This window comes from Acinetobacter sp. TG2027, from assembly GCF_000302435.1.
Taxonomy (GTDB): Bacteria; Pseudomonadota; Gammaproteobacteria; order Pseudomonadales; family Moraxellaceae; genus Acinetobacter; species Acinetobacter pittii.
The window spans coordinates 1-115,343 of sequence record NZ_AMJN01000035.1 but is presented as its reverse complement, the minus strand read 5'-3'; the positions used below and the strand labels follow the sequence as shown (position 1 = coordinate 115,343).

General features: G+C 38.9%; 102 protein-coding genes and 1 riboswitch (1 of these 103 running past the window's edge). Of the genes, 61 read left to right on the top strand and 41 right to left on the bottom strand.

Annotated elements, in window-relative coordinates; translation table 11 throughout:
* From B806_RS0108065 to dsbD, 4 genes are all read left to right on the top strand, one after another.
* A protein-coding gene (locus B806_RS0108065) for an HPF/RaiA family ribosome-associated protein (protein WP_001019316.1) crosses the window boundary here: on the top strand, positions 1–270 show its 3' portion. It extends 81 nt beyond the left edge of the window; the window shows 270 of its 351 coding nt (coding positions 82–351); its start codon lies off the left edge, out of view; it ends in the stop codon at positions 268–270.
* 153 nt (positions 271–423) lie between these two features.
* Positions 424–969, top strand: a complete 546-nt coding sequence (locus B806_RS0108060) for an ankyrin repeat domain-containing protein (protein ID WP_005066773.1) — start codon at positions 424–426, stop codon at positions 967–969.
* Positions 970–981: 12 nt separating this feature from the next.
* Entirely contained in the window at positions 982–1,749 is a 768-nt protein-coding gene (locus B806_RS0108055) for a transporter (protein ID WP_014207941.1), read from the top strand.
* 18 nt (positions 1,750–1,767) lie between these two features.
* Positions 1,768–3,594 (top strand): protein-disulfide reductase DsbD, encoded by a 1,827-nt coding sequence (dsbD, locus tag B806_RS0108050; protein WP_017387578.1) that lies wholly within the window; start codon positions 1,768–1,770, stop codon positions 3,592–3,594.
* Here the strand turns inward: dsbD and B806_RS0108045 are convergent.
* The gene (locus tag B806_RS0108045) at positions 3,589–4,782 is read right to left on the bottom strand and encodes a GGDEF domain-containing protein (RefSeq protein ID WP_017387577.1); all 1,194 of its coding nucleotides are present in this window, start codon (positions 4,780–4,782) and stop codon (positions 3,589–3,591) included. The genes dsbD and B806_RS0108045 overlap by 6 nt on opposite strands.
* 174 nt (positions 4,783–4,956) lie before the next feature.
* Positions 4,957–5,868 carry an alpha/beta hydrolase gene (locus tag B806_RS0108040; RefSeq protein ID WP_004790086.1) on the bottom strand — a complete coding sequence of 304 codons (912 nt, stop codon included), beginning with the start codon at positions 5,866–5,868 and terminating at the stop codon, positions 4,957–4,959.
* Between the two features lie 152 nt (positions 5,869–6,020).
* Between B806_RS0108040 and B806_RS0108035 the strand changes: the two genes are divergently transcribed.
* Complete coding sequence (locus B806_RS0108035) at positions 6,021–6,458, top strand: DUF2147 domain-containing protein (RefSeq protein WP_002121971.1); 438 nt, start codon at positions 6,021–6,023, stop codon at positions 6,456–6,458.
* Positions 6,459–6,496: 38 nt separating this feature from the next.
* On the opposite strand, the gene B806_RS0108030 is transcribed toward B806_RS0108035, so the two are convergent.
* Complete coding sequence (locus tag B806_RS0108030; protein ID WP_017387576.1) at positions 6,497–6,847, bottom strand: arsenate reductase; 351 nt, start codon at positions 6,845–6,847, stop codon at positions 6,497–6,499.
* Between the two features lie 452 nt (positions 6,848–7,299).
* On the bottom strand, positions 7,300–8,124 hold the full coding sequence (locus B806_RS0108025) for an exodeoxyribonuclease III (RefSeq protein WP_002122009.1): 825 nt from the start codon (positions 8,122–8,124) through the stop codon (positions 7,300–7,302).
* A 38-nt stretch (positions 8,125–8,162) separates the two neighbouring features.
* Between B806_RS0108025 and pyrE the strand changes: the two genes are divergently transcribed.
* A complete protein-coding gene (pyrE, locus tag B806_RS0108020) occupies positions 8,163–8,813 on the top strand; it encodes an orotate phosphoribosyltransferase (RefSeq protein ID WP_017387575.1) in 651 nt (216 codons plus the stop codon).
* Between the two features lie 51 nt (positions 8,814–8,864).
* On the opposite strand, the gene B806_RS0108015 is transcribed toward pyrE, so the two are convergent.
* The 3 genes from B806_RS0108015 to B806_RS0108005 all read right to left on the bottom strand — a co-directional run bounded on the left by B806_RS0108015 (position 8,865) and on the right by B806_RS0108005 (position 12,108).
* Complete coding sequence (locus tag B806_RS0108015) at positions 8,865–9,332, bottom strand: surface-adhesin E family protein (RefSeq protein WP_017387574.1); 468 nt, start codon at positions 9,330–9,332, stop codon at positions 8,865–8,867.
* A 146-nt stretch (positions 9,333–9,478) separates the two neighbouring features.
* Positions 9,479–11,665 (bottom strand): TonB-dependent siderophore receptor, encoded by a 2,187-nt coding sequence (locus B806_RS0108010; protein ID WP_031944681.1) that lies wholly within the window; start codon positions 11,663–11,665, stop codon positions 9,479–9,481.
* Between the two features lie 230 nt (positions 11,666–11,895).
* Positions 11,896–12,108, bottom strand: a complete 213-nt coding sequence (locus tag B806_RS0108005) for a DUF1737 domain-containing protein (RefSeq protein ID WP_002122004.1) — start codon at positions 12,106–12,108, stop codon at positions 11,896–11,898.
* Between the two features lie 160 nt (positions 12,109–12,268).
* Between B806_RS0108005 and gshB the strand changes: the two genes are divergently transcribed.
* From gshB to lpxC, 8 genes are all read left to right on the top strand, one after another.
* Positions 12,269–13,213, top strand: a complete 945-nt coding sequence (gene gshB / locus B806_RS0108000; protein WP_017387572.1) for a glutathione synthase — start codon at positions 12,269–12,271, stop codon at positions 13,211–13,213.
* Positions 13,214–13,450: 237 nt separating this feature from the next.
* Positions 13,451–14,548 carry an undecaprenyldiphospho-muramoylpentapeptide beta-N-acetylglucosaminyltransferase gene (gene murG / locus B806_RS0107995; RefSeq protein ID WP_017402849.1) on the top strand — a complete coding sequence of 366 codons (1,098 nt, stop codon included), beginning with the start codon at positions 13,451–13,453 and terminating at the stop codon, positions 14,546–14,548.
* Positions 14,549–14,559: 11 nt separating this feature from the next.
* Positions 14,560–16,008 (top strand): UDP-N-acetylmuramate--L-alanine ligase, encoded by a 1,449-nt coding sequence (murC, locus tag B806_RS0107990; RefSeq protein WP_002122011.1) that lies wholly within the window; start codon positions 14,560–14,562, stop codon positions 16,006–16,008.
* Between the two features lie 37 nt (positions 16,009–16,045).
* Complete coding sequence (locus tag B806_RS0107985; RefSeq protein ID WP_005066802.1) at positions 16,046–16,972, top strand: D-alanine--D-alanine ligase; 927 nt, start codon at positions 16,046–16,048, stop codon at positions 16,970–16,972.
* Positions 16,973–16,974: 2 nt separating this feature from the next.
* Positions 16,975–17,829, top strand: a complete 855-nt coding sequence (locus tag B806_RS0107980) for a cell division protein FtsQ/DivIB (protein ID WP_017402848.1) — start codon at positions 16,975–16,977, stop codon at positions 17,827–17,829.
* 60 nt (positions 17,830–17,889) lie between these two features.
* Positions 17,890–19,152: a cell division protein FtsA gene (gene ftsA, locus B806_RS0107975; protein WP_002122057.1), complete on the top strand. Its 1,263-nt coding sequence runs from the start codon at positions 17,890–17,892 to the stop codon at positions 19,150–19,152.
* 164 nt (positions 19,153–19,316) lie between these two features.
* Positions 19,317–20,492 carry a cell division protein FtsZ gene (gene ftsZ, locus B806_RS0107970; protein ID WP_002121912.1) on the top strand — a complete coding sequence of 392 codons (1,176 nt, stop codon included), beginning with the start codon at positions 19,317–19,319 and terminating at the stop codon, positions 20,490–20,492.
* Positions 20,493–20,601: 109 nt separating this feature from the next.
* On the top strand, positions 20,602–21,504 hold the full coding sequence (lpxC, locus tag B806_RS0107965) for a UDP-3-O-acyl-N-acetylglucosamine deacetylase (RefSeq protein ID WP_005804430.1): 903 nt from the start codon (positions 20,602–20,604) through the stop codon (positions 21,502–21,504).
* 97 nt (positions 21,505–21,601) lie between these two features.
* On the opposite strand, the gene B806_RS0107960 is transcribed toward lpxC, so the two are convergent.
* Positions 21,602–22,048 carry a DciA family protein gene (locus B806_RS0107960; RefSeq protein WP_017387570.1) on the bottom strand — a complete coding sequence of 149 codons (447 nt, stop codon included), beginning with the start codon at positions 22,046–22,048 and terminating at the stop codon, positions 21,602–21,604.
* A gap of 100 nt (positions 22,049–22,148) precedes the next feature.
* Between B806_RS0107960 and B806_RS0107955 the strand changes: the two genes are divergently transcribed.
* From B806_RS0107955 to B806_RS0107935, 5 genes are all read left to right on the top strand, one after another.
* The gene (locus tag B806_RS0107955; protein WP_002121983.1) at positions 22,149–22,841 is read left to right on the top strand and encodes a M23 family metallopeptidase; all 693 of its coding nucleotides are present in this window, start codon (positions 22,149–22,151) and stop codon (positions 22,839–22,841) included.
* A 249-nt stretch (positions 22,842–23,090) separates the two neighbouring features.
* On the top strand, positions 23,091–25,808 hold the full coding sequence (gene aceE, locus B806_RS0107950) for a pyruvate dehydrogenase (acetyl-transferring), homodimeric type (RefSeq protein WP_002121885.1): 2,718 nt from the start codon (positions 23,091–23,093) through the stop codon (positions 25,806–25,808).
* A 2-nt stretch (positions 25,809–25,810) separates the two neighbouring features.
* On the top strand, positions 25,811–27,775 hold the full coding sequence (locus tag B806_RS0107945) for a 2-oxo acid dehydrogenase subunit E2 (protein ID WP_017402847.1): 1,965 nt from the start codon (positions 25,811–25,813) through the stop codon (positions 27,773–27,775).
* A gap of 146 nt (positions 27,776–27,921) precedes the next feature.
* A complete protein-coding gene (locus tag B806_RS0107940; RefSeq protein ID WP_005078662.1) occupies positions 27,922–28,200 on the top strand; it encodes a hypothetical protein in 279 nt (92 codons plus the stop codon).
* A gap of 36 nt (positions 28,201–28,236) precedes the next feature.
* Positions 28,237–28,422, top strand: a riboswitch (yybP-ykoY riboswitch).
* A gap of 15 nt (positions 28,423–28,437) precedes the next feature.
* On the top strand, positions 28,438–29,013 hold the full coding sequence (locus B806_RS0107935; protein WP_005804434.1) for a TMEM165/GDT1 family protein: 576 nt from the start codon (positions 28,438–28,440) through the stop codon (positions 29,011–29,013).
* Positions 29,014–29,072: 59 nt separating this feature from the next.
* On the opposite strand, the gene B806_RS0107930 is transcribed toward B806_RS0107935, so the two are convergent.
* The gene (locus B806_RS0107930; protein ID WP_005804435.1) at positions 29,073–31,244 is read right to left on the bottom strand and encodes a TonB-dependent siderophore receptor; all 2,172 of its coding nucleotides are present in this window, start codon (positions 31,242–31,244) and stop codon (positions 29,073–29,075) included.
* Positions 31,245–31,471: 227 nt separating this feature from the next.
* On the opposite strand from B806_RS0107930, the gene B806_RS0107925 reads away from it, so the two are divergent.
* From B806_RS0107925 to recJ, 5 genes are all read left to right on the top strand, one after another.
* Positions 31,472–32,269, top strand: coding sequence for an MBL fold metallo-hydrolase (locus B806_RS0107925; protein WP_017387567.1), 798 nt, complete (start codon positions 31,472–31,474; stop codon positions 32,267–32,269).
* 194 nt (positions 32,270–32,463) lie between these two features.
* Entirely contained in the window at positions 32,464–33,930 is a 1,467-nt protein-coding gene (guaB, locus tag B806_RS0107920) for an IMP dehydrogenase (protein WP_002121951.1), read from the top strand.
* Between the two features lie 149 nt (positions 33,931–34,079).
* The gene (gene glmM / locus B806_RS0107915; protein WP_017387566.1) at positions 34,080–35,417 is read left to right on the top strand and encodes a phosphoglucosamine mutase; all 1,338 of its coding nucleotides are present in this window, start codon (positions 34,080–34,082) and stop codon (positions 35,415–35,417) included.
* A gap of 10 nt (positions 35,418–35,427) precedes the next feature.
* The gene (pdxH, locus tag B806_RS0107910) at positions 35,428–36,084 is read left to right on the top strand and encodes a pyridoxamine 5'-phosphate oxidase (protein ID WP_017387565.1); all 657 of its coding nucleotides are present in this window, start codon (positions 35,428–35,430) and stop codon (positions 36,082–36,084) included.
* Positions 36,085–37,785, top strand: a complete 1,701-nt coding sequence (gene recJ / locus B806_RS0107905; RefSeq protein ID WP_017402846.1) for a single-stranded-DNA-specific exonuclease RecJ — start codon at positions 36,085–36,087, stop codon at positions 37,783–37,785.
* A gap of 45 nt (positions 37,786–37,830) precedes the next feature.
* Here the strand turns inward: recJ and B806_RS0107900 are convergent, their stop codons facing one another.
* Positions 37,831–38,598, bottom strand: coding sequence for a putative porin (locus B806_RS0107900; protein WP_005078653.1), 768 nt, complete (start codon positions 38,596–38,598; stop codon positions 37,831–37,833).
* 392 nt (positions 38,599–38,990) lie between these two features.
* On the opposite strand from B806_RS0107900, the gene prfB reads away from it, so the two are divergent.
* The 5 genes from prfB (at position 38,991) to B806_RS0107875 (ending at position 43,851) form a co-directional block, all read left to right on the top strand.
* Positions 38,991–40,086, top strand: a protein-coding gene (gene prfB, locus B806_RS0107895) for a peptide chain release factor 2 (protein ID WP_125514720.1) whose coding sequence is annotated in 2 segments (ribosomal slippage) — positions 38,991–39,062 and positions 39,064–40,086 — 1,095 coding nt in all. Because the reading frame shifts where the segments join, the coding sequence is not laid out codon by codon here.
* A gap of 221 nt (positions 40,087–40,307) precedes the next feature.
* Positions 40,308–40,610 (top strand): helix-turn-helix transcriptional regulator, encoded by a 303-nt coding sequence (locus tag B806_RS0107890; protein ID WP_002121891.1) that lies wholly within the window; start codon positions 40,308–40,310, stop codon positions 40,608–40,610.
* A 28-nt stretch (positions 40,611–40,638) separates the two neighbouring features.
* The gene (locus B806_RS0107885; RefSeq protein ID WP_017402844.1) at positions 40,639–41,697 is read left to right on the top strand and encodes an alkene reductase; all 1,059 of its coding nucleotides are present in this window, start codon (positions 40,639–40,641) and stop codon (positions 41,695–41,697) included.
* A gap of 157 nt (positions 41,698–41,854) precedes the next feature.
* Positions 41,855–43,147, top strand: coding sequence for a 3-deoxy-D-manno-octulosonic acid transferase (locus B806_RS0107880; protein WP_017402843.1), 1,293 nt, complete (start codon positions 41,855–41,857; stop codon positions 43,145–43,147).
* Positions 43,144–43,851 (top strand): 16S rRNA (uracil(1498)-N(3))-methyltransferase, encoded by a 708-nt coding sequence (locus B806_RS0107875; protein ID WP_017402842.1) that lies wholly within the window; start codon positions 43,144–43,146, stop codon positions 43,849–43,851. The genes B806_RS0107880 and B806_RS0107875 overlap by 4 nt, the downstream gene beginning before the upstream one ends.
* Here the strand turns inward: B806_RS0107875 and B806_RS0107870 are convergent.
* Together B806_RS0107870 and B806_RS0107865 are read right to left on the bottom strand one after the other, a co-directional pair.
* The gene (locus tag B806_RS0107870) at positions 43,831–44,811 is read right to left on the bottom strand and encodes a mechanosensitive ion channel family protein (RefSeq protein ID WP_017402841.1); all 981 of its coding nucleotides are present in this window, start codon (positions 44,809–44,811) and stop codon (positions 43,831–43,833) included. The two genes, B806_RS0107875 and B806_RS0107870, sit on opposite strands and share 21 nt — an antisense overlap.
* A gap of 113 nt (positions 44,812–44,924) precedes the next feature.
* Entirely contained in the window at positions 44,925–45,500 is a 576-nt protein-coding gene (locus B806_RS0107865; protein ID WP_005804442.1) for a DUF805 domain-containing protein, read from the bottom strand.
* Positions 45,501–45,794: 294 nt separating this feature from the next.
* Here B806_RS0107865 and acs point away from each other — a divergent pair, with 294 nt between their 5' ends.
* Positions 45,795–47,744 (top strand): acetate--CoA ligase, encoded by a 1,950-nt coding sequence (acs, locus tag B806_RS0107860; RefSeq protein ID WP_017402840.1) that lies wholly within the window; start codon positions 45,795–45,797, stop codon positions 47,742–47,744.
* A 41-nt stretch (positions 47,745–47,785) separates the two neighbouring features.
* Here acs and B806_RS0107855 read toward each other — a convergent pair whose 3' ends face one another.
* Entirely contained in the window at positions 47,786–48,328 is a 543-nt protein-coding gene (locus tag B806_RS0107855; RefSeq protein ID WP_017402839.1) for a cysteine hydrolase family protein, read from the bottom strand.
* A 105-nt stretch (positions 48,329–48,433) separates the two neighbouring features.
* Here B806_RS0107855 and B806_RS0107850 point away from each other — a divergent pair, with 105 nt between their 5' ends.
* Positions 48,434–48,847 carry a winged helix-turn-helix transcriptional regulator gene (locus B806_RS0107850; protein ID WP_014207916.1) on the top strand — a complete coding sequence of 138 codons (414 nt, stop codon included), beginning with the start codon at positions 48,434–48,436 and terminating at the stop codon, positions 48,845–48,847.
* 96 nt (positions 48,848–48,943) lie between these two features.
* Here the strand turns inward: B806_RS0107850 and sfnG are convergent, their stop codons facing one another.
* Together sfnG and msuE are read right to left on the bottom strand one after the other, a co-directional pair.
* Positions 48,944–50,056: a dimethylsulfone monooxygenase SfnG gene (gene sfnG, locus B806_RS0107845; RefSeq protein ID WP_017387556.1), complete on the bottom strand. Its 1,113-nt coding sequence runs from the start codon at positions 50,054–50,056 to the stop codon at positions 48,944–48,946.
* A 44-nt stretch (positions 50,057–50,100) separates the two neighbouring features.
* The gene (msuE, locus tag B806_RS0107840; protein ID WP_005066848.1) at positions 50,101–50,838 is read right to left on the bottom strand and encodes an FMN reductase; all 738 of its coding nucleotides are present in this window, start codon (positions 50,836–50,838) and stop codon (positions 50,101–50,103) included.
* Between the two features lie 376 nt (positions 50,839–51,214).
* Between msuE and B806_RS0107835 the strand changes: the two genes are divergently transcribed.
* On the top strand, positions 51,215–51,865 hold the full coding sequence (locus B806_RS0107835) for a response regulator transcription factor (protein ID WP_002122041.1): 651 nt from the start codon (positions 51,215–51,217) through the stop codon (positions 51,863–51,865).
* A gap of 43 nt (positions 51,866–51,908) precedes the next feature.
* Here B806_RS0107835 and B806_RS0107830 read toward each other — a convergent pair whose 3' ends face one another.
* Together B806_RS0107830 and B806_RS0107825 are read right to left on the bottom strand one after the other, a co-directional pair.
* Positions 51,909–52,676, bottom strand: a complete 768-nt coding sequence (locus B806_RS0107830; protein WP_017387555.1) for a hypothetical protein — start codon at positions 52,674–52,676, stop codon at positions 51,909–51,911.
* A 389-nt stretch (positions 52,677–53,065) separates the two neighbouring features.
* On the bottom strand, positions 53,066–56,563 hold the full coding sequence (locus tag B806_RS0107825) for a PAS domain-containing hybrid sensor histidine kinase/response regulator (protein ID WP_005066852.1): 3,498 nt from the start codon (positions 56,561–56,563) through the stop codon (positions 53,066–53,068).
* Between the two features lie 181 nt (positions 56,564–56,744).
* Between B806_RS0107825 and B806_RS0107820 the strand changes: the two genes are divergently transcribed.
* The 4 genes from B806_RS0107820 (at position 56,745) to betT (ending at position 61,793) form a co-directional block, all read left to right on the top strand.
* Entirely contained in the window at positions 56,745–57,077 is a 333-nt protein-coding gene (locus tag B806_RS0107820) for a DUF485 domain-containing protein (protein ID WP_000372818.1), read from the top strand.
* A 1-nt stretch (position 57,078) separates the two neighbouring features.
* The gene (locus B806_RS0107815) at positions 57,079–58,794 is read left to right on the top strand and encodes a cation acetate symporter (protein ID WP_005078627.1); all 1,716 of its coding nucleotides are present in this window, start codon (positions 57,079–57,081) and stop codon (positions 58,792–58,794) included.
* A 172-nt stretch (positions 58,795–58,966) separates the two neighbouring features.
* Positions 58,967–59,659, top strand: coding sequence for an ion channel (locus tag B806_RS0107810; RefSeq protein WP_002121893.1), 693 nt, complete (start codon positions 58,967–58,969; stop codon positions 59,657–59,659).
* A 166-nt stretch (positions 59,660–59,825) separates the two neighbouring features.
* Positions 59,826–61,793 carry a choline BCCT transporter BetT gene (gene betT / locus B806_RS0107805; protein WP_017387554.1) on the top strand — a complete coding sequence of 656 codons (1,968 nt, stop codon included), beginning with the start codon at positions 59,826–59,828 and terminating at the stop codon, positions 61,791–61,793.
* 59 nt (positions 61,794–61,852) lie between these two features.
* Here the strand turns inward: betT and omp33-36 are convergent, their stop codons facing one another.
* The gene (omp33-36, locus tag B806_RS0107800; protein WP_002122006.1) at positions 61,853–62,755 is read right to left on the bottom strand and encodes a porin Omp33-36; all 903 of its coding nucleotides are present in this window, start codon (positions 62,753–62,755) and stop codon (positions 61,853–61,855) included.
* A 1,010-nt stretch (positions 62,756–63,765) separates the two neighbouring features.
* Here omp33-36 and B806_RS0107795 point away from each other — a divergent pair.
* On the top strand, positions 63,766–65,475 hold the full coding sequence (locus tag B806_RS0107795) for a GGDEF domain-containing protein (protein WP_017387553.1): 1,710 nt from the start codon (positions 63,766–63,768) through the stop codon (positions 65,473–65,475).
* Positions 65,476–65,506: 31 nt separating this feature from the next.
* Here B806_RS0107795 and uvrA read toward each other — a convergent pair whose 3' ends face one another.
* A complete protein-coding gene (uvrA, locus tag B806_RS0107790; protein WP_017387552.1) occupies positions 65,507–68,341 on the bottom strand; it encodes an excinuclease ABC subunit UvrA in 2,835 nt (944 codons plus the stop codon).
* 296 nt (positions 68,342–68,637) lie between these two features.
* Between uvrA and B806_RS0107785 the strand changes: the two genes are divergently transcribed.
* The 4 genes from B806_RS0107785 (at position 68,638) to B806_RS0107770 (ending at position 71,034) form a co-directional block, all read left to right on the top strand.
* On the top strand, positions 68,638–69,240 hold the full coding sequence (locus tag B806_RS0107785) for a TetR/AcrR family transcriptional regulator (RefSeq protein ID WP_017387551.1): 603 nt from the start codon (positions 68,638–68,640) through the stop codon (positions 69,238–69,240).
* Between the two features lie 3 nt (positions 69,241–69,243).
* Positions 69,244–70,221 carry a zinc-binding dehydrogenase gene (locus B806_RS0107780; protein WP_017387550.1) on the top strand — a complete coding sequence of 326 codons (978 nt, stop codon included), beginning with the start codon at positions 69,244–69,246 and terminating at the stop codon, positions 70,219–70,221.
* Between the two features lie 65 nt (positions 70,222–70,286).
* On the top strand, positions 70,287–70,640 hold the full coding sequence (locus tag B806_RS0107775) for a DUF1304 domain-containing protein (RefSeq protein ID WP_005066877.1): 354 nt from the start codon (positions 70,287–70,289) through the stop codon (positions 70,638–70,640).
* A gap of 52 nt (positions 70,641–70,692) precedes the next feature.
* Positions 70,693–71,034, top strand: a complete 342-nt coding sequence (locus B806_RS0107770) for a GlpM family protein (protein WP_017387549.1) — start codon at positions 70,693–70,695, stop codon at positions 71,032–71,034.
* A gap of 42 nt (positions 71,035–71,076) precedes the next feature.
* Here B806_RS0107770 and B806_RS0107765 read toward each other — a convergent pair whose 3' ends face one another.
* The 3 genes from B806_RS0107765 to tenA all read right to left on the bottom strand — a co-directional run bounded on the left by B806_RS0107765 (position 71,077) and on the right by tenA (position 73,099).
* The gene (locus B806_RS0107765; RefSeq protein WP_017387548.1) at positions 71,077–71,883 is read right to left on the bottom strand and encodes an SDR family oxidoreductase; all 807 of its coding nucleotides are present in this window, start codon (positions 71,881–71,883) and stop codon (positions 71,077–71,079) included.
* Positions 71,884–71,986: 103 nt separating this feature from the next.
* The gene (locus tag B806_RS0107760) at positions 71,987–72,358 is read right to left on the bottom strand and encodes a MerR family transcriptional regulator (protein WP_005066882.1); all 372 of its coding nucleotides are present in this window, start codon (positions 72,356–72,358) and stop codon (positions 71,987–71,989) included.
* Between the two features lie 66 nt (positions 72,359–72,424).
* Positions 72,425–73,099, bottom strand: a complete 675-nt coding sequence (gene tenA / locus B806_RS0107755) for a thiaminase II (protein WP_017387547.1) — start codon at positions 73,097–73,099, stop codon at positions 72,425–72,427.
* A gap of 262 nt (positions 73,100–73,361) precedes the next feature.
* Here tenA and B806_RS0107750 point away from each other — a divergent pair, with 262 nt between their 5' ends.
* The 7 genes from B806_RS0107750 to B806_RS0107720 all read left to right on the top strand — a co-directional run bounded on the left by B806_RS0107750 (position 73,362) and on the right by B806_RS0107720 (position 82,062).
* Positions 73,362–74,444, top strand: a complete 1,083-nt coding sequence (locus B806_RS0107750; protein ID WP_017387546.1) for a DUF475 domain-containing protein — start codon at positions 73,362–73,364, stop codon at positions 74,442–74,444.
* A 146-nt stretch (positions 74,445–74,590) separates the two neighbouring features.
* Positions 74,591–75,955, top strand: a complete 1,365-nt coding sequence (locus B806_RS0107745) for an MFS transporter (protein WP_023187735.1) — start codon at positions 74,591–74,593, stop codon at positions 75,953–75,955.
* A gap of 51 nt (positions 75,956–76,006) precedes the next feature.
* Positions 76,007–76,594, top strand: a complete 588-nt coding sequence (gene ssb / locus B806_RS0107740; protein WP_005066890.1) for a single-stranded DNA-binding protein — start codon at positions 76,007–76,009, stop codon at positions 76,592–76,594.
* Between the two features lie 155 nt (positions 76,595–76,749).
* Entirely contained in the window at positions 76,750–77,976 is a 1,227-nt protein-coding gene (locus tag B806_RS0107735; RefSeq protein WP_017402838.1) for a site-specific integrase, read from the top strand.
* Positions 77,969–79,525 (top strand): site-specific integrase, encoded by a 1,557-nt coding sequence (locus B806_RS0107730; RefSeq protein WP_017402837.1) that lies wholly within the window; start codon positions 77,969–77,971, stop codon positions 79,523–79,525. Before B806_RS0107735 ends, B806_RS0107730 begins: the two co-directional genes overlap by 8 nt.
* Complete coding sequence (locus tag B806_RS0107725) at positions 79,518–81,641, top strand: integrase (protein ID WP_017402836.1); 2,124 nt, start codon at positions 79,518–79,520, stop codon at positions 81,639–81,641. Before B806_RS0107730 ends, B806_RS0107725 begins: the two co-directional genes overlap by 8 nt.
* A gap of 1 nt (position 81,642) precedes the next feature.
* Entirely contained in the window at positions 81,643–82,062 is a 420-nt protein-coding gene (locus tag B806_RS0107720) for a hypothetical protein (protein ID WP_017402835.1), read from the top strand.
* A gap of 536 nt (positions 82,063–82,598) precedes the next feature.
* On the opposite strand, the gene B806_RS0107715 is transcribed toward B806_RS0107720, so the two are convergent.
* The 3 genes from B806_RS0107715 to B806_RS0107705 are packed head-to-tail and all read right to left on the bottom strand — an operon-like array spanning position 82,599 to position 87,466.
* Positions 82,599–85,436, bottom strand: coding sequence for a DEAD/DEAH box helicase family protein (locus B806_RS0107715; protein ID WP_017402834.1), 2,838 nt, complete (start codon positions 85,434–85,436; stop codon positions 82,599–82,601).
* Positions 85,429–87,216, bottom strand: coding sequence for a site-specific DNA-methyltransferase (locus B806_RS0107710; RefSeq protein WP_017402833.1), 1,788 nt, complete (start codon positions 87,214–87,216; stop codon positions 85,429–85,431). The genes B806_RS0107715 and B806_RS0107710 overlap by 8 nt, the downstream gene beginning before the upstream one ends.
* 31 nt (positions 87,217–87,247) lie before the next feature.
* Complete coding sequence (locus tag B806_RS0107705) at positions 87,248–87,466, bottom strand: DUF6471 domain-containing protein (RefSeq protein WP_017402832.1); 219 nt, start codon at positions 87,464–87,466, stop codon at positions 87,248–87,250.
* 426 nt (positions 87,467–87,892) lie between these two features.
* Between B806_RS0107705 and B806_RS0107695 the strand changes: the two genes are divergently transcribed.
* A complete protein-coding gene (locus tag B806_RS0107695; protein ID WP_171061160.1) occupies positions 87,893–89,014 on the top strand; it encodes a type ISP restriction/modification enzyme in 1,122 nt (373 codons plus the stop codon).
* Between the two features lie 710 nt (positions 89,015–89,724).
* Complete coding sequence (locus tag B806_RS0107685) at positions 89,725–90,924, top strand: reverse transcriptase domain-containing protein (RefSeq protein WP_017402828.1); 1,200 nt, start codon at positions 89,725–89,727, stop codon at positions 90,922–90,924.
* Between the two features lie 8 nt (positions 90,925–90,932).
* On the opposite strand, the gene B806_RS0107680 is transcribed toward B806_RS0107685, so the two are convergent.
* The 3 genes from B806_RS0107680 to B806_RS0107670 all read right to left on the bottom strand — a co-directional run bounded on the left by B806_RS0107680 (position 90,933) and on the right by B806_RS0107670 (position 92,820).
* Entirely contained in the window at positions 90,933–91,484 is a 552-nt protein-coding gene (locus B806_RS0107680) for a recombinase family protein (RefSeq protein WP_017402827.1), read from the bottom strand.
* Positions 91,485–91,804: 320 nt separating this feature from the next.
* Positions 91,805–92,128, bottom strand: coding sequence for an AzlD domain-containing protein (locus B806_RS0107675; protein ID WP_005804463.1), 324 nt, complete (start codon positions 92,126–92,128; stop codon positions 91,805–91,807).
* Complete coding sequence (locus tag B806_RS0107670) at positions 92,125–92,820, bottom strand: AzlC family ABC transporter permease (protein ID WP_029768967.1); 696 nt, start codon at positions 92,818–92,820, stop codon at positions 92,125–92,127. Before B806_RS0107670 ends, B806_RS0107675 begins: the two co-directional genes overlap by 4 nt.
* A 68-nt stretch (positions 92,821–92,888) precedes the next feature.
* Between B806_RS0107670 and B806_RS0107665 the strand changes: the two genes are divergently transcribed.
* Together B806_RS0107665 and B806_RS0107660 are read left to right on the top strand one after the other, a co-directional pair.
* Entirely contained in the window at positions 92,889–93,437 is a 549-nt protein-coding gene (locus B806_RS0107665) for an XRE family transcriptional regulator (protein WP_002117406.1), read from the top strand.
* Between the two features lie 305 nt (positions 93,438–93,742).
* Positions 93,743–95,185 (top strand): amino acid permease, encoded by a 1,443-nt coding sequence (locus B806_RS0107660; RefSeq protein ID WP_017387544.1) that lies wholly within the window; start codon positions 93,743–93,745, stop codon positions 95,183–95,185.
* 60 nt (positions 95,186–95,245) lie between these two features.
* Here B806_RS0107660 and B806_RS0107655 read toward each other — a convergent pair whose 3' ends face one another.
* Positions 95,246–96,745, bottom strand: coding sequence for a PLP-dependent aminotransferase family protein (locus tag B806_RS0107655; RefSeq protein WP_017402825.1), 1,500 nt, complete (start codon positions 96,743–96,745; stop codon positions 95,246–95,248).
* A 156-nt stretch (positions 96,746–96,901) separates the two neighbouring features.
* Between B806_RS0107655 and gabT the strand changes: the two genes are divergently transcribed.
* Both gabT and B806_RS0107645 read left to right on the top strand, forming a co-directional pair.
* Positions 96,902–98,194, top strand: coding sequence for a 4-aminobutyrate--2-oxoglutarate transaminase (gene gabT / locus B806_RS0107650; protein WP_017387542.1), 1,293 nt, complete (start codon positions 96,902–96,904; stop codon positions 98,192–98,194).
* Positions 98,191–99,639, top strand: a complete 1,449-nt coding sequence (locus B806_RS0107645; RefSeq protein WP_017402824.1) for an NAD-dependent succinate-semialdehyde dehydrogenase — start codon at positions 98,191–98,193, stop codon at positions 99,637–99,639. The genes gabT and B806_RS0107645 overlap by 4 nt, the downstream gene beginning before the upstream one ends.
* A gap of 104 nt (positions 99,640–99,743) precedes the next feature.
* Here the strand turns inward: B806_RS0107645 and B806_RS0107640 are convergent, their stop codons facing one another.
* Both B806_RS0107640 and ycaC read right to left on the bottom strand, forming a co-directional pair.
* Positions 99,744–100,718, bottom strand: coding sequence for a LysR substrate-binding domain-containing protein (locus B806_RS0107640; protein ID WP_017402823.1), 975 nt, complete (start codon positions 100,716–100,718; stop codon positions 99,744–99,746).
* Positions 100,719–100,738: 20 nt separating this feature from the next.
* A complete protein-coding gene (ycaC, locus tag B806_RS0107635) occupies positions 100,739–101,365 on the bottom strand; it encodes an isochorismate family cysteine hydrolase YcaC (protein ID WP_002052204.1) in 627 nt (208 codons plus the stop codon).
* A gap of 277 nt (positions 101,366–101,642) precedes the next feature.
* Here ycaC and B806_RS0107630 point away from each other — a divergent pair, with 277 nt between their 5' ends.
* From B806_RS0107630 to B806_RS0107615, 4 genes are all read left to right on the top strand, one after another.
* A complete protein-coding gene (locus B806_RS0107630; protein WP_017387539.1) occupies positions 101,643–102,515 on the top strand; it encodes a pirin family protein in 873 nt (290 codons plus the stop codon).
* 440 nt (positions 102,516–102,955) lie between these two features.
* Positions 102,956–104,254 (top strand): FAD-dependent oxidoreductase, encoded by a 1,299-nt coding sequence (locus B806_RS0107625; RefSeq protein ID WP_044423929.1) that lies wholly within the window; start codon positions 102,956–102,958, stop codon positions 104,252–104,254.
* 4 nt (positions 104,255–104,258) lie between these two features.
* Positions 104,259–105,086: a class I SAM-dependent methyltransferase gene (locus B806_RS0107620; protein WP_017402822.1), complete on the top strand. Its 828-nt coding sequence runs from the start codon at positions 104,259–104,261 to the stop codon at positions 105,084–105,086.
* Between the two features lie 8 nt (positions 105,087–105,094).
* Positions 105,095–105,517, top strand: coding sequence for a GFA family protein (locus B806_RS0107615; RefSeq protein ID WP_005066916.1), 423 nt, complete (start codon positions 105,095–105,097; stop codon positions 105,515–105,517).
* 535 nt (positions 105,518–106,052) lie between these two features.
* Here B806_RS0107615 and B806_RS0107610 read toward each other — a convergent pair.
* Complete coding sequence (locus tag B806_RS0107610; protein ID WP_017387536.1) at positions 106,053–106,436, bottom strand: hypothetical protein; 384 nt, start codon at positions 106,434–106,436, stop codon at positions 106,053–106,055.
* 178 nt (positions 106,437–106,614) lie between these two features.
* Between B806_RS0107610 and B806_RS19755 the strand changes: the two genes are divergently transcribed.
* The gene (locus B806_RS19755; RefSeq protein WP_125514724.1) at positions 106,615–106,743 is read left to right on the top strand and encodes a hypothetical protein; all 129 of its coding nucleotides are present in this window, start codon (positions 106,615–106,617) and stop codon (positions 106,741–106,743) included.
* 915 nt (positions 106,744–107,658) lie between these two features.
* Here B806_RS19755 and B806_RS0107605 read toward each other — a convergent pair.
* The 7 genes from B806_RS0107605 to B806_RS0107575 all read right to left on the bottom strand — a co-directional run bounded on the left by B806_RS0107605 (position 107,659) and on the right by B806_RS0107575 (position 111,463).
* Complete coding sequence (locus tag B806_RS0107605) at positions 107,659–108,105, bottom strand: hypothetical protein (RefSeq protein WP_017402821.1); 447 nt, start codon at positions 108,103–108,105, stop codon at positions 107,659–107,661.
* A gap of 27 nt (positions 108,106–108,132) precedes the next feature.
* Complete coding sequence (locus tag B806_RS0107600; protein WP_017402820.1) at positions 108,133–109,020, bottom strand: endonuclease/exonuclease/phosphatase family protein; 888 nt, start codon at positions 109,018–109,020, stop codon at positions 108,133–108,135.
* A 27-nt stretch (positions 109,021–109,047) separates the two neighbouring features.
* Positions 109,048–109,620 carry an HNH endonuclease family protein gene (locus B806_RS0107595; protein ID WP_017402819.1) on the bottom strand — a complete coding sequence of 191 codons (573 nt, stop codon included), beginning with the start codon at positions 109,618–109,620 and terminating at the stop codon, positions 109,048–109,050.
* Positions 109,621–109,654: 34 nt separating this feature from the next.
* Entirely contained in the window at positions 109,655–109,927 is a 273-nt protein-coding gene (locus tag B806_RS0107590; RefSeq protein ID WP_017402818.1) for a hypothetical protein, read from the bottom strand.
* A gap of 60 nt (positions 109,928–109,987) precedes the next feature.
* Positions 109,988–110,329 (bottom strand): hypothetical protein, encoded by a 342-nt coding sequence (locus B806_RS0107585; protein ID WP_025466678.1) that lies wholly within the window; start codon positions 110,327–110,329, stop codon positions 109,988–109,990.
* Positions 110,316–110,846 carry a hypothetical protein gene (locus B806_RS0107580; protein ID WP_017402816.1) on the bottom strand — a complete coding sequence of 177 codons (531 nt, stop codon included), beginning with the start codon at positions 110,844–110,846 and terminating at the stop codon, positions 110,316–110,318. Before B806_RS0107580 ends, B806_RS0107585 begins: the two co-directional genes overlap by 14 nt.
* A 77-nt stretch (positions 110,847–110,923) precedes the next feature.
* Positions 110,924–111,463, bottom strand: coding sequence for a hypothetical protein (locus B806_RS0107575; protein ID WP_017402815.1), 540 nt, complete (start codon positions 111,461–111,463; stop codon positions 110,924–110,926).
* Positions 111,464–111,581: 118 nt separating this feature from the next.
* On the opposite strand from B806_RS0107575, the gene B806_RS0107570 reads away from it, so the two are divergent.
* The gene (locus B806_RS0107570) at positions 111,582–111,836 is read left to right on the top strand and encodes a helix-turn-helix transcriptional regulator (RefSeq protein ID WP_017402814.1); all 255 of its coding nucleotides are present in this window, start codon (positions 111,582–111,584) and stop codon (positions 111,834–111,836) included.
* A gap of 30 nt (positions 111,837–111,866) precedes the next feature.
* Here the strand turns inward: B806_RS0107570 and B806_RS0107565 are convergent, their stop codons facing one another.
* Together B806_RS0107565 and B806_RS19885 are read right to left on the bottom strand one after the other, a co-directional pair.
* The gene (locus B806_RS0107565) at positions 111,867–112,094 is read right to left on the bottom strand and encodes a helix-turn-helix transcriptional regulator (RefSeq protein ID WP_017402813.1); all 228 of its coding nucleotides are present in this window, start codon (positions 112,092–112,094) and stop codon (positions 111,867–111,869) included.
* Positions 112,095–112,110: 16 nt separating this feature from the next.
* Positions 112,111–112,269 carry a hypothetical protein gene (locus tag B806_RS19885; RefSeq protein WP_017402812.1) on the bottom strand — a complete coding sequence of 53 codons (159 nt, stop codon included), beginning with the start codon at positions 112,267–112,269 and terminating at the stop codon, positions 112,111–112,113.
* 788 nt (positions 112,270–113,057) lie between these two features.
* Between B806_RS19885 and B806_RS0107555 the strand changes: the two genes are divergently transcribed.
* Positions 113,058–115,343: Ig-like domain-containing protein (locus B806_RS0107555; protein WP_017402811.1), on the top strand; the 2,286-nt coding region annotated here is incomplete at its 3' end.

Here is a 115,343-nt window from a genome sequence, read left to right as displayed (position 1 = left end):
GAATTCCAACGTCATAGCGAACGTATTACGCATTTTTCGGTTCATTTTAGTGATGAAAATGGGGACAAAGGTGGTGACAAAGATATCCACTGTATGATTGAAGCGCGTCCTTCAGGTTTGAAACCAGTTGCAGTACATCATAAAGCAGGAAATATTGACGCCTCGATTCATGGCGCGATTGAAAAATTAAAACGTAGCCTTGAACATACTTTTGAGAAAAAAGAACACCCGAGAGGTGGTCAACCAGAATTCATTGATGATGAAGTTTAATTTAAAATGCTAAAAAGCCCTTCGGGGCTTTTTTTATATTTGATAAAAATAAAACTATTCACAACATTAGGTTTGCAATGCGATGCAATCAACCTCTAAAATCTTCAGACGAGATTAGGCATAATAGTCCTAATATATTTTTGAGAGATGGTCATGTTAACCACCCAGCAGCAAGCTTTAATTAAAGCCATAGAAGAATTAGAACTCGCGCAAGTGCAAAAATTACTTGCTGAAGGACTTGATCCGAACTTTATTGATCCGGAACAAGGGCCACCTGTATCAATCATATGTGATGGAATTTTTAAATGGTGGGAAGATGTATCAGAAGCTTATGAAGCGGGTACACCACTATCAAAAGAAGAAAAGCAACAATCATTACAAGTTTACCTCGATATTCTCGAAGCTTTGATTCAAGCCAAAGCGAATGTACACCTTTGGGATGCAGAAGAGTTTTATGGACCTTTATGGGATGCGGCAAGCTCGGCATGTGCGCCAGCCGTTCAACGTTTATTAAATGAAAAAGTTGATCCAAACACACGCGATGAAGAGGGACTCACTATTTTATCTTCAATCAGTCAGTTGTTCTTTGATTGTGACTTTGATGAAATAGATTGGTCAGAAGCGCTTCAAGAAGAGCGTGAAACATTAGAATTATTGCGCCAACATGGGGCAAAAATGTCAAAAGAACTAACTACTTGATTGGATAATAGAATGAGAACATTTCAAATTTTAACTTTTGCTTTGACCACTGTTGCCGCAGGAAGTACTTTTGCTGCAGAGTTCTCTTTTGATCGCCCAGGTGCTGGCTTTGGAACAGGGATTACTCCGGTTGGTAAATTGGCTTGGGAACAAGGTTTGCCAAGTGCAACTTATACAGAGTCAACGGTTGATGGCGTCAAAGAAAAGACCGTAACTGTAAATGAAGATATGTTATTCCGTACCGGTTTAGCCGACGGCTTGGAATTACAATTAGGTTGGCAAGGTCCAGCATGGACTCAAACTAAACGTGCTGGTAAAAAACATGACACGTCAGGCTTTGGTGATGTCAGCATCGGTTTGAAAAAAGCAATTGATCTAAATGATGAAAACTTATCAATGGCTGTGTTAGCTGAAGCGATCATTGCCACTGGAAATGATGAATTTACTGCACATGACGATATTTATAGCCTAAGTTCAGCAGTCGCTTATAAATATAATGACTTAGTCGGCACATCCATTACCATGCGCTACGAAGTACAAAATAGTAACTGGGCAGTAACTGCAATTCCAACGATTGATTATAAAATCGCAGGTAAGCTGTCAGGTTATTCTGAGTTTATTTACCGTAAAGCTGAAAGCCAAGACTACGAATATGGTTTAGGGACAGGTTTAGTCTACGCCGTAAATGATCGTACTCAGCTCGATGCAAGTATCGGGGTTGATTTAGAGGGTCAAGACAAGAGCTACAACGGTGGCTTAGGCGTGGCATTCTTGTTCTAATCGAAGCAATTTAAATTTATGTTAATGAAAAAGCTTATTCATCAGGGAATTCTTTATTTTCTAGCAGTTGCTGTTTGTGTGTTTAGCCAGTTGGTTTATGCGCAAGATAAGCTACTCTCACCCGAACAAGCTTTTTCATTTTCGGTTGAATCTTCTGAGCCGCATACTGCGAGTTTGTCTTGGCAGATTCAGCCAAATTACTATCTTTATCAGCATAAATTTTCCGTACAACAAGGTACTCAACCTTTAACTTTAAAGTTACCTAAAGCGGTTGCCCAATATGATGAAAATTATGGGCAAAGTCAGGTTTACTACCATCAAGTTAATTTCCAAATTAAGACTAAGCCTTCAGAGCACTATAGTGTGACTTGGCAGGGCTGTGCCAAAGACCGTATTTGTTATCCACCTCAAACCATTGAGTTTCAAACTGATGCAGATGGCTTGGTGGGTGTGCAAAACCAAGCAGGAACAGCGCCAAAACGATTACTAGATTTAGCGAATACACAATCTGACACTTCCTCTGGTTCAGAATCTTTAGAAAAAGAGCAGAGTACAGAGACGGCAGCTGATACAACTACACCTCAAATTGCGCAAGATCAGATTTGGTCAGCCAAGTTAATTGAACACTCGCTTTGGTATGGAGTTTTATTATTTTTAGGTTTAGGCATGTTGCTCGCATTTACGCCATGTTCTTTACCGATGCTTCCTATTTTAACTTCACTGATCATTCGCGAACATAAAGGTTTAAAGGCTTGGACTATTGCGCTTACTTTTGTGTGTAGCATGGCATTAGTTTATGCAGGCTTGGGTTTAATTGCTTCTTCGGCAGGCTTAAATTTCCAACGCTGGTTACAACAGCCAGCAACTTTAATTGCTTTTAGTTTGCTGTTTATTGTTTTTGCTCTGAACTTATTTGGTTTGTTTGAGCTTCGTTTACCTCAGACATGGTTAAACCGACTTGACCGTATTCAGTCAATGCAACAAGGCGGCACTTTAGTAGGTGCAGGAGTCATGGGTGTGGTTTCTGCACTCTTGGTCGGTCCTTGTATGACCGCACCTCTCGCTGGAACTTTATTATTTATTTCTCAAACACAAAACCAATGGCAAGGTGCTTTGCTTTTATTCTGCCTAGGTTTTGGAATGGGAATTCCACTACTGCTTGCAAGTATTTTAGGGGCAAAATTCTTGCCTAAAGCAGGCGACTGGATGCATCAGATTAAAGTGATTTTTGCTTTTCTGATGTTGGGTTTAAGCCTCTACTTTATTCGTCCTTTATTGCCAGATTTGGGTATGCAAGTGCTTAGCCTCGTATTAGGCCTTGCTTTTATAGGCTATGCTGTTTATCAGTTTTTCTGGAAAAAAGGGCAACTACAATGGCTCTACGCGATTTTATTATTAATCGTTACACCTTTTGTAGCCTATAACCAATATCAACATATTCAAAATCGAACTTTGCAAAGTTCTGCCCACATGGCCGAGTGGCATATTGCAACAACAGCAGCGGACTTTGAAAAATTTCTAGCGGCAGCGCCTACTGATCGGGCTATTGTGGTTGATGTCTATGCAGATTGGTGTGTTGCTTGCCAACCGATTGAGCACCGTATTTTAAAAGCACCTGAGGTTCAATCTGCTCTTGCACCTTATTATTTAATTAAGCTTGATTTGAGCCATTATGACCAGTCGCATGAAGCACTACTCAAGCAGTGGAATATTTTAGGACCACCGACCTATTTATTTTTAAGCCCAGAGCAAAAAGAGATTCGTGCTTTACGTTTAACGGGCGCTTTTAGTCAACAAGAGCTTTTGCAGCAACTCGCGAGTTTGGCAAAATTCAAAGAATCATAAAGTATCAATAGTTTTGGTCTGATGAAATGTACGTACCTGATTACGTCCCGAAGCTTTTACTGCATAGAGTGCTTGGTCAGCCTGCCGAATAACCAGATAAGGATCTTGTGCAAAAGCTGAACTGCTTATTCCAAAACTCGCACTAATGTGAATAGGATTATTTTGAGCGGTAAAAACAGGTAATTCTTGCAAGGCTTGGCGACAACGCTCAGCAATTCTTTCTGCTTGAATAATATCTGTATGGGGGAGTAGTAAAATAAATTCTTCTCCACCAAATCGGCCAATAATGTCCTCGCTACGTAAATTCTCAGAAAGACATTGAGCAATTTCAATTAAGACCTGATCACCTTGATGGTGGCCGTATATATCATTAATTTTTTTAAAATGATCGATATCAAGAAGTACCACAGCATAATCAAATTGTTGTTGGTGTAGCGACTCCAAATGCATGTTTAAACTACGTCTATTTAATACATTAGTTAATGGGTCGATTTGGCTTAAACGTTGAATATAAGTTTCTCGCTGACGCCATTGGGTGAGTAATATTTCAAATAAAACAAAACAGGCCAATAAAATAGGCATAATAAAAAAAGCCATACTTCCTAACCAGAAAGAATTGGTTTGGGCATGATCCATGGCTCTAAAATTAAATAGAGGTGCATACGCTAAAGCACCTGTCATACTTAAATATGTACATACAGTTAAAATAATTGTCGCAGGTACAAGAGCGCTATAAACAATTTTACGGTCAAATAACACCAGACCCACCCCAATCGTACCCACATAACCGACCATAGTGGCAGGGCTGATACTGCCAATTAAATATCCATCATGACATAGCATAAGTGCAAAGAACTGCACGCTAATGAAAGGAATAACTTTTTGAGCCCATTCATCATTTTTGTAGCGATAACAGGGAATAATCAAAAGGACTAATAAAAATAAGGTAAATAAATTGAGCCAGATTTGTGATTCAACTAAAGGTAAATTTGCCCATTGCCAGACACTTGGTGTAATTAAAATATAGCCTTTCCATAAAATCCAACTGAAATTCATTGCGCAAGCAAGTGTGAGCATCAGTGCGCTTTTTTGTAATGGCGTCCAGTTGATGATGTGATTATTGTGGATGAAATCGATTATCACCTGTTTTATTCTATTTACGGGATAAGTGATTAAACGATTTTTCATAATAAATAAGGGCTCCTAAATATAGATGCCTCTTTGTTAGACCATCCTAAAATTGGATTGTTTCAATAATTTATATTTTAAACATAACATGATTTTCAATTTATATATGATGACTTTTTATAAAGAAAATGATGTGAAAAGTTTTGAGGTCTATTCACATCATTTATAAATAAATTAAGTTTTATCGAGTTCGTGGGCAAATTCAGCAATATCTGCCAATGCTTGTTTAGCCTCATCAAACCATGCATTAAACATCTGGAAGTTATGCCACATGCCCGTATAAAGTTTGAATTGAACTTTAACACCAGCATCTTCAGCTTTTTCTCTAAAACGCTTGGCATCGTCTAATAAGATTTCTTTAGAACCCACTTGAACCAAAGTTGGTGGGAGGCCATGTAAGTCATCGAAGATAGGGGAAACACGTGGATCATCGGCTGCGATGTGATTGCCTATATAGTACTGAGTGCCTGTTTGTAGGGCTTCAATAGATAATAAGGCATCATGCTTTTTGTTAAACCGAAGAGACTCACTCGTGAGTGTTAAATCCAAAAATGGAGACAACAAGATGAGGCCACTCGGCATGAGTTCAGGTTGTTCTTTCAAACGCAAGCAAAGTGCTAGCGCTAAATTTGCCCCGCATGAGTCACCCGATAAAATAATATCTTTCGGTTGGATGCCTTGTACTACCAAAGACTGATAGATGTCATACAGAGCTTCAGTTGCCTCAGGGTATGGATGTTCAGGTGCAAGTGGATAGTCCACATGAATAATCTGCATTTGAGTGCGGGCAGCTAAATCCGTCATAAAAGCATGATGTGTTTTAACACTACCAAGGAAAAAAGCACCACCGTGAATGTGAAAAATCAGCTGAGTCGCAGAATCTTGCGGTTTGATTTCTTCACCTTTAATACCTGCTAGTCGAATCGGGCGCACAGAAACATTTTTTTGTCGTGGAAAAGCACGACACATCTGATCTAGTACAGGGCGTAAGGCAGTAGCTGGCAAATTTAGCTGGCTTGGCTTACGAATTGTTGTTTTAAGAAAAGTTTCTGTAAAATAATATTTCCAAACATTTGATATATTCATATAGCATCCATTTTTATGCTAGTTTCTTGTTTTCTTGTAAATTTTATTTTGCAAGATTACAAGGTTACACGAAACAGTCACATTCAAAAATTGCAATATCTTTGCGACTTCTGAATACTGAAAATCTTGAAAGACCCAAGGATATTACAAAAATGAAAAAGATTGCTTTAGCTTTAGGACTCATTGGTATGGCTGCATTTGCCAATGCGGCTGATTCACTCAATGGAACGGTATGGAAAACGATTGATGATCAGACCAACAAGCCAAAAGCCGTAGTGAAATTTACGGAACAGAAGGACGGAACCTTAACTGCAACCATCCAAAACATTTTGACACCAGGTGAAGAAAACGCTTGTACAAAATGTGAAGGTCCGTACAAAAACAAACCGCTTAAAGGTGTCACCATTGTACATAATTTAAAAAATGTAGGTGGTAACAGTTATGAAAACGGTACGATTTTAGACCCAAAATCAGGTAAAACTTACAAACTGAAAGGTGAGTTAACCGATGGCGGCAAAAAGCTTAAATTACGTGGTTATATTGGCGTTTCTGCACTTGGTCGTAACCAAACGTGGATTCGCGCGAACTAAAAGTTTTAATAAAAAAACGAGCCAAATGGCTCGTTTTTTTAGGCTTGAATATTTTGATAGGCGGTTTCATCAAAACCTACAATGAAACCTTGTGAAGTTTTTAAAACAGGTCTTTTAATCAAACTTGGTTGAGCAATGAGTGCTTCAATCAGGTGATCTTCACTTCTTAGAGCACGATTTTGTTCTTCTTTTGAAAGCTTACGCCAAGTCGTTCCTTTTTTGTTGAGAACGGTATCTTGTCCAATTTCTTTTAACCAGATTTTTAAAGTATCTGCATCAATGCCTTGTTTTTTATAATCATGAAAATCATAGTTAAGCCCTTTAGCCTGTAAGGCATCAAATGCTTTTTTCATTGAGTTACAGTTTTTAATTCCATAAATTTTTAACATTTTATCGGACCATGTCAAAAAGAGAGAGCACACAGCCTAACCCAAAATGCTTGTAAGCACTACTTTATACCGATACTTTTAAAACAAATGAAAATTAATGATTAATCGAAAGAGAAATGTCATGTTATTGTCATAAGACATGGTAATAATGAGCTTAATAAGAAGAAGTTAAAACTAAAAGAACTTAGCGCAAAATAAGAGACAGAAAAGAGAAAACCCGCATTTAATCATCCTGATCATGCGGGTCTCATTTCAACGTCCAATGTCACATCCTTGCAAATAAACTTATCATAAGTTTATTTTATCTTCCTACGGCGTCCTATCCTTTTGCGTCATCCTGACTGCTTCCCTGTGCCGTGGGGCTATAATGCCGTTAAAGCTGTGTAAGAAAAATACTCAAAAACGACATATGCTGTAAGCGAAAACGACAATGTAAGTGAACGAGTGTTCACTTATTCTTGAATTTTATAGTCGATAATAACGGGTGCATGGTCGCTAAACCATTGATCTTTATAAACCCATGCGTTAATTGTACGTGCTTTCCAGTCTGGCGAGCATGCATGGTAATCAATACGCCACCCTACATTTTTTGCACGAGCTTGACCGCGATTTGACCACCATGAATAAAGTTCTGCTTCTGTGCGAACTACACGGAAAGTATCGACATAGCCAAGTTCATCATAGATATGGTCAAGCCAAGCACGTTCATGTGGTAAACAACCAGATGATTTCTGGTTACCTGACCAGTTTTTGATATCAATGCGTTTATGAACAATGTTGTAATCACCACAAATGATGACTGACTTGTTTTCATCACGCCATTGTTTCAAGATTTTTGCGTATTCACCTAAAAATAAATCTTTACGTGCTTGCGCTTCTTCACCACTTGAGCCCGAAGGTAAGTATAATGATGCAATATGTACCGGATGTGACAAACCTAAATCGAATTCCGCGGAAATAAAGCGGCCTTGACTGTCAGCCAGCTCAAACCCTAAACCATCTTTAACAGAGACGAAGGGTAGGCGGCTATATATCGCAGTCCCCGCGTAACCTGCACGCTCTGCTGGAAAGAGATGGGTATGCCATCCTTCGGGTCTGAATTTTTCAGTCCATTGTTCATGGGTAATGCGGCTTTCCTGCATGCATACGACATCGGCATCTGATTGTTCTAACCATTCAAGTAAGCCTTTCGTTACTGAAGAACGTAAGCCATTTACGTTAATGGAAACGACTCGAAGAATTTTTACATCACTTGGATACTGATCCTTTGGTATCATGCGAAAATTTAACCTCAATTGTGAATTTGGAGCACCTCATGACAACGCCTGTGTCATTTCACCCGCAAGCATTTATCGAACTCGCATTATCACGCGGTGTGCTTAAATTTGGTGAGTTTACTTTAAAATCTGGACGCGTGAGTCCTTATTTTTTTAATGCAGGCCTACTCAACGATGGTGAAGCTTTATCTCTTTTAGCGCAAGGCTATGCTGATAAATTAACACAATGTGAAAATGTTGATGTGATTTTTGGACCAGCTTATAAAGGCATTCCGTTTGTAGCAGCGACAGCTGTTGCTTTGTCGCAAACACATAACAAGAGCGTGCCATGGGGCTTTAACCGTAAAGAAGCAAAAGATCATGGTGAAGGTGGTGTTTTAGTCGGTGCTGCAGTTGAAGGTAAAAAGGTCTGGATTATTGATGACGTAATTACCGCAGGTACAGCGATTCGTGAAGTGGTAACGATTTTGAAAAATGCTGGTGCAACTATCGCTGGTGTATTAGTTGCGCTAGATCGTCAAGAACGTGGTCAAGGTGAGCTTTCTGCAATTCAAGAAGTTCAAAAAGAATTAGAAATTCCTGTGCATGCACTGATTACCATGAAAGATTTAATGGATTATTTAGATGCCAAAGGTGAAGAAGAAGCGCTAGCAAATATGCAAGCTTACCGTGAAAAATACGGGATTTGATTTTTAATAATATAAAAGGAAGGAGCGCTTGAGCTCTTCTTCCTTTTATGACTAATTATTTTTTATGTAGTTCAGAACACATGCCATTTCTAAAATTCTATTTGCCATAGAATTAGGAATAGCTGGTACTTCTTTTGGAAATTCTACTTCTTCTATTGAAAATATTTTAGAATTCGTAATTGAATAAGTTGCTGTAGACAACAACATCATTTTTTTATTTTTGCAGTCAAATTGCCATAACCCTATAGAGTTTAAATCTCCTAGATTGACTGATGTAGTTTTAACTGGGGCTATTACGATGGAATCTGAAATAGATTTAATTAGTTGATAACTCAAATAATGAATTTTTGTATCATCTCTAGCATAACTGATCCATCCTTTGTTGAGGTTGTCTTTAATACTATTTTGCTGTTGTTTTGATAAGTTTTGATATGTATCAATTGAAAGAGTAATGATTTTTGCCTCTGTTGATAGCGATAAAAAAAATAATAAAAAAGTTAAAATAAACTGTTTATTCATATTGTTGATTTAATTGGTATCTTTAATGAGGAAAGTATAATCTAAAAATTAAGCATTTTATTTATTGAAGATAAAAAACTTGTTTCTTTTATTATTAAAAAAAAAGCATACCTCTAAATAGGGGTATGCCTTTTTAATATTTTTATTTAAAACTGATAATTCAAGCGCAATAACACATTACGTGGTGTGCCTGGCATGCTGTCTGAGCGCCAGTACTCTTTATTGGTTAGATTATTCACCGCAAGTGTGACATTCCATGGATCTGCACTATAGCCAATCGCCGCATCGACACGGTTAAATCCTTCCATTTTTACTTGATTATTAATATTTGGATAATAAGAGCCCACATAGGTCACACCCACTTCGGTATACCACTGTTCAGTTGGTAAATAGCGAACAAATAAATTACCCGTGTTTTTAGATGTATTTGCTAAATAGTTGCCTTCTTGTTCAGGTTTTTGTTTATCTTCTTTTACTTTTGCATCTGTGTAGCCATAGCCACCACGGACAAAGACATTATCAAGTACGCGGCCAATAAAGCTAAATTCAAGACCACGAGATTGATGCTGACCCGCAGTTGCCCATACTTCTGGTTGCTCATTAGGATTTGGTTTATAGCGAATATTATTTTTACGAATATCAAAGATAGAAAATTGAGTATTTAAACGATTATCTAACCATTCACTTTTTACACCCACTTCATATTGCTCGTTATATTGAGGCTCTTTATCCATTTTTGTGACATCGGTGTTTCCAGTAACTTGGTTAACACCCATTTGTCCGCCAAACGGTGCAAAGCTTTTAGAGTAAGACGTATAAAAGCTATGTTCAGGAAGCGGTTGCCATACCAAACCAACATTTGGGCTAAAGCTGCCATCTTTTACATTACGGTGTTCTTTTGTCAGCTTGTTGGTGGTTGAAAAGTCAAAGTAATCGTAGCGCACACCCAGCATGAGTTTAAGTTGGTCATTTAGACCAATTAAATCTTGAATAAATACGCCGTAAGTTGTGCCTTCATTATAGTTATGCTGTCTCATCTTTAATGGGCCATTGCCACGGCTATATTCACGTTCGCCTGTGAATGGATTAACGTAGCCGTAAATAGAACCATTCTGAGCTTCATTTGCTAAGCGTGGCTCTCGTTGTTCATATGTCCAGTCTGTACCCATCATAATTTGATGTTCAAGTGAGCCTGTTTTGAACTTGCCCTTAATATCAAATGTATTGGTGGTGGTCTTATTGCTGGTTTGTTGCCAGTAGTAGATTTGGTCGACGTAACCTTTTTTAGTACAAGACTCATTCTTTGAGTTTTTACCATCTAAACCACAATAAGTTCCAAAATAAAAGTGATCAAAATTCTGTTCTGCTTGTCGGTAACTTGCTGCCCAGTGAAAGTTCCAATCAGGCGCATATTGATAATTCACATCGGTGCGGACCACTTGCAAAATATCATCCACATAATCGCCGTCTTGGGCAAATCCCATTTTAATTGAAGTCCCTGCAGGCAGAATGTCACGTGATGGTCCGCGATCAGGTACACGACCTAATTTGTCATAGGTGTATTGTGTGGTCCAAGTGAGTGTTCCATCATCATTTTTATAAGTAAAACTTGGTGAAAACATTTCAATTTTATTTTCAATGCCGGAGCGGAAGCTGTCTGACTCGCCATATTCTCCAGTCAAACGTATTGCTAAATTGTCATTAATGACTTGGTTAATGTCATCCGTTGTTCCGTAGTTGTCGTAAGAACCTGCGTATGCACCAACTGAACTTTTAGAGTCAAAATTGGCGAACTTACTCACCATATTCACAACCCCGCCGCCAGCACTACGGCCATATAAAACAGAGGCGGGGCCTTTTAAAATTTCAATACGTTCGATATTTGCTGTACTACGACGTACTTGCCCGCTTTCACGTATGCCATCACGGTAAATATCACCTGTATCGGCACCAAAGCCACGAATCGTGATGCCATCACCGCGCATATCGTAACTGGTTGATACGCCAGGGGTGCCTTGCAGCATAACGCTTAAATCATTTGATCCATAAATTTTATATTTCTGAACATCAATTGTATCAATGGTTTGAGGAATATCTTTTTTGTCTAAACCATTACGTGTGACATTGGCTTTATCATAGTCGATATAACTTTTAATTGGGTCGAGCTCACTCATTGCCTCAATTTTTATGGTGGGCATGGTAGCTGCCACTTTTGCGGCTGAATCAGTCGCTTCCTCTGCGTAGGCACCTTGAATATTCAAGATCATTAAACTGAGTAAGCTCAGCGGGAAAAGACGCTTCATTTGGGGAGATGGTATAGAAATTCTTAACATAAAAATAAAATCAATTAACAAAAATAAAAGCATAAATGATAATTATAATCATTTAATTGTTTAGAATAAAAGAACTATTATCTTAAAAAATGACATATTTATTTTTTAATAACTGATTTTTAATAAGTTAATTAGCAAATTAAACGAATTGTATGAGTTGACTCATTAGTTTTTCTTGTTAATTGGGTTTTGGAGAGGGGCTTTTACCAATAAAAACTCCTCCTTGGGGATTAAGCGTTATTTTTCAGAACATCTAAAATATCCATTTCTGGATCATAATTCTCGTCAATTGTTTTGCAAATTGCTTGTCCCACAATGACATGCGTTCCATTAAAGGTCATGGTTGGTGCTTCATATAACTCCCAACCATGATTCAGAGCTTTAGTTACTCGCGCACAAAAAGCAGAGTCATCAGGACCAGTTAAATAGCGATAAAGTTTCATGTTTAGCCTTTAAAAATAATATTTTATGATCATAGTTTAACTGAATTTACCTTAATTCAAGATAAAGAAATAACCGATAGGGTTTTACTGAAATTAAGAAAAACCAGTGAAAAATCTCAGTTATACTCATGCTAATTTAAATTTTAAGAAGAGCTTGAGCATGCGTGTACTTGTCGTCATGGATCCGATTGAAACCGTAAACCTTAAAAAGGATTCAACCATGGCAATGTTGTGGGCGGCGAGCCGTCGTGGACATGAATTAGGTTATGCATTACAACAAGATTTATATATCGATCAAGGCAAGGCTTACGGTCTCATTTCACCGTTAAAGGTGTTCGAAGATTACAACCACTACTATGAGTTAGGCGAAAAGAAAAAGGAATCAATCGCGGCTTACGATGTTGTGCTCATGCGTAAAGACCCGCCGTTTGACATGAATTTTGTCTACACGACTTACGTGCTTGAGCAAGCTGAGCGCGAAGGCTCCTGGATTATTAACAAGCCTCAATCACTGCGTGATTGCAATGAAAAACTCTTTGCAACGCAGTTTCCAGAACTACAAGTGCCTACACTTGTAACATCGCAACAAAGTTTAATTCGTGAATTTATTAAAGAACATGGCGATGTAATTGTTAAGCCACTTGATGGTATGGGTGGTATGGGTATTTTCCGTTTATACCAAGACGGTGTAAATATTGGTTCTACCCTAGAAATGCTTACAGAGCTAGGTACTCGTCCAATTATGGCTCAACGCTACATTCCTGAAATTGTAGAAGGGGATAAGCGTATTTTAATGGTAAATGGCGAACCTATTCCTTACTGCCTAGCTCGTATTCCACAAAATGGTGAAGTGCGGGGTAACTTGGCAGCAGGCGGTTTAGGCCAAGCGCGTCCGCTTACTGAAAATGATAAGCAGATTGCAGCGAAAATCGGGCCTTTCTTACGTGAAAAAGGATTGGTATTTGTTGGACTTGATGTAATTGGTAATTATGTCACTGAAATTAATGTCACTAGTCCAACCTGTATCCGCGAAATTGATGCTCAATTTGGTACATCAATTGCCGATGATCTATTTGATGTATTAGAAGCTGGCCGTACAGCTTAATTATTTATTTCAGGTGATTTTCAGTGGTATTTATTGGAAATCACCTGAAAATATATGAATTAATAAAATAACAATACTAAATACACCACAGCTTTGTAGGCATATTTTCAAAAAAGCACATCTTTCTGTTATAAACGAGTGAAATTAGCTTTTCGTTAATGAAGCTTTAGGATTAAAATAAACGGCTACAAAAATAGATGACAATTTCCATTGTTTTTTGAGTTGAAGAATTAGACCGTGACCGATTCACAGCAAAGCAAACCCAAACATGTCATGATGATGGCTGCCGGTACAGGTGGACATGTTTTTCCAGCCCTCGCCGTAGCCAAACAACTTCAACAACAAGGTTGTCAGGTTTCATGGTTAGCCACGCCAACAGGTATGGAAAATCGGTTATTAAAAGATCAAAATATTCCAATATATCAAATTGATATCCAAGGTGTTCGTGGCAATGGATTAGTCCGTAAAGTTGCTGCACCTTTTAAAATTTTAAAAGCCACTTTTAGTGCAATGCGCTATATGAAACGACTTAAAGTTGATGTGGTTGCAGGCTTTGGTGGTTATGTTGCGGGACCAGGTGGTTTAGCCGCCCGTTTGTTAGGCATTCCTGTACTTATTCACGAGCAAAATGCAGTTGCTGGTTTTACCAATGCGCAGTTGTCTCGTGTTGCTAAAGTCGTATGTGAAGCATTTCCAAATACCTTTCCTGCTGGTGGAAAAGTTGTAACCACAGGAAACCCCGTGCGTCGTGAAATCACGGATATTTTAAGCCCAAAGTGGCGCTATGATGAGCGTGAACAAGCGGGCAAGCCTTTAAATATTTTAATTGTGGGTGGGTCTTTAGGTGCTAAAGCACTCAATGAACGCTTACCTCCAGCATTAAAACAATTACAAGTTCCACTAAATATTTTTCACCAGTGTGGTCAGCAACAAGTTGAGGCAACTCAAGCACTTTATGCAGATGCACCAGCTAATTTAACTGTACACGTTTTGCCGTTTATTGAAGATATGGCAAAAGCTTATAGTGAGGCAGATTTAATTATTTGCCGAGCTGGAGCACTCACGGTAACAGAAGTTGCAACAGCAGGTGTGGCCGCAGTTTTTGTACCACTCCCTATAGCAGTTGATGACCATCAAACTGCAAATGCCAAATTTCTGGCGGATGTCGGTGCTGCGAAAATTTGCCAGCAATCGACCATGACACCAGATGTTTTAAATGAATTGTTCACTTCGCTGATGAACCGCCAATTACTTACTGAAATGGCAGTGAAAGCGCGTCAACATGCCCAACCAAATGCGACTCAGCATGTGGTTGATCTTATCCAAAAAATGTAATCGGATTTACTATGTCTCCATCAACAGCTGCGAACCAAGCAAAAAAACTGATTAAAGTGCCTGAAATGCGCCGTATCAAACACATTCATTTTGTGGGGATCGGTGGCGCTGGGATGTGTGGCATTGCAGAGGTTTTGGGTAACCAAGGCTATAAAATTTCCGGTTCAGACATCAAAGCGTCTAAAACTACAGAACAATTAGAGAAAAATGGCATCAAAGTTTATATTGGCCATCAACCGGAAAATATTAAAAATGCCAATGTGCTTGTAGTTTCTACAGCAATTGATCCGGAAAATCCGGAAATTAAAGCTGCAATTGAACAGCGTGTTCCAATTGTACGTCGTGCAGAGATGCTAGGCGAGCTGATGCGTTACCGTCACGGTATTGCTGTGGCTGGTACACATGGTAAAACCACAACCACAAGTCTTTTGACGACGATGTTGGCTGAAGAAAACCTTGACCCAACTTATGTTATTGGTGGCTTACTTAACAGTACAGGCGTAAATGCGGCGTTAGGTGAAAGCCGTTTCATCGTGGCTGAAGCTGATGAATCAGATGCATCTTTCCTTTATTTGCAACCAATGGCAGCGATTGTAACCAATATCGATGCTGACCATATGGATACCTATGAAGGTAGCTTTGATAAATTAAAAGATACGTTTGTACAGTTCCTTCATAACTTACCATTTTATGGCTTGGCTGTAGTTTGTGGTGATGATGCAAACATTCGTGAAATTCTGCCGCGTGTAGGCCGTCCGGTCATTACTTATGGTTTTAATGAAGATAATGACATTCGTGCAGTTGATATTGAACAAGATGGTATGCAATCTCACTTCACTGTGTTGCGTAAAGGCCGTGAACCATTGCGTTTAACAATTAATCAACCAGGTTTACATAATGTTTTAAATGCCTTGGCAGCAATTGGTGTTGCAACAGATGAAGGTGTTTCTGATGATGCAATTAGCCGTGCATTAGAAGGATTTAGTGGTGTTGGCCGTCGCTTCCAGGTGCAAGGTGAATTTGAACTTGCTGATGGCAACGTTAAGTTAGTTGATGACTATGGGCACCATCCGAAAGAAGTAGAAGCAACTATTAAAGCTGCTCGCCAAAGCCATCCGGACCGTCGTTTGGTTATGTTGTTCCAGCCACACCGTTACTCTCGTACTCGCGATTGTTTTGATGACTTCATTGAAGTGCTCTCTCAAGTCGATCAATTATTATTGTTGGAAGTTTACCCTGCTGGTGAAAAACCTATTGTGGGTGCAGATAGCCGCACTTTAGCGCGTAGTATTCGTTTACGCGGACAAGTAGAACCGATTTTGGTCGATCCGGTTGAAGGTAATTTGCAAAACATCATGCAAAATGTGTTACAACCAAATGACTTGTTATTAACACAAGGTGCGGGTAACGTGGGAGCAATTTCAGTAGAACTTGCACAACACCATTTGTATGTGAAATAAACAAAAAGTATTGAATAATCGGGTTAAGGATTTAAACGTGTCAAATGCTACAAAATTCGGCAAAGTTGCCGTGTTGTTTGGTGGGAAATCGGCTGAGCGTGCTGTGTCTTTGGATAGTGGTCAGGCAGTTTTGGACGCTTTGTTACGTTCAGGTGTTCAGGCTGAAGCATTTGATCCACAAGACCGCAGTGTGACTGAACTTGTAAATTATGATCGTGCATTTATTGTATTGCATGGTCGCGGCGGTGAAGATGGCCAGATTCAAGGTGTGCTTGAATGGTTAAATCTGCCTTATACAGGAACAGGCGTGCAAGGTTCTGCTATTGGCATGGATAAAGTTAAAACCAAGCAAATCTGGCAAGGTAGCGATTTACCTACAGCGCCATATCGCATTATTACTAAAGAAACAGATTTAGATGCGGTGATTGCTGATTTAGGCTTACCTGTCATTATCAAACCTGTACATGAAGGCTCGAGTGTCGGCATGAGTAAGGTTGAGAAAGCAGAAGACTTTGCTGCTGCAATTGAAAAGGCGACTCAGCACGATGCTGTGGTGATGGCAGAAAAATGGATCACTGGTCGTGAATTCACAATTTCATTCTTAAATGGACAGCCTTTGCCCGTTATTCGTTTGCAACCACCAGCAGATGTTGCTTTCTACGACTATGAAGCGAAGTATCAACGTAATGATGTAGAGTATGGTATTCCTTGTGGTCTGAGTGAGGCTGAAGAGAAAAACCTACAGGCATTGTGTTTGCGTGCTTTTCAGGCAGTGGGTGCAGAAGGCTGGGGCCGTATTGATGCGATGCAGGATGAGCAAGGCAATTTCTGGCTTTTAGAAGTAAACACTGTTCCAGGTATGACCAGTCACTCTTTAGTTCCAAAAGCTGCTAAAGCGGTTGGTTATAGCTTTGATGAATTGTGTGTTGCGATTCTTGAGCAAACATTGGAAGGTACGGCTTAAATATGGCACAACTTCCGGCTTCCATGCGCCGTAAACGTGCGGCCATCACCTCTATTCATGATAAACCACCTACGCGTAAGCAGAAGCTTGCGAATGCTGGTGGATGGGTGCTGTTGGTTATTGCTTTTGTAGTGCTGGCAGTCGGAATTTATGGGTTATATAAAGTTATTACAGATGCAACAGTTGCAAAACTAGAAGTTGTAGGTTCAGCATCTTCTGTTGAAACCCAACAAGTGATGCAACATGTTGCTCCAATTATAAAAGCGAATTATTTCACATCTGATTTAGAACAAATTCGTGACAAAACATTAGAAATTTCATGGGTAGACCGAGTTGTTGTATCTCGTGCTTGGCCCAATGGTATTCGTGTTCGTGTCATGCCTCGACATGCTATCGCCCGTTGGGGAACAGGTCGCTTGTTAAGCGATGGAGGCGATGTATTTAGTGAGGCGGAGCCGACAATTCATCCTGAACTTCCGTTGCTTCATGGGCCAGTAAGTCAGTCAAAAATGATGATGCGACGCTATAATGAAATTAATCAATTATTCCATCCTGTTAATTTACGCTTAAAAGAGTTATATCTGACTGAGCGAATGACTTGGTTTATGCAATTTGATTCTGGTTTGCGTATTATTGTTGACCAAGATCAAACAATGAATAAGTTGCAACGTTTAAGTCATTTGGCACAATCTGACTTAAAACCGGTGTGGTCGAAAATCTCAGCCATTGATTTGCGATATCGTAATGGATTATCTATTCAATGGAAGAACGCAACACCACCTAAAATTGTGAATAGTCAGTTTGTTGTAACGAGTGATGACACAAGCATTGCAGGTGGAACAAAAGCAAAGCCATAATACGTGGCTTTAAAATAGGCAATTTGCCTGGTATTAAACAACAAAGAAATGGTATGAGTGATGAGTGAAGCTGTTCCCTCAGTTGTTGCGATTGACATTGGGACGCATAAAGTTTCAGTTTTGATTGGAAAAATTCATGCGCCGGATAACATTCAAGTTATCGGTATGGCAACTGCTCGCAATCGAGGCATGAATAAAGGAAAAATTGTAAGCCTCGATAAAGTCATTGCTGCGATTAAAAATGCTGTTGCTGAAGCGGAAAATATGGCCGAATGTCGCATTCATAGCGCATGGGTATCTATTCCGAGTACCGAGTTGCAAAGTTTTTATGCCTCTGGTCGCACACCAGTATCTAATCCAGCACATGTGATTACAACAAATGAAGTCGTGCGCGCGTTAGAATTGGCAAAAGCAAGTCATGTGACTTCTGATTACTATTTAGCAAGTGCAGTGCCGTTAGGCTTTGAATTAGGTGATTCTGCTGAATGGGTGCAGAATCCAATTAATATGACTGCCCATAGTATGACTGGACATTATCAGTTAATGATGATGCCTATAGCGACTATGCAAAACCTTGATCGTGCCATGAAAGGTGCAAATATCGGGGTTGAAAAAATGGTGGTGTCTTGTCTGGCAACCGCTGAGGCAAGCTTGCTGAAAGATGAAAAAGAGTATGGTGTTTGTCTGGTTGATATTGGCGCAGGCATTACCAATCTTGCTGTTTATCTAGATGGTCGTTTGGCTCTAGCACGTACATTGCAACGCGGTGGTGAACACGTTACACGTGATATTGCTGCTGTATTGCAAACCACGACAGAAGAAGCTGAACGAATTAAAATTTTGCATGGTTGTGTCGATTTAAGTGCTGTTAAGCCAGATCACATGATTCAAGTAGAAGGAATTGATGGCCCTCAAACAATTAGCCGAATTGAGTTGTCAGAAATTATTATTGCCCGTTATGAAGAGATCTTTAGCCAGATTCGCGATGAACTCGAACAAAGCGGTGCAATTCATGGTTTATACCATGGGGTAGTATTGACAGGGGATGCTTGTCAAATAGAAGGTATGGTGAGTTTAGCTCGTCGTATGTTGGGTGTATCTGCACATTTGGGTAATCCGCCGTTACAGGTTTATGCTGATGATCAACATCAAGCAGCCTTACGTCGTTCTATGTATGCAACAGCAGCTGGTTTGCTCATGTTTAGCCAAAGTGAGTTGCAAGATGCTGTTGAAGAGCCTGAAGAGGCAAATGACCGTTCGGTATGGGAACGAATGGTAAATGGCTGGAATGCGTTTAATAGCAAGTTAAAAGCCATTTTTTAGGATGTATGTATTTATTGGTAGAATTGTTAGGAAGTTGTAAGAGAAAACCGCTGTACTTGACAAGGTTGGTATTGCACAGCATTCTTAAAATTAGTTATTTTTGAAAATCAAGGCAGTATACGGGCTGAAGTGACTGCCATAATGTATTAGGAACCCTAAAGGTCATGGCCTCATTTGAATTTATAGAAGATGAACTAAACGATGGCAACGGTCAAGCCCGTTTCACTGTATTTGGTGTAGGTGGTGGTGGCGGTAATGCCGTTCAACATATGGTGCAGTCTGATATTCAAGGTGTTAAATTCGTTTGTGCCAATACAGACAAACAAGCACTGGACTGTATGAATGCACCTTTCAAAATTCAGTTAGGCGAGCAAAGTACACGTGGTTTAGGTGCTGGTGCTAACCCTGAAGTAGGGCAAGTTGCAGCAGAAGAAAGCCGTGAAATCATCCGTCACCACCTTGAAGGTACGGATATGGTTTTCGTTACCGCTGGTATGGGTGGTGGTACGGGTACTGGTGCAGCGCCTGTTGTGGCTGAAGTTGCCAAAGAAATGGGCATTTTGACTGTTGGTGTAGTTACAACACCATTTAACTTTGAAGGCCGCCGTCGTTTAAAGTCTGCTGAACGTGGTATTGAAGCACTTGAAGCACATGTCGACTCATTGATTATTATCCCTAACCAACGCTTATTGAGCGTATATGGCGATATTTCAATGAAAGATGCTTATAAAAAAGCTGATGATGTATTGTTAAATGCCGTACGTAGTATCTTTGACTTAGTTGTTAACCGTGGTCACATTAACCTTGACTTCGCCGATTTGAAAACTGCAATGAGTACTCGCGGTTACGCAATGATGGGTGCTGGTTTAGGTCGTGGTGAAGATCGTGCGCGTCAAGCTGCTGAACAAGCGATCCGTAGTCCATTACTTGATAACGTAAATATTATTAATGCCAAGGGCGTGTTAATTAATATTACGGGTGGTGATGATATTACGCTACGTGAGACTGAAATCATTACTGACGTTGTGAACCAGATTGTTGACCTTGATGAAGGCGAAATCTTCTACGGTACAGTATTTGATCCAGATGCACGTGATGAATTACGCGTAACAGTGATTGCAACTGGTTTAACTCGTAATGCAGCAGATGCTGAACCAAGAAAACGTAATACGGTAAGCCATGCATCGTCTCAATCAGCTCAATCTGTTGATGAAGATGACGTTCCTGCAATTAATAAGCGTCAAAACGCCGATAATGAAGTCAGTAGCACAGCAAGTTCTACTCCGCGTTCTTCTCCAATGAGTATTCAAGATTACTTGAAAAATCAGCAACGTAAGTAAATTATCATTAGATTTAATGAAGGGCAGTGTTTAAACACTGCCTTTTTTATTTTTGATCAATGACTAAATATGCTAACGTATAGCGGTTTTAAAAAAGAAGTTACAAAGCATGGTGAAACAGCGTACTCTCAATCGTGTGGTAAAAGCGAGTGGAATAGGTCTTCATAGCGGTCAAAAAGTGATGATCAATTTCATTCCACATACCGTGGATGGAGGTATTGTATTTCGCCGTATCGATTTGGATCCGCCCGTCGATATCCCTGCTAATGCATTGCTCATTCAAGAAGCTTTTATGTGCTCCAACTTGGTAACCGGAGATATAAAAGTAGGCACAATTGAGCATGTAATGAGTGCGATTGCAGGTTTAGGAATTGATAACCTTATTGTTGAGGTATCTGCTTCTGAAGTTCCAATTATGGATGGTAGTGCTGGTCCATTTATTTACCTTTTAATGCAAGGTGGATTGCGTGAATTGGATGCACCGAAAAAATTCATAAGAATATTAAAACCAGTTGAAGCACTTATCGATGATAAGAAAGCAATTTTCAGCCCTCACAATGGTTTTCAATTAAATTTCACGATTGATTTTGACCATCCGGCATTTGCTAAAGAATATCAATCTGCGACGATCGACTTTTCGACCGAAACTTTTGTTTATGAGGTCAGTGAAGCACGTACTTTTGGTTTCATGAAAGATCTGGACTACCTGAAAGCAAACAATTTAGCACTAGGTGCAAGCTTAGATAATGCAATTGGTGTAGATGATACAGGGGTCGTCAACGAAGAAGGTTTACGTTTCGCTGATGAATTTGTTAGACATAAGATTTTAGATGCAGTTGGTGATTTGTATTTGCTTGGTCATCAAATTATTGCCAAGTTTGATGGCTATAAATCAGGACATGCTTTAAATAATCAGTTGTTACGCAATGTTCAAAGTGATCCGAGTAATTATGAAATTGTAACATTTGATGACGAGAGTCAATGTCCAATTCCATATGTGAGCGTGATATAAGTCCTTGTCTTTACTTGGCTACGTTATAATGTAACATTAAAAAGTGTGATTATAATCACATAATAATAATGATTCTAATTAAGAAATAGAAAGCTCGTCATTTTTTATTGCTTGCCAAACGTAGTAAAGCTTGGCTAAGCTTAGGGTCGCTCACGAAGTCGGCTGCACTACGTAACATTTCTTGTGTTTCCGGGGGAATGGGTTTAGATGGCTCAGATGAGGGTACATTTGGAATATTTTTATTTCTCAATCGGACCTGAATTCGTTGTAAGTCTTTTAACCCTTCAAGCTGAGATAATTTAGATACATATTGGTTCTGTAAATAGCTGAGTTGACTAATCATCGCTTGATTTTCACCAGTAATGATTAAAGAGCCATTTTGATAACACACGACCTGCCATTGTTCCGGTTGGGGCAATAAGGGTTGGATAATTTTCGTAAGTCTTTGCCATTGCGCGACTTGCGTTGTTAGAAACGTAAGGTTTCCTGTTTTTATGTGTTTTCCGGTTTGTTGAAAAACGTTATCGGGTTTAGACATGGTCATTCTCGGATGGATTCTTGTCTTAATCTTAAGCGTTCATTTCAATCGATATCAAGGAAGAGATCATAAGGAACTTGAGTAAGAACAGTTTCAAGAGGTTTTTATGCACACGCGTCGTATTTTATTAGCGTTTTCACTTGCCGCTTCGGCAGCATCAGTTGCTTTTGCAGATTATCAAACAATTAACCAATCTACTGACTCAGATCGATTGGAACAGCTATCAAAAACATTATCTCAAGGTTCATATACTCATCCCGATGATTTAGATCTTCCGGCGAGTGCGAAAGTTTCAGTGACCTTACGCCAAAAAACAGTTGAACTCAACAATGAGTCGCTCGCAAAGAAGTACGGTAACACAACCGCAAAAAATTCTTTTAATGCCTCTTCTTCAAATTCTTACTCTTGGTTAGTTTCTCACCCTCTTCCTGATACTGTACGAGTTTCTTCAAACTTTGGTGGCCGCACTATGGGTGGTCGTGCAGAACATCATGGCGGATTAGATATGGCTGCTCCGAGTGGTACGCCAATCTATGCTACAGGCCCAGGTATTGTAACTAAATCTGGCTGGGGCACTGGCTATGGTCAATATGTTGAAATTAACCACGGCAATGGTTATTTAACGCGTTATGCTCATGCTTCACGTCTAATGGTGCGTGTAGGCGACCAAGTCTCTGCAGGTGAACATATTGCTAATGTAGGGTGTACAGGTCGCTGTACTGGTCCACATTTGCATTATGAAGTAGTAAAAGATGGTCAACGTAAGAACCCAACTACTTACTTGGCGATGCTTCCATAAAAGCATAGTTAAAAAGGTAAGGTTATTAAATTTATGAATCTAAAACTAAGCTAAACCTTTTTTAACGCAAAGATTGTATAAAAAAACGCCATTATTGGCGTTTTTTTGTTATTTTGTTTACTGCTCGGTCAATGACTATTCATTCAGAAAATAATAGGGCCCCCTCACATTCACCCGAGGCAATAACTTGAAAGGGGTAAAACGTGGTAAAAATACAAAGTAGATTAGAGAACAAGGAACAGGTGAATTATGGCGTTTTACGGTGACTCCGACGCACAAGAAACCCAAGAATGGCAAGATGCATTCGATTCAGTTTTACAACATATGGGAACTGAACGAGCGGCATTCTTGTTGGAAAAACTTTACCAACAAGCAATTGCTAAGCATGTTCCAATTCAACGTCTCAATACACCTTACTTAAATACAATTTCTGTTGAAGAACAACCTGCAATGCCAGGCGACCAAGATATGGAACGCCGTATTCGTGCATTGATTCGTTGGAATGCCTTAGCAATGGTACTTCGCGCGAATAAAACAGGTGATGATTTAGGTGGACACTTGGCGAGCTTCGCATCAAGTGCAACATTATATGACGTAGGTTTTAACCATTTCTTCCGCGCAAACAGCAATAGCTTTGGCGGAGATATGATTTATTACCAAGGGCACTGTGCTCCTGGTATTTATGCACGTTCATTCCTTGAAGGACGTTTAACTGAAGAACAGTTAAGTAATTTCCGCCGTGAAGTTGGCGGTAACGGTTTACCAAGCTATCCGCATCCATATTTAATGCCTGACTATTGGCAATTCCCAACCGTATCAATGGGTCTTGGTCCAATCATGTCGATTTATCAAGCACATATTCAAAAATATTTGATGAACCGTGGCTTGATCAAAGAAGAAGATCGTAAAGTTTGGGCTTATCTTGGCGATGGTGAGATGGATGAGCCAGAAAGTACTGGTGCTATTTCACTTGCTGGTCGTGAAAAGCTTGATAACCTTATCTGGGTTGTTAACTGTAACTTACAGCGTTTAGATGGTCCTGTACGTGGTAACGGTAAAATCATTCAAGAACTAGAATCTTTATTCCGTGGTGCGGGCTGGCGTGTCATTAAAGTGGTATGGGGTCGTCATTGGGATCCACTACTTGCAAAAGACAGCACAGGCGCTTTAAAAGCGGTAATGGAAGAGACAGTTGATGGTGAATACCAACGCTATCAAGTAAAAGGTGGTGCATACACACGTGAGAAATTCTTTGGCAAGTACCCAGAAGCTGCGGAACTTGTAAAAGATTTAAGCGATGAAGATATCGATAATCTTAACCGTGGTGGTCACGACCCTTACAAAGTGTTTGCTGCCTATGCAGAAGCAATGAAAGCTAAAGGTCAACCAACAGTTATTCTTGCGAAAACTGTTAAAGGTTACGGTTTGTCTGAAGAAATTGAAGCGGTGAACAAAACTCACCAAATCAAAAAAATGCAGATCGACTCTTTGAAATATGTACGTGACCGTTTCAATCTTCCATTTACAGACGATAAGTTAGAAGAGCTTCCATTCTATCGCCCAAGTGAAAACTCTCCAGAAATGAAGTACATGAAGGCGCGTCGTGAAGCGTTAGGTGGTTACCTACCTGCACGTCGTAAAGAGAGTGAAATTTTAGCGATTCCTGAATTATCTGTATTTGATGCTGTATTAAATGGTTCAGGTGGTAAAGAACAATCTACCACTATGGTGATGGTTCGTTTAATTGCTTCTTTACTCAAAGAAAAAGCGATTAAAGACCGCGTAGTACCAATCGTTCCAGATGAAGCACGTACTTTTGGTCTAGAAGGTATGTTCCGTCAGCTCGGTATCTATGCCGCTCACGGCCAAAAATATACCCCAGAAGACCAAGAACAATTAATGCATTACCGTGAAGCAAGTGACGGTCACATGCTTCAAGAAGGGATTAACGAAGCTGGTGCGATGAGTGCATGGGCTGCGTTGGCAACAAGTTATTCAACGAATAACTTGCCAATGATTCCAATGTATATGTACTACTCAATGTTCGGTTTCCAACGTATTGGTGACATTGCATGGGCAGCTGGTGATGCGCAAGCTCAAGGTTTCTTGTTAGGTGCAACTGCTGGTCGTACAACGTTGAACGGTGAAGGTCTACAGCACCAAGATGGTCATTCACATATCTTGGCGAACACTATTCCAAACTGTGTATCTTATGATCCATGTTTTGGTTATGAATTAGCTGTAATCGTACACGACGGTTTACAACGTATGTATGTGAACCAAGAGCGTGTGTTCTACTACTTAACTGTAATGAACGAAAACTACGAGCATCCTGCAATGCCTGAAGGCGCTGAGGAGGGCATTAAACGTGGTATGTACTTGTTCGAAAAAGATGAAAAAGCAACTGTCCAATTACTTGGTTCAGGTGTAATTCTTCGTGAAGTAATCAAAGCTGCGAAAATCTTACGTGATGAATACCAAATCCATTCAAACGTTTGGAGTGTAACAAGCTTCAATGAGTTGTCACGTGATGGTATGGCATGTGAAGAATACAACCGTTTACACCCACTTTCTGAAGAAGTGAAAGAGTCTTGGGTATCTAAACAGTTACGTGGCACAGAAGGTATCGTTGTTTCAGCAACAGACCATATGCGTGCTTACAGCGAACAAATCCGTGCTTATCTTCCAGATGGTCGCCCATTTGTTGCATTAGGTACAGATGGATACGGTCGTTCAGATACACGTGCTAATTTACGTAGTTTCTTTGGTGTTGATGCTGCACATATCGTTGTTGCTACTTTGAAAAAATTAGCTGACGAAGGTGAAGTAGACGCACGTTTAGTTAAAGACGCAATTTCTAACTTTGAGTTAGATACTGACCGTCCAGTGGCATGGGCTCCTCAAGCGCATCCAGAAGTTCAGGCAGTTGCTGAATATAATGAAACGCAAACAGGTGAGGGGAACTAAGCATGCAAATTAAGACCCCTGATATTGGTGTAGATAAAGCAGTTGTTGCTGAAATTTTAGTAAAAGTTGGCGACAGCATTGCAGAAAATGACAGCCTTGTTTTGCTTGAGTCAGATAAAGCCTCTGTTGAAGTGCCTAGCACTTCAGCAGGTGTGGTAAAAAGCATCTTAATTAAAGAAGGTGATAGCGTAACTGAAGGTACGGTATTGCTTGAACTTGAAGCTGCTGGTGCTGCACCAGTAGCTCAAGCAGAAGAAGCTCCAAAAGCTGCACCAGCAGCGGCTCAACAGCCTTCAACTGCTGCTCAATCAGCAACGGCAACAACCAGCCAAGTGGTTGAAGTTCAAGTTCCCGATATTGGTGTTGAAAAAGCACTAGTTGGTGAGATTTTAGTAAAAGTTGGCGAACAAATCGATGTTGAACAAAGCATCGTTGTGGTTGAGTCTGACAAAGCAACTGTAGAAGTACCAAGCAGTGTTGCAGGTACTGTAGAAAGCATTCAAGTTAAAGAAGGCGATACAGTTAAAGAAGGTGTTGTGCTCATTAAAGTGAAAACAACGTCTGCATCAAGTGCGCAAGCAGAAGCTCCTGCTTCTACAACAGAAGCTCCAGCGGCAGCACCTGCACCAGCTCAGCAAGAAACTGTAGCATCGACTGCTGCTCAATCTGGACCGGTTGATATTAACGTTCCTGATTTGGGTGTAGATAAAGCAGTTGTTGCTGAAATCTTGGTTCAGGTTGGTGACAAAGTTGATGTAGACCAAAGCCTTGTTGTTGTTGAGTCAGATAAAGCAACTGTGGAAGTTCCAAGTACTGTTGCTGGTGTTGTGAAAGCAATTCACTTGCAAGCAGGCCAACAAGTTTCACAAGGTGTATTGCTGGCAACAATTGAAGCTGAAGGCCAAGCACCTGCTGCTGCACCAGCGGCGAAAGCAGAATCAGCTCCAGCTCCGCAGGCAGCAGCGCCTAAAGCAGCAGCTCCTGCTGCGACTCAGTCTGAGCCTGTAGCGTCAACATCTGGTGCTGATAAGTTAACGAAAGAGCAAGAAGCTGAAAATGCTAAAGTATATGCAGGCCCTGCTGTTCGTAAGCTTGCTCGTGAACTTGGCGTGATTTTGTCACAAGTTAAAACTTCTGGTGAGCATGGCCGTGTTGTTAAAGAAGATATCTTTGCTTATGTGAAGAGTCGTTTAACTGCACCGCAAGCGGCGCCAGTTGCTGCGGCTGCACCAGCGGTTTCGGGTTTGCCAAAGCTTCCTGAATTTACTGCGTTTGGTGGTGTGGAAGAAAAAGTACTGACGCGTTTGCAGCAAGTATCAATTCCGCAATTGTCGTTGAACAACTTTATTCCGCAAGTCACCCAGTTTGATTTGGCTGATATTACTGAGTTAGAAGATTGGCGTAATGAACTGAAAGGCAACTTCAAAAAAGAAGGTATCAGCCTGACAATTATGGCATTCATTATCAAAGCGGTTGCGTACTTGTTAAAAGAAGAGCGTGAGTTTGCAGGTCATCTATCTGATGACGGTAAATCAGTGCTCTTGCGCAATGAAATCCATATGGGAATTGCGGTAGCAACACCTGATGGTTTAACTGTGCCAGTACTTCGTAACCCAGACCAAAAATCAATTAAGCAAATTGCAGTTGAATTGGGTGTGTTAGGTCAAAAAGCGCGTGATAAGAAATTAACACCGAAAGATTTGCAAGGTGCGAATTTCACCATTTCAAGTTTAGGCGCAATTGGTGGTACAGCATTTACACCTCTTGTGAACTGGCCACAAGTTGCAATTTTAGGTATTTCACCTGCAACGATGCAACCGGTTTGGAATGGTAAAGACTTTGATCCACGCTTAATGTTGCCGTTGTCGTTGTCTTATGACCACCGTGTAATTAATGGTGCAGATGCTGCTCGCTTTACTAATAAGCTTACGAAACTTCTTAAAGATATTCGTACTTTATTAATCTAATATTTTTAAATGAATCATTAAAACCTCGCTTCGGCGGGGTTTTATTTTGATATTTAATTTAATTGGTTTTAAGTTAATCTAAGGACGAAAAATGAAGTGTCGAGAGAGGAGAAATTTCTCGTTAGTCGGTAAAGGAGAAAGAATGAATGGTGGGATTTTTAAAAATCATGGTGCCGATTCTATTAATTGTATTTTTATTAATGGGGGTATGGGTCAGTGTTTTACACTTTCCTTGGGAATGGATGACTTACGTTGCAATGGGCTTGGAAGTATTTCTAGCAATGCTTATTTTGCCATTTGAATTTCAATCTCAGCACGTAACTGGCATTAATCATTTTGGATTTATTAACTTAAGTATTGGTTTAGCTTTATTATTGGGTCTAGGGCGATTGTTAGTTTGGGCGTGGATAAAATTTTTTGCCTGAATGTTTGAAAAATAGAACTACTCGAATATAATAAACGCATACTTCATTGGGGAGTAGCCGCTATTCATTTCTAAATGAATAGGTGATGATCAACATAATTGTTCAACAGAACATGGTCATCATAGCTTAAACGTCTCATCGTTTCTGAGTTGGCAAGACCTTTGATTTACCACTCTGCAGATATTTGGCTAGCAGGAGGGGTAGGTCATGGGCATTTATGCTAGCCAGAGAAACGACATGCAAGAATTTCTGATTTCTACTTCGATTGTTGCCCTTGCTGAAATGGGCGATAAAACCCAATTATTGGCCCTTTTACTGTCTGCACGTTTCCGTAAGCCAATCCCTATTCTTATTGCGATTCTTTTAGCTACTCTAATTAATCATGGTATTTCTGCTGTACTTGGACAGTGGATTACGACCGTGTTGAGCCCCGAAATTTTAGTCTGGGTTCTTGCAGCTGGCTTCATTGGTATGGCTTTCTGGATGCTTATTCCAGATAAGTTAGACGATGAAACGGATAGTATTAACAGATGGCAAAAATTTGGTGTTTTTGGTGCTACCTTCATCTTATTTTTCTTAGCTGAAATTGGTGACAAAACCCAAATTGCAACAGTCGCTTTAGCTGCACGTTATGACAGCATTTTTTGGGTGATGTTAGGTACAACCTTAGGGATGATGATTGCCAATGCGCCAGCTGTATTTATTGGTAATAAATTGGCTGAACGTTTATCTATCTCGCTCATTCATAAAATTGGTGCTGCTATTTTCTTAATTGTAGGTATCTCTACTTTAGTACAGCATTATTTTTTCTAACGCATTTTAAGCTGCGAAAAAAACGCACTCGAATCGAGTGCGTTTTTTTATAGGTAATTTTAATAGTTAAATTTCACAGTAAAGTTAATTTGACGTGGATTACCTAAAGTCACCAAATTTTCATTTAAGGCACCTGCATAGTAATCTTTATCGAATAGATTACGGATTGCTAGTTGAGCACCCCAATATCCTGCATCATAGCCAGCTTCTGTATCAAATACGGTATAGCCTGGAATATGGACATCTAGCTTATCCATAGTTTTATAAGTTTCACCACGGAATCCACCACCGATATACCAACCAAGTTTTGAGGCAGGGTCAAATTTATAACGAGCCGACAGACTGTAAGCATGTTCAGGAATATTATCGAGTGCTTTTCCTACATTGCTCACATTTGCATCTTTACTAATTTCAGCATCAATTGTGTAGGTATAGGCAGCCGTTAATTTTAAACCTTCTAAAATTTCTGCGCTTAGCTCAGTCTCGATACCACGAGTTAATTGTTCGCCACGCTGAACTTTCTCACTCGTATTAATTGGATCATTAACTACAACATTCTGACGTTTTAGGTCATACCAAGCGATAGCACCTTGAACTCGTTGATCTGGGCTTTGTAATTTCATTCCGACTTCAACCTGTTTCCCTTCTTCAGGTTTGAACGGATTGTTATTTACATCAGTACCGCTATTTGGGGTAAACGAGGTGGCATAGCTGACATAAGGAGCCACAATGTCATTAAGGGTATACATGACAGAGGCGCTGCCCGTAAATGCTTCATCAGACTGTTTACTCGTGTTGCTGTTAACCAGACTTGTAGTTTGAGTTTGCGCCCAGTCTTGACGACCAGATAAGCTTAAAAGTAATTGGTCATTAAGCTGAATACGGTCACGAATATATAATCCTGTGTATTTTAAGCGGTTAATATCGTGGTTGCTGATAGGATTGGAACAGGTAACAGTTTGCCCATATACAGGAGCATATATGTTTAAATCCCCGACATTACAACGGTTGTTGGTGTAATCACTTTTTTCCTGAAAAGCATCTACCCCAATATTAAGGTCGTGCTGCATGCCATATAAATCAAACTGTTTATTGAAACGGTTATCGATGGCAAAGCTTAAATTATCAATAATTTGGTGGCGGCTATTATTTTTACGGCTAATGGTTGTGTAGTCGATTTCACCTTGTTTGTTTTTTGCCCAAAAGTTGTTGCCCGTGCGAGCAAAGACAGCAGTACCATCCATTTCAGTTTTTTGTACGGCAAAGTTCTGATTAAAGTTCCAACCATTATCAAAAGCGTGTTTAAAGGTATAACCTGTGCGGTAAACATCTGCTTCATATTTACCAAAGTTAGGATCGCCAATATATAAACTTCGGTCTATAGCCCCGTTGGGATTGTCTTTTAATGTACCAATGACAGGTAAACCTTGTTGACGGATGTATTCGCGATGCTGATAGCTTGCGATGACAGAGAGATCAGTGTTATCCCCTAAGTCAAAGTTATAAGAGGGAGAGATGTAGTAATTTTTAAAATATACATAATCTGTTGGGTCATCTTGGTCTGAGATACGACCATTTAAACGGAAAGCACCTTTTTCACTATTATTAGGACTATAGTTTAGATCGAACGTACCTTCTTTAAGGCTGTAGCTGCCATAAGTCATAGTGGCCCGAGCAAAGCTTTCAGCTTGAGGGCGTTTAGTCACTAAGTTGACCATACCTCCTGGAGCAACCAAACCAAAATTAATAGATGCAGGCCCTTTTAAAACTTGTACCTGATCCATGCCTGATATTTCAGCTGCTACAGATGGAGTTGGAGAGCTTTGACCAATTCTTAAACCATCTACATAAACTGAATCAGAAGAAGTTTGTCCTCGAATAATGAAATCATCCCAACCACGACGACCAAGTTTCCCAGCTCCAACACCTGCAACGCCTTCAAGTGCATCTGTAAGTGTCTTTGCTTGTTTTTGGTCAAGTTGCTCACGGGTCACCACTGAAACCGACTGAGCAGTTTTAAATAAAGGTGCGTCTGATTTTAAGGCAGAGTTTGCTTTCGTTGCGACGTAAGGTGAAGAGCTTTCTTTTTGCGCTTGAACAGAAATAGTGGGGAGAACACTGGTTGAGTTTTGTTGTTCTGTTATTTCTTCAGCGTGACTTGCTGTCATCGAAGTAAAAATAGCAACTGCTAACAATGTTTTTGATGTTGAAAAACGGAAGGGTTGATTCATGGGAGGCCTAAGCAGCACAAAAAGTAAATTTGATAATGAGAATTATTTTAATTTATTGTGGGTTAATTTTAAATAACATTATGATTCATTTATAAAATAAGAAAACCAAAATCAATTTTAAAATATTATGAGAAAGATAAAGTAATTCATTGCATGAGTTGTTGAATCCCATTATTTTATTATGGATATAAAAATATCTAATATTTAAAGTTTTTTTGGGGAATTGTATGGGGTTTGAAAAAACAACATCGCAGATATTATTTGATAATGGCGTACATAAATGTATTAGTTTTACCAGCTTGGTTAAAGGGGAAGGCATTCAAGCCAATCAATTTTTAATTATTGATCATGAACGCGCTGCTGTAATAGACCCGGGTGGTGATTTGACCTACGTTCCATTAACGATGGAATTAAATAAATATACACGTTTGAAAAATCTGGACTATGTGATGGCCTCACATCAAGATCCGGACATTATTACCTCAATGCCACGCTGGCTGGTTTATACCGATGCTAAAGTTGTTGCGTCAAAATTATGGGCACGTTTTTTACCACACCTAAATTCCTCATTTATGAGTGAGCGAATGAAAGGGAATTGGGAAGATCGTCTTATTGAATTACCTGACCGCGGCCAAGTGATTACTCTAGGAGAATCCAAGCTTGTGGTAGTTCCCGCTCACTTCTTACATTCGGTGGGTAATTTTCAGTTTTATGATCCAGTTGCTAAGATTCTGTTTTCTGGCGATATGGGTGCCTCGATTGTTGAAGATGCTAATCAGCCTTTAAAAGATTTCGATACGCATGTCATGAAAATGAAGGCTTTTCACCAACGCTATATGTGTTCCAACAAAGTTATCCGTTTGTGGGTCAATATGGTGCGCCAAATGGATATTGAAATGATTGTGCCTCAGCACGGTAGTCCATTTATGGGTAAAGAAATGGTCAATCAGTTTTTAGACTGGATTGAGACCTTGCCATGCGGCGTAGATTTAATGACTGAGCAAATTTTTAGCTGTCCTACCTAAATATTATGACTAATGATCAACCCAGATAAAATTCTGGGTTGCAAAAACCTCGATTAAAAAATAACGTTAAAACTATAATAAGTGGGAATTATTTGGAGAAGCTCTATATCTATTGCTGAAAAAGGCAAAGATAATATGAAAATTGCATTGAAATTTGTTTATAATAGCTCACGGAATTTACCAGTGAGATTGTTATGCTGACCATCGTTCAAGAAGCGCTAACCTTCGATGATGTCTTATTACTTCCTGCCTACTCTACTGTTCTCCCAAAAGATGTCTCTTTAAAGACACGTTTAACTCGCGGCATTCATTTAAATATCCCATTAGTTTCAGCTGCAATGGATACAGTGACTGAGTCACGTATGGCGATTGCTATGTCACAAAATGGTGGTATCGGGATTTTGCACAAAAACATGGATATTGCTGCTCAAGCTGCAGAAGTACGCCGTGTGAAAAAATTCGAAGCGGGTATGGTGAAAGATCCTATCACTGTAACGCCTGAAACTACAGTACGTGAACTCATCGCAATCACCAGCGCTAATAACATTAGTGGTGTACCTGTTGTTAAAGACGGCAAGGTTGTTGGTATTGTGACAGGCCGTGATACGCGTTTTGAAACCAATTTAGAGCAACCTGTTAGCAACATCATGACAGGCCAAGATCGTTTAGTAACTGTACGTGAAGGCGAGTCTAAAGAAAATATTCAAGCATTATTGCAAAAACACCGTATTGAAAAAGTCTTAGTCGTTGGTGAGAGCAACGAACTTAAAGGCTTAATTACAGTAACTGACTTCCGCAAAGCTGAGAGCTATCCAAACAGTTGTAAAGATGATCTTGGTCGTTTACGTGTTGGTGCTGCGGTAGGTACTGGTGCTGATACACCAAGTCGTGTGGAAGCATTGGTTGAAGCTGGTGTTGACGTAATTGTTGTTGATACAGCACATGGCCACTCTGCTGGTGTAATTGAACGTGTACGTTGGGTGAAACAAAACTTCCCTCAAGTACAAGTGATTGGTGGCAACATTGCAACTGGTGATGCTGCATTAGCATTATTAGATGCAGGTGCAGATGCTGTAAAAGTAGGTATTGGCCCTGGTTCTATCTGTACAACACGTATTGTGGCTGGTATCGGTATGCCACAAATTTCTGCGATTGACAGCGTTGCTAGTGCACTAAAAGATCAAATTCCTTTAATTGCAGATGGCGGTATCCGCTTCTCTGGCGATATGGCAAAAGCGATCGGTGCGGGTGCAAGTACGATCATGGTTGGTTCATTACTTGCAGGTACTGAAGAAGCGCCAGGCGAAGTTGAGTTTTTCCAAGGTCGTTACTACAAAGCATATCGTGGTATGGGGTCATTAGGTGCAATGGCGGGAGCAACTGGTTCTGCTGACCGTTATTTCCAAGATTCAAAAGCGGGTGCTGAGAAGTTAGTACCAGAAGGAATCGAAGGCCGTGTTCCATATAAAGGTCCAATGGGTAACATCGTTCATCAAATGATGGGTGGTTTACGTTCATCGATGGGTTATACAGGTTCAGCTGTGATTGAAGATCTTCGCCAAAATGCGAAATTTGTGAAAATTACTTCAGCAGGCATGTCTGAGTCACATGTTCATGATGTAACGATTACTAAAGAAGCTCCAAACTATCGTGTTGGTTAGATTTTCGTAACCAAAACAATGAAGAAAGCCGTCATTACACTGACGGCTTTTTGTTTTTGGTGTAAAGTAAATCTGACGAAAAGAGATATGGCGGAATTGCCATATATGAAGTAAGCCACGGCTGAAGTGGCGTAAAAATGAGATAAGCTATGAGTTATTTTGGAACGGATGGTATTCGTGGAAAATTTGGGCAAATGCCTATTACTCCAGAGTTTGCTTTAAAACTCGGTTTTGCTGCAGGGAAGGTATTAAAACGAACGAGTCCAAAAAATAAGCCACTTGTTGTATTAGGAAAAGACACTCGTTTATCTGGTTATATTTTAGAGTCTGCTTTGCAGGCGGGGTTAAACGCTGCTGGCGTATATGTTCATTTGCTTGGCCCATTACCGACCCCAGCAATTGCGCACCTTACTCGTGCTTTACATGCGCATGCAGGTATCGTGATTTCTGCATCACATAACCCATATTTTGATAATGGTATTAAATTTTTCTCAAGCGAAGGTAAAAAATTACCAGATGCTCTACAAGAAGAAATTAACCTCGAATTAGAAAAAGATTTGTTTATTGAGGACACGGCAAACTTAGGTAAAAGTGTTCGTGTAAATGATGCGAATGGTCGCTATATCGAATTTTGTAAATCTACTTTCCCTTACCACTTTGACTTAAATAATTTAAAGATTGTGTTGGACTGTGCTCATGGTGCGGCGTATAGCGTTGGTCCTTCGGTTTTCCGTGAGTTAGGGGCAAAAGTTGTTGCTTTATATAATGAGCCAGATGGTTTAAATATTAATGAAGGTTGTGGTTCAACACATCCTGAAAAACTACAAAAAGCTGTAGTTGAGCACGAAGCAGATTTAGGGATTGCCTTTGATGGTGATGCTGACCGTGTCGTGATGGTCGATAAGTTTGGTAACTTAATTGATGGTGACCATATCTTATATATTTTAGCGACTCAGGCTCAAAATAAGCCAGCAGGCGTAGTGGGTACTGTCATGAGTAACATGGCACTCGAAGTCGCACTTGAAAAAGCGAATGTTGGTTTTGTTCGGGCTAAGGTTGGTGACCGTTATGTATTACAAGCCCTAGAAGAAAATGGTTGGGTTACTGGTGGGGAACCATCTGGTCATATTCTAACTTTAGACAAGAGTACGACAGGTGATGCGATTATTGCAGCACTTCAAGTTTTAACCGTGATGGTCGAGCAAAATAAGGCTCTTCATGAACTGGTTCAAGGCTTTAAACTATTCCCACAAATTCTTGTGAATGTACGTTTAGAACAAATGCTTGATCCGTATTCTATTCCTGCATTGGTTGCTGAGTTTGATAAAGCAGAAGCACAGCTCAAAGGACGTGGACGAATCTTGATTCGTAAGTCAGGAACAGAGCCTGTAATTCGTGTTATGGTCGAAGGTGATGATGAGCAAGAAGTGAATGCTTTAGCTCAGCATTTAGCAGATTCTGTTCGTTCACAAGCACAAGTCGCATAAGGTGCATGACATGAGTGATGTCATTAAAGATTTAAGTGAATTACGCTTAAGCTACGAGCAAGGAGAATTGCATGAGGGGCAGGTTGAATCTAATCCTCATCAGCAGTTTCTTGGTTGGTTTAACCATGCTCTAGCAGCCAATTTGCATGAACCCTATGCAATGTCATTAGCGACAGCAAGTGCGAATGGCAGACCTCATGTTCGAACAGTTTTGTTACGTGGGGCTACAGAAGCTGGGTATGATTTTTATACTAACTACGACAGTCAGAAAGGTATCGATTTGGCAGAAAATCCATATGCCGAATTATTATTTTACTGGCCAAGTCTAGAGCGTCAGGTGCGAGTTGGTGGTCAAGTAGTCAAAATTGCTGAGCAAGAGTCTACAGATTACTATCGTAAACGACCACGTGATAGCCAGATTGCAGCGCATATCAGTACGCCGCAAAGTGGTAAGATTGAAAGCCGAGAGCTGTTACAGCAACGTTTTCAAGATTTACAACAGCAAGTTACAAGTCGTGAAGTGCTTGATAAGCCAGAGTTCTGGGGAGGTTATCGTCTGCAGCCAGATTATTATGAATTCTGGCAAGGGCGACCAAATCGTTTACATGACCGCTTGAGTTATGAAAAAATCGACGGTCAATGGACGTTGCACCGACTGATGCCTTAAATGACAAAAATACAAATCAAACAAAGACCTTTATTGACACGCCCTGAACAGTTTCAGGGCGTGCCTCCGTTTATTGCCGAAATTTTGGCAAGGCGTGGGGTACAATCTGAACAGGAATTAGAGTTAAAGCTTAAGAATTTATTAGCTCCACAGCTCAAGGGATTAGAAACTGCTGTGGCATTAATAGATCAAGCTATTGATGAGCAGAAAAAAATTGTTATTGTTGGCGACTACGATGCCGATGGAGCAACCAGTACAGCGTTAATGGTATTGGTGCTTCGCGATATGGGAGCACAAGTCGAATATTTGGTTCCAGACCGATTTAAATACGGTTATGGACTTACTCCAGCAATTGCAGAGCTTGCACATCAAACTTATCAACCCGATTTATTAATTACTGTCGATAATGGGATTTCCAGCCATGCTGGTGTTGATGCGGCACACGCACTGGGCATGGAAGTGGTTATTACAGATCACCATTTAACCACTAAAGAAACACCGCTTGCAGAAGCAGTTGTAAACCCAAATCAGTTAGGTTGTGAGTTCCCAAGTAAGGCGCTTGCAGGTGTTGGCGTTGCATTTTATGTGCTGGCCAATTTAGCAAGTTTACGTAGTAAGCAAGGTAAAAGTACGAGTAAAGTCACTCAATATCTAGACTTGGTTGCTTTGGGAACGTATGCCGATGTTGCTGTCCTAGATTATAACAATCGCATTTTGGTTGATGCAGGCGTAAAACGTATTCAACAACATCAATGCCGAGTCGGAATATTGGCGTTGCTAGATATTGCTGGCCGTGAGGCTTCATCTTTGCGTGCACAAGATTTAGGTTTTGTTTTAGGTCCGCGTATTAACGCTGCTGGACGCATGGAGAGCATGCGTATAGGCATTGAATGTTTATTAGCTGACACTATGGAATCTGCCTATCCAATCGCGAGACAGTTAAATCAATTAAATATAGAGCGCCGTCAAATCGAAGGGGAGATGAAGCAACAAGCCTTGTCTGCTTTAGATAGCTTGCAGCTCTCAAAGGAAGACATTCCTCCAGCTCTTATACTCTTCGAAGAAAACTGGCATCAAGGTGTGATTGGAATTGTAGCGGGGCGTTTAAAAGAGCAGTTTCATCGTCCCACTATTGTATTTGCACCTGATGAAGATGGTATTCATATAAAAGGATCTGCACGTTCAATTGATGGGGTGCATATTCGAGATACGATTGAACAGGTTGCTGAACAACATCCAGAATTGGTGAGCCATTTTGGTGGTCATGCAGCAGCAGCAGGTTTAACCATACGTAAAGAAAACTTCGAAGCTTTTAAAACTGCATTTACCAATTGCATTGCAGCAATGGAAGAATCTTTGTTTCAAGCAACGTTATGGACAGATGGAGAACTCCCTGCTTCTGCCTTACAACTCGACACTTTAGACTGGATAGAACAGTTAGGACCGTGGGGACAAAAATTCCCTTTTCCTCAGTTTGAGGGGTATTTTAAAGTTGTTGATTATCGCTGGCTTAAAGAAACGCATTTGAAGCTTAAATTAGCATTAGACCAATACAGTTTTGATGCAATTGCTTTTAATGCAGTGGGCCGTTTTGAGTTTGACCCAATGCGTGATCATGTACATTTGGTCTATGAAATAGATCGTAATGCATTTAATGGCAATGTGAATTTACAATTACGCATCGTACATTTAAACCAATAAAAAAATCCGCTCAATTGAGCGGATTTTTTATGACTTTAGGCTTGATTAGAAGCGGTATGCTGCACGAACACCATAAGTGTTGTCGTTATCACCAAATCCAACACGGCCTTCAACACTTACTTGCTGATTTAAGAATTTTTTAGCATTGATACCAAATTCATCTTTATCAGTTAAGTCGTTGTTGTAGTAATCAGCACCAACACTTAAAGTTTTGTCGATGTAGTAGTCACCACGAACTTTATATTCGTCTAGGTCACCAAACGCACCGAACGCTTCAAGGTTTACGTCATGTTGGCCTACTTGAGTTACGTATTTAGCACGAACTGTTGGATCAGCGCCGTCTTTACCGTCTTTTTCGTCGTAGCCTTTAACACCTAAAGCAAGTAATAAACCTGGAGCTGGTAAATAACCTACTTCAGCTGCATAAGTCGTTACTTTGCTATCAATATTGGTGTTGTCAACTTCACGCTCATTTCGACCCACATCACCGCTAAGGTAGAAATCTGAGTTAGGAACGTAATATTCAACACCTACGCCATATTGAGTATCTTTTGTACCGCTGTTATCGCCATAGTTGATAAGGGCGTTAACGTTACTTGCACGGCTTAAGAAAGCTGCTTCAGCAAGTGGAGCGTTACGAGTTTGAACAGGATTAAAGTAATAAGTCCCGTCAACACCGAATTTACTTACGCTGCTACCGTTGTCTGGATCAAGATAATTGTAAGAACCACCAACTTCAGCTTGGTAAGCGTTTGCTGCGCCACTCACTGCGAGTGCAGATAAAAGAGCTGATGCAATTGCTAGTTTTTTCATGGAATCTCTCCCCTCTAAAAAGCGATTTTATAAATGTTTTGTTACAACTTTTAGTCTAGACGAAAAAGCTTTGTCGTCAATCTTGCGCAAGTAACCGTACTGTAACCGTGTGATATTTATGTAAAGTAATTTAATTTAAGATATTGATTTTAAAATATAAAAACATAATGTTTTATTTTATTAAAATTGAGGAGATTTTGTGTAGATCATAAAAAATGCTGTAAAAGTACCCAATTTTGTATGAGGATGTTACCAATTAATCTTAAATTGAACTGAAGAAAATTTATAAAACAAATTGGTGAAATATGATGAGAAATACAAAGCGGGTTCGTAGATAACCGCAGCTATGCTAAAATAATTGACTGTTTATCTGCTCTTATGGGAACACTCGCGTGGAAATTAATCCTTATCTAAACCAATTGAAAGACTTAACTGATCGTAGCCAAACACTACGGGGGTATCTTTGACTACGATCTGAAAAAAGAACGTTTAGAAGAAGTTTTACGTGAGTTAGAAGACCCTGCGATCTGGAATGATCAAAGCCGTGCTCAGGCGATGGCGAAAGAAAAGGGCGAACTAGAAAACGTTATTAATGTATTGGATGGCTTATCTACACAGCTTGAAGATGCAAAAGCGATGTTAGATTTGGCTGTAGAAGCTGACGATGAAAGCTTGCTTGAAGATGTTCAGGCAGAACTTGGTGCGGCTGAAGATGAACTGGCTAAACTTGAATTCCGTCGTATGTTTAGCAATCCGATGGACCCGAATCCTTGCTATGTCGAGATTCAATCAGGTTCAGGTGGTACTGAAGCACAAGATTGGGCGTCTATGCTTTTACGCATGTATATGCGCTGGATTGAACGTCATGGCTTTAAAGCAGAACTTATGGAAGTGTCTGATGGTGACGTAGCCGGTATTAAATCAGCAACTATACGTGTGGAAGGTGAATATGCCTACGGTTGGTTACGCACAGAGTCAGGTGTACACCGTTTAGTTCGTAAATCACCATTTGACAGTGGCAACCGTCGTCACACTTCATTCTCTGCGGTATTTATTTCCCCAGAAGTTGATGACAATATTGAAATTGATATCAATCCTTCTGATGTTCGTACCGATACGTACCGTGCATCTGGTGCAGGTGGTCAGCATATTAACAAAACCGACTCGGCTGTGCGCTTGACTCACATTCCAACAGGTATTGTGGTGGCGTGTCAGAACCAGCGTTCGCAACATGCTAACCGTGACCACGCATGGAAACAGTTACGTGCACGTTTATATGAATTGGAAATGCAAAAACGTAATGAAGCAGCTCAAGCTCTAGAAGACTCGAAGTCTGATATTGGTTGGGGAAGCCAAATTCGTTCATATGTATTAGATGATTCTCGTATTAAAGATTTACGTACGGGTGTTGAAAACTCTAATACAGGTGCTGTTCTTGATGGTGACCTTGATCGTTTTATCGAAGCGAGTTTAAAACAAGGTTTATAAGAGTCTGCTGAACTTTTAGTTTAAATACAGTTCATCTATGAATATTTAGAACTCTTGGATTTTTAGCGATTAAAACGGCAAAGCAGTTCAGTCTTCGAATGTTAATCGAAAAAATGCGATATGAATATCGAAAAAAATAGATATGAATATCGAAAAAATGCGATATTATGTTTTCGAAATGCTGAACAAAGCTTTGTTCGTTTAAAAGACGTGTTGAGCCTATGGATATTGATGCAATTAGCAAAGCCCTTTCCAACCCTCTACGTCGGCAAATTTTGCAATGGTTAAAAGAACCTGCACATTATTTACCGGTGGAAGAATGTGGTGGTAGTTTTGAGAAGGGTGTTTGTGCAGGTCATATTGAACGTTTGGGTAAAGTAGCTCAGTCTACAATGTCCAATCATTTGTCTGTGTTACAACAGGCGGGGCTTATTCAGGTCCAAAAATATGGTCAATGGTCTTATTTTTCACGTAACGAAGCTTTGATTCAGCAATATATCGAACATTTAAAACAAACACTTTAAATTATTAAAAGTGTAAGTCGAGGCGATTATGGCTGAACTCAATACTCCTTTAACGGTTGGTGATTTTGAAATCAAAAATCGATTGGTAATGGCTCCATTAACGCGTGCGCGTAGTGGTGAAAGCCGAGTGCCTAATGATTTAATGGTTGAATACTATCAACAACGTGCAAATGCTGGTCTAATTTTGACCGAAGCAACAGTAATTGGTTCAAAAACTGTGGGTTACGCAGACACCCCAGGATTATGGTCACAAGAGCAGGCACAAGCTTGGAATAAAATTATTGAGGCAGTTCATGCTCAAGGTTCAAAAATTGTAGCTCAACTTTGGCATGTAGGCCGTATTTCGCATCCTGAACTTTTAGATGGTGATATTCCTGTTGCACCAAGTGCAATTCAACCTGCGGGTGAAGTGAGTTTATTACGTCCTAAACGTCCCTATGTAACACCGCGTGCACTTTCAATTGAAGAGATTCAAGAAGTTATTGCTCAATACAAACATTCAGCAGAACTGGCTAAAGCAGCAGGTTTTGATGGTGTTGAATTACACGCAGCGAACGGTTACTTAATTGACCAGTTCCTTCAAAGTAATACCAACCAACGTGATGATGAATACGGTGGTCCTGTTGAAAATCGCGCACGTTTATTATTAGAAGTCGTTGATGCATTTATTGAAGTGTGGGGCGCAGGCCGAGTAGGTGTTCATATTGCACCGCGTGGTGATTCACACGATATGGGAGATGAAAACCCATTAGCAACTTTTGGTTATGTAGTTGAACAACTTAACCAACGTAATGTTGCTTTCATTTTCTCTCGTGAATATGAAGCTGCTGATAGTATTAGTCCTAAACTTCGCGAAAAATTTAATGGTGTATGGATTGCCAATGAGAACCTAACACCAGAATCAGCAAAACGTATCTTGCGTGAAGGTCAGGCAGATGCTGTATCTTTTGGTAAAGCATATATTGCTAACCCAGATCTTTTACAGCGTTTAGAAAAAGACTTGCCATTAAATGAACTTCAACCAACAACTTTATATGCTAAAGGCGCTGAAGGTTATACAGACTATCCAACGCTAGAAGCTTCATAATATCTTTGAGATTTCGACTTACTGACCTAGTTCATTTCTTAAGTAAGTAAATCGCTTTTCTTGTAATGGTAGAGTTTAGGTATCGAAACTCTGCCATTTTTTCTATCTATGTTATATTTTCCCCAGTTTTAAACTTTGACTATTTGAGGCAAACCGCTTGGCGACCCCTTTTTGGTACAACACCGCACTCCATTTATTAAAACCTTTTTACCAATGGCGGATAAAAAGACGTGCAGAAAGCCAGGAATTATATAATCAGGAATGTCTTGAAAGATTTGGGCCGTTTGAGTCTCCGAAAAATGTAAGAGCAATTTGGTTCCACGCTGTTTCGGTTGGAGAAACCAATGCTGCGCAGCCTTTAATCGAGCATTATCTTAAACTCGGTCAACCTGTATTAGTTACTAATACAACAAAGACGGGGCAGGCGCGTGCCAAATCATTATTTTTAAAAGCACCTTATTTAGATCTATTTCAAGCAGTTTATTTGCCTGTTGATCAAAAGCATCTTTTAAAACAATTTTTTGAGTTGTATCAGCCAAAACTTTTAGCATTGGTTGAGACTGAGCTTTGGCCAAATTTAATTGATCAAGCCAAGCTACAACAGGTTCCTTGTTTACTATTAAATGCGCGATTATCAGAAAAATCAGCAAAAGGTTATAGCCGCGTTTCAGGTCTAACGGCAGGAATGCTGAAACAAATTGACTGGGTGTTGGCACAAGATAATGCAACTCGACAACGTTATGTAGAACTTGGTTTAGATCAACAAAAAAGTCAGGTAGTTGGAAATATTAAGTTTGATATCCATGCGCCACAGGCTTTTATAAATCAGGCTGAGCAATTACAACAACAATGGTATTTGGGACAGCGTAAAGTCCTAACAATTGCCAGTACGCATGCGCCAGAAGAACAACAAATTTTGCAGGCACTTGCACCTTATCTAAAGTCAGATCCAGATTTAGTTTGTATTGTCGTGCCTCGACATCCTGAACGTTTTGATGAAGTATTTGAAATTTGCCAAAACCTAGATTTAATTACTCATCGTAGAAGTATGAATCATAGTATTCACGCCAGTACACAGGTTTATCTAGCCGATAGTATGGGTGAGCTTTGGCTATGGTATGCCTTAAGTCAGGTGTGTTTTGTGGGTGGATCACTTAATGAGCCAGGTGGTGGGCATAATATTTTAGAGCCTATGGTTTTAAATGTACCGACCGTAATTGGACCTCGTTACTTTAATTTCCAAACCATTGTCGATGAATTTATTGATGAAAATGGTGTGCTCATTGCTCAAGACGCTGAGCAAGTTGTAGCAATCTGGATGGCATGTTTAGCCGAGCCTGAAGAAGCAAAGCAGGTGGTTGAGCAGGCGCATAAAGTTTTGCAGCGTAATCAAGGTTCATTACAAAAACATATTGGAGTAATTAACCGGTATTTGGTCGAAAAACCATGAATATCGTTTTACTAGAACCTGATGATGTTCAGTCAGATTTATGGTTAATCCGTTCAAAACGCCAATTGCAGCATTTACGTGAACATCTTGATATTACGGTGGGCCAAAATCTAAAAGTTGGTGTTCGTAATGGTGCACGCTATACCACTGAAATTGTTTCGATGAATGAGCAAGAAGTTTGTATACGGCCTATTACTGAAGAAGTTGTACCTGCAAAACTTCCAGTACATTTAATCGTAGCGTTACCAAGGCCCAAAGTTTTACGCCGTTTAATTATGGATAGTGTGACTCTAGGTGTTGAAAGAATTAGTTTGATTCATAGTTATCGGGTAGATAAAAGCTATTGGCAAACTCCATTTTTGCAACAACTTGATAACTATGTGACTTTAGGGCTTGAGCAAGCAGGCGACACCATTGTTCCTGAAATTCAATTATATAAACGCTTTAAACCTTTTGTTGAAGATGTTTTACCAAACTTAATTTCAAAGGAAAGTCCCGCCTATGTGGCTCATCCGTATGCCGAGCAGAGCATGCCAGTTAATATTCCGCATGCGTGCAGTGTAGTCGTTGGACCCGAAGGCGGCTTTATTCCCTATGAAATTGATTTGCTCACAAAAAACGGCTGCCAAGCTGTGAGCTTAGGCAACCGTATTTTAAGAACTGAAACGTCTATTTCTTATATTTTAGGTCGTCTGTTTAGTTGATGCTTCTGGGTTTAAAAGTGGCTGATTTGAAGCCATTTTTAATTCCTGAATTGGGTAAGGAATATTAATTCCGTTCTCATTGAAAGCTTGTTTGACTTGAGCTTGGATTGTGCTTGTAGATGAGGACATATCAGTTTCAGTGGTATCAACCCACCAACGTACAGTCAGGTTAACCGAGAAATCTGCTAAAGCTGTAACGTTAACCGAGAAAGCAGGCTGACTGAGTACATTTCGGTCATTATTAAGAATATCTAAAATAATCTGTTTAGCTTTTTGTTCATCGTCGTCATAGCCAATGCCGACTACAAACTCACAACGTCGTTGCTGATAAGCCGTATTTACAGTTAAAGCACTCGTATAAACAGTGGCATTTGGAATAACAATACGACGGCCATCTGGAGAGCGTAAGAATGTTGCACGAATTTGGATATCTTCAACAGTTCCTTCAAGTGAATTGACCACGATTGAATCGCCAATACGGAACGGTTCGCTCAATAAAATCAAAATACCTGAAAGCAAGTTTTGGAAAATATCTTTAAATGCGAAACCAATTGCGACCGAACCGATTCCTAACGCACTCATGAGTTGTCCTGGGGTAAAACCCGGGATCATGATGACGAGTGCAATTAAGAATCCAAAAAATAAAATTGTCGTACTTCCCACACGGTTTAGAACCAACACTAGGTTTTGGCGCGTATAAGAGCGATTTTCTAAGGTTTTACGAACAAAGAACTTAAATAATTTGGTAAGTAGCCAAAAAATAATAAAAACGATAATCGCAATACAAATATAAGGCACACGTTCCCAGAAGCTATCCACGATTTTATCAATGGTGGTATAGGCATCATGATACTTTTCGGTATGGGCTAAAACCGTTTGAGTGGTTTTAGTACCTGCTTCTTGCAAAAGTTCGCCTGTATTTTTTGCAACATCCGTTAAGGATTTTTGTTCATCAGCCACGACAAGTCTCTATTTTAAAAAATTATGAAAGCGATGATCGGCTTTCATCATAGTAGGAGATAAAATGTGCGCCTACTATAATGAGTTCATCTGAATAATAAAGTGTTTTTTAATTAAAAGTATTCCGTTCCTTTTTGTAAGATTTGTGACGGGGTTTGAATAGTATCGGTACCAGAGAAGTAGTAAAAAAAGCCTGCGGTAGAAATAAGGCTAATTAAAATAGCGAATAAAATAAACCAAGCCATTAACTTTTCTATGAACGTTGATGGTCGAGATGGACCATATTGATTTGGACCTGCCGTACCTGAGGCAAGCAGTAAATAAATCATAAAAAAGAACTGAACAACTGGAATGAATAGTAGTAATCCCATCCAACCACTTTTATTTAGATCATGCAAACGTCGCACGACGAGAACAACATTTAAATAAATCAGGAATAGCCAAAAAGCCCATACCACCAAAGCACTGAGGCCAGAAAGAGAGCTATAAAACTCAAAATTAAATAAATTACTTGAAAGCTGAAAACTTCCAAGAAATGAGGCCAGAATAAAATAACCCACGATTGTGACTAAATAAATCAGTCCATATCCACCTAAATAACTCATACGGTTAAAGCGCCCATGAATTGAAAAAGGGCTATCTTTTAAAGGCAGCTGTGGTGGGCGTGAGGAAGTTGTTTGGGCAAACATATTATTTTATTCCTAGGTTGCATATGAGAGACAAAATAATCTTTGTTGATGATCAAAACCATCAAATATTGAAAAAATTATAAAAGTAAAAGCTATAGACAAATGTTTTAAATCAACTTAATTTTATAAAAATGTTCATAATTTCGTATGCTTGAGTAAGTGGTTAATATATGACCAAAGTCGCATTGTCTAGGCTTTGAATGAGTCATCATACTGCAAAGGCATGCAAATAAGATCCAGTAAAATAATAGCCACAGTCTCGAGATGGGATGCACAAGATCAAGGAAGTTGCGTATGAATGAGATCTATCCAGTACCAGAGGAATTTAAAAAAACAGCTCGTACTGTTGAAGCAGACTACTTTAAACGTTATCAACACTCTATCGAGAACCCAGATGAATTCTGGGCAGAGCAAGCTAAAATTGTCGATTGGATAAAGCCATTTACCCAAGTTAAAAATACCAGTTTTGACAAAGACAATTTCAAAATTGAATGGTTTGCTGATGGTGAGTTGAACGTGTCAGCAAACTGCCTAGACAGGCATCTTAAAGAACATCCACATAAACCTGCAATTATTTGGGAAGGGGACCATCCTTCTCGTCATAAAATCGTTTCTTATAAAGAATTACACGATGAAGTCTGCCGTTTTGCCAACGTTTTAAAGAAATATGGCATTGGTAAAGGTGACCGCGTTGTACTGTATATGCCAATGGTGACAGAAGCTGCAATTGCCATGTTAGCTTGTGCCCGTATTGGTGCTGTTCACTGTGTGGTATTTGGTGGGTTCTCGCCAGACTCTTTAGCAAGTCGTATTGAAGACAGCCAAGCGAAACTGGTGATTACCGCAGACTCAAGTCTACGTGCCGGAAAACTATTACCACTCAAAGAAAATGTTGATTTGGCTTTAGCGTTGCCGGGTACCGAGTGTGTTGAAAATGTGATTGTGGTTTACCGCAATGCGAACCCGATTGAAATGAAGCCGGGCCGTGATTTGTGGTATCATCTCATTATTATGGAGGTGGATGCAAACTGTCCTCCAGAGCCGATGAAGGCAGAAGACCCTTTATTTATTCTTTATACATCGGGCTCGACAGGTAAACCGAAAGGTGTGTTGCATACGACAGGCGGTTACTTAGTTTATGTAACCAGTACCTTTAAAGAGGTCTTCGATTCAAAACAAGATGATGTGTATTGGTGTACAGCCGATATCGGTTGGATTACAGGGCATAGTTATCTAATTTATGGGCCGCTGGCAAATGGTACGACCACCTTAATGTTTGAAGGTGTACCTCAATATCCAACATGGGCACGTCTTGGTCATGTGGTCGATAAACATAAAGTTTCTATCTTATATACAGCTCCAACCGCAATTCGCGCCATGATGCGAGAGGGTGATTCGTTTGTACGTGAAAGTAACCGTAGCAGCCTGCGTTTACTTGGTTCGGTTGGTGAACCAATTAACCCTGAGGCTTGGAATTGGTACTACAATGTTGTTGGTGAAGGCCGCTGCCCGATTGTTGATACATGGTGGCAAACCGAAACAGGCGGTATTTTGATTGCTCCATTGCCGGGTGCAACAGCTTTAAAACCAGGTTCAGCAACACGTCCATTATTTGGGATTCAACCCGCCATTGTGGATGGTGAGGGTAATGAGCTAGAAGGTGCGGTTGAAGGTAACCTTGTGATTAAAGATTCATGGCCAGGCCAGATGCGTAGCATTTGGGGTGACCCAGACCGCTTTATTGAGGCTTACTTCTCGACCTTTAAAAATACTTATTTTACGGGTGATGGTGCTCGCCGTGATGAAGATGGCTATTACTGGATCACAGGTCGTGTTGACGATGTCTTAAACGTTTCAGGTCATCGTCTGGGCACAGCTGAAATTGAAAGTGCTCTTGTTTCGCATGAATCAGTCGCAGAAGCAGCAGTGGTGGGCATGCCTCATGATATTAAAGGACAAGGTATTTGTACTTTCGTGACCTTACAGGCAGGTGTTGCAGAATCGGAAGAGCTGCGTAAAGAGTTAATCAACTGGGTACGTAAAGTGCTTGGACCTGTGGCTTCACCTGATGCACTACATTGGGCACCAGCGTTACCTAAAACGCGTTCCGGTAAAATCATGCGCCGTATTTTAAGAAAAATTGCAGCGAATGAGCTAGATAGTTTAGGTGATACCTCAACCTTGGCTGAGCCTGCAGTGGTAGATCAGTTAATTACAACGGTTTATCCTGATAAGCAGAACTAATTTTAAAAAAGCCCCATTTGGGGCTTTTTTATTGCTTTCTACTAAGAGCTTGCTAAAAAGTCAGCAGTATTTTGTACATTTGCAAACATACTTAGCGCAGTTAAAAAAGCAGTTTGTACGTCTTCAGCTTTTACAATTTTTCCGTCATGGCTTAAATCGCGAGTTGCGGTTGCATCTGCAATTAAGATGGGTTGATAGCCAAGTTCTTTGGCTGCACGAGTCCCTGAATCAATACACATATGCGTCATCATGCCTGTAATCACGAGTTGTTCAATTTGATGTGTTTTTAAAAGCTCATTTAAATTGGTTTCTAAAAAACTGTTTGGATAATGCTTTGTTACGATTAATGAATCACTGCCAGCACTGAGTTCAGGATGAAGTAAAACCCCATCTGTATTTTCTTGGAAGAAACTCGCTTGTGGCGGGTTAATATGCTGTACATAAATAATCGGTAAGTTTTTCTCGTTAAAATATTGTTCAAGCTGCTTTATTTTTTCTAGCGCTTGATCTGGCCCAACCAATTCCATTTTGCCATTTTTAAAATAATCATTTTGTACATCGATAACTAATAGAGCTTGTTTCATGAGGTCACTCTTGTTGATATGAGATAAAACAAGATTATTCTCTGCTTGAAAAATCGGCTATAGTCAGATGAAAGCATTACCGCCAGTTTTCTTTCACCATGAAAAATGAATATTGAATTAGACCCGATTGATCTAAAAATTATTGCATTACTCAAACAAGATTCTCGTCTGACAAATAAAGATATTGGGCAGCGCGTCCATCGAACAGGACAGGCGGTGGGTGCTCGAATTGCTCAGTTAATGGATGCAGGTGTTATCAAAAACTACACCATTGCTGTTCAATATTCACATAAACAATTTATTCACTTGCATTTAAATGAACAACGCGCATTTGAAGAAATTGAAAATTTAGTGAAGCAATACGAACAAATCGATGAATGCTTTAAAGTCATGGGCAATGCTTGCTATATGATTGTCAGCCATTTTGAACCAGCTGCCTTAAATGAATTTATCGAAAAACTTTCAAAATGGTGCCGTTACTCAGTTGAAACTGTGATTCGAGAAGTCGAGAAATCTTAAAAAAATAAAGGCTCCAAGCCGAGTCTTGGAGCCAATAAATTCTTTATTTTTAATTTATTGTTTTTATTATCTTGCGCTGTTTTAACTGTGGGGTGTTTAGGCTGATTTAGCTTGAATTTCTACCTCCTTTTCCTGTTGAAGTTCTAACTGACGAACGAGCGGCAGAACTTTTTCTCCGAAATATTCCACTTCTTCAATAAAGTGTAAAAATCCGGAAAGAATCAAATCAACACCTACATTTTTGAGTGCCACAATACGCTCTGCAATTTGCTGCGGCGTACCAATTAAATTGGTTTTAAAGCCATCGTTGTATTGCACTAAGTCTTCAAAACTTGATTTTGCCCAGTTACCTTGTTGCTCTGGTGAAGCAGCACCTGCTTCACGTGTAGCATCTCCAAATGCATTTACGGCTTCAGTGTTGGCTTTATCAATAATTTCTTGAAGTACCGCTTTTGCTTCTTCTTCGGTATCTCGGGCAATAATGAAAGCATTTACCCCAATTTTGACATGGTGATTATTGGCTTTTGCTTTAGTACGAATATCTTCGACTTGTTTTTGAATTTCTTCCACAGTATTGCCGTTGGTGAAATACCAGTCAGACACGCGAGAAGCCATGTCACGAGCAGCACGTGAGCTACCGCCTTGGAAAACTTCGATATAAGGCTTTTGCAGAGGTTTTGGTTTAAGTGTGTAATTCTGAAATTGGTAATATTTACCATCGAAACTATAGTTGTCGGTGGTCCAGATTCCTTTTAGCGTGCGAATAAATTCTTCGGAGCGAACATAACGTTCATCATGCTCAGGCCACTCTTCACCAATGGCATCAAACTCGCCTCTGAACCAACCACTCACTACGTTTATCGCAATACGGCCTTGAGTTAAATAATCAATCGTTGCAAGTTGTTTAGCGGCAAGTGCCGGTTTCCAAGGGCCAGGCAGAATAGCCGCAATGACTTTAAGTTTCTCAGTTTTTGCTAGTAATGCATGACTGAAACTTACCGATTCATGTTGGTTTTCTGCCCCGTACCCAGCCGTAAAACGAATTTGGGTGAGCGCATATTCAAAACCATTGTTTTCGGCAGCCTGTGCAAGTCGAACATTGTAGTCATAACTCCAGTCTGTACGCTGTTCGATGTTACTCACTACAAGGCCACCGCTTACGTTTGGTACCCAATAAGCAAATTTAATTGGTTGTTGTAATTGCGTCATGGTTCGCTCTCCCCATTCGTTCTTTTTATTTAGCGATATTGCGCTTAAGCAACATGCGTTAATGATTTGCCAGACTTGTGATGCAAACGAGATTCTGCCGCATCAAGGTCTGGTACAGCCGCTGAAGGTAATACTTCTTCTTGTTCAATTTGCTTGTTAATACCAAGCTCTTGATTTGCTTGCTGTGATTTAGATTTAACCACTTCAGCGCGTTTACCTTTCGCTGGCGCCCATTCTAAAATTGGTAATGCGCGTGCTACTGCTAACGTAATACGATCTGATAATTGCTCGCTTTTCACCGTATATTCCGGAGTAAAGTCACGATCTGTCGCATACACGCCAATTGGTAAAGTTTGTGCTTGGAAGAAACTGAACAATGGACGAAGTTGATGTTCAAGTACCAGTGCATGACGATCACTACCGCCCGATGCTGCTAAAAGTACAGGCACATCGACTAAAGCAGTCTGTTCAACAAAATCGAAGAAATGTTTGAAAAGACCTGTAAAAGAAGCGCGGTAAACGGGTGTACCTACAATTAAAGCATCTGCTGCTTCAACTGCTGCAAGGTCATCTTGTACGCGCTGTGGAAGTTGGTTGCGATAAAATGCGCCGCCTAATAAAGGTCCGATTTCGCTTAATTTAATGAAGTGAACTTTAATATCGATTGCTTCTGATAATTCATCAAGAATGGCTTGAACCAGACTTTCCGTTTTAGATGGGGTATTTAAGCCACCAGAAACAGCAACGATATTTAAAGGTTTTGGTGATGTGATACCAGTCATAATTTGGTTCCTAAGCCTAAAACAAGAGATTGGACTTATTAATCAACAACGACGGTAAACTGTAAAATAACGAAATTGGTCAACCTTATCAGTTTTAAATATAAAAGATAAATAGTGGATTTTTATACTTTGTTTTTCTATTAAGTTGCTGTTTTTATTTTATATAATTATAGGTGATATATTTTTTATAATAAAAAGGAAGCTTATATAAAAAACAGATTAATTTTGATTAAAAGTTAAAAAACATCTCAAAATCTTGGCTAAGTTCTGCATTTATCAACATTTTGCATAAAAATGGATAAGATGAACGTATCTTTCATCTAAATAGTAGGGTTACAATAGGCCATACTTATGCTCAAGATTACTTTAATCGCTTATGAATATTTTAATCGTTGATGATCATCCTTTGTTTCGTCATGCTTTAATTCAAGCAGTACGTTATAGCCTGCCACAGGCACAAATTCATGAAACAGCCTCGGTTGATGAGTTTTATGAGCGTTTGGAAAATGGGGCAGAACCTGATCTAGTATTACTCGATTTAAATTTACCGGGTGCTTCAGGCTTTTCGGCTCTGGTTTATGTAAGAGCACAGTATCCATCTATTCCGATTATTGTTGTTTCTGCACATGAAGAAACTTCAATCATTCAGCGTGCAATCGCTCATGGTGCGATGGGTTATATTCCTAAGTCGGCTCATCCAAGTCATATTGGCGAAGCGATTCGTCAAGTCTTAGAGGGTGATATCTGGTTGCCACCTAACTTGCCATCTAATCTTAACCTTGACCCGAGAGCAGCAGATGAAACTGCTTTAGCTGAACGTATTCAATCATTAACACCTCAGCAATTCCGTGTGTTGATGATGGTTGCGGAAGGTTTGTTAAATAAACAAATCGCATATGAGCTTGATGTTTCAGAAGCAACGATTAAAGCTCACGTAACGGCTATCTTTAGAAAATTAGGTGTACAAAACCGTACACAAGCCGTATTGGCCATTAGCGCATTAAATATTGAAGATAAGAAAATCTAAAAAGAAAAAAGACCTCGATTGAGGTCTTTTTTATGTGTGCCACTTAAGCAAGGCAATCTTGCTTTGGTGTTAGGCTGTCGCAGTACAAAGGATTGAGTGCACATTGCAAATCATCAATTTGATCTTGAGTTACATAACCTTTCATTTTTAAATATTCAGCTACGCGGTCATCGCGTAGGCTTAAGAAGGCTGCATCATAAACGCCTAAATCAACAAACAAAGCAGCTGTTTCTAGACTGTTGAAGCGATCAAGGAAAATGTCATTGCCATACATTAAGAAGATATGGTCGAGTTTTGCTTTTTCATCAACATGGAGTCGTTCAGCAAGTTGATCTGGATGCGTTTTAATAAAGAGTAAATCCGATAATTCATCAAACTGAGTCATATCTAACTGATTCTCGCCGAGTTTGACATGACCAAGCCAAGCTTTGAAAACGAGTACAGCACCGCCACGGAGTAGCATGCTCCAGATTTGATGACGTGTGTCATGGTCAAGATTTTCACTTTCAGCGCTAAGAACTTTTAAGAAATTTTCTTCTTGTTGTGCCAATTTATCAAATAAACCTAAACCTTGCGGATGATAAGCCGCAGGTGCAAATACATCAAAATTTAGATCATGAAATACATTAAGTGCGAGGGGGACGGCGCACTGATAAATTGTATTTAACGCTTTAATGTTTGCTTCATTGAGCTTGCTGTGAGGAAAAATACTTTGCCAATCTAATTCAGGAAGTAAAGCATTGGCACTGTATTGACGATAAAACTGTTGAGACGAAAGTTGGCCTTGTGGGCTGTTATCAGAAATATTCATGGCAATTGTCCTTTGCATTAATTCGTGAGCAGGGGTGCTTAATATGGAAATGGGTTATAAAAATGACTGTACATTTAAGAAATAGGTTTTGAATATTTATGTGTCAGGAAGAATGCAAGTAGAATACGACTAAAGTCTTATATGGTTATTTTTGGCTAATTATAATTTTAAAAAACAGTAATTTATGAAATTGTAACTAAGTGTACAAGTGTTCACTTACAAAAAAGGTGAGCTTTGCCATAGAAAAAGGACTATTGGAAAGTTTGGCCAATTATTTAATCAACAAAAGTAGACTTTTTGACCAGTTCTGCCTATTGGCTTAAATTAGTCCAATAATTTTTGCCAAAAATCTCTCCCAAACTTATTAAAAGGTTTGGGAGAGAAAATATTTAATCTACCTCACTGGCAATTTTAAGTCCCGATAACCATGCTCTTAGAGAGGCTGGCTTAAGCGGTTTTTTGAGTAAAACAATATTCAGTTCTTTCAATTGTTGAGGTAACTCAGGATGAGAGTCAGCAGTAATTAAAGCAACAGGAACATCATGTTGACGATTTTGCAAAATAAAATCGACACCGAGTTGGTTGTTATTTAAATGCTGATCGATAAGCCAGACTTGAATATTCTCTTTTTGAATAATTTCAAGTGCTTGTTCAGGTTCAGTGGCTTTAAAAACCTCATAACCCCATCGACCTAATAAGCTGCTCATACCCTCAAGAATGGTTTCATCATTGTCTAAACATAAAATCCGATAGGCTTTGGTTTTTAAAGGTACTGCCTGTACGGTTGGGGTTATCACTTTTGGAGCTTCTACCACCGGAACCTCAATCATAAAGCAGGAGCCTTTATCGAGTTGCGAATAGACATGGACTGGATAATTCAACAAACCAGTCATACGCTGCACAATCGCGAGACCTAAACCGAGACCTTGCTCACCCCAAGGTGATAAATGCCCACAGCGTTCGAATTCTTGAAATAGTTTAATACGTTGTTCTTCAGCAATTCCGGGACCTGTATCCCAGACTCCAATTCGAATGTGTCCAGGTTTTTGAGCCGAACGTAATACACCAACAATTACTCGGCCTTTAGCGGTATAGCGTAAAGCATTACTGACAAAGTTTTGAATAATGCGTCGAATCCACTGTGGATCTGTGTCAATCCAGAATGATACATCGTGGACTTTGAGTGAAATATTTCGCTGAGCAGCAATCGATTTAAACTGTAGTTCGAGGTCGCTTAATAAATCGTGCAGAGGATAAGGCTGTCTTTTTGGTTGTATGGTGCCGCCTTCCAAACGCGCAATATCGAGTAGAGCAGAGAGCATGCTTTCTGCACCATATAGAGCACGGTCAAGTTGTTGCAAAGTTTGACGGTCTTCTTCGGTCGCAATGCTTTGTTCAAGAACCGTACTAAACAGACGAGCCGCATGCATAGGTTGTAATAAGTCATGACTTGCCGCTGCAATAAATCGGCTTTTTGACATATTGGCCATATCCGCTTGTTCACGCGCAAGTTGTTGCTCGGTTAAGGCATCAGCAAGTTGTTGGGTTCTGTCTTTTACGCGGGCCTCAAGTATTGCCTCATTCGCACGGAAAGCCGTAATGTCGGCGAAGGTAGTTACAAAGCCACCACCTGAAATAGGATTACCACGCATTTGAATAACACGTCCGTCTTTACGGATTCGTTCAAATTCATGCGCACTTCCGACTTTCATCCAGTGCAAACGTTTGCGAACATGTTCTTCGACTGAACCTGGGCCACATTCGCCGCGTTCAGCGTTATAACGAATCAGATCGGCAATTGGACAACCCACATAAACTAAATCTTTAGGGTAGCCAAACAGTTTTAAATATTGGTTGTTCCACGCGACTAAACACATGTTTTTATCGACCACACTTACCCCTTGGGTCATGTGGTCAATCATGGTCATCAGCAAGTTTTGATTGAAACGTTGCCATTGTGAGGCTTGGTCTAAAATATTGGCGACTTGGCCTAATGCCAAACCATTATTAATCATTGCTGTAGTGAGCAAAGTACGGGCAGAGGCTGCGCCGATAATGCCAGCTAAATATTGTTCGGTGAATCGCCACCACATGCCATTGGCGATACTATTGGGGTTGAGCGTGAGATGATTTTGTTCACAAAAGTTCTCGAACGCTTGGGTTGTGGGTTGCTCACCCGTAATTCTTTTAGCAAGGGCGAACAGATCACCTACTTTTAAACGTGCAGCATCGTGGGGTAAATAAGTTAAGTCGGTAGAAGTGTGCGGTGATGGCAGGGGCTTAGTTTCATAGTAGAAAAAGCTTTCTGCCTGAATTTGTTCTGCCACACTTGGGCGGTAAAGTTTAGAAATCCAAATATATAAAACAATATTTAAACCAAGCGACCAAATAACGCCGTGAGTTAAAGGTGCAAATGATTCAAAACCAAAAAGTGACTCTGGTCGTAAGGCGTTAATTCCAAAAGGGCCAAAAAGCAAAATACTTTGGGCTGTTTCCTGATAGGCCTCTGGCAAGCTACGTAAAATCGTTGGAAATAGTAATGTGTAACTCCACATCAAAAATCCAACAATAAGACCTGCATAGACACCTTGGCGGCTTCCACCTCGCCAATACAAGCCTCCAATAAGCGCAGGTGCAAACTGGGCAACGGCACTAAATGCCAATAAACCAAATACTGAAAGCTGGTTAATATCATTAAAGAAATGGAAGAATAAAAAGCCAAGTAGCATCACCGCGACAATACTAATACGACGGCTGAATTTAAGAACTTTAGGTAAATGTTTATCGTGACGTGATAGCAGCTTAAAACGCCAGAGTGCGGGCATAATCAAGTCATTACTGAGCATGATAGACAGAGCAACAGATGACACCAGTAACATGCCTGTTGATGCAGAGAACCCACCTAAAAAGGCCAGTAGGGCTAACCATTCTTGGTTATAACTCAATGGTAATGAGAGTACTGCCACATCAGGCACGGTTAGGAATTTTGGCGCTGCATGCAAGGCCCAGCTTGCAATTGGGATAATAGCTAAAATTGTTAAAATGAGATAAGCCGCAAACCATTTACGTGCACCGCGAATGTGCTTTTCATCGCGTAATTCGACAACAGCCACATGAAACTGGCGGGGTAAACAGATAATTGCGAGACCTGCCAATAAAGTCTGAATCCAGAACGTTTCAGGCACCCCAAATAACTGAACTTCTTGAAAGGTTTGATTTACGTCTGCTGAGACTTGTACTAAGTTTGCGGGTGCTTCAAAAATAAAAAATAAAGCGACACAGATTAGGGCGAATAATTTTACAAAAGATTCAAATGCAACGGCTAACATGAGGCCGCCATGCTGTTCGGTATTCGCGATCTGCCTCGTACCAAAAATCATGGCCAAGATCGCAAGGACACTAGTTAAAAGCAAAACGCTATTGGTAGTCGTATGAATATGAGCATTTTGCTCCAATATGACTGATGTACTTAAGGCAATTGCACGTAACTGTAGGGCCAGGTAGGGAATAATCGCAATAACTGCCAAGATCGTAACCAGCGATGCCAATACGCCGCTTTTTCCATAACGTGCAGCAACAAAGTCGGCAATTGAAGAAATTGCGTGGTGCTGACGTACTCGACCTAAACGTCGCCAGATGTCATAACCAAACCAGACAAATAGGAGTGGACCTAAATAAATAGGTAAGAAAATGACGCCTTCTCGGACGGCAGCTCCGGTTGCACCATAAAATGTCCAAGATGAACAGTAAACACCTAAGGTCAAACTAAACAAGAACATCCGGCCACGTGTACTCAGGCGACTAGCATGCTTCTCGCCAAAAAAAGCACAAATAAATAAGAGTGCTATATAGAGAGTGAGTACCCCAATAATCAGCCAGCTGTTCATATGACCTACATGATTAAAACCTTGTGCCTATCATACCCCAAGCAGGAACAAAGCTATAAATTGATTAAATTTTAACGACCAAAGTCTAAGTTACGAATTACACGTAATTTTGCTAATTTGAATAATGAGAAACTACTATTAAAAAAGTGACCAAGGTTGGGCACAGGCAAGGAGTTTGGTTATGGATCAGAGCCAAGTAGAACAGATTCTACGCAATCCAAAGTTTCAAAAGATGGTCAAGAAAAAAAGTGCATTAAGCTGGACGCTCACAATCATTATGTTAGTGCTTTATGTGGGCTTTATGCTACTTGTTGGCTACAACAAAGAATTTTTAATGAGTTCATTTAGTGGTGGTGTAACGACATGGGGTATTCCACTAGGCTTAGGAATTATTGTTTTATCTTTCCTACTGTGTGGCGTGTATTCCTATATCGCAAACAATACCCTTGACCAGTTGAGTGAAGAAGCGTTGAAGGAAGTTGAAGCCATCACGCATGAGAAAGGATTACACTAATATGAAATGGAATTCATTAAAAGCGAAAGCCTTATTGGCAGCAGCATCGCTATATTCAACTGTTGCTATGGCAAGCCCGGACTTAGGTGAAGCAGAGCAACAAGCCACTAACTGGCACGCTATCATCATGTTTGTCATCTTTGTTGGTTTCACTTTGTTTATTACTAAGTGGGCTGCGAAACAAACTCAATCAGCACAAGATTTCTATACCGCAGGGGGCGGAATCAGCGGTTTCCAAAACGGATTGGCAATTGCCGGTGACTATATGTCAGCAGCATCTTTCCTTGGTATTTCCGCGATGGTGTTTAGTTCGGGTTTTGATGGCTTACTTTATTCTCTTGGGTTTATGGTAGGTTGGCCAATCGTTTTATTCTTGGTTGCAGAGCGTTTACGTAACCTTGGTAAATACAACCTTTCAGATGTAGTGTCATTCCGTCTTGAAGAAAAACCAGTCCGTACCTTAGCTGCCTTAAGCTCGCTTGTGGTTGTGGCATTCTACTTGATCGCTCAAATGGTAGGCGCGGGCCAGCTCATCAAATTACTATTTGGTTTGAACTATAACATCGCTGTTGTCATCGTTGGTCTATTAATGATGGCATACGTAATTTTTGGTGGCATGTTGGCAACTACATGGGTACAGATCATTAAAGCGGTGATGTTACTCAGTGGTGCGACTTTCATGGCATTCATGGTGATGAAAGCGGTTGGTTTTAGCTTCAGCAACATGTTCACTCAATCAATTGAAGTATTCAGTAAAGTCCACAGTGTAAGCTTTGAAGAAGCTGCAAAAATTATGGGTCCGGGTAAACTTGCCGCAAACCCGATTGATGCATTATCTCTTGGCTTGGCACTCATGTTTGGTACAGCAGGTCTTCCACATATTCTTATGCGTTTCTTCACTGTAAAAGATGCAAAAGAAGCGCGTAAATCGGTTGTGGTTGCGACAGGTTTCATTGGTTACTTCTATCTTTTAACTTTCATTATTGGTTTCGGTGCGATCCTTTTCGTATCAAACAACCCTCAATTCCTTGATGTTGCAAAAATGGCAGTATCAGGCAAGCTTGAACTTGTTGGTGGTAACAACATGGCAGCCGTGCATTTAAGTGACGCTTTAGGCGGTGACTTATTCATGGGCTTCATTTCAGCAGTAGCGTTCGCAACGATTCTTGCTGTTGTTGCTGGTTTAACACTTTCAGGTGCATCTGCAATCTCACATGACTTATACGCTAACGTATTCAAGAAAGGTCAAACGACTCCAGCTTCAGAACTTCGTATGTCAAAAATTGCGACACTTGGTTTAGCAATCTTTGCCATGATTTTGGGTATCTTGTTTGAAAAACAAAACGTAGCATTCATGGTGGGCTTAGCATTCTCTGTGGCATGTTGTGCAAACTTCCCGATTCTTGTTCTTTCAATGTTCTGGAAAGGTTTAACCACTCGTGGTGCAGTTATCGGTGGTGTGGTTGGTCTTGTAACAGCTGTAGTCCTTATTGTTCTGTCTAAAGCGGTTTGGGTAGATACTTTAAAAATCTCTGATACACCAGTTAACCCATTCAATGGTCCTGCATTATTTGCGATGCCATTGTCATTCCTTTGCTGTTGGTTCTTCTCGGTGACTGACAACTCTGCACGTGCTAAAAAAGAGCGTGCTGCATTCGATGCCCAATACGTTCGTTCAATGACAGGTATCGGTGCTTCTGGTGCATCAGATCACTAAAATCAAAATGGATTAAATATCTATCTCATTAAAAGCCCTGCGGGGCTTTTTTTGTTGATCTCATACATTAAAGTGAAAGAAGCTCTTTAATAAAGAACAACTTGTTTGTCCTATTTTTTGTACAGTATGATTTCTTATAATTCAAAACATAATGAAAAAGGAAAATAATTAAATGCGATCTATCATGGACTTCTGGGCGAGCTTTCGACTGCTACCTTCTGCATGGTTGCTGCTTGTGCAATTTATCTTACTCATTTTGGCCATGCTGACTTTTCACGATGTATTTTACCGGACCCTAACGTGGGCTTTAGGAGTGCTTGCCTTACTTATTATTGCCAAAGTGATTCGCCAAACCCCAATGTTTACTTTTCTGGGATTAACTTTTGTCAGTGGAGCGATTATATCCTCAGTCTTTATTTTATTGGGCTATAGCAATTTAACGATCCAGATATTTGCTCATAGTTGTGAAGCGCTAGCTTACTTTTCGGCTGCTTACGGTTTATTTCGTTATATGTTTGCTGATCGATACTTAACAAGAGATGAATTATTTGCAGCTGCTGCAGTTTTTACTTTGCTTGCTTGGGGCTTTGCATTCCTCTACAACATTTGTCAGTTATTGATTCCTGCGAGCTTCCAAAATCCAAACAATGCTCATCATTTCCAGACTTGGTTAGATCTACTGTTCCTAAGCTTTAGCTTACAGTCAGCAACAGGCTTATCTGATTTAATGCCGCTTAGTCCACCAGCACGTGTTTTGGCCATGTTACAAATGTTTTGTGGCGTGATGTATCTCGCTTTGATTGTCACACGCTTAATTGCTCTACAGTACATTGCCCATCCCACAAAGAAGGATTCTGACAAATAAAGGAGAAGGTGTTTTAATTTTTTACACCTTTGTAACTGCAATATTATTTAAGTTTATTTAAAGTATTATCGGCTTTCTCTATTGAAAGATTTAACTTTGTTCATTCTGTGAATGTCTTTATTGGCTTTATGCCTATCACTTTTCATTAAAATAACATGGAGGAGTTATGCCTTCCAAACAACCAGGTTGGTTCGCAAACGTTAATCCTAACGTATTTTTTGGTACGGTCATTATTATTGCTTTGTTCTTGGCAGTTGTTGTGATCGCCCCGAGTTCTTTTGAACTTCTAACGCAGCAATTAAAACAATGGATCACCGATTCATTTAGCTGGTTTTATGTTTTATCTGTAGCCTTCTTTCTTATTTTATTGATTTATATCGCCTGTTCATCAATAGGTCGAATTAAATTAGGACCTGACCATAGTCAGCCTGAATACAATAATGGGTCTTGGTTTGCCATGCTGTTTACAGCAGGGATGGGTATCGGTCTCATGTTCTTCGGGGTTGCCGAACCTGTCATGCATTATGTTAATCCACCAAGTGGAGATGCTCAGACTATTGAGGCAGCACAGCAAGCATTAAGGGTGACCTTCTTCCACTGGGGCTTACATGCTTGGGCAATTTATGCATTAGTGGGACTATCTTTAGCTTATTTTGCTTATCGACATAATTTACCCTTAAAGACCCGTTCAGCCCTTTATCCTCTCATTGGTAAAAAGATTTATGGGCCTTGGGGCGACAGCATCGATATATTCGCGACCATCGGTACGGTATTTGGTGTAGCAACTTCTCTAGGGTTTGGCGTTACCCAGATTAACTCTGGCTTGCATTATCTTTTAGGTATAGAGCAAAGCACTTATATACAGATTATTTTAATTGTCGTGGTGAGTATTTTGGCTTCTTTATCGGTCTTTTTAGGCCTTGATAAAGGGGTAAAACGCCTATCCGAATTGAATCTAGTTTTAGCCGTTATTTTATTAACCTTTGTTTTCATTTGTGGACCAAGCATTTATTTGCTTCAAACGACAATTCAAAACACAGGTCAGTATTTTTCTAATTTATTTACAATGACGTTTAACCTCTATGCTTACCAACCCAATGGATGGATTGGTGGTTGGACAATTTTGTACTGGGCTTGGTGGATTTCTTGGTCACCATTTGTAGGTATGTTTATTGCAAGGGTTTCACGTGGACGCAGTATTCGAGAATTTATTGTAGGGGTTCTCCTCATCCCGACAGGCTTTACCATTATCTGGATGGGTTTTTTAGGAAACGCTGCGTTATTTAGCATTATTCATGAGCATCAAAACACTCTTATTCAGGCTGTTCAGCAAGACTCATCTGTAGCTCTATTTGAGTTTTTAGGACACTTGCCGTTGTCAGGGGTTATGAATGTTTTAGCCACTGTGCTGGTTATTCTTTTCTTTGTGACCTCTGCTGACTCTGGAGCATTGGTAACAGACTACTTAACGTCAAAAACTGACAACTCACCGACTTGGCAACGTTTGTTCTGGACAGTACTGATGGCTGTACTCGCCATTATTTTATTATTAGTCGGCGGTTTGGCTGCGCTTCAGTCTTCAATCATTATGAGTGCATTGCCGTTTACTGTGGTTATGCTGTTCATGAGTTGGGGGTTAATAAAAGCATTGCATCTTGATGTCACGAAAATGCAAGCAATTCAGGAAGCTCGAATTACCCCACGTGCCATTCATAATCCAAGAAGCTGGCAACAGCGGCTAGGTTTAATTATGCACTATCCTCATAGTGAAGAAGAGGTAAGGGAATATATCGAAAAACAAGTAGCTCGTGCGTTTGAAAATATCAAACATGAATTTAGACGCCGTCATTTAGAAGTTTCAATTACTCAACTTGAGGATGGGATGCAGCTTCGAGTCGATCATCACAATGAAATTAATTTTATTTATAAAGTTGTTTCACGTGAAACAGTGCCACCGAGTTTTTTAATTGGACGTACTGAAGCCGAAGATGGGCAATATTTCCAAGCTGAAGTGTTTTTAAGAGAAGGTGGACAGAACTATGATGTAATGGATTGGACTCAAGAAGATTTGATCCAAGACATTATCGATCAATATGAACGTCATTTATATTTCTTAAATATTGTACGAAGCTAAATTTAGCTGTAAAAAAAGGACTCAATTGAGTCCTTTTTTAATTCGATTTCTAAATTAAATTAGAAACGGAATTTAGCATTTAAGCCGATAGTTTGTGTATCGTAGCTAGACTTTTTAACGTCAGCTTTCATGTACGATGCACCAACTGCTACAGCTGGAGTAATGAAGTAGTTTACGTTACCACCCCAAGCTTGACGGAATTCACCAAGGTCATTGCCTTTGATGTCAGCTGAACCATCGTTACCAACGAAAGAAGCGCCAACGCTTAACTTAGGAGTTAAGTAAAGGTCAGTTTTCAAACCGTATTGGTTTTCTTGACCGAAAGCACCAGCAGCTTCAAAACCAATTGCCATGTTAGTTCCATCGATTGGACCTACATATTTAGCACGAGCTGTAACAGCATCTTGGTCGTCTTGAATCGCAGCAGTTTGGTTCGCAGCAGTGTAGATACCGTTGCTGATGATACCGAAGTTATCTAAAGCGAATTGGTTTGCAACGCTTGTATAACCAACAGTCATCAAGAAGTTAGGTAACAACATAGCACCAACTTCTAATGCATAACGGTCACCGTTGTCATCACGAGAGATAGCGTTTTTACCATCAACATCAGTGTGGTTATAAGTTGCGCTAGCGTATACAGGAAGGTAAGGAGTAGGAACGTAAGCCTCACCTTTAACGCCGTATGTACCAACGTGGTAGTTCAAACCGTTGTTTTGGTCATATTGTTGGTAGCTATAACCTAAAGATACGCTAGAAGCTTGGTTCAAGAAAGCTGCTTCAGCTAAAGGACCCTTAGCGGTATCAACATTTTTTAAATAGAATGTACCAGCAACGTCACCAGTGAAGTTTTTATCGTTTGCAGTTGTGTCAACATATTCAGATTGACCTTGAACTTCAAATTGATAAGCATGAGCACCGGTCATGGCTAATAATACAGCAGTGGCTAAACCAAGTTTTTTCATAATCATTTCCAGCATTAACAAGAGATAAAGCTGGGGCCATTGTATTGTAACAATTTATGAAGTCAATAATCTAGAAAAGGTAATGTTAAAGATATTTGACACTTATGTTAAAATTGGTGAAAAACTAATCAAATGAAAAGTGGTTTGTCAACCTGATAAAAAAATGAACATTTACAATAAGCTAATAATTATATTTCATTAAGAATTAAGAAGTAAATGTTAAAAAGATATTACAATTGTGATTGGAAAAATAGATTGCATTAATCGGTTTTAACATTAACAAAAATATAGCTGTGTTTACAATGTGAATAAAAAACCGCCATTTTATTATCAAATTCGTTTTATTTTGAGGAATAGTTAACAATATTTGGATTAGTTTAACTAAAAAATTTAACTATTCTTAATTATTATATAAGTGAATAAAATAAAAGAAATCTCTATTTTAAGTTGAAAAAACGATTAAAATTTTAATCCTGATTAATTTAATCAACTTTACAAAGGTAGAGGTAAATCACATAATTCGATTGCAAAGTTCACTGCCTAACGTTTTTTAGGATTTAAAGTGCTTGCCCAGATACGATGTGTAGAACACATCAGATTTTACGAGCTCAGCTTTCCCCAAGGTTGAGCTTTTTTTTATCTGTAAGAAAATCTAAAAATTAAAATAAGAGTTATGTGAATTTTATTGAAAAAATGAGAGGCCAAAAAGAGCCCAGCTTAAAGCTGGGCAGTGGATGCTGGGAGAGGCATCCAAGAGGACAAGTAAATACTGTTTTTACTATCATGATTAAAAATCTTTAATCTGTAAAATAGAGTTTTTTTATAAAAAGCATTCAATTTTTCGATTCATTTTGTTATTTAAGCTGACAAAATTTAGGGATCGTATAATTATTAAAAAAGAAATGAAGGGGTTAATGATGAAATTTTAGTTATTAAAATGCTAGGATGGATTTAAGCCTAATTTATATCGTATTAAAAATGGCAGGACATTTACGGAGTACCAGCTAGAAATGTCAGGATTACGTTCAGAGCATATTAGTAATCGACTGTTCTTTTTTATGCTGGTTATTATTTTATCCTTATTATTCATGGCAGTACCTCTTATTGTGGGAAGCTATCAGGATTATATAAAAACTAGACAAGCCCTAGCTGAAATAAAAAGTTTAAGAGCAGTAGCCGATATTGCCTATAAAGTTTCTAAGGAACGTGCTCCTGCTAATAAAATGATGTCGAGTGGTCCTCATGATTTGGTAAAAAATCAGCAAGAATTAAAAAAATTTCGTTTAATCGTTGATGCGCAAATTGATACAAGCATTTTAATTTTAAAACAAGCTGGTTATGTTTCCTTAGCAAATGAGCTCCAAACCAATTTCAAAGAAAATCTTAGACAAGCCCGACGTGTCGTTGATTATTATGGTGAAACTCCATATGCAGCCAGAACTTCTGTTCAACTGGATAATGCCATTTTAGGAATGTTTGGCGCATGGGATAACTGTAGAGAAATACTACAAAAACTAATGTTGCAGTTAAAAAGTAAAGACAGCCGTATTTCTAATTACTTTACGCTTATTATCGTTCTAACTGATATGCGTGATCAGGCTGGGCGTATGGCCTCTAACATTATTGCTCCCGTCAGTTTTAATGAAGAGATTCCAAGTAATAATCGTGCTCGTTCATTACAAACTCAACACCAAGCTAGATATTTATGGATTTTGGTCGATACCTTACAGCCTGAACAAGCAAAAACTCCAGAATACCGTCGGTTATATTCCCGAGTGAAAACAGAGTTTATAGATCAGGGTATTCCGATTGTAGAAAAGCTATTAGAAGAAAGCCAAAAGGGTGAACCATATTTTTTCAGTGGTACACAGTTAACCGAAGCAATTGTAGGTAAATTTACTACGGTGGTTGATTTGCAAAGTTATATTCTTGATGAGAGTGTAGTCATTGCCACTCAAGAAAATGCAATTGCTCGAAATGGTTTCTTTTTAACTTTATTTATTTCGCTAATTTCTTTAGCCACAGCATTACTTACCCTGATATATGCGCAAAGAAGAGTATTTTCTCCTTTAATTAAAGCGAGGACTTTAATTTTAGATTTATCGCATAGTTCTGATCATTGTAAAGATGAGATGAATGTCACCGCAAAAGGTGAATTTTTTTCTTTGTTTGAAGCGATTGATCGATTACAACGAATGTTACAACAACGAGATGCTTTTGAATTTCAATTAAAGAATATTGCCAATACTGATCCGCTCACTGGTGTGTCTAACCGTTTAGCTTTATCTGAATATTTAAAAATTGTTGAAAGTTACCCTCAAAAATTTACGCAAACCTGTTTAATGATTATTGATATTGATCGTTTTAAACAGGTGAACGACCAATATGGGCATATTGTAGGTGATCGCGTCATTGTCAGTATTGCCGAGCAATTAAAGCAAAATATTCGTAGTTCGGATTTAATTGTTCGTTATGGCGGAGATGAGTTTTTAATATTGCTAGAGCAGGTGCAATTTATAGATGCTCGTCTTTTAGCAGAAAAAATTCGGATTGCGATTTCTTTAGAAGAAATTTGTTTATCTGGTTCAGATGAAAAATTGCATGTCTCTGTCAGTATTGGTTTTTCCATAGGCGCGGCGAGTTGGATAGAGCTTTTAGAGAAAGCTGACCGTTCGCTATTAAGAGCAAAAGCCCGAGGACGAAATGCAGTTGAGGGATAAAAAAGCCGGAAATAATTTCCGGCTTTTTATTTTATTGCTTCAACATCGGTTTTAAGAAGCGACCTGTATGGGAAATCTCAACTTCTGCCACTTGTTCAGGTGTACCTTCGGCAATGATCATACCACCGCCCGAACCACCTTCTGGACCTAAGTCGACAACCCAGTCCGCTGTTTTAATCACATCAAGGTTATGTTCAATTACCACAATGGTATTACCCTTGTTACGTAGCTCATGCAAAATATCGAGTAACTTGGCAATATCATGGAAATGTAGACCTGTTGTTGGTTCATCCAAGATATATAAAGTTTTACCCGTATCTCGTTTTGCTAGCTCACGTGCAAGTTTTACACGTTGCGCTTCACCACCCGATAAGGTCGTAGCTGCTTGACCTAAACGAATATAGCCTAAGCCCACCTGAGTTAAGGTTTCTAAGCGGCGGTGGATGACTGGAATGGCACTAAAGAATTCAGCAGCATCTTCGACAGTCATTTCTAGAACATCAGAAATGTTTTTGCCTTTATAGCCGACTTCAAGCGTTTCACGGTTATAACGTTTGCCATGACATGCATCGCAAGGCACATACATATCTGGTAGGAAGTGCATTGCGACTTTGATCATACCGTCGCCTTCACACGCTTCGCAGCGTCCGCCTTTTACGTTAAACGAGAAACGACCAGCACTATAACCACGTGCTTTTGCCTCTGGGGTTTGAGCAAATAACTCACGGATTGGCGTAAATAACCCTGTATAAGTCGCTGGGTTAGAACGCGGTGTACGGCCAATCGGGCTTTGGTCAATATCAACAACTTTATCTAGATGTTGAAGTCCATCAATCGAGTCAAACTTTTCAGCGGTTAAAGTTGTTGCGCCATTGAGTTGGGTTGCTGCTAATGGAAGCAAAGTACGGTTAATCAGCGTTGACTTACCTGAACCTGAAACGCCAGTCACACAAGTCATAATGCCGAGCGGAATCGTTAAATCGACATTTTTTAAATTATGACCTGCTGCACCTGAAAGTTTGATGACTTCATCTGGACGTGGTGATTCAGTACGCTTTTTTGGCACTTCAATTTTGAGTTTGCCAGAAAGATACTGTCCTGTAAGTGAGTCGGCATGTTTAGCCAACTCATCATAAGTACCTTCAGCAATAATCACACCGCCGTGTACACCGGCACCTGGACCGATATCAATAATATGGTCAGCAGCACGGATTGCATCTTCATCGTGTTCAACGACTAATACCGTGTTACCTAAATCACGTAAGCGAATGAGCGTTTGCAATAAACGATCATTATCGCGTTGATGTAGACCAATTGAAGGTTCATCGAGCACATACATGACGCCCATTAAACCTGCACCAATCTGCGAAGCTAGACGGATACGCTGCGCTTCACCACCAGATAAGGTTTCTGCAGAGCGAGCCAGACTTAAATAATTCAGTCCAACACTCACCAAGAAATGTAAACGCTCTCGAATCTCTTTAAAGATTTTATCTGCGATTTCGCCTTTAGCACCTTCAAGGTTTAAGCCTTGATAGTAGCTTTCAGCATCACCAATCGACATGCGGGTAATGTCAGCAATGGTTTTGTCTTTCACACGAACATGACGTGAAATTTCATTGAGACGTGAACCATCACATGCATCACACGCTGCATTAGAGAGATATTGAGCTAAATCATCTCGTACATAGTTACTTTCAGTTTCACGGTAACGACGTTCAAGGTGCGGCAAAATTCCTTCAAATGGTTGCACGCGAGTATGTTTACGGCCACGTTCGTCGATATAGCTTAAATCGACTTTTTCTTTACCTGTACCTTGTAAGAATTTCTTTTGTGTATCTTTATCTAGCTGATTCCAAGGTGTATCAAGTTTTAAACCAAAATGATCGGCAACTTTTTGCAGCATCGAATAATAATATGGACGCTGACGATCCCAACCACGGATAGCACCTTCACTAATCGCAAGGTCAGGATTTGGAATCAGCTTTTCAGAGCTAAAATGACTACGGGTACCTAAACCATCACAAACAGGGCAGGCACCGAAAGGGTTGTTAAATGAAAACAAACGTGGCTCAAGCTCTGCGACAGCGCGATCACATTCGGGACAAGAGTGCTTTGCAGAAAAAACGCGATCAGGATGTTCACCATTCATCCATGATAAAACTGCAATATCGCCACCTAAACGTAGTGCAGTTTCAAATGATTCTGCAATACGGTTACCTAAGTCTTCACGTACTTTGAAGCGGTCAACAACGACTTCAATGGTATGTTTTTTCTTTTTGTCGAGTTCTGGAGGTGTATCAATATCAATGATTTCACCATCCACACGGGCACGAACAAAACCTTGGCCTTGTAGTTGTTCGAACAGGTTACTGTACTCACCTTTACGCTCACGAACGACAGGGGCAAGCAACATGAGTGCTGTGCCTTCTTCAAGCGTTTTTACCGCATCGACCATTTCAGAAACAGTTTGCGCGACCATCGGCAAATCATGTTCTGGGCAATATGGTGTACCGACACGTGCATAAAGCAAACGCAAATAGTCATAAATTTCGGTAATCGTACCAACCGTTGAACGTGGGTTATGACTGGTAGATTTTTGCTCAATGGCAATCGCTGGTGATAAACCTTCAATCGAGTCGACTTCAGGCTTTTCCATTTGCGATAAAAACTGACGGGCATACGCTGAAAGTGATTCGACGTAACGGCGTTGTCCTTCGGCGTACAGGGTATCGAAGGCAAGAGAAGATTTTCCTGAACCTGATAACCCCGTAATTACCACAAATTTGTCGCGTGGAATATCGAGAGACACATTTTTTAAATTATGGGTACGTGCGCCTCGAATACGGATATGACTTTGGCTCATAAAACATCTCAATTATATATTGATGAAAATTTAGGTGCTGATTGCTCAGTCGCAGAGAGGTGTGACTGGTTATAAACAACAGACCCTATATATGATAACGATTTAAAATTGTTCAAGTGGTACAAAATGATTTAAAGCGACAAATTGTGACGGTTAAACGACAATCGACAAAATTTGTTTAAATAAGCAGGTTGTATTTTTAACATTCCTTACTTCAGATTTCTACTCTAGACAAAATTAAACCAGCAACATAACTTTACTAGACGACTGGTCTAATAGTTGTTTATGATGTTGGCATGAAACGTTTAAATAAAAGTGAAACCACGCGACAACACATTTTAGATACAAGCTTTGAGCTGGTACTACGTAAAGGTTTTGTCGGTGTTGGTTTGCAAGAGATCTTAAAAGCTTGTGACGTACCCAAAGGTTCGTTCTATCACTACTTTGCTTCGAAAGAGGCGTTCGGCTGTGCGCTGTTAGAGCAATATATGGCTGACTATAAAGTGCGGATGGAACAACTTTGGCAACATAGCGAGCAAAGTGCTCATGCCCGTTTAATGGCTCTATGGCAGGCATGGATTGATGATCCGGTAAACGGTAGCTGGGCTGAGAACTGCCTGATTGTGAAACTGGCAGCCGAGGTTTCTGACTTGTCGGAAGATATGCGTCAAATTCTCAATGACGGTGTGCACAAACTAACGCAGCGTTTGGCTCTACTACTCAAAGAAGGGCAACAAGAAGGATCAATTCCAAAACACGTTGAACCTTTAAAAACTGCGCAAGTCATGTATCAGTTATGGTTAGGTGCTGCTTTACTCACAAAATTGTCGCAAGACAAAGCACATCTACATCTAGCTTTAGAAACCACCCAACAACTCTTAAAACCGATAGAGGAATAAAGCATGCGAAGTATTATCCATCGTAATTTTGGCGAACCTGTAGACGTTTTAGAGCAGGCGGATATGCCAAAGCCGGAACCGAAAGCAGGCGAAGTACGTATTAAAACCATCATGTCTCCGATCCATAACCACGATGTATGGACAGTACGTGGAAGCTATGGTTACAAGCCGACCTTACCTGCAATTGGTGGTAGTGAAGCAGTTGGTATTGTTGATTCGTTGGGCGAAGGCGTTACTCATGTACAAGTCGGGCAACGTATTGCAGTTGCAGCTGTGCATGGCAGTTGGGCTGAATACTTTATTGCACCAGCACAAGGGCTTATTCCGCTCAATGATGAAATTGATGATGAGACAGCAGCGCAGCTGATTGGTATGCCAATTAGTGCTCTCATGCTACTCGACTTTGTAAATGTTCAACCGGGTCAATGGCTCATTCAAAACACGGCAAATGGTGCAGTCGGTAAAACGGTTGCAATGATTGCTCAGGCACGTGGCTTACCTGTCATTAATCTGGTCCGTCGTACTGATGCGATTGCAGAGATGCAAGCATTAGGTATTCAGCATGTTGTTGCGACTGATCAGCCTAACTGGAAAGAGCAAGTTAAACAGATTCATGGCGACCAACCTCTTATTGCTGGTGTGGACTCGATTGGAGGAACCGCAAGTGGTGAAATGCTGAATTTACTCAGTGAAAATAGCTTGCTCGTTTCGTTCGGTAGTATGACTGGCGAAACCATGCAGATTTCATCGGGCGATTTAATTTTCAAACAAGCGACAGTAAAAGGTTTTTGGGCAAGTGTGGTCAACAAAGAAATGCCGGCAGAACGTAAAAAAGAACTGATTGTTGAGTTATTAACGTTAGCAACTCAGAAAAAATTAATCCTTCCTGTAGAAGGTGTGTTTAGTTTTGATGAGATTAAAACAGCTGCTCAAAGAGCAACACAAGGTGCTCGCCAAGGCAAAGTGTTGTTAAAACCGTAAAACACTAAAAGATCAGTCGAGAGACTGATCTTTTTTCATATCTTTAAAATAAAAAGGAAAATCGTATGATTGGACAAATTTTAATTGCACTTATCGCAATATTACATGTCTATATTTTAGTGTTAGAAATGTTTTTGTGGGACAAACCCTATGGCATGAAAGCCTTTGGAAATAATGCCGAAAAAGCAAAACTCACCAAAGTCATGGCACAGAACCAAGGTCTTTATAATGGCTTTTTAGCGGCAGGTTTATTCTGGTCCTTATTAGTTGATGCACCATTTGCAACATCAATTGCTAATTTCTTTTTAGGTTGTGTACTGATTGCAGGTATTTATGGCGGTCTGACTGCCAGCAAAAAGATTATTTATATTCAAGCAGTTCCTGCTTTAATTGCTTTGGTCGCTGTTAATTTTCTTTAAAAAGCGCAAAATACAGCGTTTTGAAATGGAAATGACCAGATAGGATCAGCGCATGTGGGCGTTATTTTTAAAGTGTATGTTAGGGGCTGGGGTTGTCCTCATTATTTCGATTTTATCGAAAAGTAAGGCCTTTTACATTGCAGGTTTAGTCCCACTTTTTCCTACCTTTGCTTTAATTGCTCATGTGATTGTTTTTCAGCAAAAAGGAGTCGAAGCATTACAAAAAACGGCTCTGTTTGGTCTATGGTCACTTATTCCTTATGCCATTTATTTAGTTGTTGTTTATGTGCTGGCAACACGAATGTCGATGTGGTCTTGTCTAGGATTAGCAACTCTATGTTGGGTCGTAGCTGCGGCAGGTTTAATTTATGGCTGGCAGCTATTTCAACATTAAAAGATTAAGAGAAATCCCTTAATCTTTTAAATTGAACTATTTTTATGAATGCTCAACAACACGGGTTTTGAGCATACCTTCAACTAAATTAATCATCTTTTGGCGAGAAAGAATTCGGGGCAATTGAGACGTCAAATAGTTGCTACATCCCACCACAACTGTTGCTTTATTCTTATCTAATGCTTTAACCGTTGCAGACACAACGTCCTCAACTGTAGAGCTTTTCATACCACTCGTATCGGCATTTGCGACCTGAGTAAAATTGGTTTCGGTATTGCCTGGACAAACCGTCAGAAATTTAACTCCTGAAGAGCCGTATTCTCCTGCAAGAGCCTCAGTAAATTGCAATACATAAGATTTAGTTGCCCCATACACAGCAATATAAGGCAGAGGTTGAAACGCACCTGTAGATGATATATTAATCATGATGCCTTTTTTGTTCGCAAGCATGTGGGGCAAAAATAAATAACATAAAGACGTTACACTGCTGATATTTAGCGTAATCATTTCTTGATAAATAGATACAGATTGATCTAGAAATTTAGTCCATTTACCAAATCCTGCGTTATTAATTAAAATCTCTACCGATAATTTTCTAGCTTGCACTTCATCAAATAAGTTTTGAGCTGAATGGGGTTGAGCTAAATCTAAGACGATCACCTCAACATTCACGTTATATTTTTTTTTAAGTTCATCGGCTAAATCATTCAGCTTCTGTTCGGAGCGTGCCGTTAAAATGAGATGAATTCCTAAAGACGCAAGTTCTTGAGCATAGGCTTTGCCTATTCCTGAAGATGCGCCTGTAATTAATGCTGTTGAATTTTTAAATGTAGAAAGGTGAGTGCTCATTTTATTTATCCGTAATAAAAGAAGCTATTACCATAAACCTTGTCCCTAAGGGCAGAGTCAAGCACTCATTTTGAAAGCTATTTTTGGATTTTAATAAACTGTTTTAAGCAAAAATCTCATTGATAATATAAGTCTGAATAATCTCATCTTCCAGTTCTTTTAAATCTTCTTGCAAACGGCTTAAAGCTTCTTTCTGCTCAATAATTTGTTGGTTCTTTTTCTGAATAAGCTGCTGTGCAATTTCTACAGGAAAACGATTATTTTTATATTTTAAAGCCGACAGGTCATAAAGCTCGGAAAGGCTGAATCCAACAGCTTGTGCAAGGCGAATCATCTTAACCGATTGAACATCAATCTCTTCATAAATACGATAATTGCCTTTTCTTTTTGCGACTGGTAGTAAGCCTAATTTCTCATAATGCCGAATGGCCTTAGGAGTGGCTCCAGTCAAAGCCGCTAATTCGCCGATATACATATCTGTCTCGCATTTTATTGAAAATCGATCAGGCTATTAAGTGCACTGACCGATTCTTTTGAAGTTTTAAATGTGATCTAAACCTAACCATTGTCTTTGGTGGTAGGCACTGTCCCAAAATAACCATTCAAGTTTTGCACCCATCGTGTACGCAGCATGCATTTTTTCTAAAGTATCTGCATCACAACGTGCGGCAACTTTATCCACTGTCGCAATCACATTACGAACGGCGGTATGGAACTCTTCACCTGCATAGGTATCAATCCATGCTTGGTAAGGGTTATCCGGAATTGATTTATTTACAATATCTTTACCAACTTCGGCATAAATCCAGAAGCAAGGTAAAAGTGCAGCAAGTACAACAGGGTAGCTCTCAGACCAAGCAGTTGCTGTTAAAAATGAAGTGTAGTGGTGGCCTGCCAAAGTTAATGGTGTATTTTTAAATTCTTCTTTGGTTACTCCAAAGTTTTTCATGAAGTCATCATGCAAGCTGCGTTCAACCACAATCGCAATTTTAGCTGCATCTGAAAATTGCATAATATCGTCAGCCTCAAAGGCCTTTGCTGCTGCAACAGCAAGCACACGACCATAGGCCACTAAATATTGAGCATCTTGAATAACATAATGACAAAAAGCTTCTTTATCTAAAGTACCGTTAGCAAGTTCCTGATTAAAAGGCAGGTCGAGAATTTTTTGATATAAATTTAAATTGCGTTGCCAAAGTTCTTGAGAAAAAAGCATAAAAACATTCCATTTAAATTAAGACAGCTGAACCAGATTTTAAATCAATTTTAAAATACAAAAATAATAATGATAGATATATCGAAAGAAAATATTTAATGCGATTAATGAGTTAATTAAATATTATAAATTTCTTTATTAAACAGAGAGATAAAGTAACGGGAATAACGGCACAAAACAACATCGTTTTGTGGTTAATTATCGATATAATAGCGACGGTTTTTAAGAAAGATTAAATTTATTCTTGGTATAGGTCTGATCCATGAAGCATTTCCGATTTTCGATATTTTTTACGGTGGTGTGTTTAGCACTATCCGCTTACTGGGGTTTTACCCATGGACCTGAAGCGGGCGTGTCAACCATGCTTAAAGCTTTAACCATTACCGCGATTTTAGCTGTGATGGAAGTTTCTTTATCTTTTGACAATGCGGTCGTGAATGCATCGGTTCTACGTAATTGGGACCCGTTCTGGAAAATGATCTTTTTAACGGTAGGTATTTTAATCGCCGTTTTTGGTATGCGTCTGATTTTCCCAGTCGTGATTGTTGCAGTGACTGCTGATATGGGTGTTATTGAAGTAGCCAAAATGGCACTTAATGATCCGAAAACCTACTCTGAACGTTTAATGGCACATCACGCTGAAATTTCGGCTTTTGGTGGAACATTCCTATTATTGGTTTTCTTAAACTTCTTCTTTGATGACGAAAAAGAAACGCATTGGTTTAGATGGCTTGAATCTAAACTTGCAAGTTTGGCAAGCGTACCGGCAATGTCTGTCTTTATTGCTCTAATTGCGATGTTAATTATGGCAGCAAATGTTGATGAGTCGCAGCGCCTTGTGGTGACTATGGCTGGTATTTGGGGCATTGTGGTTTATATTGGCGTTGAAGTATTAAGTCATATGTTAGGTGGTGAGCCTGAAATTGACGAAGATGGCAATGCTATTATGAAAGATGGATCGGGCGCGGCTTCTGGCGTAGTTAAAGCGGGTATAGGTGGTTTCTTATATCTTGAAGTATTAGATGCATCATTCAGTTTTGATGGCGTGATTGGTGCTTTTGCAATTACTAGCGATGTTGTCGTGATTATGCTGGGCCTTGCGATCGGCGCTATTTTTGTCCGTTCAATGACAGTTTACCTTGTTGAAAAAGGCACACTAGATGCCTATGTGTTCTTAGAACATGGTGCGCATTATGCGATTGGTGCCTTGGCATTCATTATGATTGCAAGTGGTACAGGCGTACATGTACCAGAAGTTGTTACTGGTTTAATTGGTGTAGCGTTTATTGTTTGGGCGGTTATTGCTTCAATTCAATATTCAAAGCGTGAGCAACAATCGCCTTAAGCTAATTTTCAGTAAAGTTCGATAGAATAAAGAGGCTAAATGCCTCTTTATTTTTTTAAGCCCAAATCGTTATTTTAAATAAGGTGTTCCGTATTTTTAGAAACGAATCGGCTTATAATTTACCTAGTTTGATAACGTGTATTGATATGATGAATGCTTTGGAACGTCGCTCAACTTTTGCCTTAAGTAGTATTTTTGCACTACGCATGTTGGGCTTGTTCATGATTATTCCTGTCTTTTCTGTAGTTGGGCAGTCATATCAATATGCGACTCCAGCACTCATTGGTTTGGCTGTAGGTGTCTACGGCTTAAGTCAGGCGATTTTGCAAATTCCATTTAGCTTACTGGCTGACCGTTTTAGCCGTAAACCACTTGTGGTCTTTGGTCTACTACTGTTTGCGATTGGTGGTGCAATTGCGGGTTTATCTGACACGATTTATGGCGTAATTATTGGCCGTGCTATCGCTGGTGCTGGTGCAGTTTCAGCGGTCGTGATGGCGCTTTTAGCCGATGTGACGCGTGAAGAGCAGCGTACTAAAGCCATGGCTGCAATGGGCATGAGTATTGGTCTGTCTTTTGTAGTGGCGTTTAGCCTTGGGCCTTGGCTCACAAGCCTTGTCGGCATTTCTGGCTTATTCTTTGTCACGACCATTATGGGCTTAATTGCGATTGCGATGTTATTGCTTGTACCTAAAGTCACTCGTCATCATCGCAATTATCAGCAAGGCTACATGGCACAGCTTAAGCAAGTCATTCAAATGGGTGATTTAAACCGTTTGCATGTTTCGGTTTTTGCACTGCATTTATTACTGACCGCCATGTTTATTTATGTGCCTTCACAGCTCATCGAGTTTGCACATATTCCTTTAGCAAGTCATGGTTTGGTGTATTTACCGCTATTAGTCATTAGCCTGTTTTTTGCATTTCCAAGTATTATCATTGCTGAAAAATATCGCAAAATGCGCGGGATTTTCTTAACAGCAATTACAGGCATTATCGCAGGTTTGCTGCTGCTCATATTTGGTTATCAATCCAAATATGTATTACTTGCAGGTCTAGGTATTTTCTTTATTGCATTTAATGTGATGGAGGCTTTATTGCCTTCTTGGTTGTCGAAGTCTGCTCCAATTCAGTCAAAAGCAACTGCTATGGGCGTCAATGCTAGTAGTCAGTTTTTAGGCGCTTTTTTCGGTGGCACGCTAGGTGGTCAATTATTGATGTTACATAATACTGCGATTGGATGGAGTGTCTTAGCAGGGATTGCTATAATATGGTTGCTAATTAGTTTTGGTTTAGCTCAGCCGCGGTATTTGTCATCGATTGTGTTGCCATTGCCGCAAGTGCAACAGGTGAATGAGTGGACCACACAGCTATTGGCAATTCGTGGTATCGAAGAAGTTGTGGTGATGCCTGACCAGCAAGTTGCTTATATTAAAGTCGATAAACAGTCTCTAGATGATACTGCGCGACGTGATTTAACGCAGTTGTTCGGTAAAGAGGTAGCCATTTAAGCATAACTCTTATAAAGTAAAACATAGAAATGTATAGGATGAAGACAGCTAATGCGTGGTGTAAATAAGGTTATTTTGGTTGGTACTTTGGGTCGTGATCCTGAAACAAAAACTTTTCCAAATGGGGGCTCGTTGACCCAATTTTCAATCGCGACAAGTGAAGCTTGGACTGATAAAAATACCGGTGAACGTAAAGAACAAACAGAATGGCACCGTATTGTTTTGCATAACCGTTTAGGGGAAATTGCTCAGCAGTTCTTGCGTAAAGGTTCTAAGGTTTATATTGAAGGTTCACTACGTACACGTCAGTGGACAGACCAAAATGGCCAAGAGCGTTACACTACAGAAATCCGTGGCGACCAGATGCAAATGTTAGATGCTCGTCAACAAGGTGAACAAGGTTTCGCTGGTGGTAATGATTTTAATCAACCACGTTTTAACGCACCTCAACAAGGTGGTAATGGTTATCAAAACAATAACAACCAAGGTGGCGGCTACGGCCAAAACAGCGGTGGTTATGGTAACCAAGGTGGTTTCGGTAATGGTGGAAGCAATCCTCAAGCGGGTGGTTTTGCGCCTAAAGCTCCGCAACAACCAGCTTCTGCACCAGCTGATTTAGACGACGATTTACCGTTCTGACACCTACTAGAGACCATGTTTTGTAAAGTTTATAAAATTATTCTTTATTAGTAGTTAGTTACAAAAGAAATTTACAGATACTAGGAATGGTTCTGTAAATTTTTTTACTTATGATTTATGATATTTAATACTTAGATATTTTGTTAAATAAAGCCATGATGTTTGTTAAAAGATTTGTAATGAGTGGTGGTGAGAGATTCGCTGTTCTTTTGAATAGTGATGGTGTTCCTATGACTTATCCAAATTTATATACGATCATTCATTTAAGAAATCGTGGTCAATCAATCAATACTATTACAGCTATTCTAGAAGATATTAAGTTGCTGTTTCAGTTATTGGATAAGTTAGGAATTGATTTGGAACAAAGGATTAAAAATAAAGATTTTTTAAAATTAAATGAAATCGAAGCTTTAGTAAATTTAACCAGTTTCAATCGTAGCCGATTAAGCGGGACAGCTTCAAAAAAAAAGATCATAAGTTTTCCAAAAAGTAATAACAAAGAGCGAGCTAGAGCAAAATTGGTTGTTACTCAGGACTATGTATCCAAACAATTGATATATCGGCGGTTAACTAATTTTGCCGAATATATTGGGTGGTTTGAGACGCATCTTCATTCATCTGCAATAACAAGTACAAAGCAGTTTTTAAAATCTCGTAGACCTCGTAAGTCCATGGATATTCAGGCTGAATACAAATCTTTTGATACTGATCAACTAAATAAAATTTTAAAGGCAGTTGATCCTGATAATCAGAACCGTATTTGGACTTCAGATTACATTACTTATAGAAATGAGCTGATTACCTATTTGTTTTTATATCTTGGGTGTCGTAAAGGTGAATTATTAAATTTAAAAATTACAGATATAACACCCTCTCAAGGTGGTACGTCGTATCTTACTATTAAGCGTAATCCTCATGATGGAAGTGATTCTAGGCTATATCAACCGTTGGTTAAAACCAGAAGTCGATCAATTGCACTCAACCAGAATCTAAAGAAAAAATTGGATACTTATATTCTAAATCATAGATCGACAGTGCCTAATGCAGAGTTAACAGACTTTTTGATCTTATCAAATAAGGGACAGCCGCTTTCAATTAATGCACTGGACAAAATTTTTTCAGAAATTTCTGAAGTCGTTTTATTCAATGTGCATGCACATGCATTTAGGCATACATGGAATGATAAATATACAGATAAAGTTCAGACTTTAATTAAATCTGGAAAAATAACGGAAGATCAGGCTGAGAGAGATCGTGCGTATCTGATGGGGTGGATACCTAACTCACAAAGTGCAAGAAGATATTCAAGACGTGCAGAGAATAAACGTGCTGTAGAGATTGGCTTAGGTATCCAAGAAAAATTTGAGGATGAAAATGAATAAATCAATTCGAATCGATAGTTTAGATAAGTCGCAAAATAAGTTTACATCATTCAAAGGTTATGAGTTTAGTATCGATGATCAGAAATGGGTATTAGATATCAATAAAACTATAGATATCTCTCGGATACGAAATTATGAGTTTTCTGTCCAATCAGATGTGATCATGACTTTAGTTCATTTTGCTAAGTATAGTTCAAGTTCACATACAGCAAACATGTGCGAATATATTGGTAAATATTTTGATATTACAGAAGAGAATCATTTTTCAATTAAAGGTCTTTTAAATTATAAAAATTTCTATTCGGCAAAAAAAAATGAATACAAAGTAGCTATGCTACGAGTATTTTTGAAGAAACTATATGATTTGGGTTATTCCTCAGTAGATGATGAAGTTTACGATCTAATGGATTCATGGAGATTGAGTGGCAATGAAAAAGGAGCAGCAGTCCTTTCCCTTGATCCAGATGAAGGTCCATTTAGCCCATTTGAATTTCAAACAATTATCACTAGAACCAATGAATATTTAGCAGAAAATAAGATTTCCTATTATGAGGCTGCTCTAATTCGTGTTTTTTGTGCGACTGGTAGACGACCTATCCAAATTTCAGCATTAAAGGTGAAAGACCTATACGTGTCGGATAAATATAATTTTAATGATAAGAATGAGGTTCATATACTTAACATTCCTAGAGCTAAAGTTAGAGGTGCTAGTGGATTCCGATTTGCTTTTAGTGAAGTGGGAATTCGTGAAAGTATCGCTCAAATTTTATTCGAACATATTCGGATTCTGGAACAAACATTGAGTAATGCAATTAAACGAGAATTATTGAAACATGAAGTAGATGAATTACCATTATTTTATGATCTTGAAAAGCTAACAAACTTGGATTGGAGCAATAAAAAGGAAATTTCACAAATTTTACCGAATGAAATTATTCATTTGCCTACGGTTCAATTAACTCAAAAGTTAAAAGATGCGGTAAGAAAGCTTGGTGTTCGTTCAAGGGAAACAGGTGATCCAATATTTGTTAATGCTTATAGATTTCGCTATACGCTTGGAACAAATGCAGCTAGGCAGAAAGCGGGTGTGAATGTCATTGCAAAGTTGTTAGATCATCATGATACGCAAAATGCTCACTGTTATGTGCAGAGTGTGCCCGAAATTGCACAGCAAATATCATCTATAATGGACGATAGTTTACGCAAATATGCAGATGCTTTTCAGGGGAAAGTTGTAAGAGATGAGATTGAAGCCCAATCACAAATTAAAGATGCGAATAGAATTTCTTCTGTAGAACAAGATTGTGACGTTGGTTCATGTGGTACAAATCAATACTGCAATGATTATGCACCAATCGCATGTTATCTGTGTAGCAAGTTTATGCCTTGGGCAAAAGCACCTCATCATTTGGTTCTAGAGCAATTAATTAAAGAGCGAGATGATCTAATTAAGATGGGTTGTAGTCTTGAAGTCGCTGCCGTTAATGACCGTACAATTATTGCCGTTCAGCAAGTTATTGATGCTTGTAAGGAGTTCAACCATGGATAATTTAATATATTTTCCATCTGAAAAAATCCAATCTCCTTACTCTGAAATTAAGCGGTTTATTGATTTTGTTAAACAGTTATCAGAATTGAATGAAGATATTAGATTTCATGAGAATTATTGGAAAGGTGAAGTAAACTTTGTCAAAACAGGTATTTCATCCAAAGATAGATCACCTGAAAATCTTTTGCATCATTCAATTCTAGAATTTGCCAAAGCGTATGTTAAGTATCAGAGAATTAAGAGTAAGTTAAAAACCCAAGATACAATTCTTTCAATTCGGGCAATAGAACAAATATGTTTAGACCGATATGGTGAAGTTGATTTAACTAAATTGGTTATTGCAGATTTTGACTTAGCTGCTGAAAATGCAAAGGAAAACTATAAAGCAAGTTCTGCTTATCATGTGGGTAGACACCTAAAGATTCTTTTAGACTTTCTTCGCCAATTAAAAATATTAGCTTTACCAGATTGGAAAAGTCCAATTAAAAAGCCTTCTGAAAAATCAATTGTGTTAGATGCAGAGTCAGAGGAACATCGAGCTTCTAAACTTCCTGATGAGGATGCGATTTTTGCATTAGCTGATATTTTCTCGCGGAAAGATTCAGAACTGTCAGATAGAGATATTTTTGTCACCAGTGCTGTGAGTTTGCTTCTAGCTGCGCCTGAACGAGCATCAGAGCTATTTTTCTTAAAGCATAATTGTATCCATGAGGAAGAAGTCCAAACGCTTTCTAAGAGCAGTTTAGGGCTTATAGCAGATGATTCCAATATAGAGAAAGTATTAGGTATTAGGTGGTATGCTCAGAAAAATTATGGGCATGACATTAAATACATTCCAAGTGCCATGATCCCAACTGTTCAATTAGCAATTAAACGATTAAAAAAAATTTCTGAAAAAGCAAGACTATTTGCATCTCTGTTAGAAAATAGTGATAAGTTTCCTCGACATGAATTATGTCCAGAAGTCTCTGATGAGCAACTGTTAACAAAAAAACAAGTATTGCAAGCGCTAGGTTTTGATGAGTCAAATTATTCGGATACAACAACAGCTAGAACTTCAGGCAATCAATTCTTGGCAGTAAGAGGTTTAGAAAGAAAGAATAATATATATAGTTTGAATGATTTGAATGAATTGATAAGAAGTCGCTTACCTGAAGGCTTCCCTTATGTACCTTTTAGTACGGGTAATGGTGTTCGAATTAAATGGTCAGAAGCCTTATTTTCTTGTTTTACCTTCCAATTTCGCAAGAATACTTCTCCAGTATTGACAGAGTTGTGGATGCCACATATTGATACTTTAAATGAGGATTTAGCACCTACTAGGAAAAAGAAAAAAGGAAAGAATGAATTGGTTGAAAGTAACTCAATATTTCAACGGTGGGGATATGGTGATTATAGTATGACCACCCATCAATTTCGGCATCTTCTCAACACGATAGCAAATACTAATGGGATGGATAGCATGTTACTCGCTAAATGGTCAGGGCGGGCTGATATGAAGCAAAATCGAGTATATGACCATACTTCGGTTGAAGATCGTAATTTTAGCTTAATTGAGATGCAGAAGAATGAGGTTGGTACAGTAAATACTGATAGTACATTTACATTCCAAATAGCTACACCTCGAACTCTGCAGGAGTTAAATACTAAAACAACATTATCCATGCATACCACTGAATTTGGACTTTGTACACATTCTTATATTGATGAACCCTGTCTAAAGTATAGAAATTGTCTTAATTGTACAGAGCATGTCTGTATTAAGGGTGATGAAGAAAAGAAAAAACGGCTTCAAGATCGACTTAGAAAAGAAAAAATCTTATGGGCAAAGGATGAGGAAGCTGTTAGTAAAAATATCACTGGTGCAAAGGTCTGGCTAGAGATGAGAGAACTAACAATTAAACGTTGTGAACAGATGATTGCCCTACTCGATGATCCAAACATTCTTGATGGAACGCCTTTAAGTTTGCCGCCTTCGGAACATGTTACACATCTTGATTTAGCGTATCAAAAAGCAGGTCGTAAACGTATCCCTGTTATTGAGAATACTCAACGGAAAAAGCTTGAAGAGCAGTCAGTTTTACATGATTCTTTATCATTGGATTTATGGAGCTAATATGGCACAGCATCTAACAGATCAGAATGTACAAGATATTGTTGAAATTCTTGATTATTGGTCGCCAAATGAAAAGTTAACGTGGGAGAAATTATGCAAAGCAATTGAAGTACAACTAGAGATTGTACCTGCACCAACTCGCCAAACCCTACAAAAATTTGAAAGAATTAAGAATGCTTATGATCTAGGAAAAAAATCTCCAGCAGCATTAAAAATCTTAAAAACCAAACAGCAAAAACTTCCTGCAAGTTTGAAAATAGCTCAAGTCAAAATTGATGCATTGGAAAGTAAGTTAGAGAGACTAGAAAAAGAGAATTCAATGCTTTTAGAGCAGTTCGTAGTTTGGCAATACAATGCTCATAAATATGGGGTGAGTATTGCTAAACTAAATGAGCCGATGAGTAAAAAAAGTTCTGATTGAATTGGTCAAGGTTGCTTTGCAAAAGGCAAGCCAGTCCAAATGAGGTACGCCTTTATTCAGGACAATCAGCACATATGGCCTGTTCGTCGTTTATGTTCGACGTTAATGGTTCCAATGGTCAGCGTTCTCCATTAGATTATGAAAAGGTCCATCAAAAGATGGTTATTTGTGCCTAGAATTTTGGTGGCTATTCAAGAAGATTAAAGTTTTAACTTTTCAAAGAGATCAGGCTAGGCGAATTCTTACTTGTTAGACCACCAGAAATAGTCACATAAGCTAATTTTGCCGACACCTGATGATTCATACTTACACCACGCCCTGCTGCTTCCAAGGCTAGTTTTTGATGAACAATGATGGAACACGAACAACAAATCGACCACTATATTAACCAAGGGGGTCAGTTTTTAAATGCCGTTAGGGGGGTATTACCCTTGAGCTAAATAATAAGCTAATTAGAATGGAAGAACAGTAAAAGTGTCTACTAGCTATTAATATTATTGGTGGGTTTTTAAATACTTAATAATTAAAAGCCGAGATTAACTCGGCATTCTTTGTCGAAAATCAAGAGCAAATTCAGCTTCACTTCGGGGTTCTGTGTTGTAGAATTTGAACCCTAAGCATTTGACTTCTTTGTAGCCATGTTGTTTGACTTCATTTAAGAAATCAACATAGTTTTGAGAGTCATCGTGATCTGCATCAAAAGTAATTTCGCATTCATCAGCCAAACTAATCAAGACTTCTTCTTTCCAAGCATCTTTTTCTAGTAAATGACCGCCTTTTGGCTCAATTAAGCATTGATAGTACATTTCACCATTCTCTGCATCGTTAATAACGAGCATGTAGTCAGGGCTGAATCTACGACCATCTTTAGGGCTGAATAACCAATAGTCGAGTTCATTACGAATCAGGTAAATCTCTGCATCGTTATAGCGGGTTTTGAGTTCATCAATTTGAGTCGCAATAAACTTCACAAAGCGTTTCTCTTCACTTGTGCCATAGTTTTCACTGTACGCATACCAATCCGCAGTATGAATATCAAATTGCAGGTCAGGGTTGTCATGGCTTGATTGCGCTTTTGCACGTTCATCAGGCGCAATGACCCCTGTTTCACCGTTGGCATCCTGAGTAGGGAATGCAACCAAGTAAATATTCTTTTCCTGTTGGAAAATAGAGGACAGCGATTTTGGCTTAAAGAGATGACTTCCCGTGATCTTAGGCATGTGCCGATCTATGGCTTTACGCACTTCGGGTAAAATTATACCCACCAACAATTGCAGTTTTTCATGGGCTTCAAGCTGATGAATGTCTTTCCCCTCTGAATATGAATATTTAATTTCATATAAAGGGAGATAGTTTTCGATCAATTCATCAATGCTCTTTATTCCAACAATATGATTTTTCAGGTTATTGAAGCGGAAAAAGTTGTTTTCTGCCGACATTAACGCTTTGCGAATGATCAATGATGAAAAATACTTTTCAGTGAGATGAATCGTTTTATATCGAATACCCGCCTGAATATTGTTTTGTTCAGCATCCGTTAAACTTCTTGTATGAAGCCTGTACGTACTCGCTTTGATTTCACGTTTAAATGTGGCATCAATTTCCGTATCCGTTGTTTTGGTGCGGTACAATTGCTGATTAACCAAGACAAAACCTTTTTTATAGGTTTCGCTTTGGAGAAATTCAGACTTGAGCCTAATTGTCCGTTTCTCCATGCTCTGATTGACAATGCCTTCATCAAGTAGGGCATGTTGCAGATTTTCTAGGAACGTGCCTGTTTTTACAAAGTGATAGAAGAAAGTTTCTAAAATGCGTCCATGCTCATGCGGGGCATTGTCAAATTTGCGCTTGAACGGGTCAAACTCATAGCCGTGTTCTTCATCAAACAATCCACCACTTCGAGAAATCTTATAGGCTTTTGGTAGTTTATATGGGCACAATCTTGCGCCACGACCTATAAGCTGAATGTCCTGTAAAGATACTTTTTTGGTTTCAGAAATATCAAAATGAATGATGTCATAAAGGCTGAGGACATCCCATCCCTCATTGAGCGCATTGACAGAAAAAATTGCTCGAATAACATTTCTAGGGCTATCCAATAGTGGAAGTAAGTCAGCTTTTTCTTTTTTCTGACTGTTATACGTCATACTGTTATCTTCACGGAAATGCATTTTGATTTCTGCAATGAACGCATTTAAACCGTCAGGGTCTTGAGCTGATACCAAACCTGATTTACGCGAACCAATCCAACTAAACATCTGCGAGATAAAGCGGTTTCGATCTTCCTCTATTAAAGATTGTTGAGTACCTACACCTAGATTCTTTAAATAGTCTAAATCTTTTACTTTTAAGGAGCTAACGACTTTATGGAAAAACTCCCGATCTTCCTCACTTTTAGCAATCTTTGTTGATTTAACTAAGATAATCGGATTGATGTGAACATTCATTTCTCGTTCAGCAAGCAATCTGCGGTATTCGCTCAAAACCACCGCATTAATAACCAATAGCCGCTTTTGATCTTCAAGCTGTGTTTCTTCGTTATAAAGGAAACTTACTGCCTTGCTGTATCCATCCTTATTGAACTGTAGAAAGTCATAACGATGAATTAACTTGTCACGGTATTTTTTATGGATAAGCGGGTTTTCTAAATCTACGGTAGCAGTAAATTCTAATAACAGGTTATTAGGTCGAGCATAGATTGCAGATTGAACGGCAGTTTCCCAATTTCGTATATCCTCTTCATCTGTTTTCTTGAGTTTTTTACGGGTATCTACATTGAGACGATGAGCTTCATCAGCAATGACAACTACTGCGTTATCCGCAAAATCCTGAGAAGTTAGGCTGTTTTCCTTATCTTCTGTCAGACGGTTGTATAAAAGCGCAGTGCTGAAAAACACGAAGTTAATTGCATCTTTTTGAGCATCCTGAAAATGATCAATTGCACGAATACTGATTGTCTTACCATTCAATTTAACTCCTTTAGGGTTAAATAGGTACTTGGCGAACTTATAATCAGTAAAGTTTTTTATTGCCTGATCTTTAATCTGTAATTGATGCACCAAAAACATAAAATTACGGTAGCCTTTTTGGTACAGGTACAAGATTGCAGCAGCCATTGTTAGCGTTTTACCTGTACCTGTTGCCATATTAAACAGCAGGTGTTTAGCTTTGCTTGGGTCTTGCTCAAACAGCCAAATAAAGTGCTTTATGGCAACTTCCTGATAGCCCCGCAACGTCTTTGAAAGATTGTCGGTAATATAAGATGGCAATTGATAATCTCTGACCCATTCTTGATATTCAGGATTCGATTCAATTTGATTGAATAAGAATTGTTCCAACGTATCTTTAACTTTGGTTTTTATTCTCTTAGCCATTATTCGCTCCATAGAATAGGTCAGTTAATGCCATCTCTTGTTCTGTAACTTGGTAACGACTATCACGCATATCAGCGTAGTTAAGATAAAGTTGGTTTTCGTCTAAAATACTAATTAGCAATTCTTTGCGTTGATCTAAATCAAGCGCACGGAAATTTTCATCTCTCTCAAATTCATCTTTATCAAACCAAAACTTTAAGAAAGCATTTTTAGCCATTTCTCTGTAAACTTCATCTAGCTCACCTTTACTATTAGCTACCATAATTTTGTGTACAAAATATTGGTTATATTTTTTCAGCTCGAAATAAACAAATGAACCACCACCTTGCCAATTCACCTCCTTAGAAATGCCACCTTGATCGCCTTCAACAACTTTCTCTAAACGAACTTTGGAAATATCTTCGATGTAATTCATCTGTTCGATACCAATCCATCTTCGTCCCATTTTATGAGCTACAGCACACGTTGTGCCCGAACCCAAGTGGTAGTCAAGAACGATGTCGTTTTCTTCGGAGAAATGCTTAAGAATAATGGTTAATAATGCTTCGGGTTTTTTCCCACTTCTAAAGTCTGCATCTCCCTCTAAGCGACAATTACCAAAACTTCCCGCTAAATCATAAAAACTTGGCATAGGCGTAGTTTTGGTTGATTGAGGATTATTTAATTGATCTAAAGGAACACCTTGATAATATTTTCCTTTAGTTGCATTCTCTCTTTTAGCACCCGTAAAGTATCGGTAATCAAAACGATCATCACCAATACCATAAACTTTATACATTGCCCCAAGCCCATCAATTTGACTGCGACCTGTGAGATAATCTCTGAAAAAACGACCTGATGAATTTCCATCTAGAATTGTACCTGATGCCCAAATTTCCTTAAGACCAAATTCTGATGCTTCACGTTGTTCAATTACATATTGATCTTTATTAAAGACCTCAACTTTCTTCCCACCAAGCTCAATAACTTTTCCTTTACTTAGTTCTTTGAAGTAGTAGCAATATTTATCCAATCCACGTTCTTTTCCATCTAAAATTGGTTTTGCTAGAGGTGATTTTCTATAAATATGAATCTGTTCAATTTCTTTATGAAAATCCATGTCTGATTTTAGTGTTTTATCTGAATAACGCACACGAATGTATAAAGTGGTTAAATAGTTTTCTCGACCAAAAATTTCATCCATCAGTACTTTCAAGTAGGCTTGTTCATCATCATTAATTTGACAACAAATAAATCCATCATCTTTGAGTAATTTTTTTGCTACTTCTAAGCGGTTTCTCATGAATACCAACCATGAGGAGTGATTAAAGCTATCGTTATACTTAAAACTATCACTTTCTGTATTATAGGGTGGGTCAATGTAAATTAGTTTAATACTTCCTGCTAATCGTTCACTTAAAGAATGTAAAGCAAGTAAGTTATTACCTTTAATTAGTAAATTTTCTTGTAAATTACCTTGTTCATCAAAAAAATCTATCTGTTCATTTAATGACTTAGTTGCTGTATGTCCTTTTGAAACATATTCTAAATTTGTTAATACTTTTGGTTCAAATAAAGTATCAATATCCGTACCATCAATTTCTTGATGTAAAAAGCGTTCTTCACGACCTGTATCTTCTTTGCTCATACCCGCTTCAAGCACAGTGTCTTTAAAGGGGAAACTTAAAACTACATCATTATTATTATTTAAAAAACCAATTTGGTCTTGGCTTGTTGAATAAAGTCCAATTTTATTACTAAAACGAGTATATCTGCCTTTTTTGAGTGAATTATCAGACATGAATAAATCCTATTTTACTATTAAGTCAAGGTTAAAGTCGTATTTCTTTACAATCAATTGCTTTGAGTATTTGAAACATAAAGATTGCTCCAAAAGTTCCTCGATTGATCTTGTTACTAATGTTTTGAGGCGTTTCGGATACACCTATTTCTTCTAGCATTTTTGCTACGTCAATAAGGTTTAAATTTTTCCGAGCAATTTCTGCTTTGAGTATGCCTTTCACATATTTTTTCCATTCTTCATCATTCACATTTCAACCTCGTTAATTTAAAGCGATATTTGATGTCATAATACTATATAAATCATTATTTATGATGATTCAAAACACTAAAATATGTTTTTTCTTTAAAAATTTAAATTATCATATATGATGATTTAAATTTTTAATTAGTGAATTGATAAATACGAAAATTAAGATGTCACTAGGTGAAGAAGTTGAATACCTTTTACTACGTTTATTCTAAAATTTTGTCCATGATTTCTGATGAATCATGGATATTTTGGATATTAATTTTTTCTTTAAAATACATTGATTTATAAATTTCCATAGTTATTGTTGTAATCCTTACACGTGCACTGGTACATTCATCAATCGATTATTGCAATCAGGCTTAATCCCTGCTGATCGTTTGACCTATAAATATAAAAACGAAATCCACGCCAACGAGATCGTTCTATTGGCGTATTACATTATAAATTTTATAATTCTGAGCTAAATCGTATTCAACCATTAATTCAAGCTCAACCGAATATAGAGATAGGTGATTTGATTAACAATGATTCCACGAAAACTAGTTGTACTAGAGCATTGAAAAATGATTTAAAAAAATCTAAGCATCTAAGTTTTGATACTGCTTCAATTTATACAGCTACATATAGACCATTTACAAAATCTTGGATGTACTTTAATCGCAGATTAAATGAAATGGTGTATCAAATTCCAAAAATATTCCCAATATTAGATTCAATAAATTTAACAATTTCACTAACAGGTACAGGCACACCAAAAGACTTTTCTTGCATTATCACCAATTCAGTTCCTGATATTCAATTACATGCAAATGATCAATGTTTCCCTCTTTACCTTTACGAAGAAACATCAACAGAAAATAAGGCTGATGACCTATTTAGCCATGCTGAAACTAACACGACAGATGGAAAATATGCTCGGAATGATGCGATCAGTAATGAAGGATTAAAGCATTTTCAAGATGCTTACCCGACTGAAACGATTAGCAAGGAAGATATTTTCTACTATGTGTATGGCTTATTACAAAGTGAAGATTATCGTAGTCGTTATGCTGACAACCTTACCAAAGAGTTACCACGTATTCCATGCGTGAAAAAAGCCAAAGATTTCTGGGCATTCTCTAAAGCAGGGCGAGATTTGGCACATTGGCATTTAAACTATGAAACTGTAGACCCGTATAAAGCTAAATTGGACTTGGGCAATAAATCATTAAAGCAGCTAGAAGATAAAGACTTCTATGTGACCAAAATGAAATTCCCGAAAAAAGACCAAAAGGATACGGTGATTTATAACAATGCCATTACTATCCGTGAAATACCGTTAGAGGCTTATGACTACGTGGTAAACGGTAAGTCTGCACTTGAATGGGTAATGGAGCGTCAAGGCGTTTCTACACATAAAGACAGTGGTATTGTGAATGATGCGAATGATTGGGCAATTGAAACTATGGGTGATGCTAGATACCCATTGGATTTGTTCTTGCGTGTGATTACAGTAAGTTTGGAAACAATGAAGATTGTGAGAAGTTTACCGAAGTTGGATATTTAGAAATATAAAGCCATTTAGATTTATCTAAATGGTTTTTTACTATTTATTACAGTTGATTGTTTATTGTATGTTGCTGATATACAAATACTCTTATATATTTCAAATATCTAAATGGTCGGTTAAAACCCTACTATTGCTCACACTGTTGTAAACCATTGGTTCGCTCGACAACACAGAAATGTGCATCAGAACAGAACCATGAGGATGGACTGGCTAGTCTTATCACCGATGAGAAGAGCTATTACCATTTGAATGGATGTAACAGTCCCCTTGCTATCATTACTTGGGGGGTACTTGGCTTTTTCAAGATGGTGGGCGTGGGGCTACGGGCGGTTTGGAGAACCGATATTCTCTATATTGTCAAGTGGTTGTTTCAGTTGGTTTTGATATTTTTGTCAAAAAATTATCAGGAAAATCAGGTGGTTATGTTGATAATTGTGGAGTTTTTCGTGTTGATTCTCGATGTTGTTTTATGTTATACTGATAGCAGCATTTCAAGAAAAAAGATGGCAATAAATTGCTCACACTGTTGTAAACCATTGGTTCGCTCGACAACACAGAAATGTGCATCAGAACAGAACCATGAGGATGGACTGGCTAGTCTTATCACCGATGAGAAGAGCTATTACCATTTGAATGGATGTGTCCCTTTTTAACCGTTGCGAGATAGCTTTACAAGGACGCAATGGAGAAGAAAGAGATATAAAATTATGTTTTTTAAAGACTTTGTTAAAGAAAATTTTGATGAAAAATTTAAAATTTTCAAACAAAAAAATATTAAAAATTATGATAAAAAATATCATACCAACTATGTTTCAATTAAAGAATTTGAGAATAATTTAAATGTTCAATTAGAATCTTTAATAAAATTAATTGAAACTCAAAGCTACAGATTTCAAAAACTGTATCCTGTAATTATTGAGAATAAAAAGAATCCTAGTAAAAAGCCACGTTTAATCTGCATACCAACCGTTAGAGATCGTCTAGTGCAGATGATTTTAATAGATTACATCGCCAAGAACTTAAAACATGAGTTAGCTATACTTAAATCTAACGATTTTTCTGTTTCAGGTGTAGGTATATTTCGAGCAAGACAAAAGGCAAAAGATTTAAGAAATACAAAGCCCTTTGTTTTAAAAACAGATATTGCATCGTTTTTTGATAATTTAGTTCGGGCAACTTTGTTAAAGGAAATACGAGAAAATATACCAACTGACATACTCTATTTGTTTGAATCCATAATTTGCTGCGATCCAAGTATTCCTCATGAATATGCAAAGACTCATAAAAAGCTAATTGAGTCTAAGATTGGGAAAGGTGTCAGACAAGGGATGCCTCTATCACCTTTACTGGCATCATTTTACTTAAATGATTTTGATAATTGGCTTATTAAGCAAAAATATAAACATGTCCGTTATGCGGATGATCTGATATTTTTTCTTGATTCCGAACAGCAGTGTAAAGAGGTATTTGAATCAGTTTTCCAAGAATTGAGTAGCTTAGGTTTAACACTTCCTGAAATCGATGAAAAGTCAAAAACACAAATTATTTCTGAAAAGGAAACAGTAAATTTTTTAGGATTAGACTTGCGATATGAAAATTCCAAATATGACTGGTATATTCCATCTCATGTCATTGAAAATGTTAGAGATAGTCTAAATCATCTAACGAATATCAATGGTAATATTAAAATGAAGCTAAACTTTAGTAAAACTATAACTAGGATGGAGCAGATAGTTTCAGGCTATCAGCATTGTTATAGTGATGCTGACTCCAAAAATTTAAAAGATTTTAATAATAGGCTACAAAAAGAAAAGGAAGATGCAATTAGTTTACTATTCCAAGGGTTAGGAATAGATATTAAGAAAATACATCCCCAATATATGAAATTCTTGTTAGATAGCAACTAAGAACAATTCTAAGATTTATTCAGTGAGCTATTCAGCGTTACTCGGCTTACTCCAAAATGTTTTGCTACCTCTGTTTTAGTAATTTGAGGATCTCGTAACATAGCTTGGGCCTTTTTAATATCTTTTTCAGACATGGATGGTTTGCGCCCACCTTTACGTCCTCTTGCTCTCGCTGCATCTAAACCTGCTATGGTACGTTCACGAATTAAACTATGCTCAAACTCAGCTAATGCTCCAAAAATATGGAACACTAGCCTGCCAGTAGCAGAGGTGGTATCAATAGCCTCTGTAAGCGATTTAAAGCCTATCTCACGCTGATTTAAGTCAGTAATAATCTCGACTAAATCTTTTAATGAACGGGCAAGGCGATCAAGTTTCCAAACAATCAGAACATCACCTTTTCTTAGGGCTTTCAAGCAACTTATCAGTTCAGGACGATCCTTAGTTTTTCCTGTTATCTTTTCCTGAAAAATTTGTTCACAGTCTGCCTTTTGGAGTGCATCTAATTGTGAATCTAGATTTTGGTCATGTGTACTGACCCGAGCATATCCAATAATCATAATAAAACGTACCTAAACTTTACATAGATTTATTATCGCAATTTCTTTACATTCTTTTGAATAAAAAATGTAATTTTAGGATCATGTTTTAAATGTAAAGAAAACGACCATTTAATTAACACTAATTTTATGGAGGTGTCTTTGTGACATATTAGTCGTATTGTGCAGTAAGTAGTTTTGTTAAATTTACAATAAAAAAATTGACAAAATACTTTACGTTTAAATATAATCAATTGTAATATAAGAATATATTTGTTTTTAGTATATATATCCATTTTAATCAAAGTTTCAAAAAAGGCGAGTTTATCTCGCCTTTTTTATTACTCAATTCCAAGCAAACGTATAAGTGCCGTGCCGGCAGCTGCCAAGCAAATCACTAATAACAGCGGTACTTTTTTCCAAACCAATAACAGTGCTAAGCCAACACCGAAAATACGTGCAAAACCTGCGAAATGTTGACCTTCAAAAAATGTAGTGGTCACGGCAATCGCACAGAGCAAAACAGTCGCACCGTTTGAGAGTAAAACTTGGTATTTTTCAGAAAAAGAGAACTTGGCACCCAAGTGAAACCCAGCAAAGCGAATCCCATACGTTCCAAGTGCTAGCAAGCCTATACCTAAAATAATTAGTAATTGTTGACTCATTTCTTTCTACCAAATATCAAGCCAAAAAGTGAAATCAGAATTGGAAGTCCTGAGGCCAAAAAAGGTGTGGTGATCAGTGCTAAAGTTGATCCAGCAAATGCAGCTTTTCGAGTAGATTTATTCTTTAAAGCATTAAAAGTAAGTGCAATTAAAATCGCGGGGAAAATGGCATCTAAGCCAAATGTTTTAGGGTCTGGAATAGCACTTCCAATGAAATAACCCGCCGTTACACCCAGTGGCCAACTGAGCATGATGCCTATACCACATAGCCAGTAAGCAGCCTTTTTTGTTTCAAAATCGGGCTGTGCCATACCAAACAAAACGCTTTCATCGTTCATGATATGAGCTCCGAAATATCGAGAGAATTTGCCACGGATTAGTTCATTGACCGCAATACCAAAAGGTAGATGTCTTAAATTGACGAGTAGTCCTGCAATCGCAGCTGCAATTGGGCTACCACCTACAGCCAAGAAACCAATAAAAATAAATTCAGCAGTTCCTGCGAGCACAAACACGGATAGACAAAGCGGGATCCAGAGCGCTAAGCCATAACTTGCAGCGAGTGAACCTAAAGACATACCAACGACACTCGTCGCTAGACATACAAAGAAAATCGAGCGGGTAGTGTCTTTACTTAGTTTTTTAATCAAAGAGTATGTGGACATAGCATGATATAACGAACGATTTTCCATTATAATGAATAAGTCTGATCGTTTTGTCAAAACGAACGATCGTTTTTTTTATAGAACGGATGTGGTGAATGTCTCAGCCAATTGAAATTATTGCCAAAGGTTTAACGCGTGAACGTCAAAGAGCAGGGCTTTCGTTGGCAGAGGTTGCTCGTCGTGCAGGTGTTGCTAAATCTACATTGTCACAATTAGAGGCAGGGCAAGGTAACCCTAGCATTGAAACCTTATGGGCACTTTGTGTTGCACTAAATATTCCATTTGCAAGGTTGATGGAAGAACCGAGTAATCAGGTACAAGTGATTCGCTGTGGTGATGGGCCAACAGTGAGCTCTGAGATTGCCAATTACAAAGCAATTTTGTTAGCGACTTGTCCGCCACATGCCCGTCGAGATGTGTATTTACTGATTGTTGAGCCGGGCGAAGACCGTCTTTCAGAGCCGCATCCAGTTGGTTCTGTGGAGCATATTATTGTGGTTGAAGGTAAAGCTTTAGTGGGCTTAATTGATGAAGCTGTTGAGCTTGGAGTTGGAGACTATATTTGTTATCCAGCTGACCAGAAACATATATTTAGAGCATTAGAAACTGGTACAAAAGCATTATTAATTTCTGAACAAAACTAAAGAAATTCAATCTGATTAAAATAAAAACTAAAAGCCATTTACCAGCATCCCCTACAAAAAGGGCCAATTTTGCGTATAAATTTTGCAATTGGCTCTCTCTTTTATTACAAAAATGGCTCTCGTTTCTTGAGTGCCGAAACGACAAATTAAAGCTATTGGAAGTATGCATACGGAAGCGCCGGATAAGCTCAGTGAATTTTCTGTTTTAGGAATTGGGCAGAACGGCTAAATTTTTAGGGGATATTTTTTGGCTTCGGAGGATTTCCGAGACTAGCCGATATCCTCCATATATTAAGGAAAATGATATGGCAGCTCATCAAAATGGTTCTGAAGCCAATCACTCCCAAAGTTTAAAACATGGACTCAAATCACGCCACCTGACCATGATCTCGATTGCAGGGGTTATTGGTGGTTCTCTATTCGTCGGCTCAGGCAGTATTATTTACAATACTGGACCTGTAGTTTTCTTAACTTACGCTTTAGGTGGTCTACTTGTTTGGTTCATCATGCGTATGTTAGGCGAGATGGCCGTTTTAAACCCTGATAGTGGCTCTTTTTCAACTTATGCTGACCGTGCGATTGGCCGTTGGGCAGGGTTTTCAATTGGTTGGTTGTACTGGTGTACTCTGGCCATGCTCATGGGGTGGGAAGCCTATGTGGCAGGAAAAATTCTAAACAATTGGTTCCCGTTTATACCGATCTGGGTCTATATGGTCGTGGTGATTGGTGCACTGGTTGTTGTTAATTTACAAAACGTGAAAAACTATGGTGAATTTGAGTTCTGGTTCGCTCTCATCAAAGTCATCGCGATTGTTATTTTCCTTGTGATTGGTAGTTTAGCGATCATGCATTTGTGGCCTTGGGGTAATCCGGCTGCTTCTGGTATTAGTAATTTAACTTCTCAAGGCTTTATGCCAAATGGCGGCTCATCCGTTATCACAGCTTTGCTTGGAGTCATGTTTGCCTACATTGGTGCTGAAATTGTTACGGTAGCGGCAGCAGAGTCGGCAAATCCATCGAAAGAAATTCGTAAAGCATCAAACTCGGTGGTTTGGCGAATTATTTTATTCTACGTTGGTTCAATGTTCGTTGCGGTATGTCTTATTCCTCACAACAATGAACTTTTGAAAGATTCAACTTGGGGAACCTATAGCGTAACGTTGTCTGCACTAGGCATTCCTGGCGCGCGCCATATCGTAAACTTCGTGGTTCTAACCTCAGTATGTAGTTGCTTTAACTCAGCTCTTTATACGTGTTCACGTATGTTGTTCTCTTTAGCTAAACGTGGTGATGCACCGAAAAGTTTTGGCTCTGTAAACAGTAAAAGCAGTCCTTGGGTAGGCGTGATTGTGTCATGCTTCTTCTCTGTGATTGCCGTAGTTTTAACTGCAACCGAGAGTATGAATGTTTATGACTTTTTCATGCTAACAACAGGTGCGGCAACACTGTATGTTTACCTGACCATTGCTTATTCTCAGCTTCGTATGCGTAAAAAATTAGAGGCTGAAGGCGTAAAAATTGACTTTAAAATGTGGATGTTCCCTTATCTAACTTACGTGGTGATCTTTGCAATTATTGGTGCAATTCTTACCATGTTGATTGAAGGCACCTATTTTAAAGAAGTGATTTACACCACAGCGCTGTTCGGCATTATTGTGTTCTTCGGTTTGTTGTCTGAAAAGCTAGGTTGGGGTAAAGAGCGTAGAGCGACTCATTTAACTCATAGCCATGAAGAAAAGTTAGTTTAAATTTTTAAACCAAAAGAGCCTCACAATGAGGCTCTTTTTTATTTTGCTCAGATAAAAAGATCAATTCAGTGTGGGTACACCTGCTTCACGTAAGCACTGGAGCAAGACACCAAAAGCCATCACCATGTCTTTTTCATTTACACAGGCAAAGCCCATAAGCAGCCCACGTTCTGCATGTGCATGTGATTGCATGTAGTACTGAGACAGTGGACGAACCTTGACACCACGTTCAAGCGCTGTGGCTGCAATCGCGACATCATCGCAAGAGTTTGGCAGTTTTAAAACCAGATGTAATCCTGCCGCTTCATCATATTCATGAATAAATTCGGGACCAAGATAACGTTGAATTAAGCTCACCAAGTAGTCGCGGCGCTTGCCATAAAGTAGGCGCATACGGCGAATATGCGCTTCATAATGGCCTTCACGAATAAATTCAGCTAGGGCTTTTTGCTCAAGCAAGTGCCCACCACGATAAAGCTCGGCTGCCACAATTCGTAATGGCGAAAAGAGCGGCTTAGGTACGACTAAATAGCCAATTCTAAGAGATGGATAAATGGTTTTACTAAACGTGCCCATGTACAGCACAGGCGCATCATTTTCTAAGCCTTGTAAAGATGGATAAGGCTGGCCTGAGAAACGGAACTCACTGTCATAGTCATCTTCGACAATCCAGCTATTGTGCTGACGGGCAATCTCAATCAGTTTACGTCGGCGGTTTAGGCTTAAGTGAGAGCCAAGCGGATATTGGTGGGAAGGTGTGACAAAAATGAGTTTAGGAGGCTTTGCCGGATTTTCCTCAGGAATAATGCCTTCAGCATCGACAGGCATCGGCTGAATATCGAGACCATTAATACGCAATGTATTACGCATTCCCCAATAAGCAGGATCTTCAATCCAGATTTTGTCTCCCATATCACTGAGCGCACGTGAGACTAAATCAATCGCTTGGTGAATGCCTTCGGTAATAATAATTTGGTCAGCATCGCACTGGACTGAACGCGCAACACGTAAGTAATCTGCCAATGCACTTCGAAGCTCAATACATCCCCCAGCATTGCTATAAATCAGGCGGTTAATGTCAGGCTCTCGGCTTAAACGTGCTTGAATACGACTAAAAATATGATGTGGGAACTCAGTCACATCTGGTGCTCCCGGCACGAAAGCTCCCCATTGGTGTGGCGACGCTGCGGCATAGCCCAATAAGTTGGAACCACGCTGTGATAGCGCATAAGAATTTTGAACTTTCGGGCTAGAAACTACTTTTTTCTTGTTTTGTGTATTTAAAAAACTCTCTGGTAATTTTTCGGCAACCCATGTGCCGTGTCCCGTACGAGCTTCTAAGTAGCCTTCAGCTTGTAGCTGCTCATAGGCAGTGAGCACTGTATTTCTTGAAACATGAATTTCACTGGCTAAGTCGCGTGAGGCAGGTAGACGAGTCTTGGGCTGGATGACTCCATCAATAATGGCACCACGCAGGCAACGGAAAAGGCGTTGATGTAGTTTCCCTTCAGTGTCCTGTTGGAGTCGTTGCAGCAAATGATCTCCAAGTAAACTACGCAATTGGCTCTCTCCTACAGTTAAAAAGTGGCTCTCGTCAGTTGGCATCAGACGAGCGAAATTACATGCATAGGCAGTCGTTGTAAAGCACCCTGAAAATTAAGCACAGGATGCAAGAAACCAAAGCTGCAACTGATGATGAAAATATGAGGGAATCAAATGGATAATCAACATTCTGCACTTAACGCACGTAAACAGCAAGCAACTCCACGTGGCGTAGGCGTGATGTGTCAGTGGTATGCGGAAAAAGCTGAAAATGCCACGCTTTGGGACAAGGAAGGCAACCAATTTATCGACTTTGCTGGTGGTATTGCTGTTTTAAACACAGGCCATCGCCACCCTAAAGTCATTGCAGCGGTGACTGAGCAACTCACTAAATTTACGCATACTGCCTATCAAGTAACGCCATATGAAAGCTATGTCGCTTTAGCTGAGCGTATTAATGAACGCGCGCCAATTGCTGGTCCTGCAAAGTCTGCTTTTTTCACTACAGGTGCAGAAGCAGTTGAAAATGCGGTGAAGATTGCTCGTTGTTACACAGGTCGCCATGGCATTATCACTTTTGGTAACGGTTTCCACGGTCGTTCATTCATGACGATGGCAATGACAGGTAAAACTGCACCTTACAAACGTGATTTCGGTGTGATGCCAGCGGGTGTTTTCCATGCACGTTACCCAGTGCCTGCTAAAGGTATTTCAGTAGATGCGGCAATCGAAAGCGTTGAAGATATTTTCAGTGAAGATATTGCACCACATGATGTTGCAGCAATTGTGCTTGAGCCAGTACAAGGTGAGGGCGGTTTCAATGTTGTGCCAGCTGAGTTCTTAAAACGTTTACGCTCAATTTGCGACAAGCACGGCATTTTACTTGTAGCTGACGAAGTGCAATCAGGTTTTGCCCGTACTGGTAAATTGTTTGCAATGAACTATTACGAGACTAAAGCAGACCTCATCACCATGGCAAAAAGCTTGGGCGGCGGTTTCCCAATTTCGGGTGTTGTCGGCCGTGCAGAAGTGATGGATGCACCAAACCCAGGTGGACTAGGTGGTACTTACGCAGGTAGCCCGATTGCGGTTGCAGCTGCGCATGCAGTGATTGACGCGATTGAAGAAGAAAACTTATGCGAACGTGCAAATGAATTAGGTGCAGAGTTGGTTGTTGCACTTAAAGATATTCAACAAGCAACAGGCGACGTCGTAACTGATATTCGTGCATTGGGTTCAATGGTTGCGGTAGAGCTTGAAACGGCTGAACAAGCAAAAGTTGTACAAAACTATGCAATGGAAAACGGGCTGTTACTTCTTACTTGTGGTAAATACGGTAATGTAATTCGTTTCTTATATCCATTAACCATTCCTGCTGAGCAATTCCGTCAAGGCCTTGATATCTTGAAACAAGGTTTTGCAACTCTAAAAGCAGGTAGTGCAAAAGCAATGGAGCAATCTGCATGATTCAAAATAATTTGCAGTATTTATTAAAACATCCTGATATTTCATTAGAAGCACCTGCATCAAATGACTATATCGAAGTTAATGATGCTGCTACAGGTGAAACTTTGGCATGGGTAAAAACCTATGACCGTGCAGGGGTTGAAGCCGCAATTAACCGTTCAGCAAAAGCGCAGGCTACTTGGAAAAAGCAAACTGCCTTGGCTCGTGCTGATGTGTTATTGGCATGGTACAACCTCATGCTTGAGCACAAAGAAAATCTGGCTCAAATCTTAACAGCTGAGCAAGGTAAGCCATTAGCAGAAGCACGTGGTGAAATTGGTTATGCAGCCTCATTCATCCGCTGGTTTGCGGAGCAAGCTCGCCGTATTGATGGTGAAGTTTTAACACCAACCTTGCCAAACCAACGTTTGCTCGTAATTAAACAAGCGATTGGTGTTACTGCTGCAATTACGCCGTGGAACTTCCCGGCTGCCATGATTACGCGTAAAGCAGGCCCCGCCATTGCTGCGGGTTGTTCAATGTTGGTTAAACCAGCAGAACAAACGCCGTTAACCGCTTATGCGCTTGAAGTATTGGCTTTACAGGCAGGCTTACCAGCAGATGTTTTAATTAACATTAGTGGTGATGCGGTTGAAGTGGGCAAAACCCTATGCGAAAGCGATATTGTTCGTAAGTTAAGCTTTACTGGTTCAACGCAAGTTGGCCGTATCTTGATGCAACAATGTGCGCCAACAATTAAAAAGCTTTCACTTGAACTTGGTGGTAATGCACCAGTTGTGGTATTTGACGATGCTAACCTTGAACAAGCAGTTCAGGGCATTATGGCAAGTAAATATCGTAACAGCGGTCAAACTTGTGTATGTGCTAACCGTATTTATGTTCAAGACGGTATTTACGATGCATTGGCAGAGCGTTTGGTTGAAGCTGTGTCTAAGCTTAAAGTTGGCGATGGCCGTCAAGAAGGTTCAACTCAAGGGCCTTTAATTGATGAAGATGCGATTGCAAAAGTTCAGTCTCATATTGCAGATGCAACTGAGAAAGGCGCGACAGTTCGTATTGGTGGTCAACGCTCGGCACTTGGCGGCACATTCTTTGAGCCAACAGTTTTAACTGGCGTAACGCAAGACATGAAAGTGTCTAAAGAAGAAACTTTTGGTCCGCTTGCACCACTATTCCGCTTTAAAACTGAAGATGAAGCAGTGGCAATGGCGAACGATACCGAGTTTGGTTTAGCTGCTTATTTATTTACGCAAAGCACAGCTCGTCAATGGCGAGTAGGTGAAGCACTCGAATACGGTATGGTCGGCATTAACACGGGCGCGATTTCAAACGAAGTTGCTCCGTTTGGTGGCGTAAAACAATCAGGTCTAGGCCGTGAAGGTTCAAAATTCGGCATCGAAGAATATGTCGAAATGAAATACCTCTGCGTAGACTTATCTGAGTAAGGAATAAAGCGAGTTCGTTTTGTTCTGAACGAAAACATACAGTTATGCTGTATGTGATGTTTCACAAAAAACCGGTCATGCCCATTCGTGACCGGTTTTTTATTTTAAGTCGATAGATAGCCATCACGACTTTCAGGCAAACGCCTGAGTTCATCAATCAGCGTTTCAATGAGCTTTTCAACCACAAGACGCTGGCCTTTTCTCGAAACATAAACCAATTGCAGCGTACCAATATTCGACTTCCAGTCAGGAAGAATATGTATAAGCGTACCCTTACGAATTTCAGATTCGACGGTCAAAAAAGGAAGGTCGGCAATGCCTAAACCATCCATGACGGCATAATACACACCAGCCAAATCATTACTTTTGATTCGTGGTTGATAAGGCACATCAACAGTTTCACCATTACGAATATTGCATAAATGCCAAATAGGATTTTGCTTTTGAGTACCTAAGCTAATACTTGGAAAGTCCTGTAATTCTGAATAATGTTCAATGATGCGACCTTGCAACAATTCAGGCGAAGCCACCAAACAATGATCGGTTTTAATCACATCACGAACAATTAAATTCGAATCTTCATTCGGTTCAAAATTTGTCCGAATCGCGAGGTCGATGTCATCATGCAAGATATCTACTCGACGGCTTGTTAGCTCAAGAGCAATCTCAACTTTGGGGTAGGTTTTTAAAAACTGATTTAAAATTTTTCTAATTTGAAAATGCATCATCAGAGGTGGGCAACTTATTTTTACCAGACCTTGAGGCTCACTTTTTTGCTTTAATAACACGTTTTCTGCACATTCAACTTGAGTAATAACCTTACAGCATTCCTCATAAAACTCTTGGCCTAAATCGGTCACCTTAAAATGACGTGTTGTCCTTTGAATCAGGCTGACATTAAATTTATTTTCAAGGTCAATAATGCGTCGGCTGAGCTTAGATTTACTAATATTTTCGGCTTCACTAGCCGCACTAAAGCCGCCGTGTTTTACGACTAAATAGAAATAATAAAAATCATCAAAAGAGCTTATCAATGTCAGATCAATCCCTTTAAATTTAAGATTAGAGCGCTTAAGCACTCTAATCTTAGCAATTGAACTTATTTTTGTGAGGTATTGAAGCTATAGCTTGTCATCAGGTTGCGGTAATCAGGAATATGATTTGAGAACAACGCACCTAAACCTTCCACATCATTACGCCAGTCGCGGTGTAATTCACAAGCCATGCCAAACCAAGTCATCAGCTGAGCACCTGCTTTTGACATACGATCCCAAGCAGCATCACGTGTTAATTCGTTGAAAGTACCAGAAGCATCAGTAATCACAAACACTTCAAAGCCTTCTGCGAGTGCAGATAGTGCAGGGAATGCCACACAAACTTCAGTCACCACACCTGCAATAATCAGTTGTTTTTTACCTGTCGCTTTAACTGCTTTTACGAAGTCTTCATTGTCCCAAGCGTTGATTTGACCAGGACGTGGAATAAATGGTGCATCTGGGAAAAGTTCTTTTAGTTCTGGAACTAAAGGACCGTTTGGACCATTTTCAAAACTAGTCGTAAGAATAGTGGGTAAATTAAAATATTTTGCTGCATCTGCAAGCGCTAATACGTTGTTTTTAAATTTATCTGGGTCGATATCTCGAACTAAAGAAAGTAAACCTGCTTGATGGTCAACTAAAAGAACCGCAGCATTATCCTTGTCTAAACGCACGTAATCTTGAGCCATTTTTTATGTCCTCGTGTTATCAAAATAAATAATCAAAAATTATTGAGTAGGTCGTTATTGCCTAAAATTATGCTAGTTGAGTTTTATGTCGTGATTAAGTCTAAAAAATAGGATTAAGAATTTTAAAAATAGGACGATCTTAAAAAGAGCACATTAAATTCTATGATTGTCTCATAGATGAAATAATGTGTTGCTAATCCTGATCTATAAACTGCAATTATTGAGGCGTAAAATCAATACCAGTTCAAGAAAATCCTACATATATAGGAGAGATCAGATGAAGAAATTTCTTGGTGCATATCAAAATAACCACATGCATTGGGTGGGTGATGGTTTCCCTGTATATAACCTATTCTCTTATGACCGTTTAGGCCAAACCCTAAGCCCATTTTTGCTACTCGATTATGCAGCGCCTTATACATTCTCGCCAACAACTGAACAGCAAGGTGTAGGTTCGCATCCTCACCGTGGCTTTGAAACAGTGACCATCGCCTACCAAGGTGAAGTAACTCATAAAGATTCAAGCGGCGGCGGCGGAACCATTAAAACTGGTGATGTGCAATGGATGACTGCGGGTGCAGGCGTGTTGCATGAAGAGTTCCATTCTCCTGAATTTGCAGAGCATGGTGGTCTTTTTGAAATGGTGCAATTGTGGGTAAATTTACCTGCTCATTCAAAAATGACGTCTGGAAAATACCAAGCGATTGAAGCGAAAGATATTCCAGACATTGCACTAGACGAACAAGGTAGTCATTTGCGCGTGATTGCAGGTGAATATGCAGATGCAAAAGGTGCTGCAACTACATTTAGTCCATTAAATGTATGGGATGGTAAGTTGGTTAAAGGCCAAAAACATACCCTCTATGTGCCTGAAGGTCACACCACGCTTGTTGTGATATTAGATGGTGCGGTTGTGGTTAATGATGCAAATCGTCTGGAAGGTAAAACCGTTGCGATTTTATCTCGTGAGGGTGTTGAGTTTAGTTTAAATGCAGAAGAAGACACTAAATTCTTAGTGTTGACTGGGCAACCACTCAATGAACCAATCGAAGGTTATGGTCCATTCGTAATGAATACCAAAGCTGAGATTATGGAAGCGATTAATGATTTTAATCGTGGAAAATTCGGTTCAATCATGCAAGAAGCATAAATTGCCGAATTGCATTTGAAGAACCTCTAAAAACAAAGTAATAAAAAGCCCGCTATCAAGTGTGAATAGCGGGCTTTTTCGCTGTAAAGATTCTGTTTTTATGATGGTTTTCATTGTTGTTGCGGCATTGTTTTATGTGATTTGATTCTCATTATTATGAGTTAATAATATATTAAAAAAAGATTCTTGTAAAACAAATGATATAAAAATAGTTAAATTATCTTATTTTATTTAAAAGATTTTTTTTAAATTTTCAAAAAATATAAGGTTTTATTAGCTTCTCTGATTTTGTAAAAAAATATAAAAAGTGAGACGAGTGAGCAGCTAAATATTTTCTATATAAATTGATGCAAAAAATAAAAATCTGGTAGTTTTTAATACGGTGTTTTTTTGGGGTATGAGTGATAATCAAAAAAATTCTCGAAAAATGGGACATCATTTTGAATATCGCAATTATTGGCAGTGGAATGGCAGGGCTTGCGGCAGCAAGAATTCTGAAAGATGCAGGGCATACGATCACGATATTTGAAGCACTTCCTGGCCGGGGAATGGATAGCCATAGCATTGAGTTCGATGGTGGAATTATTGATGCACCGCTACGTGTAATGAATCCTCACTTATGGAAAAATACACTCAGCCTTGCCGCTCATTTAGGTATTAAGACCTTTCCAGTTCGTACTTATATGTCTTGTAGCTGGTTATTCGAAGATCGTACGGAAACATGGTTAACGACATCTCGTAGCCGTATTGGTAATTTCCCGATTATTAATAACCGTAAAGGCATCCAGCAATATGGCTGGCGTCTTGTGAAAGGGATGTTGCAATTAAAAACTGCGATTCACCAGTTTTTCAAATCTAAAAATCAAGATATTACCCTCGCTGAATTTATTAATCAGAACGATATTGAAGAAGTATTCTGGCATGGTGTGGTTATGCCAGTGCTCTATACAATCTGTACGTGTAATCCGAAAACAATTGGCGATTGGCCTGCAAAAAACTTACTTGAGTTTTTACGTCACTTAACTGATGGCGACATGTTATTGCGCATGAAGGGTGGTACACCTGCATTTGTAGATAGCTTGATTAAAGGCATCGATATTCATAGCGGATCGGCAATTAAGAAAGTTGAGCAACAAGGCGAAAAAGTACTGGTTGAAAACAGCCAAGGTGAACAGAACTTATTTGATCGAGTAATTGTTGCAACGCCAACGTCTAAAATTGATGAGTTTTTAAACCCTGAACAGTTTGCAGAAGATATGAACTTGCTTAAGCAATTCCGCTTTGAGCAAGGTGATCTTGTGATTCATACCGATGCGACCGTTATGCCACCACGCCGTAAGGACTGGTCAGTGCTGAGCTACATGATGGACCGTAAGTTTACGCGTCAGCAATTTACAGTTTGGATGAATGCGGTGGAGCCAACACTCGTGGGTAAAAATCCTGTATTCCAAACTTGGCGCCCAGTGGTTGATATCGACCCTAAAAAAGTTATTTCAAAAGTGACTTTAACGCGTGCGGTTGTAGACTCACAAACAGTTGCTTTAAACAAAGAATTGCAACAACGTCATTTAGACCCAAACCGTAAAGTATTCTACTGTGGTTCATGGTCATGCGATGGCTTGCCAATTTTAGAGTCAGCAGTTACTTCTGCCATGCATATTGCTGAAATTTTAGGGGCGCCTTTACCATTTGTAGGTTTAAAACCTAAGGTGGAAGTTGCCCCAGAACTCGGCTACTAAAATTGTGAAAACAAAAGTTCGAGCAGCTCTCTCTCGACTCATTCCCCATAAATATGCAATTGATGCATCAAGCTTAGGGGATGATCAAGAGCTTGCTTGGACAAATTTGGGTTTTTGGAAAAACACTCAAAACTACCGTGAAGCTTGTTGCCAATTGGCAGATCATTTGGCACAAGCTGTCAATTTAAATTCAAAAGATCATCTCTTAGATTTAGGCTGCGGACAGGGTGCAAGTTTGTTGCACTGGTTACAGCATTATCAGCCTAAAAGCCTCAGTGCAGTTGACTTACAAGCCCAATGTGTCCATAAAATTCAAAAGCTTATTCCCGAAATAAGCCAGATTTTTTGCGGTTCATTTTTAAATTTAAAACAATTTGAATTTAAACAATACTTCGATGTGGTGATGTGTATTGATGCCGCTTATCACAGCAATTTAAATTCATTTCTAGATTCCATCGCTCCAGTTTTAAATTCAAAAGGCCGATTAGGTTTTCACTACTTAATGTGTGCCGACTCATGTCAAAATATGACCGCTCTACAAGAACAAAAGCATCGTTATTTACTCAAAGCAGCAAATGTCGCTTGGGATAATGTGCCAAATGAAAAAATGCTCAGAGCTACCTTGGAACAACAAGGTTTTGTCGATATTCAAATTGAAGATTTATCTGAGCAAGTATTACTTGGTTTTTCGCAATATATTCAAAATCAACAAGGACAAAAGCAAAGCCGAGGATTGGCAAATTTTAAAATTCAAATGACTGCAAAGTTATGCCAACAACTCTACCAAAATGGATATGTACGTTATATTCAAATCACAGCAATAAAAAAATAGGATGAGCCATGTCAGCCAAATATCAAGGATCGTGTTTATGTGGAGCTGTGAGCTACCAAAGTGAAGCAGAGCCACGTTATAGCTTTAATTGCCACTGTCGAGATTGTCAAAAGGCCACAGGTTCAGCATATGCACCAATTGCTTTTTTTCACCAATCTGAATTGAAAGTAAGTGGTGAGCTGAAATATTTTGAGACTTTGGGATCTTCTGGCCGAGCTATTAAAAGAGCGTTTTGCCCGACATGTGGTTCTCAGCTTTTTGGCTTACCTGAAATTGCGCCTGAAATGATTTCAATACGTGCAGGTACTTTGGATGACCCGAGTCTCTATCAGCCTAGAGCAGAGGTGTTTGTGAGCCAAGCCTATGCATGGGATACGTTGAACCCAAACCTTAAACATTTTGAAAAAATGATAGAGAAGAGCAAGAAATAAGGCTTAATTAAAGAAGCCAAATATTGCCAAAGTACAGATTAAAGTAAAGCTGACAATGGCGAAAAATAATATGGTTTTTCTAAATTTTAGCTGAGGCATTTTACTTACAATGAAAATAAGGCATGCAAGTATGGTCACTAAAGGTTGAAAAAGATTTGATGGCAAAGTAAACATCTCGTTCCTTGTTATTTTTAAATTTATTTTAGAAATAAAGTAATAAACTCATTATATCGTCTTCTTATTTAATTGACGAACAGAACTTGTTTATAAATTCATATTTTTATTTCAATGATAGTAAATCAAGTTTTAAATTTAAAAGAACCATGTACGCTTTTTCGTACATACATTCGGGAAATTGGCGTCTTTTTATGACGTGATGAATTGCCTATGATGAACTCATCAGGAACAGGAAGTTCCGAAACGTAAAACAACAATAATAAGTTTAAGCATCAGGACGTGAGGTATTACAGGAAGTGTACCTAGTAACGAAATACGAAAAAAGCCCAACAGGATGTTGGGCTTTTTTCATTTCTTATTAACGAATTTCTTTACCACCTAAGGCAGCACAGTTAAATGGTGTATTCCATTTCACAGCAGTACCTGTGAGTACTGGGCGAACAATACGCCAAGGCCAGAAACCAAATCTTTGGCTTTGGTGATAATTAATTACGACATCTGCACCATATTTACGGGCAACGTTAGCTAATTTAGGTTTTACTTCTTCAAAGCCACCATAGGTTCCTTTCGCGGCTTTAATACGTTTAATAGATTTATAGTGCTCTGCTGAAGGAGTCCCCTCAATTAAGCAAATAGGTGGGTTTGCAATGGTTTGAATTTGAGGTTGAGATGTAGTTTCTTGAGCATATGTTGTTAAAGGGAATGCTAGAAATAAAGCAGGTAAAATAAAGCGAAGTTTCATACTTTTCCGTATTGGTATCTTAATGAATTAAAGTTTATAAAATAGGTCTTATTTATATGACCTTATTTGGTGGCGCATTATAATCTTATCTTTTTCATATTTCTTATTTTAAAATTATATTTTTTTATAAATTAAGAACGCATATTTTTCTGTTAAAAGAATAAATTGGTTTTAGAAAATATATTTTGAAGCTCGAGTTTATAATAAAATTTTAGGTAAATACCTTCATTCAAAACAGTATGAATATACTATGCCTAAAATTACAGACAACAAAAAACCCCATAAATCAAATATTCATGAGGTTTGATGATGGTGCCGGCACACGGATTCGAACTGTGGACCTACTGATTACAAGTACGAACAAGTTGCTATATTTTTTATAATAAAAACAATGTATTGAGTGTTTTAATTGATAAGAAACTCAATGAATTCAAGGAGACCGTGGTACTATTACTAAGACGTTGAAAATTAAGGGAGTAGGTTGTTGGATAACAAAATCTCTTGTAAATCGATAATGGCTAAGTAGAAGAAAAATAATAGGCATAACTAATGATAGACCATCACCAGACCATATCTTTTTCGACTTAGAGTTGATAGACCGTAAACAGAAAATTGAAGAAAAATAATACTTTTCACAGAATACCGTAGCGGACCTTGATTAAAGCATAGAGCTGTTACTGAAGATAAGCTAGTACCGTTGTTTTTTTATCTTCAAATAGAAATACAGTGAGTTCAACTTGATCAAATTTTGTAGATAGGGAGGAGTAAAAAGGGGAGTACGTGATTTATTTTTTCTTTTATATGAATTTCTCCCCCTAGATTTTACTATTTTTTCATAATTTTCAAAGGAATTTTGATATTTCCAATGCGGAGAATATTCTCCGCATTTGTATACTCTGCTCTTCGAGAGGTCGATCAGATGAGTCTCTATGATCAGAGTATACAAATGAAATCGAAGAGGGCACAAGTTATATCTCAGTCTCTAGGTTTAAATATATAAAGTTTAGAAATTAATCTGTACTATAATTTTCATTAAGCTACCTATATCAATATTGAAAGTACCTGCAAACTGAATTAGTGGTTGGGCCTTATATTATTTATATTCTATATATTTATAAGGCTAATTTTGAGAGCTCATTTGATAACTTTGAAAGTAATATATTAATCTTATTATGAAAGTCCTGTAACTATTTACGTGTACAGGATTATCTCTCATTTAATCTTAATCTTCATTAAGAAGTATTTTAAAATATTTCCCAACTTCTGTTCTAGAAGCTAAATATGATAGCCCTTCAATTAAGCTATCTTTGTCAGAATAAGCTGAAGTATTGTCATTTATTTTTATTCGTAGGGGATATCCATCTTGGTTCTCTATAATTTCAGCAAGAACATATTCTTTAGTTCCATTTGATAATACAAGAGCAGTATAAGTTTCATAATTTAAACTATTCAAAAGAGTAGCTGTTGTTGTTAACCATGGATTTCGAGAATTACTGGAAATTCTGCGTTCTTTACTTTTAATTTCGGTATATATCTTATTATTTGATGCTCTTTGAAATGATTGAGAGAACTCTTCAAAAATAGAAGATATTTCTTGTTGATTAGCTTCTGCAAGATCTGCTTTTTGGATAGCTTTTGAAATACTTTCTTCAAAATTAAAATTACTCATGATTTAGGATTTCCATGTAAGATTAAACTATATAGGCAAATGATCTGACCAGCGTTCCACCTTGTCAGTAATGTTGAATAAATTTAATATTCTTAAAGAGTTGTCTAGATACTTCCATCCAAAATTACCTTCTATTAAGTTCTTAGAAAACATGACTTGATCAAAATTAAACCAATGTTGGTGATTTTTTTTTGTAAGAAAGTAAGTTCCTAAGACTGGATAAGCGGCAGAATGACTTAGAGGAGGTGGTACACTAAGTAGATTCCAAGATGGATTGTAAAGAAGCTCAAATCCATTTTTGCTACGACTTGGAGATTTGGGTTCTCTAAAACTGCATAAATCATCAGTAAGACTAGTACAATAAGGTTCAGTATTAAAGTCTCCAGCAATAATAATATTACTATTTTTTGATAACCATGAGTCTAAATGAAATCGTAAGTTTTGAGCTACCTTCTCTCTAACTTTATGAATCTCTGGTGTTAATATACTTGGCCAATGGACTAAGACTATACTGAGTTTTTGTTTATTCTCTATATCAATAAAGTCATATTTTTGGCCGCTTTTAGCTAATTCTCCTCGATAATGAAGATCTGTATTTTCACAATCTTGGTTATGTTGTGTTTGGATTAACATAAATTTATCACAACGATATATTATACAAGTATCAAATCTAGTATTTCCTCTCTGTTGAGTACCATTTGCAACTCTATAAGGGATATTAAAGCGAATAAAGATATTATTTAAATAGTTTACAGATTCTTCATTAATTTCAATTAAACCAATAAAATCAACTTGTTGTACGATTAGTGAGTGTAAGAAGCGCTTACTAATTCGCCAGTTCTTTATATTAAATGTTGCCCTAGCTGAACTGATTTGCGCATTCCATATAATTAGTTTTAGATCAAAATTATTCATGATCTCATTTACCTTATCTATCACTACTTAAGCATCAATTCGTTGCCCACAGACTTTCCAGATATTTAATGCAAGATCTAATAGAATTTCCTGACGTTTTGATACTGCTAAGCTATCCCAAAGTTTGAATGAATATGCGGAAGCTGCTTTAAAGCGATTAATGGCAGTGTTTTTCCCAATAGCATAATCATCATTTATTAAATTCGTTGTTAATACATCTGATTTAATATATTCATCACATTTACTTGCAAACCATTCTCCATTCAGATCATTCATTCTATTTACAGCTTGGTTAATTACACTTTCTAACAAGGTAACATTCCCTAATTTATAGACTGAATTGTGATAGCTAGCTTTGTCCACAAACTCTGGAGTAAGTATTCCATCTTTAGGAGTCTGAGGAAGGATGTGCTCTATTTCGTAAGCTTGCACTTGCTTGTGTGATAACGGAGTTAATCCAGATTCGATACGTGCCTGATTTTCTAGCCTACCGAGAATAAAACGTTGTCTATATTGAGGGTTATACGATCCATGTCTAATATTCAGGAAAACATGCTTAAATTCATCATATTTTTCTTTGATATAAGGAAGAATAGTCACAGCAACAGTTTGGGTAATCTCTGCTTCGGTGACTTTACCTCGGTAATAGAATCGTTGTTAATGCCCTATCTGCTTCAGTGATAATCCAAATTTTCTCATTGTCAAAATTGTAGCTTGAGAGAATCCGGAGATCCTCAATCAAAGCCTGTTCATTTGCTTCACGATCAGGTTCATTTAAATCACCCCAGTCGCCACGTTGATGTCGATGAAGTAAATCGAAAGGAGTAATACATTTTTGAGTCATGAACTCTACTGCATTTTTAGTAGCCACGACTTGTCCCAAAGCGAATAAGATATGCCTTGTCATGAAATAGCCTTAGATAAAAGTTAGAAAGAGGTTTTGTAGGAGAGTGTGCTGTAAAAAGTTTTAGATCGCTGTCAAAGAATGATTGTCGAATATGTTATTCGGAACATAGATTAATATGCCTTCATTATCATTGAGTAATATATAAACCTCATACCAGTTCTCTTTCTTTTCGACATATTCAACTTCACCTAAGTGAAGCTTATCGCTAAGGCTAAAGGTCAGATTGGCAAGTGGTTCAGATAAATCAGATTCATCTTCACAAATAATAAACCACCCATGTAGGGTGGCTTGATAAGGTTCATCATACTGCTGTTCTAAAGTTTGGATGTGATTGGAAATACTTTCCTTAATCGCTTCATTGTGTAGATGTGATAAATCATCTTTGGTCTTAATGCATTTCATCATCTGCTTGTTCCTCAGCTTCGGATTCGATAGTTTGATTCTTAGGTTTTGGTCCGCGTTTTGCGGGTATTTTGGTTTTAAGATTTTCTTGAGGATCGGTTGTACTCACTATTTCTTCAAGACGAAGAGACCAAAATTCATATTCCTCCATCACCTCCAGTAAACGAGCTGTTTGGGGATGTAGACGAATAACCTGTTGATCAACTAAAGCAGCACCCAAGAAACTATAGTTATTAACTGATTTCCCTATGAATAAGTCCTTCAAGGCAGTTGCATGGAAAGGCTTCCCAGACTGCAATAATTCTTTGATCGTTTTGAGTATGTCATCCACCTTGATAAGTTCAGAACTAAATCCACCCGATGATTCATTATGGCTCAAAGCAATACCAAGAGATAAATCATCATTGTCTTGCCAAAGTTGATAATGCAATTGACCTTTAGAGCGTTCAGAAAGCTTGTTGCAAATAAAAGTTTTGATGAGGGTTTGATTAACCTTGTCGAATACACGTTGTTGCATGTTGAAATTCCTTATAAATAAAAAATCCCGATGACCTGTAAAGATCATCGGGATTGATAAATTGATTATGGGTTTAGTTATCTACGCTGTTCAACTTTTTGTACTTCACGTTGTACGCAAGCATTCCAAGGGGGGGAGCTTTCAACATATTGAGAGCAGTTTCTCAAAGCGCCCATAGATACCTCTTGCATGGTGCCAAGCATTTGTCCATATGCATCTAGATCAGCAATTGAGACATCACCTGCACGTTTGGTTTGAGTCGTAGACTGACGTTGGGTAGCTTGTTCAGCTTTCCTTTGCTGTTCCAATGCTTGTTGAGCACGAAGTTCCTGCTGCTTCAACACTAAATATTCTTCCTTAGTATTAAAGTCAGCAAAGCCAGTAATTTCTCCGTCAGCGTTGTATTTCAAAGCTCGCCATACAGTTTTACCTTTTTCAGTTACAGGGATAATACCGTCAGGCGAACTTATGATTCGTTGAGCCATTTCCTGTTGTTGCTGAGCTTGATAAGAAACCACTAATTCATTAGCAGAATTAGCAACTTGTTGAACATCTGGATTACCAGAGAATGTAGCGACTGCAGTCAGTGCAGAGCTAAGTAAATTTGAAAACCCCATCTTTATGCACCTTATATTTTCTCGTTAGGAAGTGAAGACTTAGTTCTGATTTCAGGATTAGTTACATATTACATGTATCTATATTGGGTACAAAATATATTGTATCGATAATGGGTACATGACAGCAAGTATTAATACCCCAGAAATGCAGGCTTTAACTAAGTGGTTGAAGCAAATGCGGGAAGAACAACATCTCACTATGCGAGCATTGGCTGAACGCATGGGTAAACCGCACTCGTATGTTCAAAAGGTTGAACAAGGCGAGCGTCGGTTAGATGTTGTCGAGTATGTTTGGTATTGCCGTATACTTGGAATTACCCCAGAGGAGGGGTTAGAGCAGATTAGGCAAGCGATTCCAGCATCAAAAAATTGATATGGATCATAATAACTATTAAGAAGAGATTTACTTGTTTTGCTCTTGAGGATCAAGATCAATTAAGCGAATACCCTGATGAGGGTCAATATTCAAGGCTTGGCAATAATAAATAAATTCAATGACCTCCAAGCGATAATCACCATGTTCCACATCTTCAATGTATTGCAAAGGTTTGCCCAGCCTATGAGCTAATTGCTGTTGAGTTAGATCATTGAATTCGCGTTGCTGTTTGAGCCACTCTTTCAAAGCTTTCATTTTCATCTCCATGTACTTAGATCATAACTCCAACTACAGCATGTAGTTTAGTGAGAACATGCGTATCTTGGTCATTGCAGATATGAATAGCATGTGCAATGGACTGGATTTGTGGATGAGGAATTGATGCAAGAAGATCGGAAACTGTATCAAGCTCAGGAAAGTATTTCTTCATGGTCACTCCTTGGTTAATAGACCATGTAGATAATATCTATGCAAATTCAATACAAATACAGGCATTATTATTTTTATGGAAGATAACTAAGAAATATAATTGACTCTAAGCATATATCTGATTGAGGATCAGTAATTGAGACAAGTACAAATAGGTTGTGTAGATAGTATCTTCTGTTCTTTGATGTAAGCTGTCTATACATGATTTTAAATAGAGTTTAGAAAACTTAAAGTGGATAAGAGCATTTTTTTAATAAATTTAGGTGAATAGCCATTGCTATAATAATTAAGAATAAAATTGGTTTTTAGAAATTTTATATTGAGAGGGAAATAGTGTTTGGATATTTTAAGTGAAAATATTTCTTGATTTTGAAAATAAGTTAAAATATATTGAATGGCATTAGGTTTTTTTGAAAATATTAGAAATAGTTATCAGTTTATAGCCCATAACTTCCCCAAGGTATGGGTTTTTTTTATAGAAGATATTTAAAGTTAAATTAAAAAATTTAGATGTTTTTTTTTAATAAAACTCTGGATGAATTTATTGGTAAATATGAGCCTTATACAAGCAATTTGATGTCTATGCGACACATCCTAAAAATGTTGAACAAGTAAAGTAGTTGAAACCTTAAAATGGCCTCTAGACTTATAGTCTTGAAGATTTTTTTAGATAAAATTTATAATAAAAGTGTGAACTAGTTAGTAGAATAATTAATTTTTAATTATTGTGTAATTATTCTTATGTTTTTGTGGTAGATTTTTGTTTATTTTTTTGGATTATTTACAAAAATGCAAAACATACTTACTTTTATTAAAAATGGTCAAAAATTTACGTTAGATGCAAGCAATATTAAAAGTGTAAGAGATACGGGAAATGGTTTTGAAATCACTCTTAAAAGTGGTGAGATAATTCAAGCTGAGTCCTATAGCGTTACTCCTAATACTCAACCAGTGGAGCAAGTTTCTAGTCAGCAAGTAGAAAATAATTCTGAAGCTGATGAGGAAGTTGAAAAAGAAGAAGTTTTAAAAGAAAAGAGTTTATTGGATTCACAAGCAATGTTATGGGGTGGTGCTGCGATCGCACTTGGTGGTATTGCGGTAGCAGCATCAGGTAGTGGTGGTAGTGATGGTTCAGCACCTTCTGATCAAACTCCTCCAGCAAGTTTAACTAAAATATTGTCTAAAGATGGTAAAACGGTAAGTGGTTTAACAGAAGCTGGAGCAACTGTTATAGTTGAAAATTCGGCTGGAAAAGTAATCGGTTCTGCCAAAGCCGGAGCAGATGGGACATATTTAATTAATTTGGATAAAGCCTATATTAATGGTGAAATACTAAAAGTTTCTGCTCAAGATACTGCTGGTAATAGTACTGTTAAACAAGAACTTATCGCTTCTGATATTACAGCTCCTACTTTAACACATGCTATTTCTTCTAACGGTAAAACTATTACAGGTTTGACAGAGGCTAATTCAACTGTCACCGTCAAAGATTCATCTGGAAAAATTATTGGAACTTCAAAGTCTGATAGTGATGGAAAATATACAGTCATACTAGATAAAGCTTATTTAAATGGTGAAAAGCTTACTATTTCTGCTGAAGATTTAGCTGGTAATAAATCAACGATTCAAACAATTTTGGCTGACGATAAAACTGCGCCAATAGGTTTAACAGCGATTATTGATTCTGCGGGTAAAGCGGTTACAGGTGTAACTGAAGCTAATGCAGCAGTAACAATAAAAAATACGGCGGGAACCGTAGTCGGTACAGCTACAGCTGATGCCACAGGTAAATACTCGATTATCCTAGATAAAGCTTACTTGAATGGAGAAAGCTTAAGTGCAACAGCATCAGATAAAGCGGGTAATGCTACAGTACCAAAAACAATAGTTGCACCCGACACCACTGCACCTTCAAGTCTGACTATAACTATCGACACAACAGGTAAAGTGGTTACAGGTATAACTGAAGCGAATGCTGTTGTAACAGTTAAGAATGCTACAGGAACTGTAGTTGGTACAGCTACAGCTGATGCTACAGGTAAATATTCAATTACCTTAGATAAGGCTTATCTAAATGGCGAAAGCCTAAGTGCTACAGCATCAGATAAAGCGGGTAATACTACAGCACCAAAAACAATTGTTGCGCCAGACACTACTGCACCTTCAAGCTTAACTGCAACTATTGATGCTGCAGGTAAGGTGGTTATAGGTGTAACTGAAGCTAATGCAGCAGTAACAATAAAAAATACGGCGGGAACCGTAGTCGGTACAGCTACAGCTGATGCCATAGGTAAATACTCAATTACACTAGATAAAGCTTATCTAAATGGTGAAAGCTTAAGTGCTACTGCAGCAGATAAATTAGGTAATGCTACCGCACCAAAAACTATTGTTGCGCCAGATACCACAGCACCTTCAAGCTTAACTGCAACGATTGATGCTGCAGGTAAAGTGGTTACAGGTACGACTGAGGTGGGTGCTGTTGTAACCGTTAAGAATGCTACAGGAACTGTAGTTGGTACAGCTACAGCTGATGCTACAGGTAAATATTCAATTACCCTAGATAAAGCTTATCTAAATGGTGAAAGCTTAAGTGCAACAGCGGCAGATAAATCAGGTAATACTACCGTACCAAAAACAATAGTTGCACCGGACACCACTGCACCTTCAAGTCTGACTGCAACTATCGACACAACAGGTAAAATGGTTGCAGGTGTAACCGAAGCGAATGCTGTTGTAACCGTTAAGAATGCTACAGGAACTGTAGTTGGTACAGCTACAGCTGATGCTACAGGTAAATATGCAATTACCCTAGATAAAGCTTATCTAAATGGTGAAAGCTTAAGTGCTACTGCAGCAGATAAATTAGGTAATGCTACCGCACCAAAAACTATTGTTGCGCCAGATACCACAGCACCTTCAAGTCTGACTGCAACGATTGATGCTGCAGGTAAAGTGGTTACAGGTACGACTGAGGTGGGTGCTGTTGTAACCGTTAAGAATGCTGCAGGAACCGTAGTTGGTACAGCTACAGCTGATGCCACAGGTAAATACTCGATTACCCTAGATAAAGCT

Bases quoted from the DNA above. Each gene is read 5' to 3' on its own strand.
- B806_RS0108060 (WP_005066773.1), top strand. From the start codon at position 424: ATGTTAACCACCCAGCAGCAAGCTTTAATTAAAGCCATAGAAGAATTA.
- B806_RS0108055 (WP_014207941.1), top strand. From the start codon at position 982: ATGAGAACATTTCAAATTTTAACTTTTGCTTTGACCACTGTTGCCGCA.
- dsbD (WP_017387578.1), top strand. From the start codon at position 1,768: ATGTTAATGAAAAAGCTTATTCATCAGGGAATTCTTTATTTTCTAGCA.
- B806_RS0108045 (WP_017387577.1), bottom strand. From the start codon at position 4,782: ATGAAAAATCGTTTAATCACTTATCCCGTAAATAGAATAAAACAGGTG.
- B806_RS0108040 (WP_004790086.1), bottom strand. From the start codon at position 5,868: ATGAATATATCAAATGTTTGGAAATATTATTTTACAGAAACTTTTCTT.
- B806_RS0108035 (WP_002121971.1), top strand. From the start codon at position 6,021: ATGAAAAAGATTGCTTTAGCTTTAGGACTCATTGGTATGGCTGCATTT.
- B806_RS0108030 (WP_017387576.1), bottom strand. From the start codon at position 6,847: ATGTTAAAAATTTATGGAATTAAAAACTGTAACTCAATGAAAAAAGCA.
- B806_RS0108025 (WP_002122009.1), bottom strand. From the start codon at position 8,124: ATGATACCAAAGGATCAGTATCCAAGTGATGTAAAAATTCTTCGAGTC.
- pyrE (WP_017387575.1), top strand. From the start codon at position 8,163: ATGACAACGCCTGTGTCATTTCACCCGCAAGCATTTATCGAACTCGCA.
- B806_RS0108015 (WP_017387574.1), bottom strand. From the start codon at position 9,332: ATGAATAAACAGTTTATTTTAACTTTTTTATTATTTTTTTTATCGCTA.
- B806_RS0108010 (WP_031944681.1), bottom strand. From the start codon at position 11,665: ATGTTAAGAATTTCTATACCATCTCCCCAAATGAAGCGTCTTTTCCCG.
- B806_RS0108005 (WP_002122004.1), bottom strand. From the start codon at position 12,108: ATGAAACTTTATCGCTATTTAACTGGTCCTGATGACTCTGCTTTTTGT.
- gshB (WP_017387572.1), top strand. From the start codon at position 12,269: ATGCGTGTACTTGTCGTCATGGATCCGATTGAAACCGTAAACCTTAAA.
- murC (WP_002122011.1), top strand. From the start codon at position 14,560: ATGTCTCCATCAACAGCTGCGAACCAAGCAAAAAAACTGATTAAAGTG.
- B806_RS0107980 (WP_017402848.1), top strand. From the start codon at position 16,975: ATGGCACAACTTCCGGCTTCCATGCGCCGTAAACGTGCGGCCATCACC.
- ftsA (WP_002122057.1), top strand. From the start codon at position 17,890: ATGAGTGAAGCTGTTCCCTCAGTTGTTGCGATTGACATTGGGACGCAT.
- ftsZ (WP_002121912.1), top strand. From the start codon at position 19,317: ATGGCCTCATTTGAATTTATAGAAGATGAACTAAACGATGGCAACGGT.
- lpxC (WP_005804430.1), top strand. From the start codon at position 20,602: ATGGTGAAACAGCGTACTCTCAATCGTGTGGTAAAAGCGAGTGGAATA.
- B806_RS0107960 (WP_017387570.1), bottom strand. From the start codon at position 22,048: ATGACCATGTCTAAACCCGATAACGTTTTTCAACAAACCGGAAAACAC.
- B806_RS0107955 (WP_002121983.1), top strand. From the start codon at position 22,149: ATGCACACGCGTCGTATTTTATTAGCGTTTTCACTTGCCGCTTCGGCA.
- aceE (WP_002121885.1), top strand. From the start codon at position 23,091: ATGGCGTTTTACGGTGACTCCGACGCACAAGAAACCCAAGAATGGCAA.
- B806_RS0107945 (WP_017402847.1), top strand. From the start codon at position 25,811: ATGCAAATTAAGACCCCTGATATTGGTGTAGATAAAGCAGTTGTTGCT.
- B806_RS0107940 (WP_005078662.1), top strand. From the start codon at position 27,922: ATGGTGGGATTTTTAAAAATCATGGTGCCGATTCTATTAATTGTATTT.
- B806_RS0107935 (WP_005804434.1), top strand. From the start codon at position 28,438: ATGCAAGAATTTCTGATTTCTACTTCGATTGTTGCCCTTGCTGAAATG.
- B806_RS0107930 (WP_005804435.1), bottom strand. From the start codon at position 31,244: ATGAATCAACCCTTCCGTTTTTCAACATCAAAAACATTGTTAGCAGTT.
- B806_RS0107925 (WP_017387567.1), top strand. From the start codon at position 31,472: ATGGGGTTTGAAAAAACAACATCGCAGATATTATTTGATAATGGCGTA.
- guaB (WP_002121951.1), top strand. From the start codon at position 32,464: ATGCTGACCATCGTTCAAGAAGCGCTAACCTTCGATGATGTCTTATTA.
- glmM (WP_017387566.1), top strand. From the start codon at position 34,080: ATGAGTTATTTTGGAACGGATGGTATTCGTGGAAAATTTGGGCAAATG.
- pdxH (WP_017387565.1), top strand. From the start codon at position 35,428: ATGAGTGATGTCATTAAAGATTTAAGTGAATTACGCTTAAGCTACGAG.
- recJ (WP_017402846.1), top strand. From the start codon at position 36,085: ATGACAAAAATACAAATCAAACAAAGACCTTTATTGACACGCCCTGAA.
- B806_RS0107900 (WP_005078653.1), bottom strand. From the start codon at position 38,598: ATGAAAAAACTAGCAATTGCATCAGCTCTTTTATCTGCACTCGCAGTG.
- B806_RS0107890 (WP_002121891.1), top strand. From the start codon at position 40,308: ATGGATATTGATGCAATTAGCAAAGCCCTTTCCAACCCTCTACGTCGG.
- B806_RS0107885 (WP_017402844.1), top strand. From the start codon at position 40,639: ATGGCTGAACTCAATACTCCTTTAACGGTTGGTGATTTTGAAATCAAA.
- B806_RS0107875 (WP_017402842.1), top strand. From the start codon at position 43,144: ATGAATATCGTTTTACTAGAACCTGATGATGTTCAGTCAGATTTATGG.
- B806_RS0107865 (WP_005804442.1), bottom strand. From the start codon at position 45,500: ATGTTTGCCCAAACAACTTCCTCACGCCCACCACAGCTGCCTTTAAAA.
- acs (WP_017402840.1), top strand. From the start codon at position 45,795: ATGAATGAGATCTATCCAGTACCAGAGGAATTTAAAAAAACAGCTCGT.
- B806_RS0107855 (WP_017402839.1), bottom strand. From the start codon at position 48,328: ATGAAACAAGCTCTATTAGTTATCGATGTACAAAATGATTATTTTAAA.
- B806_RS0107850 (WP_014207916.1), top strand. From the start codon at position 48,434: ATGAATATTGAATTAGACCCGATTGATCTAAAAATTATTGCATTACTC.
- sfnG (WP_017387556.1), bottom strand. From the start codon at position 50,056: ATGACGCAATTACAACAACCAATTAAATTTGCTTATTGGGTACCAAAC.
- msuE (WP_005066848.1), bottom strand. From the start codon at position 50,838: ATGACTGGTATCACATCACCAAAACCTTTAAATATCGTTGCTGTTTCT.
- B806_RS0107835 (WP_002122041.1), top strand. From the start codon at position 51,215: ATGAATATTTTAATCGTTGATGATCATCCTTTGTTTCGTCATGCTTTA.
- B806_RS0107830 (WP_017387555.1), bottom strand. From the start codon at position 52,676: ATGAATATTTCTGATAACAGCCCACAAGGCCAACTTTCGTCTCAACAG.
- B806_RS0107825 (WP_005066852.1), bottom strand. From the start codon at position 56,563: ATGAACAGCTGGCTGATTATTGGGGTACTCACTCTCTATATAGCACTC.
- B806_RS0107820 (WP_000372818.1), top strand. From the start codon at position 56,745: ATGGATCAGAGCCAAGTAGAACAGATTCTACGCAATCCAAAGTTTCAA.
- B806_RS0107815 (WP_005078627.1), top strand. From the start codon at position 57,079: ATGAAATGGAATTCATTAAAAGCGAAAGCCTTATTGGCAGCAGCATCG.
- B806_RS0107810 (WP_002121893.1), top strand. From the start codon at position 58,967: ATGCGATCTATCATGGACTTCTGGGCGAGCTTTCGACTGCTACCTTCT.
- betT (WP_017387554.1), top strand. From the start codon at position 59,826: ATGCCTTCCAAACAACCAGGTTGGTTCGCAAACGTTAATCCTAACGTA.
- omp33-36 (WP_002122006.1), bottom strand. From the start codon at position 62,755: ATGAAAAAACTTGGTTTAGCCACTGCTGTATTATTAGCCATGACCGGT.
- B806_RS0107795 (WP_017387553.1), top strand. From the start codon at position 63,766: ATGTCAGGATTACGTTCAGAGCATATTAGTAATCGACTGTTCTTTTTT.
- uvrA (WP_017387552.1), bottom strand. From the start codon at position 68,341: ATGAGCCAAAGTCATATCCGTATTCGAGGCGCACGTACCCATAATTTA.
- B806_RS0107785 (WP_017387551.1), top strand. From the start codon at position 68,638: ATGAAACGTTTAAATAAAAGTGAAACCACGCGACAACACATTTTAGAT.
- B806_RS0107780 (WP_017387550.1), top strand. From the start codon at position 69,244: ATGCGAAGTATTATCCATCGTAATTTTGGCGAACCTGTAGACGTTTTA.
- B806_RS0107775 (WP_005066877.1), top strand. From the start codon at position 70,287: ATGATTGGACAAATTTTAATTGCACTTATCGCAATATTACATGTCTAT.
- B806_RS0107770 (WP_017387549.1), top strand. From the start codon at position 70,693: ATGTGGGCGTTATTTTTAAAGTGTATGTTAGGGGCTGGGGTTGTCCTC.
- B806_RS0107765 (WP_017387548.1), bottom strand. From the start codon at position 71,883: ATGAGCACTCACCTTTCTACATTTAAAAATTCAACAGCATTAATTACA.
- B806_RS0107760 (WP_005066882.1), bottom strand. From the start codon at position 72,358: ATGTATATCGGCGAATTAGCGGCTTTGACTGGAGCCACTCCTAAGGCC.
- tenA (WP_017387547.1), bottom strand. From the start codon at position 73,099: ATGCTTTTTTCTCAAGAACTTTGGCAACGCAATTTAAATTTATATCAA.
- B806_RS0107750 (WP_017387546.1), top strand. From the start codon at position 73,362: ATGAAGCATTTCCGATTTTCGATATTTTTTACGGTGGTGTGTTTAGCA.
- B806_RS0107745 (WP_023187735.1), top strand. From the start codon at position 74,591: ATGATGAATGCTTTGGAACGTCGCTCAACTTTTGCCTTAAGTAGTATT.
- ssb (WP_005066890.1), top strand. From the start codon at position 76,007: ATGCGTGGTGTAAATAAGGTTATTTTGGTTGGTACTTTGGGTCGTGAT.
- B806_RS0107735 (WP_017402838.1), top strand. From the start codon at position 76,750: ATGATGTTTGTTAAAAGATTTGTAATGAGTGGTGGTGAGAGATTCGCT.
- B806_RS0107730 (WP_017402837.1), top strand. From the start codon at position 77,969: ATGAATAAATCAATTCGAATCGATAGTTTAGATAAGTCGCAAAATAAG.
- B806_RS0107725 (WP_017402836.1), top strand. From the start codon at position 79,518: ATGGATAATTTAATATATTTTCCATCTGAAAAAATCCAATCTCCTTAC.
- B806_RS0107720 (WP_017402835.1), top strand. From the start codon at position 81,643: ATGGCACAGCATCTAACAGATCAGAATGTACAAGATATTGTTGAAATT.
- B806_RS0107715 (WP_017402834.1), bottom strand. From the start codon at position 85,436: ATGGCTAAGAGAATAAAAACCAAAGTTAAAGATACGTTGGAACAATTC.
- B806_RS0107710 (WP_017402833.1), bottom strand. From the start codon at position 87,216: ATGTCTGATAATTCACTCAAAAAAGGCAGATATACTCGTTTTAGTAAT.
- B806_RS0107685 (WP_017402828.1), top strand. From the start codon at position 89,725: ATGTTTTTTAAAGACTTTGTTAAAGAAAATTTTGATGAAAAATTTAAA.
- B806_RS0107680 (WP_017402827.1), bottom strand. From the start codon at position 91,484: ATGATTATTGGATATGCTCGGGTCAGTACACATGACCAAAATCTAGAT.
- B806_RS0107675 (WP_005804463.1), bottom strand. From the start codon at position 92,128: ATGAGTCAACAATTACTAATTATTTTAGGTATAGGCTTGCTAGCACTT.
- B806_RS0107670 (WP_029768967.1), bottom strand. From the start codon at position 92,820: ATGGAAAATCGTTCGTTATATCATGCTATGTCCACATACTCTTTGATT.
- B806_RS0107665 (WP_002117406.1), top strand. From the start codon at position 92,889: ATGTCTCAGCCAATTGAAATTATTGCCAAAGGTTTAACGCGTGAACGT.
- B806_RS0107660 (WP_017387544.1), top strand. From the start codon at position 93,743: ATGGCAGCTCATCAAAATGGTTCTGAAGCCAATCACTCCCAAAGTTTA.
- gabT (WP_017387542.1), top strand. From the start codon at position 96,902: ATGGATAATCAACATTCTGCACTTAACGCACGTAAACAGCAAGCAACT.
- B806_RS0107645 (WP_017402824.1), top strand. From the start codon at position 98,191: ATGATTCAAAATAATTTGCAGTATTTATTAAAACATCCTGATATTTCA.
- ycaC (WP_002052204.1), bottom strand. From the start codon at position 101,365: ATGGCTCAAGATTACGTGCGTTTAGACAAGGATAATGCTGCGGTTCTT.
- B806_RS0107630 (WP_017387539.1), top strand. From the start codon at position 101,643: ATGAAGAAATTTCTTGGTGCATATCAAAATAACCACATGCATTGGGTG.
- B806_RS0107615 (WP_005066916.1), top strand. From the start codon at position 105,095: ATGTCAGCCAAATATCAAGGATCGTGTTTATGTGGAGCTGTGAGCTAC.
- B806_RS0107610 (WP_017387536.1), bottom strand. From the start codon at position 106,436: ATGAAACTTCGCTTTATTTTACCTGCTTTATTTCTAGCATTCCCTTTA.
- B806_RS0107605 (WP_017402821.1), bottom strand. From the start codon at position 108,105: ATGAGTAATTTTAATTTTGAAGAAAGTATTTCAAAAGCTATCCAAAAA.
- B806_RS0107600 (WP_017402820.1), bottom strand. From the start codon at position 109,020: ATGAATAATTTTGATCTAAAACTAATTATATGGAATGCGCAAATCAGT.
- B806_RS0107590 (WP_017402818.1), bottom strand. From the start codon at position 109,927: ATGACAAGGCATATCTTATTCGCTTTGGGACAAGTCGTGGCTACTAAA.
- B806_RS0107585 (WP_025466678.1), bottom strand. From the start codon at position 110,329: ATGAAATGCATTAAGACCAAAGATGATTTATCACATCTACACAATGAA.
- B806_RS0107580 (WP_017402816.1), bottom strand. From the start codon at position 110,846: ATGCAACAACGTGTATTCGACAAGGTTAATCAAACCCTCATCAAAACT.
- B806_RS0107575 (WP_017402815.1), bottom strand. From the start codon at position 111,463: ATGGGGTTTTCAAATTTACTTAGCTCTGCACTGACTGCAGTCGCTACA.
- B806_RS0107570 (WP_017402814.1), top strand. From the start codon at position 111,582: ATGACAGCAAGTATTAATACCCCAGAAATGCAGGCTTTAACTAAGTGG.
- B806_RS0107565 (WP_017402813.1), bottom strand. From the start codon at position 112,094: ATGAAAGCTTTGAAAGAGTGGCTCAAACAGCAACGCGAATTCAATGAT.
- B806_RS19885 (WP_017402812.1), bottom strand. From the start codon at position 112,269: ATGAAGAAATACTTTCCTGAGCTTGATACAGTTTCCGATCTTCTTGCA.